Genomic DNA, 115,343 nt, shown 5'->3' with positions numbered 1-115,343 from the left:
ACTAATTCAAATCAGCACGGAACGGCAGATTGCGCTGGTTGACCTGTTCAGGTCTCTGGGCGGTGGCTGGGGCCAAACTGAACCGATGGCCGGGATCGGCGCTGAGTGAGCAAAGCCAGGAGTCCTGCATCCGAAGACCGGACTCTGGCTCCATCACCGGTGAGCTACTGGTCATCGACGGGGCAATCGTCTGATCGAGAATAAGACTGTCTGACGACTGGCAGGCCTATGGATTATTGGTGGCAGCAGCTAACGGCTCTATAAAGAGCTGCAAAAAATCACTGTAACGCATGATTGACTGACTGCTTCTGGCCGGTTTCTGCCTGTTGCGTCTCTGCTGCCCACTGGCCAAGTCGGATGCACGCGGTGGTCAGTACCAATGCAATTGACTGGTCAAATGGGTGCAATTGCGCAGGTATGGACTTCAAGCCCCAATTTCCTGGAAAAGAGGTTCTTTCTATGGACATCCGACATCAGAGATTGAGTAGCGGAATGTCTGAGCTGAAGTCATGTCCATGGCTGTTCTTCTTTCCTTTAGATTGATGAAGCGTTTGCAGATTTAAGTGGTTACGCTGGTGACTTGCTAGCGCTTGCTAAACGCACACAAAAAAGTGTACTGCAAAGCACTGGAATAGGCACGGGTATCGGAATCAGCTCCACCTATACGCTTGCAAAGCTCGCAAATTACGCATCCAAAAAATGGGCTAAAACAAATGGGATAGTTGATTTAACAGATAGAAAGCGCGCTGAGAGACTAATGAGAATTACGCCTGTTCATGAGATTTGGGGTGTCGGGCGTAAGTATCAGGCCTCTCTGAATAAAATTGGTATACAAACAGCATGGGATTTAGCTAATACTGACCCCGTCATGATTGCAAAGAAATTTAGTGTCGTTCTTGAACGAACGGTATTAGAGCTAAAAGGTATTCCTGCAGTCACGTTGGACTCAGCAAGTAAGGATAAGCAACAAATATGTGTAAGTAGAAGCTTTGGTGAAAAACAAAATAACTTAAACAGTGTTTCAACCGCCTTGGCACAACATGTTTTGACAGGTCATCGCCGTCTAACTGGCCAGCAGTCTTTATGTGGACGAATAAAGGTATTCTTGATGACAGGTAGCCATAGCAGCGCCCGTTACTACAACAGTGCTGAGGTGGTACTTAAACCACATACAGATAATTTGAGCTTACTTACCAACGCAGCTATTAACACACTGGAGCATGTTTGGTTAAACGGCTATGAGTTCAGCAAGGTTGGAGTTATCTTTGATGATCTACGTGATTTAAAACAAAGCACGTCAGATCTCTTTGCAAATAATCAAAAAGGTAATGCTGAAGCTTTGACTAAGCTCCTATCAGAAAGTGCATCAAGGTATGGTGCTGGCGCTTTAAAAACTGCTCGTAGTATCAGTGCTGGTGCAGAAACATGGAAACCTAAAGCACATTACAAAAGCCAACGCTACACAACAAAAATTAGTGACTTGCTAGTGGTGCACTGTCAATAGTCCGTGCACCACTAGCACCTGCCCTTATCTCTTTGCTCCAGTATTGGTTTTCTTTTGTAGCACATATTTGCCTTTTCTAGCATTTTTTCGCATTAGTCCGCATTTAATCGTATTTCATTGCGTTATGTAGCATGTGAGAGGAGTGTGAACGCAGTATGTATCATTACGGCTTCATATTTCGATGGGTTACGAAGGTACCTTTCTGCGAACACTGCAGTTTAAAGCACAAAAGACGAGGGAGTAGTCAGGCCTTCACCTTTCCGTTGGCTGATTTCAGTTTCTACAATAGCCTGTCTACAGCCGCAGATGTGGCATGACAATAAAGTTAGTAACTGAACAATAAAGTTGGTAACTTGACAATATAATTGGTAACTTGCTCCATACATTTAATGCTCAAAATTGAGGTGTGGAGCATGACAAGCAGCACACTTGACTCACGTTCTTTGAAATGGATAAAACAAGGGCGTGGAGCTGGCTCCGGTAAAGACTATCAACCTTGGCTAACGGTCAGAGATTTACCCTCTTCTGGCCGCTCCCATCGCATCTGGGGATTTCAAACGCAGCGTACCCACCACCTGCTTTCAGATTTAGAGTTAGCAGCTTTCTTTTTGTTTGACTGGAACCCATTCGCTACCGATATACGTGAGCAATATCCTCTCAGGTTAGAAGACACCCTTGAGCTTGCAGAACAAGCAGGTATTCGCCACCCCGCGCTTAAAGGGCAAGTGCAGATTATGTCTAGTGACTTTCTCATTGATACGAATATGTTGCGCCAACCAAGAATAGCTATACAAGTTAAAACATCAGCTGAACTATACAACCCCAGAACGATAGAGAAGCTAGAGCTTGAGCGACGGTATTGGGCTAAGAAAAATATCCCATGGTATTTACTAACAGAACAACAAATACCCAAGATAGTCATACAAAATATTGCTTGGCTTTATCCCGCGCAGGTTGCCCTCGATGAACTTGAAAGCACATTAGCTATGGCGGCATTCTATTTAAATTTTTTCCTGCAGAATCCAACCCTACAGATTTCACAAGCAGCAATGATCCTTGACCAAGCATACTCACTGGCACCCGGCGAATCACTACAAAAAATTCGCTCGCTATTAGCTTTACGAGTTTTCTTATTTGATATTACCAAGCACTGGTCATCTTTATGCGTTAGTGAGCTGCAAGCCTCATCCGACATACATTCATTGAGGGAGCGCTATGCTGCGAATCAATGATGTTGTCATGTATGCAGATATTCGCTATCGAATTCTTGTCGTCTCCGATACTCAATATACTTGGATAGATATTGACTCTGATAAAGCTTTTCCAGAGCAAATACCTTTATCAGAAGTTGACACAGAAATATTATCTGAAACCTTAAGAAGAGTTGAGGACCCTTTTTTGTATCTTGCGGCACAATTACCAGAACAGGGTTCAGCTGCGCAGAAAGTCCGTGATAAGCGCCTTGCTGCCATTGAGACACTAATAAATCATCCTAATATTTATTATAGATCGGGTAGAGGCGCCTTAATACAGCAAGCTGTTGAAGCATCCGGCTCCGCTAAAAAGACTTTGTACTCATACCTGCGCCAGTACTGGCAACGTGGCTGTACACCAAACGCTCTTTTACCTGACTACAATAATTCAGGTGCTCGTGGCACAAAGCGTGCAGCGTCAGATAAAAAACTAGGCCGTCCAAGAAGTATAGCCCCTGGAACGGGAGCAATTATTGATAGCAGCATTGAGCGCATGTTCCGTATTGTGCTGGATCGTTATTATTTAACAGAGAAAAGCCATTCTCTGCCTTATGCACATCGCCGCTTTGAAGATATGTTTGAAGTCGCAAACCCTGATGAGTTCAAAGAGAACTTCCCAACAATCAGACAATTACGCCATTTTTATGAGCGCGAATATATCCGGCCAGATCGTATTCGCCTGAGAGCAAATAAGATCAATTACCATAAGGATATCAAGCCACTGCAGGGTACAGCGACAGCTGGTGTTCATGGCCCAGGTGCACGATACGAAATTGATGCCACCATTGCAGATATTTATCTTCTATCGGCTGATCGAAAAAGCATTATCGGTCGCCCAACGTTATACGCTGTTGTTGATGTTTACAGTAGGCTAATTGCTGGTTTCTATGTCGGCCTTGAGAACCCTTCGTACGTTACAGCCATGTTAGCTCTAGTTAATGCGATGACTGACAAAGTACAGTTGTGTCAATCATACGGTTATAATGTTGAGCCAGAAGATTGGCCTTCGATAGGTATCCCTGATGCCATTTTAGCAGACAGGGGAGAGCTACTCGGGTATCAAATTGAATCTCTTGAGCAAGCATTTGGCGTGAGAATTGAAAACACGCCTCCTTATCGAGGCGATGCTAAAGGTATTGTTGAGCGCAGTTTTAAAACCCTACAAGCTGATTTTAAACCTTTTGCACCGGGTGTGGTGACTGGAGATATCGTAAGGAAACGTGGCGGAAAAGATTACCGCTTAGATGCAACTCTTACGCTACATGAGTTCACTAAAATCATTATTGGCTCCATTCTTCAGCGCAACCAACACTCTGTTTTAGTTAAATATGATCGTGATCCAGAGATGCCCGACACGCTGGCACCTATTCCGATTAATATTTGGCGCTGGGGTATTCAGAATCGCAGTGGCCGTCTACGAAACACCTCTGCAGCTGCACTGAAAATCGCCTTGCTTCCTCGCCAGAAAGTGACCCTATCAGATTAGGGTCTGTTGAACATTTGAAATAAAAAAAATAGAGAGTAGTAAAATGTAATCGTAAAAAAACAATACTAACTCTCTATTCTTATGCTTCAAACATTACTTAATGACAAGCTTTGGTTGAAACTAAAGCCTATTCTCCTAGATTTGAATATCTATGACAAACCAAATTTAAGAAATATTTTCACCGGAATCTTATATCGCCTGAAAACAGGCTGTCCATGGCGATATTTACCAGAATGCTTTGGAAAATATAATACCGTTTTTAAAACTTTTAGAAGATGGACAAAATTGGATAAATTCACCAAAATTTTTAAACAGCTTATTAAAGATCCTGATATGGAGTGGCTATCTATTGATGGAACTCATATTCGAGCGCATCAAAGTAGTGCCGGGATAGGGAATCCTAAGTCAGAGGCGATCGCTAAAAGTGCCGGCGGTAATAGCACCAAAATTCATATGATCGTCGATGCTCATGGAAATCCCTTGGATTTTTTAGTAAGCGATGGAGCAACTCATGATGTTAAAGTAGCGCCTGAACTGATTAAGAAAGTTGAATTAAAGGAGACAAAAATCCTCAATGCTGATCGAGGATATATCTCAGAAGATTTTAAAATGAGTTTATTAAAAAACGAAGTTCATCCAAACATTCCTAATAGAAAGAATAGTTTAAAAGACAATAGGCATATGGACTGGCATATTTATAAAGCGCGGCATGTCGTGGAGAATATGTTTGCAACCTTAAAGCACTTTAGAGGCTTAGCAACTCGCTATGATAAGCTAAAAAGTAGCTACAGTAGCAATGTTGCTTTAGCCTGTGCATACGTTTGGTTGAAACTATGAATGTTCAACAGACCCTAATCTCGCGTCAGCAGTTGAGACGCTGATATCTTCTCGATCATGCATCCGGAAATTCAAAATTGAAGGACCATTAATGCCGGCACTTTAACTTAGAGTGGAGTATCAGGCACTGTATCTGCATTAAATGGATCAATTGTTTTCTGCATTTTATACGTTTTATATGTTTTAGATGGAATTGAAAGATGCTTCTATCAAAAAAGAATCTCGCATAAAAAATCCCAACACTTTTACAATGCTGGGATTTTACAATGATTATTATGTTGATTTCTATTTTAGGAAAGAGAAATCATTTAGAAATTAAAATGGTGATTATTCAGTCTCTAAAAGAGCTGTTAGCTCTTCAACGCGCTCTGAATCTGTTAGCCATGATTCTTCTAATGTTGAAAGTTCTGCTTCTAGGGCTGATTTATCCGTATCAATCTTTAAAAGCTCTTCTGGCGATTTTTTTTCATAGGTTTCAGGATCCCCTAATACCGCATCGATGGCATCGATTTTCTCATGAAGTTTGCCGATACGTTTTTCTGCTTGTTCAGAGTCCTTCGTTAAACGGCGGAGCTCTGCTTGAAGCTCTTTTCGTTCATCACGACTGATCTCTGTTCTTTGCTTTTTTTCGGCTTTTTTCTCCGCTTTCTTTTCGGCTTTAGATTTACCATCACCTGCTTTTTCCGTGCGATTCGCTAAGCGGTTCTGCTCGATAAGATAGTTACGGTAATCTTCAAGGTCGCCTTTAAACTCAGTAAAGCCTTTATTCGCCACAAGTACGAATTGGTCACAGCAAAGCTCTAACAGTGATGCGTCATGGGAAACCATCAGAACGCCACCGGTAAATTCTTGAAGCGCCATGGCAATCGCTTCACGCATTTCGATATCTAAGTGGTTCGTCGGTTCATCGAGAAGCAGGAGGTTTGGTTTTTGATAAACGATCATTGCAAGTGCAAGACGTGCTTTTTCGCCACCTGAGAATGGACCAATACTTTCGATCACTTTATCGCCATGGAAGCCGAATGATCCTAAGAAGTTACGAGCGCCTTGCATTGTGAGATTTTTATCGAGTTGTACAAGATGCCATATCGGCGTTTCATCGAGGGTTAAATACTCGACCTGATGTTGAGAGAAGTAACCTACGCGAAGATGTTCAGAAGCAATAATCGACCCTGCGGTTGGCTTATTTTCGCCGGCAATCATCTTGATAAGCGTTGATTTACCTTCACCGTTACGTCCTAATACGCCCATGCGTGTTTCTGGGGTAATCGTGAGATCTAAGTTTTCGATGATATTACGTTTTCCATCGTAGCTAAAACTCACATCATCAAGACGAATGAGTGGATCAGGAAGACGGTCAGGTTCTTGGAAGTTGAATGTGAATTCATTCTCTGCAAGTACTGGTGCGATATCTTCAAGTTTTTCAAGCGCTTTTACGCGACTTTGAGCCTGTTTAGCTTTTGTTGCCTTTGCACTAAAGCGATCCACAAACTTTTGAAGATGTGCACGGGTTTTCTCATTTTTCTCATATTGTGCTTGTTGAAGCGCGAGTTTTTCCGCTTTAAGGCGCAGGAAGTCTGTGTAGTTTCCTGTATATGGCGTTGCTTTTTGTTGATAGAGATGAATGATATGCGTACAGATATTGTCAAGGAAGTCTCTGTCATGGGAGATCACAATTAAGATCCCACGATATTGCTTTAGCCAACCTTCTACCCAAACAAACGTTTCAAAGTCCAAGTGGTTCGTTGGTTCGTCAAGAAGGAGAATATCAGAGCGGCACATCAATGCTTTACCGATATTTAGACGCATACGCCAACCGCCTGAGAATTCTTTGACCTGCTTATGGTAATCTTCAGCTTTAAAGCCAAGACCATCAAGTAGCTGATAAGCACGACTATCGGCACGGTAGCCATCGATCTCTTCTAGGCGCGTGTAGATGTCGCAAATTTTAGTGGCATCGCCTTCAAGTAGCGCTGCTTCTTCATCTATGCGGAGCTGTGCGAGTTCTTCATCGCCACTTAAGATATATTCAAAAGCTGTGAGCTCAGTATTGCTGATCTCCTGTGCCACTTCTGCCATGACAGCATTTTTCGGGATATGAATATCCCCTTTATCAGGATCAAGGCGACCGAGAATGGTATTAAAAAGGGTGGTTTTGCCGGTACCATTTTTACCGACAAGGCCGATACGCATTCTTGGCGCAACAGAGAAGCTAAAGCCCTCGATGAGGACGTTGGCATTCATACGGACAGTGAGGCCTTGGAATTCAATCATAACTATTGTTTTTTATCTTTTAAGTGAGTCAGGAGATGAATTATACCGAAATTTGAGAAAAGAATAAGGGTCTGTTGAACATTTGAAATAAAAAAAATAGAGAGTAGTAAAATGTAATCGTAAAAAAACAATACTAACTCTCTATTCTTATGCTTCAAACATTACTTAATGACAAGCTTTGGTTGAAACTAAAGCCTATTCTCCTAGATTTGAATATCTATGACAAACCAAATTTAAGAAATATTTTCACCGGAATCTTATATCGCCTGAAAACAGGCTGTCCATGGCGATATTTACCAGAATGCTTTGGAAAATATAATACCGTTTTTAAAACTTTTAGAAGATGGACAAAATTGGATAAATTCACCAAAATTTTTAAACAGCTTATTAAAGATCCTGATATGGAGTGGCTATCTATTGATGGAACTCATATTCGAGCGCATCAAAGTAGTGCCGGGATAGGGAATCCTAAGTCAGAGGCGATCGCTAAAAGTGCCGGCGGTAATAGCACCAAAATTCATATGATCGTCGATGCTCATGGAAATCCCTTGGATTTTTTAGTAAGCGATGGAGCAACTCATGATGTTAAAGTAGCGCCTGAACTGATTAAGAAAGTTGAATTAAAGGAGACAAAAATCCTCAATGCTGATCGAGGATATATCTCAGAAGATTTTAAAATGAGTTTATTAAAAAACGAAGTTCATCCAAACATTCCTAATAGAAAGAATAGTTTAAAAGACAATAGGCATATGGACTGGCATATTTATAAAGCGCGGCATGTCGTGGAGAATATGTTTGCAACCTTAAAGCACTTTAGAGGCTTAGCAACTCGCTATGATAAGCTAAAAAGTAGCTACAGTAGCAATGTTGCTTTAGCCTGTGCATACGTTTGGTTGAAACTATGAATGTTCAACAGACCCTAGTTAACGGGAAATAAACAAAAGCTTAGTTAAATTAGTCGGTTATATAGCTCGGTTATATAGCACTGCTTAAGTCTTGGGAGTCATGAGTGGAAAATAACGATAATCTGGAAAAGCTTGAGTTGTCACTACGGATTGCCAGTGTTTTCTTTACGGGGAACCGCAATGATCAACTAGCAGTTGATTACATAGCTAAGCGCGGAATCGATCAAGCAACAGCAAAACGCTTTGGGATAGGGTATGCGCCTGATAGCTGGCGCGGATTAGTAGAGCATTACACTTCTAGGTCCATGAGAAGCTTCGCGGTTACTAATGGCCTTATCGGTGAGTCAGATAGCGGTCGGCAATATGACTTCTTTCGTGATCGGCTTATGTTTCCAATCAGGAACGTTAAAGGTGTAACAGTTGGATATGGTGGTAGACGTATTAGCAATGATGATACGCAAGCCAAGTATCTCAACTCACCAGAAACACCTTTGTTCTCTAAAAGCGAATTGCTTTATGGATTGCATGAAAATCGGGCAGACATAGCTAGTACAGGCGCGGCAATCGTAGTCGAGGGATACATGGATGTGGTTGCCCTGTACCAAGCAGGGATTACTAACGCCGTTGCGTCCATGGGAACAGCGTTGAGTGGGGAGCAGATAAGCACACTACAACACGAAGGTGCTTCAACCGTCTACTTGTGCTTGGATGGTGATAAAAGCGGTCAAAGGGCTATGGGCAGGCTGCTTGAGGACTTAGTACAAACATACAACAGTAATACTGATATACGGCTTGTTACGCTTCCTGTAGAGCATGACCCTGATTCCTATATAAAGTCTCATGGCGTAGAGGCATTTAATAAGCAGTTAGCCAGCAGTATGTCCTTAGACAATGCTTTGATGGGCGTAACAGCCCAAAAGCTTCCACGGTTAAATGCTTTTAGCATTAAGGAAATTCACGACACAGGCGTGTTAGCTAAACTGAGTATCGAGGAAAGGGCGCACCTGATAAGCGGATATGAAACAATTTTAGAAAACTGTGTGAACACACCATTGCAGCAAAAAATGCTAGCGGCACTTTCCCAGATTGTCGATGTGAAGGTTGGTGATCTGTACGGAGGGCGATTTACCCCTGAGAGCCACAGTCTAAGTACCGTAGAGTTTGCAGTTGCACGTATACTTTGCAACCACAAGGACTCACAACGTTCAGTGATGGTTCGTAGTGCACTTGAGGCTATTGATAACAGCACAGAAACAGTAAGAAGGTTGCTGGCGTTAAATGATAATACTGGATGCCCTAACCTTAAAGAAGCGGTAACAATTGCTGGCGCACTTACAGCTCATGAAGCAGCCGCTCTGCAGGATGATATTACTAAATTCGTTTACATCCAGCGCCTAGAAGCCGAGCTTGGACAAGCGGAAAAGTGCAATAACAGCTTTGAGTTAAAGCAGCTGCTGATGATGGGCTAGCTCTACTACCAATACATATCGAGTGTGGCTGTTGATTAGCTCAACGTCTAAATGAGTTAAGTAGACTGTCAAAGAATTTTCGCGTTTTGCTTCTACTTTCTAAAAGGTGCTTTTGGTAGTCCTCACCGATACGTGTCAGGTCAAACGTCCGCGCTGTTTCGCACCTGCTATCAGGCGAATTATCCAGTAAGCCGGATTCAACAACTGATTCCCAAACAAATGATTCAGGTAGCGTGATTATATCTGACCATTTGGTAGTTTTAACGCCGTAGGCTTTTAGCAAAGCAACTGGGGAATAGAGTAGGCTAGAAACTTTTGCACCTTGAAACCTCATGCTTTATCTAACTTATAAGTTGCGATCTTAAAAATGAAAGAGATACGCGCTCATGTTGTTTTTAGTTTTAACTGGATAAAGCATAAAGCCATGCGTGGTTCAAATCCACTGTAAGCCTTGAAATAAATAGAAAAATCAAAAGGGCAGATAGGCTTCCCCTTTTCTGCCCAAATAAAAAAACGCCCCTCAGGGCGTTTAATGTACTTTAAAACACATAAGGTCGAACAAAGATCAGGAAGAAAATTCCGAGCATTAAGAACCACTTTAAGAAGTAGTACAGTTGACGGTTGGTTTTCTTCAAGGCTTTAGCTTTGATCCGCACTTGATAGACATAACCAAAGACTTTATTCAGTCCACCCGTTTGATCCCCTGCTTCATTTGGAGAGCTGGCAGCGGTCATAACTTTTTTACCAAACCAGTGATTGAAACGTTCCATAAAGCGTGTCTTTAATGGACGCTCGACATCGGCAAAGAAAATAATGCGGTTTTGATCAGTGGTGTTTTCGGCATAGTGAATATAAGTTTCATCAAAGACCACGCTTTCACCATCGCGCCATGAATAGCGCTCACCATCCACATCAATAAAGCAGCGATCATCATTCGGTGTGATCAACCCCAAGTGATAACGCAATGAACCCGCATAAGGGTCACGGTGACGAACCAAACGGCTGTCAGGTGCCAGCTCGGTAAACATCGCGGCTTTAATGGTCGGCAAGGTTTTCAGCAACGCCGTCGTTTTTGGACAAAGTTCAGCGGCTGATGGATGTGCAGAGTCATACCATTTCAGATAAAAACGCTTCCAGCCTGTTTTGAAAAAGGAGTTAAACCCCAAGTCATCATAACTGCTCGATGCTTTAATTCCGCCTTTTTCATATAAAGCTTTTGCTTCATCACGAATCATTTCCCAGTTTTCATCCAACACTTTTAAGTCTTGAAAATGCTGTGTATCGATATATGGCTGATTCGGTACCTTTGAAAACATGTACATGAGGTAGTTAATTGGCGCAAGAATCGTTGAGTGATCGAAAAATTGACGATAAAACGAGTGACGAACCTTCCCACGTTGCTGAATATAAAGTGCAGAAAGAATAAAAATCGCCAGAATGATCCACTTAATCATATGAAAACCTGGAAACCAAAGAAAACGAAATAAAAGAAAAAGACCAGTATTCGGTCTAGACTGCGAATTGTAGCATAGGCTGCAAAGTACGTCCTATTTCCAGCTTTTCATCACAAGTTTTCATTCTGTTTAAGTTCACCTGCAAGTGCAGCATTGACTAAATTGCCAAAATCGGCACAAATATTGACTTGAAATATAAGGACGCTGTCTAATCATTTTTTAATCACTCATCCATAAAAAATCTTAACCGAAACAAAAACTTCACTCTATTTAGGCCGCATCATTCAAAAATACATCACGCAAGCACACGAAATAATTGAAACCTTTGCACGAACAGATACACAAAAGTTCGTTAAAATGATATAATGCTTTATAATCAACCACATAACAAAAGACACCGACATGGCATGGAAACAAACAGGGCAGCTGTCCCTAGCAGACAGTCTAGTTAATCACCACAAAGCCATTGAAGAACTCGATGAACTACACAACCTCATCAACTGGCAGACTATCGAACACACCTTACGTCATGTTCATAACAGCGACCGTGGCGAAAGTGCCTTTCACCCAGTCATCATGTTTAAAGTCTTATTACTACAAAAACTGTATGGCTTATCAGACCCAGCCATGGAAAAACAACTGGCACGAGACTTACTCTTTCGCCGCTTTGTCGGGCTATCGCTTACCGATAACGTACCTGACCACAGCACCATCTGGCGATACCACAAACACCTAGGCGAACTTGGACTTACCCAACCCTTATTCAACCAAATCAATGAGCAACTAGCCGAGCAAAATATTATCATCAAAGCAGGCAGTGTCAGCATCATCGATGCCAGTATCGTCGAAGCCAAGAACAAACGAGCTAAAAAAGGCAAACATACCGACAATACCCAAGACAAAGAAGCTGCCTACGTCAGTAAAAAAGACAGCACAGGCAAAGTGAAAACCACCTACGGCTTTAAAATCCATCTAAACTGTGATGAAGACAGCTTTGTCAAAAAAGTTGAAACCACCCCAGCCAATGTGCATGATTCACAATGTTTTACCACGCTTTTAACAGGGAATGAATCTGCTGTTTACGCTGACAGTGCGTATAAAAGCCAAGCCCATGACGACTATCTTGCCAAGCATGAACCACCGATAAACAATTATATTCATGATAGAGCATGGCGTAATACCCCTTTGACCGAACAACAAAAACGTTCCAATACCCAAAAGAGCCAAACCAGAAATACGGTGGAACGGGTATTTGGTCATTTTAAATTGCATTATGGGATGAGCAAGGCTCGTCATTTAGGGTTAATGCAATTTCATACCAGTACAGTGCTTGCTAGCATTGTGCATAATTTAAAAACGGCCCTAAGTCTGAAACAAAAATATGGATTGGCTTAGGGTTATTGTGTCTGTTGGTTGGCAAAACTAGCCAATAGATCTGAATTAACTGCAATTTAGGAGAGTGTTATGCCAATTCGGTGACTTTTTCTATCTTTTAACACCAATTCCAGTTTTTAGTTGAGTTTGAGATTGGTGTCGAGAGTAGGTCGCTGGTTTGTGCAAAGGTCTCGGCTAGATACCAATTGGAGATGTTTTCCGTCTAGTAAGGCGTAAGAAATCTTTCCATGAAGATCGGACCGAATAAGCTTGATTCTCTCTGGCTCAGGATACCTAGCTTCTGTTACTTTGGCCAAAAAGAATGGTTCATTATGGTGGCGCATGAATGCAACACGGTGCTTACCCTCTGATGCAACATAGAATCCTAGATCGGGAAAGTAGTCTCCGCTGGCATCCGCGCCCCAACGATAACCAATTAGCGAGCTGCGATAGGCTTCCTTGTACAGTTCAACTTCATTTTCAGCAATGTATTCAGGGTATCCTTTAATACAAGCACCAAAGGCAATCTCGGTAGGTATTTTACAAACGCCCATAGATTTGTTGCTTTGTTCCCAATATAGAAAGGGGATTAGTGTGCGTAAGAATGTCTCTGGAAAAACAGCACTAGTGACACTAGTCTTATACCACTGACTAAATCTATCTTTATCAGAGCGGATCAAGTAATCCTGCTGTATTTTCTGGTTTGCCAGATTACACACCTCGTCATAGGTGGCAGGGTTTATAGGTAAGAGTGGAATTTGGTTCATAGGTACACATTCCTTGTAACGGGGCTTGCCTGAGCAATAGTTTTCTAGCTTTATCCTGAGACAGACTTTTAAGCAATCTGTCTCAATTCGCAGGTGTGCACCTTATTGCGGAATAAGGAATCATGCCCAGTTTAATTGATAAAGCTGTTCGCTGTGTGTTTTCACGCTTTTCGCAAACTCTGTAAAAACTACTTTCTCTAGCTCATCACTTAAAGTTGAGTGATCATGTATCGGGATAGCGTCTCCATTACCACATACAATATAAAGAGTGAATTTTTCACTTTTATCAGATGTTAATGTAATGCTGGACTCATCGACTGAAAAAATAATATCAAGCATTGAAAAGCGGTCATTATCTTTAATCTTGTGTACTTCCTCACCATCGTTAGCTTGATTTAAACTAAAGCCAAGATCAACAAGACGCTTTAAAAAACTGTTAAGGATTTTAGCTTCGGTGACAATGTATTCAGAGCAACTAGCATCGAAGTTTTGTTTGATAAATTGCTCAATGTTGCTGATAGGGGCTTTCATATTTAATACCTATAGGTTTCAGGGTTTGAGTCACAGTGCATAGTGCTTTAGACGCGGCATAGCGCCAGCACGCTAGCTTGCTTTCTTCTTAGTCATTTTATATTCCTTTAATTAGTTGGCTGGCTAATCGCTCAGCCTCAACACTCTGGTATAGCTTTAAGTAAATATCACCGCTTCCAGCGGCATCCATCTTGCTTGTTTCGCTCAATCTTTCCCGTTCCTTAAGAACGACTATGAGCTTATCAATGGCTTCTTGTGAAATAGATCGTTGTCCTGATTCCCAGTATCTAACTAAGCGTTCCGACACACCAAACAGCGTTGCTAGATCACCTATTTCAAGAGTTAGCCATTTACGTAATAGCTGTAATTCTTTACCTGTCATAGGTCACCTGTTCCGAAGTAGGAACAAATGTAGTTGCATTCTAGGGCATATGCAAGCAATATTATATTTGTATCATAATACGCTACGATGGAAACGGAGGTTAGAATGCAGGTGCGTATCATTAGGAGAAAGGGGTGGAGAATGGCAGTTATACGAGTTGATATTTCGGATTTCTGTCCTGAGTGTGGTGCTAAAAGAGGCAATCCGCAGCCGCATACGTTTTTTGAGAACGGTGATTGGTACGTCTGCGATCAGTGGCATAATCCGTGCAACCACGTAGATGATTATGTGTCTGTCTGGAATGAAGCCTACCAACTGTTACAAACGAGAAAACAGACATTAGAGTTGCAAGGGGGTACGAATGTCTAAGGATTTCCAAGAACAAAAGCAGCTACATATGATTCCATTTACTACTGCTGAGTCATTGAGCAAGCTAGAAAGCCAACTTCCTTACAACTTAGCTAATGCTGTGGGTGACGAGGTAGTTATATCGCTGATTGACTTTGAAACGACAGGCTTATCAGTAAACGAAGGGGACGAACCTATTGAAATAGGGATCGTAAACGTTATGTATAGTCCTAGTAAGCGTTTAGTGACGGGTATTAGTGATTTATACAGTGGACTAGAAGAACCAACTACGCCTATTACTAGCCACATCACCAGTATCACCGGTATCAAGCAGGAAGACGTTAACGGAAAAAGATTTGATGATGCAAGAATAGCGGAAATGCTATCCAAGTCCATCATCGTTATTGCTCACAATGCTGCCTTTGATCGATCTTTTTTTGACTACCGTTTTCCTGAGTTTAACCAATTGGTGTGGGCCTGTAGCATTTGTGATGTTGACTGGGCATTTAAAGGTTATGAACACCGTAGCCTGAAATATCTATTATTGGTTAACGGTTTCCACTTTAACGGTCATCGTGCCACTGTTGATTGCATGGCCATGCTGCAGTTATTCAAATGTGAGCCAGCATGTATTAATGAAATCATCACAGCTGCCTATACACAGGCATTTCAAATTAGATTATCAGGCGTCTTCAAAATCAAGGATCACTTAAAGGCTAGAGGTTATCGTTGGAATGCTAGCGATAAAACGTGGGCCTTGGTGTTAAGCGAGAGCAAACTGTTAGCTGAGAAACAGTTCTTATCTGGGTTGATCGGTAGCCCTATGAACGATTTATTTGAGTTTACAGATGATCAGCTTGTGAAAATCGAACGCACAAATCGCTACAAAAGCTACGTTTAGTATTTAAGGTCTTTGGCTCAAATGTGTATATACTATGTGAGAACAACAATCTGTAGCATAGTATAGGATAATAGATGATGCAAAAAAGAATAGAGACTGTAGCTAAAGACCTAGTAGGTCTACAAAAGCGACTAGAAACTAGTCAGGTGCTTTCTGAAGAGGTGAAGTCTGAAGCCATGCAACAGGCTTTTGGGTACCTGCTGATGCTGAATAAGTTTGACGGAAATTTAGAAACGTTTATGCAGCAACCAGATTTCATTAAGTTAATCGACACCATCGATGGGTTCTGCAAGATAATTAATGAGCAGTTATAAATAGGAGCTGTATATGGGCAAGCAACAACCTATGGCAACACGCGTGGATGCGGATACCTTGAAACCTAAGAAGGCTGACGTGTCAGTGATGGCTGTCTTAATTAATACTGCAGAGAAAGTTAAAGAGCAAACCAAGATGTGGCTCCATGATACAGCTTTCTTAGGTGGTGCAGCCGCTTACATGGGCAAAGCAGCAGATACTATCTTGCGTGAAACCAGTGTGCGTGATGGGGCAATGGTCAGCCAAACACTTCCTAGTGTGAATTCCAGTCGTGAAGTCATTGAGGCCGGACTTAAAGGTAACTTACCCTTTCCAGCACTCGTTGATGTAGTTCAAGCCGTTGCAGTAGCTGGCGCAGCAAGTGCAGTTGGTCTAGCGGTTATTGCAGGTGGATCTCGCTTGCTAGTAAACCATGCTCAGAAGAAGGCGCAAAAAGAGTTTCTACGTAACTCAATTAATTCAAATGCTTTTTCAAATGAGGATTTAGCTAAATACAAATTAACACCTGCAATGATTGACAACTTTATGGATAAACGTGAGTCAGTGCGTTCTGCACTTAGCTTATCCGCTCAGAAACACCTTGAAAATCAAGCTTCAAGCATTGAGCAGGCATCCTATGATCAAGGCCGAACAATAATTGAAATGGCTAGCTATTTGGATCAGCAACAAATAGAGGATCATATTAAACTATCGTTATCATTTAGAAGCCAAGACGAACGCGATAAGCTAGTTACTGGGCTTCAAGACGCGATTAAGGAGCGGCCTGTGTTTAGTAAAGTAGATATTGAGAAAAACGAAATATTAAGCATGATTGTTAGCAAGGTCACTGAGCAACATTTTGTCGATGATGCAGAGCCAGAGAATAAAAGTTCAAGCGGCATGGGAATGTAAATGATCTATGCTGAAAGTATGTTTTTACATGCTAGTTTCCTAGAGGCAACGATAATATGTATTCTTTTAATAGCTAAGCGCTCAAGTCAAGCGTACATCTTATCAGTTGCTTTTACATTAGTGATTACTGTTTATACAGTAGCATTATTTATTAAAGATTTATTATCGCCCATAATTAGCTTTGCATTTATGCTGGCGCTAGTAATCGCTTCTTTTGCCAAGGTGATCTTGCTTACAGTTAATCGAATAAATCTAGGTTATGGCATAAAGTCAGCTATAGGAGCTGTATTAGCTTTCATGCTCCAGTGTGGCCTAATAAGCTATGCTGCATACAATGGAAGCCAGTCATCATTGGTCTCAGCTATTATACAGGCAATAACTATGCTGCCAGTAGCATGGTGGTTAATTATCTCAAATCGGATTCATAAGGTTGATAGTAATAGTTTCTTATTTAATCGAAAGCATTTTGATGATTAATGGATTGAGTATGAATGTCACACAAAATCTAGACAAATGCTAAATATTTAACTATGAGTAACAGTATTAACTTTACGCGACATAGTTTAGGGCAAACCTTGAAAACCTATAACCCGTCTCTGGGAGAATATAGTAAAAACTATGTAATTAGACTGCCTGCCTGACTGAAGCCCTTAAGAATACTGAGTTCTTAGGGCTTTTTTCGTTTTACACACCATGTAAGAGAGTGTGTAAAAAGCAAAAGCGTTAATCAGTGGGCAGTGAGGCAGAATGGTACTCAGCGAGACTTATCACTGTTACGCCAATCCATAAATTACACACTTTACACTATATGGATTGCTGATATTCAGATAGAAAATAACCCCGCTAAGCGAGGTTATTCAGCAATTTACACACTTTTAGGTACTATATAGAACTATCAGACGGGTTTAATTTCTTTGGCTATCTTAGCTAAGCGAGATGTTAAACCAACCTTTTACGAGTTAAATCAACCTTTCTCGGGTTCAAACCAACCTTTTACGAGTTAAACCAACTTTTCTCGGGTTCAAACCAACTTTTCTCGGGTTCAAACCAACCTTTTACGAGTTAAACCAACTTTTCTCGGGTTCAAACCAACTTTTCTCGGGTTCAAACCAACTTTTCTCGGGTTCAAACCAACTTTTCTCGGGTTCAAACCAACCTTTCTCGGGTTCAAACCAACCTTTCTCGGGTTCAAACCAACCTTTCTCGGGTTCAAACCAACCTTTTACGAGTTAAACCAACCTTTGTATCGGCTTTGTTGGTTTGTCTGATCACTAGGAATTGTAAGCCATGCTTAGCGCTGCTGATTACTTCCCTATAGCATCATATAGGGAAGTAATAGCGCTTGTTAGTGCCTGCAGCACGTAAAGCATCGAAAATAGAGTAAAATCAAAAATGTAAGTATTTGATATATAAGGGATTTATAAAAAATGGCGCTCCTACGTGAAAAGTAGGGCGCTTTGCGTGGGATTGGTCGCTAGAATTCAAGCAGGAGACGATTTTAGTAAGTCGAAAAAGTAACTTTCTTGGCTGATCACATAGCAAATAGCTTTTCAAAATGAAACTCATGGTGTACATTGTACATGTAGGTATATAGGAGACTGCCGTGAGTCATGCGATAGAGTTTATCGAGACAACAATCTTTACTCGTCAGATAAAGCAAATCGCCACTGATGATGAGCTGAAGGAACTTCAAAAAGAGCTTATCGAATTACCAGATAAAGGTGTTCTCATCCAGAAGACTGGCGGTCTTAGAAAAATCAGGATGGCGACAGGAAATAAAGGAAAGAGCGGCAGTGTACGAGTGATCTATTTTCTTGCTACCGCCGAAGTGATTTATCTGGTAATGGCCTACCCTAAAAATACCAAAGACAGCATTACTGACGAAGAGAAAGCCGAACTGAGGAAGCTGACTCAGCGACTGAAAGAGGAATTATAATATGAGTTTCTTTGACGAGTTGAAAGCCTCTCTTGAAGAGGCCGTAGAAATCAAAAACGGTACAAAGATTCCAGCTCGTGTAACTCGGTACGAGCTGGCAGACGTTAAGGCTATCAGAAAAAACCTGAATATTACGCAGAGTGAAATGGCGAAAGTTCTAGGAATCAGCCTCGATACTATCAAGAGCTGGGAGAGCGGACGCCGTAACCCCACGGGGTTAGCAGCAAAAGTGCTGGCCACTATTCAAGCTAACCCGAAATACTTTGATGAGCTGGCAGTACATTGAGCAGGCATAGTCTTGAAGGTTGGGAATTGAGTATCCCTCGCGTTGCCGGACTGGATGATAGGCATTGCTTCAGGTGGGAGCACTTGAGCAAACGCGAGGAACGTTTCGATACTAGCAGTATTGTATTGGTATAGCAATCGCATAAAAGCGCATTTACTTGCGTTTATTACTGTCCGTTCGCAGCTAATTAACTGTATTTCACTGAATCTGTAATGTACTATGTGACAGAGTTTTATTTACTGGCCAAAGGACTTTGCTGTAATGACCGTTGAAGTTTTCTTTCAGTTATTCGGTTCACACATACTCTTTATAATAGGTTTAGCCGTATTTCTGGCCCTAGCGGTTCCTTTATTCAAGCTTATCTACCGTATTTATCGGAGGCATTATTTCCGACTACCTACCTTCGATAATTATAAAAAGGAATACCCCAAGAGTGTTATCAATGGGAAAGTTAAATGTCATTCTTGTGGTGGAACGCACATCCAGTTTAAGGGGCTAGCACACGCTACGGATCGCCGAAAGACTCACCTTTGTGTCACATGCGGATTACCTTTATATCGAAGCCGTCACTGAGGATTGTGCTATGTAATCTATGGCCATGACCTACATTTTACTCATGATATTCCTAACGTGATTATCGGATCTCATGTCATAGATTTTTGTTGTCTCTAATCTTGCGTGTCCCAAGACCTTTTGGGCAACCAATTCCCCGTGCTCACTCAGAAGCTCTGTTGCCAGTGTTCTTCTACAGTCATGTGGCCTAACGTGGAACGGTAAATTCGCCTTAATTGATCTCTGTTCGAGTATATAAAATACACCTCGACCTGTTAGCGCAGTATCCAACACCTGCCCAGACTTCGATATTCGGGAAAATAAAGGTAGCTGCTGGGACTTTCCTTGCTGCAGCCTGTAGTTTATCCAGCGTTCTAGGTGTGGTATAGCTTTTCCCGTAATGTATCGAGTAGCTCGATGGCCACCTTTAACCATTACGTTAAGCGTACCCGATGCAAGATCTATCGATTTGATTGTGAGCCGTGCTACTTCGGCGCGGCGTATACCTGAGCCGAGTAAAAGTGCCAACAATGCAGAATCACGTAGACCTATTACTGTACGCTGATCGGTTAGGCAGGACTGTATTAAATGCTCAATATCTGTTGCAGAAATACTGCGGCCTTTGGAGCTTCCACGGGGAGGCGTTTTAACACGCAACTCTAAAATATGATTCAGTTCATTCAGTGGGTACAGCTCATATTTAGCTAGGGTTCTTAGTAGGCCGCGCAGAATATAGGAGTTGGTAGCCTGTGTTGATGCTTCCAGTGCTGATTCGTTACGCCAGTACTCAAAAAGTTTAATAACGTGGCTTTCTTTAATTCTATCCCATGGCACGTTATGTATGCTTTCAGTCTCAATGCCAAAGTCCAATGCGATACGTGATAACACATACTGGACAGTGTTGCGCGTAGATTTTTTAAAACGCGATAAATACGCTTCAACTGCATACGGTACATTTTTAACAGGCTCGCCTTGATCAAGCAAGGTAATCCCGCCCTTTGGGATGTAATGATCCAGTTGATTCATGGTTTAACTCTCACTCAAACATATCGTAACGTAGTATATTATAAACAGCGCTTTTATTCTACGTACAACATATCTTAGCTCATTGTCATTCCTTGATTGTTCTGACTTTCCTGCTGAGATTCATGCCTCATTTGATTGACGTTCTCTTGGTTGTTATACACATATCTTGCATTGATCATAACCTGAGTTGTTTTTGCTTTAAGGCCACCAATCATAGCAATTGCTTCATGTGCTTCAAATTCAACGTTGGCTGGGTTTCTAAGCTTTCTTAGGTTGATGTTAATCATTGCTTGCGCCAGCTTTTCTTGTTCAGTGCTATTTTTATTCAACTCAAATTCAGGATTATTAATTATTATGTTCCCAGCGCGACTAGTAAGCTGGTCATAGTACTCCTGCATGGTTTTATGCTGGTCAGTCAGGGTTTTGCAATTTTTTGCAGACTTAATAGCGTTTACTTGGGCAATATCTAGGATTGCGTCCATATACTTAGGTTCATCCGTTAGTAGACGCATAATTGAGACACTGGGTTTTTGTCTCTCAAATATCTTTGGGTAGTCCTCGTACGCGATGGTCAGATATTTTTTGTATTCCGGATCATTGCTTGCTGCAAGGTCCATTTCTTTCTCTTTCCGCTCTAAGCCAAGCTGTAGATTGTAAAGTTTGGAGTCAAGGTTCACAGGGTTGTGCTCGAAACTGCTCATTAGGTTTCCTCTGGTAGTTGTCCATAGTAAGGGAAGAAAGGGGCATTACGAACACTTACCTGTACCCCAACTTCTTGTAGTTTTCGCTTATACAGAAGGTTTTCTGGCCGTTCAGTTGCTTTCATATACTGAAGCTTGTTTTGCAATTCTTTGCTAATGCTGTGGGTAGTAGGAGGTGCATGCGCAAGCTTAGCTAAAACGCTGTTTTTTAAGTTACTAAGAATTTGACGTGCTTTAGCAGGCTCTAAGAGATCCAAATTCATTTCAGCAAGACTTATCAGTTCTTTTTCGATTTCAGCGGATGCAGCTATCACAGTAATGTTGTTTGTATTCAGTGCGGGGAGATTGAAAGTGGCTTGTGCCAGTGTGTTCGTCTCATTACCACAGAATAAAACAGTATTGCTTAGTTCGCGTTCTCGAGTTATCTCGACAGCCTTGTGAATATACTGCTTAGCGAAATAATCTGCGCGACAGCCAGACCACATAAAGCTGTAGGCTTTAGCCTTTCCTGATCCTTTGTGCTTTCCAGTAATAGTGATTGGGACTCTGATATTGTCCCATGCAGAGCTTGGTACTCCCAAATCTATAGCATGCTGTTTAGCAATCGTATGTGTCTCAATGTAAGGAGCTGGGATAAAAAGAATGTCAGACAGCTCTACCCCAAAGCTATTAATTACATCTAGCTGGTTCATAAGCTTGTATTTGTCTGTAAACAGATAGGCAGGTGCGTCTTTTTCAACTTCTGGCGATGTTGACCAAGCCAGATAATCGTTGTTAAAGACTACGACTCCCATATCAGCTGAGTACAATATCGTTCCATTACTAGGATTGGTGTTTGTCATTTTGACTGACTCCGATACAATTGCTCGCATTGTATCGTAATATGCTACGACTAGGAATGTTGCCAATGACGAAGAAAACCAATCCCCCAGTTAACCTAAAAGAGATAGTAGTTGATCATTTAACTGCGAATATGGATTTATTGATGGGCGACAATCGATCTGCTGAGAGAGCCTATCAGCTATTAGAGTCATTGAGCCAGCTGGCGCTAAGCGTAGCTGAAAGCGCCCTTACTAATCGCGTGCATTTATCGGCACTCCAAACACGAAACTTGCTGATTCAAGGCGATGCTGAACTTGATGAAAGCCCGACCGCTAAATATCAACTTGGCTTTAGGCAAGTTGATGTAGTTGGTGGCGAGGTCAAAAGCGATCAGCTTTATACGCGTAAAGGTGCTATCGAAAAGCTTGGTGATGATTTTGTTAATAATCACTGGGGCGAGATGGGCGAAAAGTGTCCACGCAAGGTTAATTTATCGGACGATCATGTAATCTGGTTCTATTCAGTACGCTTACCAGCTAATGAAGTAACCGCCGAATTGAATGATGCCCACAATCCATCAACTAGCGGTGCTGATCTAGGTATGTAGCCCCTGTCGGTTTATCCCACCCGCCTTAACTATACCATGCGTATCTGGGGTACATACCATAACCCCCACCCAATCTACTCGCTTTTCCCACACCCAATAACTCAGGCTAACCTAATCTGGTTAACCTATAAATCAGGGAAACCAATAATCTAAGGGAAACCATAAAGCTGGCGCTGCACTGTCCTTAAGCATCAATAGATGCCTTTACTTACATAGTAATTAGTAAAAGCAGCGCGCATAATATTGCATGTATTAGCGCTTATTCTTAAAAGATTGCACATTATTGCAGGAATACGCTGGACGAGGCGAGGTGTAAGACCCTTCCACCACCAGTTACGCATGGTATAGTTAAAATGGCTGCACTTTTGTGCCTCGTAATGGTTCTTGCCCGATACGCAATAATTATTCCCTTTGAGTATGCAGATTTACCCCCCCCTTGTTATTGCTACATCTCATGGCCATGACAAATAAGACCGCGACATGGGGGGTATGGCAGGTATGGCTATGAAAATGTAAGGCCCTAACAGTAGATACCATGATCCCTGACTCTACTGTGATCATCGACATTAATCTTTAGGTATGGAATTGCTGTAAGATACAGATAATGTCCAACTAAACCTATTTCATAGCCATAGGCCATGCCCCGAATGGGCTGTTAATGCTCTTGATGGAGCTTTGCAGAATGAGCCAAATAAATGATAAAGGAAATAACTACCATGAACAGCACTGAAAGCCCTTTCCATCGTTACCGCGATATTTTGCTCAATCAAGATTATTCAGCAGCGCAGACTTTACAATCATTCACTTTATCTTGCTGGAACGGACACACTTGGAAATTCCAAGGTCATCGTTTAACCAATCTCGATAATGAACACCTTACGATCTTTTTGGAGCTGGCTCAGCAGTATGCCTCTCAGGGTGAGAGGGACTCCATGTTTATGTCAGTTTGCAGAGCAATGCTTGAGAAGCGTAAACAGTGGGCAGCTGATAACAAAGCCAAGATGGACGAGCTGGCGAAAACCTCGCCGCATGATTACGAAGATGGACCAGATGAGTATTGGCGTGAAATGGACGATCGTGCAAAAACCCATGAATTCAATCAAAAGCAGTATTTAATCGAATGACCAGTCATCTTCAGGGATTTAGGAAGTTATTAATTCGATTGTAATAATAAAGCCTCAGTTCATACATGTATAAGCAGGTAGAAATAACTATGCCTTACTATAATGGCCGATGGCACCGCTACAACGAAGCTCAGCGCCGCGCTTTTGGAGAAGCACAGCGTGAAGCACGAAGACAGGAATGGCACGCTAAGTGGATCAGCAAGCACCGACTGAAGTCTGAACGTCTATGGACGGACAAAGCTATAGTTGTATTTCTGGGTGAACCTAGCAATGCTGGCCCTATAAGAGCATGGAAAATTGCTGATGTTTTGAAAGCGGAACAACTACCCGATTTTAAGGTATGGATGAATAAACGCAGAGCTTGGCTTATAGCTAGGGGAAAATTGCAGGTGGATAAGTAGTAGCTAACTTGGACGATTATAGTTTTTAATGGCCTAAGTAGTATTTATAGGTATGCAGATTTACCCCCCCCTTCCCTTAATGTAAAGGCAGCAATTATCTGCCTTTTTATTCACTAGAACAGGCCAAATGGTTCTATATTGCACTCGGTCATTTCGACTACACGTTCAGATTTAACGTATCTCACTGAGCGAGACACAGTAGCACCATTAGCTAAAGCTTCATCAGTGTTCCAGTATCGATCACCGATGACTAGAACTTTTTTTATGCCATCAGGCATATCCTTTAAAAACTTACATAGCATTAGGTAGTTTTTGCGATTCTTACCGAATGCGTGAGTACAGATAAGGTAGTTAGTCGCGTCTTTTACTGTTACCTAATTTCATTTTTTGTCGCCTTTATTCGCATAGTGTTGCAGCTATTCGCGTTTGTGAGCTATGTGCCGCATATATTCGCGTTAGTTCGCGTCATGCTGCCATTAATATTGGGAGCTTTTTATCAACCCCACTCTATTTTTGATAATTAAAGATAGAGAGGTAGAGGTGCGACCAAATGCATTTTATGATGAGCAGTTGTATTATTTTTACACCTATAGCACTATGTATAATACTACAATACAAATATATGAATTGAGGCTTCTATGAAACACATCCTACCTGTACTCGGGTTCACTACCCTTATCGCAGCATGTACGACAACTAATCAAACTGAAACTCCCTTTACTATGCCTGTCTCCAATACACAGGCTACCCAGCCAATTGAGACGAACACATTATCAGGTGCCCTTCCCTCAGATACCAACGAGATTGAGCAGGCTCTAGCCGATAAAATGGCCCCAAAGGATACGTTAATTATGCGTAATTAATACTACTCACTAAATGCACCTTGTCTGGTCTGAATACTATGCGAGATGAACTAGATCAAAGAACACATTGCTTGCAGATGCCTATAACAATTGGCTATGCATCTATCAGTTCTTCGCTCAAGCTAAATGAGCTAGAAAGCCAAATAGCCCTACTTGGCCAACAAGGCTGCCATCGTGTTCTTCATGACATTACCTATGGCATAAATGCTAGCCGTCCATCTCTTGATGAAATACTTTCTCTATTACAGGTAGGTGATACCGTTTTAGTGACATCTTATTCCCAATTTGGGCTACCCATACTGCGGTTGGTAGATCTACATATAAAGGTATACCAAGCTGGCGCTAATATTCGCTCTTTAGACAGTCAGGCACTGGATATTGGTACTATCTTGTTATTAGCTAATATAGATAAAGAGGTGCGTTCAGAGATCGGCAAAGCGTCTATTGAGAAAGCAAAACTGCGAGGCTCCAGTATCGGACGCAGACGTATCATTAACGAAAGCTTATACAAGACAGCGCTTGAACACATATGCTCAGGCGATAGTGTCAGAAGCGCTGCTATTAAAGTGGGAGTAAGTAAATCTACTTTATATGCCGAGATTAATCGAAGAAAGGCTAAAGTGGAGAATTAATAACATTATTAGTGCACCTAACTAAACAAGGGTAAAGGTAGGTGCATGACTTCTAGCTATTTAGAAATAGGACTAAGCCCAACGCAGCCAGAGAGAAAATCAATGAAATCCCCGTCATAACGATTAATGCTAAGTGCTTAGTTTGCTGTCGCTCATGGGCGACACTATTCAGAAGCTGTTCGTTAGCTTCGCGGTGAGCCTCAATAACCGATGATTTAAGCTCGAATTTAGCAGTTTCAATAAATCCATTGCATTTAACTTCAAATGCTTGGCCTGTAGCTTCAACTACTTCGACCAAAGATTTCTTCGCCAACTCGTTTGAAAGCGCATTGACCTGTGCCACTTCCGCTTTAAAGGCATTGCTTCGTAGCTCAATCTCTCCACGTAAAGCCGCTTCATTAGCTTTAGCGAGACTCTGAAGGTAGTAATCGAGAACACGTTTATTTATAAGCACACTAAACAAAATAGGATCATCTTTATCAATCAAGATGTCATGCTCACGCGCAATATCGTGCCTTACCTTTTCAATTAATTCAGCTTCGCTTAGTGACATGCTGTGCCTTTTGTATTCATGAATTTCTATTTAATGTTGGTACAGGCAAGCATAATTGCCTGCCTGCACTAACAGAACTACTCGCCTATCACTTCAGAAAGCTGGTCGAATATTTCTTTTTTTACTTTTTTAATACGCGATTTCGCAACAATCGAGAACTCCGGCGAGGCAATTGCCTCATCGAAGGTGATACGTTTATCTTGCATGATATTAATATCCTCGCCAAAGGTATCACTGGTACGGCGCTGTAGGTAAATAATGCCAGCAATGCGATCCTTGTTTTCCTGATAGATCCGCATTTGTGTGAACTCTTTCCCTTCCGATTTCACCTCACCAAAGAACTCGTTAAGCCAGACAATAATTTTCGTGTCATCAGGTAAGCTTTGTAGTAATGCGTTCAAGCCATTGAGTGTATCAGCAAATGCTTGGCCCCCAGTAACGACTGTATGCACTACAGTACGTTTACCATTTTCATTGATTAGGTTAACAATATCGTTCTCTACAAGATAATAGGACAACGGTACGAATGAGCTTGCTCCGTTATCAATGACAAAGTGGGAGTCCTCTTCAACGATCTGCTCTATCAGCGAGTCAAAGACACGTGGTCGAATTTCGCCATCTTCTAGAATTTCGAGGCGTTGTGTATCAAATGCTTTAAAACCATAAAGAGTGGCATTAACTGGATCAGTGTCAATAGCAATAACTGGTTCATTAATGGACTGCAGGTATTGTGCAAGCAAATTACTTACAAATGATTTACCAACGCCACCTTTTCCTTGCAGAGTTAAATGCACTTCTTTGATCATAGTTTTACCTGCCTCTTCTTTCTCTAGCTCATTACACAAGTGATTTACTTGCATCTGCTGAGTTTGGGTTAAATTCAAATCGTTTTGCTGTAGGTCTTGAATGCCCTTTTGGTTCTGATTTTCTTTCGCTGTCTTTGACACTCTGCGCACCTTTTACTGTTTGTTTAGTAGTGTTATGCGGCGTTACATTTGTGGGCGAAAGGTCACCAAAGAATTTGTTTACAGAACGAGCAAACTGCGAGTAGCTCATATTTAGCAAGCCATCATTCGTGAGCTGTTCATGAATCGTTCGCTTTGGGTACCCTTTTCTCACAAGGTTCTCGATCACATCATAGTGATCGATGAATTGAACGCGTGGGCTTTTTTCAATAGCAGTCATAATTTCCTCACCTATGTTCTATCGCTTTAATGCGATTATATGCGCATTAAGGCTAAAAGGTGCAACTATGCCGCTCAATGCCCTGAGGAACTATACGCAGCAGTAGACATTAAAACAATAGAATATATGCGACAATCGGCATATTTATGCGAATCATATGAGAACCCCCACCAAAAACCGCTAACAAATGCGAAGTAATGCGAATATATGCGGCCTTTGAACTTAGAGTGTGCTAAATTAGAGCGCATAACACTCGTTTTCTTTATTAGTTATTGCTGTGATAGGTGACTCCCATGAGTATTTTCGACATGATTTCGGTTAACGCTGCTGAACGCTTTGATGCCTACAACACATGCGTAAAACACCAATTCCAATATTTACACGATCAGTTTTGGCGATTGGTGCGTAATGACGAACAACTATCAGACCTACATTTTGCTGTTGTTAATTATCAGTGTCTAATTTCTAGTGAGGCTCTTTTAGAGGCTTACATGGTGCAGTGCCAGAAGGCATTATCAACCGAGGTATTTCTTGATTTAACCAAAGAGTTTGACTATGCCTTAATGCATCAGCAGATCGTAAATCTTGAGTCTTTGGATATTGATCCGCTTACCAAAGAGGCCGTCTATATAGCTATGGAACGGGCAGATGAACAGCATCAGTTTGACTGTTTGATGGACTCATACCGTAATGAATATTAACGATACAGGCGGTTTTAGATGTGGGCGAGGCATTTAGTATAGCTGTAGATACGCTATTCAAGAGGCGGGACCTGCCAACGGAAGGGATCGCCTTTTTGTTATTTCGCCTTCAAGCCCTACAAAAGCTTTTTATCCTATAGCTTGATCATTCCAAACCAGCCTTTTACGAGTCCAAACCAACTTTTGACTTTCAATAGTTGGTGTTAGCACAGATTCTATTTACTGCCTAACGATTCTGCGGCTGTAGACAGACTATTGAAGAAACTGAAATCAGCAACGGAAGGCATCGCTTTATTGTTATTTCATCTTTCGTGCATTCCAAACCAACCTTTTACGGGTTCAAACCAACTTTTGACTTTCAATTGTTGGTGTTAGCACAGGTTCTATTTACTACTCAACGGTTCTGCTGTGGGATGCTAATAAAGTTGGTAACAAATCTGCTCGCTAAGCCGCATGCTAGCGTCTCGAAAAAATCGCATGAAAAAATAAAGTTGGTAACTTTTAGCGCTCTCATGAGATTTTGATGCTAAAAGCATGCTAATAAAGTTGGTAACTTTTAGCGCGTATATATTAAGCGAATGAATGTGCTGGCGTATGCATTATAGCTTTATTAATATCATCAGCTTGTAGTTTCTACTGAAGTGCTTCACGCCCCAGTTATGTGTTAAATACGGCTCAAGACTCCGTGATATATTTCTCACCACTGTATTTTGTCTTTTAGAGACTTAGCGGCGTATAAAATCGGCGGCAGCATCCCAGTGCTGCTCGCCAAAGTAAATGATAAGCCTGAACTACAACATCCTAGGGTAATGGGCTTACCGCAGAACGACCAAAGGTAACTGCGTGTGTTCCAGCATCCTCAGGGTGTTACTGCCTAAGAAAATGCTGGCTAGCTTCGAGTGGGAAAACGCTCCCATCACTAATAGGTCAACGTCATTCTGTGCCTTGTAATCCATCAGCGCCGTGAAAATATTACCGGTTAAAAAACTGGCATGAACTGTGAAACCTGCAGTGGCTAATTGATTACTGACTCGTTCAAAGTTCTCTTTTAAGCCTTTTTTATTATTCTCAACGGTCACTAAGTGACAAACCATGCCGTGTAACAGTCCGCCATCAATGATGCGCTGCACTGCTTTGTCGGCGGTTTCTCGGCCATCATAAGCGAGCATAAAGCTGTGCGGTGCAGTAAAGCCTGAATTAGGGATAAGAATAGGCGCCTTAACTTGGCGAATGATCTGCTCAATATTTGAGCCAAGGGCTTTAAAGCGCTTGCTGGTACGGCCAATAACTACCAAGCGAGCATCTGCTTCTAAATCGCTGATTACATCGGTGATTGAACCATGACGTAACACTTGCTCAATCTGTTCGCAGCCTTGCTCTGTAGCGCATTGTTGTGCTTGAGTTAACAGTTCTTTACCGAGTTCAATAGCGATTTTGCTATGTTGTGCATCAAGCGATGTCAGTTCTGCTAATAAAGCGGAGCGTGCACCCAGGCCGATTGCTCCACTGAAGTTATCGGCGGCTGGCGTGTTTTTCTTTTCAATGGCATGGACCAAGACTAAAGGTTTGCTCAGTTTTTTGGCTGCCCAGATGCCCGCTGTACAGACATCATTTGCGTAAATTGACGTATCTATACAGGTTATGATTTTGTTCATTGTTATCTCCTTAATGGCCAGCCATCAGTTTTTCGACTTCTTTGGGATCATTGTGTACGCCAAATTTATCAACAATAGTGGCAGTAGCGGCTGTCATACCGATAATCTCTACATCAGCCCCTAAGCGTTTGAACTTAATAACCACTTTGTCCAAGGACGATACAGCAGTAATATCCCAGAAATGCGCATGACTGAGATCAATAACGACCTTGTCCACGGCTTCTTTAAAATCAAATGCAGAAGCAAACTGATCAGATGAAGCAAAGAAAACCTGACCAATAACTTGATAAACCCGTACATTGTTCTCTGTTTGCTGCGGTTTCACTACCATAAAACGACCGATTTTATTGGCAAAGAATAAGGTTGCTAGCAGCACACCCACTAATACACCTATGGCTAAGTTATGGGTGAAAACAACCACCACAACGGTGGCAATCATCACGATATTAGTAGAAAGAGGATGTTTTTTAAGATCTTTAACAGAGCTCCATGAGAAGGTACCGATAGAGACCATTATCATTACTGCAACGAGGGCGGCCATAGGAATCAGCTTGAGCCAGTCGCCTAAGAAAACGATTAAAATTAACAAAAAAACTCCGGCAGAAAAGGTAGATAAGCGCCCTTTACCACCTGATTTAATATTAATTATAGATTGCCCAATCATAGCGCAGCCTGCCATACCGCCCATTAATCCTGCGCCAATATTGGCGATACCTTGACCTTTACACTCACGGTTTTTATCACTGTCGGTATCTGTTAAATCATCAACAATCGTTGCTGTCATCATCGATTCCAGCAAGCCCACTACGGCTAATCCTATGGAGTATGGCAGGATGATTAGCAGTGTTTCCCATGTTAAAGGTACTTCGGGCCATAAAAATATTGGCAAGGTGTCCGGTAATTGGCCCATATCGCCGACGGTGCGTATATCAAGTCCACTCACGATGGCAACAGTGGTTAACAGCACAATACAAACAAGCGGTGAAGGAATAGTCTTGCCAATCACGGGGAGATATGGAAATAGGTAAATAATTCCAAGGCCTGTGGCTGTCATGGCGTAAACATGCCAAGTCACATTGGTCAGTTCAGGCAGTTGCGCCATAAAAATAAGAATAGCGAGCGCGTTTACAAACCCTGTCACCACCGATCGCGACACAAAGCGCATTAAGTTACCAAGCTTGAGGTAGCCTGCGAAAATTTGAATCACCCCAGTTAGTAAAGTAGCTGCAAGCAGGTACTCAAGTCCGTGGTCTCGGACCAAGGTCACCATCAGTAACGCCATGGCTCCGGTAGCCGCAGAAATCATCCCGGGCCGCCCACCGACTATAGCGATAATCACAGCAATACAAAACGAAGCATACAAACCAACTTTTGGATCAACGCCCGCAATGATTGAGAACGCAATAGCCTCTGGAATTAAGGCTAGAGCGACAACAATACCTGCAAGTAAATCACCGCGGATATTAGAGAGCCATTCAAGTTTCATTTTTTCAAACATGAGTAAACCTTGTAATAAGCAAGCAGCAGCGCAAATATCTGTCGCGCTAAGATGCAAAGTGTGCAGTGCTAGCTACGACAATTTAAATGACATTACTGAGTTTTAGTGAGTTATTTTTGGCGCAAAAAAGCGCCTGCCATTTTTTGGCAGTTGGTGCAGCCATCGGCAAATTGGATGACTAAGAGGAAGGGAAGCTAGGGTGGACTAATTCGCAAAGTGTGTGCCTTCATGCACTGCTAAGTAAAAAACAGCTTGGAATGATCGCATCGATACCCGTGCCGGTCAACCGCTCATGTTTACTAAAGAGTCAGTAAGAAGAGCTCAGATGAACGGGTTATAGGTTTGTAGTCGGCGCTTTTATTATTGACACTTCATTCTTCATATGCGAATATTTTAATATGTTAAATTCTTAATGTATTGAGCCAGCGGCGGTATTTCAGTGGATTTGATTCAGTTCTTAAAATGCCTTTCAGACCTTAATAGGCTCACCTGCCTTGGCTTGATCCAAAGAGCGGGGGAGGCGTGTGTGTGTGAGATCCAAGTTGCACTAAATCAAGAGCAACCAAAGGTGTCGCAATATTTAGCGCAATTACGCAAGTGTGGAATTTTGCAAAGTGAGCGACGTGGAAAGTGGGTGTATTACCGCTTGTCTGCTGACTTGCCAAACTGGGCATTCCAGGTCATCACTTCCTCAATTGAAAATAATCCAGAGCTATTTGCCGACGCAATAGCTCTGTTTGACAGTATTCATAGCAGCAGTGCTTGCGATAACGAGAGCAATAACAATGCAGACAAATAATCCGTTAGAAAATCTTATTACTGAGCAGATTAGCTTACCCAGTCAGGATCAGTTTTCTACGCTAGATTCTAACCACCCACCACGAATTTTACTGTTATACGGCTCATTGCGTCAGCGTTCATTCAGTCGTTTGGTTGTTGAAGAAAGCGCAAGATTGCTCAAACACATGGGCGCCGAGGTGCGTATTTTTAATCCTGAAGGTTTACCGCAGCCTGACACTGCAGATGAGTCGCATCCAAAGGTGCAAGAATTACGTGATTTAATGGGGCTCTTCGCATTTGAGGGTGTGGAAAAAATCTGACCGGCTGGAAAAGGAGTCGGGGATCTTAGAAAATGTAAGCTCCTACACAAACAAAAACTAAGCCCCCGACATGAGCAATCTTACCTTTTCCAGCCCAGACCTTTCCAGCTTTTGCCAACTAAATATCCTCGGCCTGACTGCCACTGGACAACATCTTTGTGCAGAACGCGCCGTCATCGAATGCCGTTTCACCAAAGCATCTGAGCCGTGCCCCAAGTGCGGGGCTGCTGGCGTTTCACGCGGTACTGTCGATAGACATCTTGCCCACGCGCCTTACGGGCAACGACCAACCAGATTGCTGTTGCGCATCCGTCGCTGGCGTTGTACTTGCGGTTGTTTCTGGCACGAAGATACCAGCAGTGCTGCGCCGCCACGCGCAAAGCTTTCCCATGGAGCGATACGCTGGGCCTTGGCTGCCATCGTGCTGGATGACTTGTCGATATCGCGCATTGCAAACCATCTGAACGTTGCTTGGCACACTGTTAATAGCGCTATTCTCAAAGAAGGTCAGCGCCTGCTTTTTAATGATCCGAAGCGGTTTGACGGTGTGACCGTGCTCGGTGTGGATGAGCATGTCTGGCGGCATACACGCTGGGGTGACAAGTACGTCACCATCGTGGTTGACCTTACGCCCGTGCGTAACAAAACTGGGCCGGCCCGCTTGCTCGATGTGCTGGAAGGCCGCTCCAAACAAGCCTTTAAACAGTGGCTGAACAATCGTCCCAAGGCTTGGCGTGACCAGATTGAAAGCATTGCCATGGACGGTTTTACGGGGTTTAAATCTGCGGCACAAGAAGCCTTGCCCCAAGCCCAAACCGTACTGGATCCCTTTCATGTGGTGCGCTGGGCAAGCAACATGCTGGATGAATGCCGCCGGCGTGTGCAACAAGACGTCCTAGGCCGTAGAGGGCGTAAAAACGACCCGCTCTACAAAAGCCGTCGAACGCTGCTGACCCGGATCAGCTACCTGTCTGACGCCAACAAAAAGCAACTGTTCCAGCTGTTTGCAGATGAGCACCACCTCGAAGTGGATTGCACTTGGAACATGTACCAACGGGTGGTCAGCGCCTACAACGAGCCGGATCGAAGGCGTGGTAAAAAACTCATGGAAGAGGTCATAAATATCATTACAGCCAGTGACTTGCCCAAAGCGCTCATCGAGGTGAAAGGCTTGGGAAAAACGCTGAAAAAATACGCGGATAGCATCCTGGCCTACTTCGACCGACCAGGAACCAGCAACGGACCTACAGAAGCTATCAATGGTCGGCTAGAACACTTGCGAGGCACTGCTTTGGGCTTTAGAAATTTAACCAACTACATCGCCAGGTGCCTGCTGAAATCCGGAGGGTTTAGAAACCAGCTACACCCTTAAATGCGAAGAGCCTTTAATGGTGTGGTCGGAAGGTCAAGTCTGGTGCTCGCCTGAACGACATGGTGCGATGACAGGGATTTTCAAAAGCCAAATCGACTGGATACCACTTAGCCTCGGTGCTGTGCGCCCCACACAAGGGAAAACCTTAGCAGTAATGCAGGTGTGTGGCGGTTCTCAATCTTTTAATGTGGTCAATCAGCTCCGTGTATTGGGTCGCTGGATGCGGATGTTTACCATCCCAAATCAATCCTCGGTTGCCAAAGCCTATCTTGAGTTCGATGAAAATAATCGTATGAAACCCTCGCCTTACTACAACCGCATTGTTGATGTTATGGAGGAGTTGGTGAAGTTCACTTTGCTATTGCGCAACAATGCACCTTACCTGACTGATCGTTATTCAGAACGTGTAGAGAGTGCAGAAGAACTCAGTCAGCGCGTCAATCAACGCTCAATTTAAGGACAGTTTGATGACAACAGTTAAATCAGAAAATGCTCCAAGCACCTCTGAGGGCATGGGATTATTTGAACGCTACCTTACCCTTTGGGTGGCTTTAGCCATTATCGCGGGTGTTTTGATAGGGCAGTTTGCGCCAGTTATTCCTCAAGCTTTATCGCGCTTTGAGTATGCTCAAGTATCCATACCGGTGGCTGTACTGATTTGGGCAATGATTTTTCCAATGATGCTGCAAGTCGACTTTAGCTCGATTAAAAATGTAGGTAAGCAACCCAAAGGATTGGTGATTACCACGAGCGTAAACTGGCTGATCAAACCTTTTACGATGTTCGCAGTCGCTTGGTTTTTCTTTATGGTGGTTTTTGAACCATTGCTACCTGCGGCCATAGCCAGCGAATACTTAGCTGGTGCGATCTTATTAGGGGCAGCTCCGTGTACGGCGATGGTGTTTGTGTGGAGCTATCTCACCCGAGGTGATGCCGCTTATACCTTGGTGCAGGTCGCCGTGAATGACTTGATTATGCTAGTCGCCTTTGCCCCTATCGTGGTTTTACTGCTTGGCATTTCTAATATCCAGGTGCCTTGGGACACAGTGTTGTTGTCGGTGCTGCTGTATATCGTCATACCCCTAGCTGCCGGTTATTGGGTGCGAAATAATGTTATCAAGCGCCGAGGCCTGGCGTGGTTTAACGATGTGTTCCTGAAGCGTGTTGCTTCGATTACACCGGTTGGATTGATAGTCACTTTGGTGCTGTTATTTGCATTTCAAGGCGATGTCATTATTGCGAATCCATTGCATATTGTACTGATTGCAATCCCGCTGATTCTCCAAACAGTATTAGTGTTTGCTATTGCTTACGGTTGGGCCAAAGCATGGCGTGTGCCCCACGCAATCGCAGCGCCTGCCGGTATGATTGCGGCCAGTAACTTTTTTGAGTTAGCGGTGGCGGTTGCTATTGCTCTATTTGGTCTGCAATCTGGAGCGGCATTAGCCACTGTCGTTGGGGTGTTAGTTGAGGTTCCTTTAATGCTCGCGCTGGTGCGTTTTGCCAATAAAACGCGTCACCATTTCCCAGCTTCTGCCGTAGCAGAGCAATCCTCTTAAAGGACACATTATGCTGGTTATTTATCATAATCCCGAATGCGGCACTTCACGTAATGCACTTAAAATTATCCAGGACGCTGGTTACTCACCGATAGTCATTGAGTACCTAAAAGACGGCTGGACAGGCGCGCAGTTACTTGGGTTATTTGCGGCCGCCAATTTAACCCCCCAACAGGCCTTGCGGACCACTAAATCGCCTGCCGCCGAGCTGGGTTTGCTGGCCGATAATGTTTCTGATCAAGCAATTCTTGAGGCGATGATAAAGCATCCAATATTGGTCAATCGCCCGATTGTTTGCAGCCCCAAAGGGGTTAGATTGTGTCGGCCCAGTGAAGTAGTACTCGACTTACTAGATAGCTGGCCAAAAGGTCCTTACTACAAAGAAGATAGCGAGCAAATACTCAACGCAGACGGCACACGCACAAGCTCAGTCCAATAGTTTAAGGCTCAATCAGATGAACATACTTATTTTTTTAGGAAGCGTTCGACAAAGCACGCCGCCGGCCCCAGTCCGTCTTGGTGAACGTGTTGCTTTATCGTGCAAGCAACATATTGAGCGTCAGTTTTCAGCGCTTCAAGTTGAAGTAATTGACCCTCTTGATTTTGAGTTAGGACCTATCTTCAAGCCGCATTTTTCCTACACAAACACAGACGTTCCATTATCACTGCAAATATTGGCTGAGAAAATTGAGAAGGCAGATGGTTATGTGATGGTCAGTCCTGAGTACAATCACTCAATGAGCCCTGCGTTAGCCAACTTATTGAACCACTTTGGTAGCTCATTATTTTCTTATAAGTCTTCAATGATTGTGACCTACTCCGCAGGTCAATGGGGCGGGGCAAGAGCCGCTGTTAATATGCGCACCTTCTTATCAGAGCTTGGCTGTCTTCCTGTTTCAGCAATGATCCATATTCCTAAGGCGCAAGAAGTGCTAAACGAAAATGGAGATTTTAGCAATGAAGTCAACCCGGAAAAATGGGCAGGCTATTACCAGAGAGCATTTAGCCAGTTGCACTGGTGGGCAATGGCCGCCAAGCGCCACCATGCTAGTAAAGAGGGTGAGCAACGTCCGGTAGCCTTCAAACGAAATCCTGCGCAACGAAATGCGCCCTGAAATGACGCCTCATTGCGTTTTGAGTGCTTGGGATAGGCATGAACTGTAACTACCCCGTAAAATAATACAGCCCGCTCGTAGAATTTCTTTTAAACTAAAACAAAGGAGTTTTACGATGAGCAAACGCATGACTGAGAGCCAGATCGTGGCGATTTTAAAAGAAGCCGAAGCCGGTATGCCGGTTAAAGATCTCTGCCGTAAGTACGGCATTGGTAATTCAACGTTTTATAAATGGCGTGAAAAATACGGCGGCATGGAAGCATCCGATGTGCGCCGTTTAAAAGAGCTTGAAGAAGAAAACCGTCGGCTCAAACAAATGTATGCGGATTTGAGCCTAAAATCGCAGATGCAAGAAGATATTATAAAAAAGCTTTAGCACCTGTGGCAGAACGAAAAGTTTGGGCACGTGAGCTACAGGTGCAGTATAACGCGAGCGTTGTAACGTGCTGTAATGCGGTTGGCATCAGCCGTACCGCTTATTATTACGAACCTAAGTTAACCGATGACACTGCAATCATTGATGCACTCAATGCGTTGATTGAAAAACATCATCGCTGGGGTTTTCCAAAGTGCTTCAAACGTCTTCGCAAGCTAGGCCACAGCTGGAATCACAAGCGAGTATATCGTGTTTATACTGAGTTAAAACTGAACCTGCGGCGCAAAGGCAAGCGACGCGTGCCTAACCGCAACCCTGAGCCTCTGGCTGCGCCTAGTGCGCTGGGTAAGTGCTGGTCAATGGACTTTATGAGCGACAGCTTACACAACAAAGTCCGGTTTCGGACATTCAATGTTATTGATGATTTTAACCGTGAAATACTCGGCATTGATATCGCGACCAGTATGCCATCGTTGCGTGTAATACGTTATCTGGACCAGCTGGCTGAATGGCACGGTTACCCTGAGAAAATTCGCGTTGATAACGGCAGTGAATTTACCTCAGAAGTCTTCACCAGCTGGGCAAAAGTGCATGGCATTATGATTGATTACATCAAACCTGGTTGCTCTTACCAAAACGCATGCATTGAGCGATTTAACCGAACGTATCGTGATGATGTACTGGATTTATATATTTTCAACAACCTGAATGAGGTAAAGCAAATAACCGAAAACTGGATTGAGTTATATAACACTGAACGACCACACGACTCACTGAATGACATGACGCCGTTAGAGTACCGAAATGCGGCATAAATTCTCTACGAGATGGCTGTGTTATAAATGGGGTATTTACAACAAGAGCATCATTCAGTATCGACTCGTGCGCATTGTCGACAATGACAGGAAGTACGTAGCGGTACTTGAGCGGTGTCAAATTACTTCGGTGGCTTGTGCATCCACACACTCAGTGGGGCACCTTTCTTCACCACTGAAGCCTATAGGCTTCAGTGCCTTCTTTCTATCGTGTCCAAAATCTGTTGTCTAACATCACGACCATCTTGATCTTGTTTTACCGCCATAATAAACACGCATTTACCGTGACTCAGCTGCGCCCATTTATTACCCACTTCTCGTTTTTCCGCCGAGTCATCATTGCTGGCATACACGTCACCTTTGTATTCCACCACCAGCATGCGGCCATCATTCAATTCACAGACAAAATCAGGGTAAAACTTGCTATGCGCCAAAGGCAACCAAAACGAAGCGTGATCACGGCGCACTAGATTACGAATCCAGTATTTTATTTGCGGTAGGCTTTCAATCGCTTTAGCGCACTCGAACTCTTCGCCCGTAGACTTTAGGTCTTCAATCAAATTCTGCGGGAAAAAATGTTTGGTAAATTGAAAACTACCCGAATAATACGGTGGGCGTGACGGATATTTATCGGGCTTGAACTCATACAAAAACTCATCAGACAAGCAGGCGGTACTGCTGCTATCAAACAGAGAGTGCTGGTAGCTATTTTTTTGCGCCTTAGCACGGTACATGCCGATTAAATCGCGAATGGCACGCGCCAATGGAAACTTATTACGCACCAAGGCCGTTAATGTCATATCGTATTTTTGCAGTAAATTCTTTACCAACAGGGCGATAAAACCAGTTAATTGCTGCTGCACAACATCAGTTTGACGCAGCTCTTTATCCAGCCAACGAATAAGATCTTGCTCAGTCAGATCCAGAAAGCCTTGATTAAAAGGTACGGCATCTTTTTGTTCGGAAATCTTATAAATGACTTTTTTGCCATCAAAATCAATAGCAAAACTGCTGCTGGTTTCATGCAAAGTAAAGTTTTTCAGCTCAGCAGGATAGTCAAGCAAGTTCCAGTTACAGGCATGCAACAACACCTCGGACTCAATCAGCTCCAGCTGTCCTTGTTGCAGCATGCACAGTTGCGGCAAGGCACCAAACACTTCACCACGTTCAGAAGGCGCTTTACGGGCTTGAATAGTTTGGTTATGTACACGCACATTGCGTTCAAAGGTCTGACGTTCTTTACCCGACTTAACCTGCTTAGTGAGCGCCTTCTGTATGTTCTCAGTGACTTCCCCCGTTACTTTTATCACTGTGGTTTGGCTGGCAGTATCTGTGGTGGTGGTGATTTGTTGTTTTTCTGCATCGGATAACGCAGAAAAATCTGGCAGCTCACCAACCTCCACTACTAATGCGGGGGCGACCACTGGGCGTGGCTGCGCTGGTGCATTATTACCAAATAAATCATCTTGTTGCGGATGTGCGGCTTGCTCGCGTAAAAACGCGGCAATTTCCATTTCTTCAAAACCCATAGCAATCAGGGTATCGGATAGCTCTTGCGCTGCGCGGCTAAATTTACTCGTCGCTAGGTGCGCATAGGCACGGTTTAGATCTTCAATCATGCGGCGTTTTGCATAAGGCATCCGCAATACGCGCCCTAACAATTGCTCAGCGTCTTTGCTCGATGACACTTGTTTCACCGAACAAAACACATAAGCAAAGGAGCAGTCCCAGCCTTCTTTTAAGGCCTCAATGGTAATGATGTATTCAATAGGACAGCTGCGTTCAAATAGGTTGATGCCATCCAGCTCGCGCTGATTACCGGTCACCACAGCAATTTTATTTTCTTCGATTTTCAGCTGTTCAATCAGATGTTTTTTTAATACTTCAACCGTCACTTCAGCATTTTTATTTTCCGCTTGAAACAGCGCAATGGGGCGAATGTAGTCTTCATCTTTTTGCGCATCAATGGCCAATTTGTTGCGCGTAATAACTGCATCTTGTATAGCATCCTGCCAGTTTTGATGCTCAGTCAGCACAATCGGCAGTTTAATCATTTCTTCCGCTTTTAACTCAGCTGCGGAAACATGAAATAGCACATTACTGCCATTGGTATTAGTGGTATTAGGCGTGGCGGTTAACTCAATAATCACTGCGGGATGCACGCGATGCAAAGTGTCAAAAGTTAAACTGGTGCGCGCATTATGCGCTTCATCCACGATGACGATTGGACGGTACACTGCCAGCAAGTTGGCGAAGGAAAACTTGACTTTCCCCAGCTCAGCCTTGGTTAAACCGTTTTCTTGCAGATCGCTTTCAGTAACACGCTCTAATAGTGACCATGAAGGGTGGTTACTATTGATTTTGGCAAAGTGCGGCTCAAAGTTTTCGTGGTAAGCATAGACTTTGCGCCCCGAGGTATCATTAACGCGCAAGTTCGCCATTGTGGAAACCACGACAATGGCTTTGCTGCCAATATCTTGCGGGCGAATCTGCGTGACCTCATCAATATCCAGCACCAACACTTGGCGATTAAAGGCGCGGTCAAGATTTTGCCTATAGGGATGACCTGGCTTTTTCAGTGCTTCAACAGTTTGTTGGCGAATGGTGATACTCGGGACCAGCCACAGAGTAATAGGCGCATCGCTTTCTAAATAATGCTGCGCTGCCACTTCTACCGCATAAGAGCCCAGCACTGTTTTACCGCCACCGGTTGGAATGCGCAAGCAGAAATAAGGTGTTTGACCAAAGCTGTATTCTTGGTAAGCATGCGAGGGTAAATCTTGTTCAGCCAGTGCTGCGCTATACGCCTCAGCAACCGAATCGGCCTGCAAACAACGCGATAAAAACGATTGCATGACATCGACAGCACGCTGCTGATAGCCCTTTAATTTAAACATCTGTGTAGTCCTTACTCAAAGCATGCCAACGTCATAGGGGATTTGTTTAAAGGTGATATTGGCTTGCTGCAAACGTGCAGCACCCAAACGGCAAGATTCACCATAAATCACAATTTTTTGCTGGTTCTGAATATCAGGTAACTCATTGAGCACGGCACTGGTGAGCACATTGCCACCTTGTGGCCGACGATCACCTAAAATACCGTTATACAACAGGTAATACGCTGTATCGTTATTAACACCCAGTAACGGGCTATCCGCTTGGCCTTGCAGCGGTGTTTTGTTTTCTAAATACCAAATATGTGCCGCTAAGCTCGGGAATTTAATCTCGCTATTTAGGCTACCGTATTCATCAAATACCGCCTCACCCAATTTAAAGAAGCGAAAGCCACCGCCTCCTTGCCAATCAACGGCTTTGGATATGCCACCTTGTTCGCCATCGACGACTTTCTGTAAACGGGTTTGGCAATGGGTTTGTGCATGCTCACCCATTTCGATACCGATATAACGGCGGTTCATTTTGTGGGCAACGGCGGCGGTGGTGCCTGAGCCGAGGAAAGAGTCGAGAACGAGGTCGTTTGGATTAGTGGCAATTTCCAAGACTCTCTGCAAAAGTGACTCTGGTTTAGGTGTCGAAAAAGGGTGTGCCTTATTAAGTGCCAAAATTTCTCGTTTAGCTGTCTGGTTGTTTCCTACGTCATCGTGGCGCCAGACAGTTGTCGGTACAGTTCCCTCGCGAACTACAGTTTCAAATTTCTTTAATCGTGGAACGCTATTTGTTCCTTTAACCCCCCACCAGATTAAATTCTCACTTACGTTTTGCTGATGTGATTTTTGATCATAAGCCCACACCCTAACCGGGTTAGGCCAAACTTCTTCGCCAGTATTTGGGTTAACTATCGGATAATATAAATTAGGTCGCTCATTTTTTGACTTTGCACAAGTGTAATCACCAGAACTCCATGCCCCCCTAGGGTCATTGTCTGGATTCTTAAAATTTCTTGACTGTTTTAAGCTTCGTTTTAATAAATTAGGAAACCATCCATCACGATTTTTTGCATACAGAAAAATATGGTCATGATTTTGACTTAACCATTTTGCGTCATTTTGGGGTGAAAACTTTTTTTCCCACATGATGTTTGCAATAAAATTCCGTCGACCAAATACCTCATCACACACCACTTTTAAATAATGCGCTTCATGGTCATCAATAGTGATCCAAATGCTGCCATCTTCTGCCAACAACTCCCGCAGCAACTCCAAGCGCGGGTACATCAACGATAGCCATTTGCTGTGCTCTAAATTATCGTCGTAATGCTCAAAGGCTGATTGAGTGTTGTAAGGCGGGTCAATAAAAACACACTTCACTTTGCCAGCATAAAAAGGAATCAGCGCTTTCAAGGCTTCCAAGTTATCACCCTGAATTAGCAGATTTTCATTATCGGCATCGCCATAGGACAGCTCCGGCACTTCCTCAAGCAAACGATAAGTTGACTTCTGCGCGGCTGTTACCGCTTGGTCTTTATTGAGCCAATGAAGAATAGGCATGATTTTCCTTAAGCATTTATGCAGTCAAACAGGGCTTTACCCAATTTCATAAAACAAAACAGGCTCCAAAGAGCCTGTTGCTTGCTATTAAATCTTAATTAGCTCGCAGACTTAACAACAATCGGAAAAGCTCGAAAGCCATAGTTCTTTGCGTAAATACGGTGTCCACGCTTAGTCGTAATACTGGCCACAAACTTTACCTCATACCCTTCTGGCATGGGTAGATCTAGCTTGAGTTGCTTTGGCATAGCATATTTCACCTCCTTAATAAGTGCAGGTTCTTCATTGCTATGCCATACAAAAGCTTCTAAAATCACTTTTGCTGTGTTTGCAGCATACCAATGTCGGTTTGGCACCTATATCAAACCGATTTAAACAGAGAGGTGGTTACCGCCACTTCTCTCTGTTTTATTTCTTAGCTAATTTTAAACATTGCCTTAACAACATCCTTACCAAGCATGTTATGCAAGAGTCTCCAGTTCCCCGTTTCTTTACGCACGCGACCTGCAACAATGGCGGGGCTGATATTAAGCTGTTGTGCTAATTTAAGCGCATCTGCAGCAGCATAAGTATTTTTAACCATACTAGCCTGCCATGCCTCCATAGGGATTAATGCTTCTTGCGCTATTTCATCCGCTTCTGCTTCTTGCTGTTCTGCTCGTTGGGTTTTATCGTCTAAATCATCCATAACAATGGGTTCGGCTGGGCTTAGATGTTTTTGAACATGAGCCAGCTCATGTATAAGCACAAACCAAAAATGGTCTAAACGATCATATCTTAATGTAACGCCTACTACAGCACGGTCGCCTAACAACATGGCAGCACCGTCTAAATAGGTTTTTTTGAAGTGCGGCTCTACGACTAAAACAATGCCGTAGCGGGCTAAATATTCTTTGGCTAGCTTTGGACCTTCAGTATATTCAGACAGTTTTACCAGCTCGCTAAGCCACTCCTTGGTAATTACACCCTGTGTGTAAGATGTCTCAATAGGTTCTGCCAAGGCTTGCTTTTTGACTATCGCTACCCAAGCTAACAGCGCCATATCATTCATGGCGCGAGTGCCTGTTTGTGTTTGCGGAGCGCGCAATAGAGCCATATCCGCTGACAAAAAATCTCCAAACGTCTTTCTGATGAGCTCTTCTGCAATATCACTCAACGCAGGAAGCGAGGCAGCAATGTACTTCGCCCCAAAGCAGCCACGCTTAGCCATTTCCTTTAAAGGGAAGCTGGTGTAATCAAAAAGAGCCGGCTTGTTTAAATCTATATCAATTGGGCTTTCGTTCAGTAATACATCAGCAGGAATGCCTAATCCTTTATGCAAATTGCGCATCATGGCCAAGGTTAAAGGGCGCTTACCGTTTAACACATCAGACACCTTTGATTGGCTACCCAGGTAAGGCGCTAAATCTTTGGCTGACATACCCATTTGATCCATGCGAAAACGAATCGCGTCGACTGGATCAACACTTGGCGTGGGGGAAGCTTTACGTTCGTAGTCTTCAATCACTAAGGCAAGAAGTTCGATGGTGTCATTATTACTGTTATCGTCAGCTTCCATTAGGCGTAATAAATGAGCAACCGCCTGAGCGTGTTGCTCATCAGTTTTAATCACTTTTACTGCTGCTAATTCATTCATAAGCCACCTCCACTACTCAAACTTCTTTTTGCTGTATTCAGCATGGGTTCCCACCCAATCAATCACAACCATGCCCATCTGGTACTTAACGACCACAACAAGACGGTAATGATTGCCACCAATATTAAAAATCACTTTGTTCTTCGCTAAAAAATCAGCCTGTTGATAGCGATTTTTAATATCGTGTGGTGTTTTCCAATCGGCGCACTCTACCTCTTTACGCCAGGCATCCAAAGCTACTTTTGAGCCTGCATGCTTGCGCTTGAACTTATCCAGTAAAAGTACGTTGATTAACCTCATGGGCTCTACCGATCGAAAACTTGGCTTAATGATACTACCCTGCAAGGGAAGCGTCAATTTATAAATTATAAAGCAAGGTGCGACTCACTTATTTTAAATCTAAAGGCCTGTTGTTTTTAATACTTCTAATTACTGCATTAAATCTCCAGACTTTAATTAGCAAGCGAAATTTCGCAGGATGTGTATAAAGAGTCGGTAGCAGTGAAACGAGTTTAGCCTGAAAGAATTTCTAATTTTACTCTTTCTGCCCACTTCTGAATTGACTTACAATCTAGTAGCCCTCTATTTTCGGCTGGTGACTGAGGGTGCGAGATCCGTTTGTAATGGCCCTTGAGTGTTCGCGTCAGAAAGTGAGTTGGCCACACTAATGACTGCTTAACTAACTGTTTTTCTAGTTCTCCAATATATTTATGGGGGTCTAATGATACGTTTTTATGCTTTATTAGCAGGGTTGATAGGCTGCTTGAGTTGTCGGTCGTATCAACCTCGACTAGAGAATACAAATGATTATCTTTCTTGAGCAGATACCACACAAAGTAGCGAGGACTTCCATCTCTACGCAGATGCTTAGAATAGCCATAAATAGTTGGCAGCTTACGAATTTCACGATGTATATGAGTGCAATCAGGTATGCTTACTAACTGCTGAACCATCGCATCAAAAGCTTTAAATTTGTCAGTATAAATATCGGCGTTATCATTTTTTTCGCTAGTTGCGTTGTAGTCTGCAGGCGATAGAGTCCCGTGAATACTCGATTCATCGGTGCTTACTTCTAGGCTATTTTTTTCAAGTGGCTCCGTTTGGACTTCTTTTGTTCCATAGCCTCCTGCTCGGGTTTTTCCTGCTCTGATACGTGTTGTTTTAAATGACTGCGCAAACTCAAATATCACTGCAGGTGCATCAATTTGTAATTCTTCAAGGTCAGTGTTTGGCTCTTCATCGTCATCAATCATTAGTTCTGCCCCTGTATTGGATCTGGCTTGCCCTGAGCGCCCTTGCCCTGGCTGTCCAACATCAAATCTGGGGTCAACAATATCTACGTGTGTAGGGCAGCTGGAAGGCAGTTTAGAGATGCCATCTATTTCATACACAAAGAACGCATTCAATTCTGACTCATAGTGACCACGTAGTGCTAGTTCAGCGCCTACTAACGCTGGCGGGTCAAATTGAAAATCCCATAGTCTATATTTATCACTGTCATAACCATTCTTGAGCTGATAAGTAGCAATACTCTCAAATGAATGCCGTACATCCTCGTCTAATAAAAGCCAGGCGAGCCGTTGTCTGAGTGCGTCATCACTTCTTGCCTTTAGGGGCAAGCTAGAGGTTGGTAATATATTAATCCAGACTTTATTTAGTTCACTTTCCTGCTGGACATCGAACTCTTGGGATAGACCATTGTGGATTAGCGATAGACGGGCAAGGTAGGCCGTATGCAAAAACAGTACACGAGCCAGCTCAATTTGCGGCAAGAAGTATCGGACTCCATTGAAGTCAAATACAAAGCACCATTGCTTAGCATCTCGTGCGCGGTTTACCGCTGGTATAGGGCATACCTTGATCTGCTCAACTTCCCAAGAGCGAGTGCTCGCTATGGTTACACTTCTCGTAAACCCTGCTTGTGTTAATGCCTTGGTTGCATTGAGTACTCGACGCCTTGCCAATATTGGTACTTGCGAAAAACCAAAATATTGCTTCTGTTGATGAGGAGTTAATTTAACATTAATATTCCAATCTGAGCCCCCATGGCGGCGGAATATAGACCCAATTTCTTTGATCCTGCTATCGTCTTTTAGACCTTTGAACTTCATGCTGTGTACTCATCAATATATCTAAATAAACTCTAGCCTGTTCTGTTAACCGCTCATCACTGAGGGTAGCATTTCTCAGCAGTCTCCATCGTGGCGGCGTATCAAATAGGGTTAGTAGGTAGTTGTGGGCATTTTGTAAGCGTCGAATTTGGTACTGTGCGACGCTTTCCACGTGATCTGCCAGGAATGAATTGGATAAAGGCATTCGGCTAATATTTTTCTCAACGGTCGAAGCGTTGCCCAATAGTTTGAAAAAGCAGGCTTTAGAACGTCGAGGCCCTTGCGGATTAGATTGCAAGAAAAGTGTTAGCTGTCGCAAAGCATGCAAATACTCTCTGTCCCGTTTGTCCCAGTCCACACGTCGACTGATAGGCTTTGCTTTAGGAGCTGCATGTTGGTAATTGGTATCTAGCAGCCACTCGCGGTGCTGACGATATAGCCTAGCGTATAGGGCTTTAGAATTTTGCCGAGCTTGCTTGGGTGGGTGTAATACTAATAAATTAAGCCAGTCTTCTTGATCAAGTGTCAGATTGATGTGTACTGGCGTTTTAACCTGAACAAGTTGTTGTTTATTACTATTTATTGGGTATTGACTGGCTTCTTTAATGGCTTCAGTAATTTGCCAGTTATTTCCAAGTAAAGCTTGGTGCACAACAATGTGTTCAAGATAGTTGAAGCTTTTTCGGTGCTTACGAAAGATACATCTGAGCCAGTCAGACTCATTTTTACTTGAACCTTGTGGCAAAAGCTGATGCCTGCTGAGCCACTTCACTGGCCAAGCTTGCAAGACTTTGTCTTTTACCGCTTGATGATTTATTTGTGTTTTTCTGTACGTTAAATTGAGTTTGCTGGCGAGGTTGCGATAGTACATTGACCACTGTTCAAAGCTCGGCGAAGTTTGAGCGGGAAACTGCAGTAGTTGTCGTACCTGATGATTGACCCATAGTGACGCTTGGCTGCCAGCGCGCTGTTTAGTCAGAGAGCAATGCTCTGGAGATGCGGCAATAAAATGGTGACGTTCAATAAGCGGCCTAGCAATACGTGTATTAATTAATACGCCATGCTTAGGGCATGCATCGATTCCTTCTGCTTGCCATTCTCTGAGCCAAAAATACTCACCATATTGGTTACGTTGTTCGATTAAGCAGCCTGGGCAGTAGCGGACAAAACGAGGTGTTTGGACTCGTGATGCGGCAACACCTAAAGCAAGCTGGGACGCTCCTTGAGAGCCAATTAGCCATTGCATACACTGTCTACGGCGACCTTCAGGAACAAATGGGGCATAGAGCGGGAATAATGTATGGCTGTAAATCAGTGCTTCTGGAGTGAGTGTGCTGGGTAGCCAGCGTGCAACTTTTTCGATATTACTGGGCAAGTCAATCGTTGCCATAACAGTACGCGATCCAAATACCTCATCCAGTAATTGTTTAGGGCTGATTAGCCCCTGCCGAACACCAGCTCTTGCGATTGTGCTGTACAGCAACTCTTCAGCGTAAGGGACTGGGAAATTCAGCATGCCACTTACCTGAAAGAGTTTACCCACTGCTCAGTATCGAACAATAAGCCTGCTTGTTGTAGTGATTTTTGAATATCCACATCATTGGCGGCTTGAGAGTGCAGGAATCTCAGGTCATCAGACTCTAACGTGTGCCAGTCTGTTTTCTTGATACTTTGTGCTTTTGGAGTTGGAGTTGGAGTTGTTAGCTTCGGTTTTACTGTATCAGTATTTTGATACCAGGACAGGATCAATGGCATAAGATCCTTCATGTGCATTTGCGGGTGGTCCTCAAAAGCTCTATTGATCAGCGGTTCTAGTAAATCCGATGCGTAACCCATATCAACCAGCATATTGTGCAGACGGATGGCTTGTTCATTGCCACGATATTTAGCCACTACATCAATACTTTCCTGATGCGAATGTAATAAGTTACTTAATTCCAATATTTTACGATCAACGTCAGGGATCGTCAGGTCTGAGTAACGCGCGATTTTAATAATATCTCCTGATCTCAGAGCATCTATCATCGGGTGAATCGGTTTGAGCTCATCTTCGTATACTCTTTTCATGAGTTCTGGAGTAATGCGCTCGATCTTAGTTACGACCGCTCTGATTTGAGAGAGAACAAATAGCTTGATAACAACATCCATTATCCCTTGGGAAAGATCGTACCAAGTTTCTCTAAGCTCATCAGAAATCACAGGCGCTGCTTTAGTTAGCCACTGATACTTCCAAAGTTGATTGGTGAAAGCCCCCCATTCTGAGCGTGATACATTTTGCTCTGGCAAGGGTTTACTTAATGGCTCCCACAAAATGGAGCCATATCCAGCACCCCGGCGCGCTGAGCGTAAGTCCAGTTCAAAAACAGGCTTAGCTTTTGGTGTGCCTACCATTACAACTGGGACTGATATTTCGTTAACAAGAGTTACAAAGAAATTAAGCATGCGCTCTGAGCCACCCGAGCGCTTGACACTCAGGTGCTGAATTTCATCTATCACAAGAAGGCCAATCGCATGAGTGTTTGCAGTATGTGCCATCATTGCAATCAAAGTTTCTACACCGTGGCGTTTTTCAACGTAGCGGCGTACATAGTTAGTGCCCAGTATTGCGTCAATTTCTCTGAAAAAGTTATGACATAGGCTCTTTAGAGAACCGTCATGCGGGCAATCAATTTTAAGAAATACAATTTGCGTGAAATTGTATTTTTCGTGATAAAGCAGTTGTGGGTAAGTTGCTAGAATACGATTTAATGAGCTTGTCTTACCAGAGCCTGAGCAGCCAATAAATGCCATGCTTTTAGCAGTTGATTCGACATGCTCAAAGCGGAAAACACCCAGGTCACCTTGCATGACACGTTCGTAACCGTTTTGGATATGGGTATTTAAATCGCCATTAGCTAAGTTTCTACCGACATAACCTTGGCGAAGCAAAACAGATAGCTTTGATTCTAACTCTATATGGCGCGATAACGGTTGAAAAAAGCTATCTAACAACTGAGAAATGACGTGAATACGAGTCTGAACATCAAGATAGATATCGTTCGGACGAAATGTAACTTTGCCTGAGAGCCCATCTCTTAACTGAGTCCGATCGAGTATCGGTGGTAGTGCTTCAATAAGAGGGTTTCCGTCATACTGGCTGACTCCAGTCTGATGATATATGGCTTGAAGCATACCTTTTGGTAGAGTCATTCATCATCTCCAAATAACTCATCAAGAAAATTAGGATAAGCAGCGTCTTCAGGCGGATTATGTAAGTATCTGACGTCGGCTTTTGGTTTTGAATCAGTAGTTTTAGAGTCGGGTCGGCGTTGCTGCCGTTCAGCATTGCGAGCCTCCAATCTGCTTTTCTTAATCCCAGCCAACGTTTCAGTTTTCGAGTCACCAAAATAGGCAGGACGCAGCTTTTCTGCGGCCCTGATTGTTTTATCAATTATATTTTCTAGCGCTCTCTTATTTTCTTGTTCAGACAGTTTGGCAGTAGCTATTGCTTTTTTCTGCTGTTGTTTGCTTGCCCACATCTCCCACATGGACTTGCCTCTGAACTCTCTGGAGCGATCTGTTAACAAACATTCCCAATAATCTGGCTGGCCCTTATCAGGGAAAACATAAATCACATCAGCCACTGCTGGGTCGTAAGCTGCTATAAAAGAGCTTGGACGCTGCTGCCGTGTTCTATGGAGCCAGCCCGTCTCGACTAACTCCCTGCAGGTATAATAAGCACCAAAACATTGGATACCATAGGGTCTGTTGAACATTCATAGTTTCAACCAAACGTATGCACAGGCTAAAGCAACATTGCTACTGTAGCTACTTTTTAGCTTATCATAGCGAGTTGCTAAGCCTCTAAAGTGCTTTAAGGTTGCAAACATATTCTCCACGACATGCCGCGCTTTATAAATATGCCAGTCCATATGCCTATTGTCTTTTAAACTATTCTTTCTATTAGGAATGTTTGGATGAACTTCGTTTTTTAATAAACTCATTTTAAAATCTTCTGAGATATATCCTCGATCAGCATTGAGGATTTTTGTCTCCTTTAATTCAACTTTCTTAATCAGTTCAGGCGCTACTTTAACATCATGAGTTGCTCCATCGCTTACTAAAAAATCCAAGGGATTTCCATGAGCATCGACGATCATATGAATTTTGGTGCTATTACCGCCGGCACTTTTAGCGATCGCCTCTGACTTAGGATTCCCTATCCCGGCACTACTTTGATGCGCTCGAATATGAGTTCCATCAATAGATAGCCACTCCATATCAGGATCTTTAATAAGCTGTTTAAAAATTTTGGTGAATTTATCCAATTTTGTCCATCTTCTAAAAGTTTTAAAAACGGTATTATATTTTCCAAAGCATTCTGGTAAATATCGCCATGGACAGCCTGTTTTCAGGCGATATAAGATTCCGGTGAAAATATTTCTTAAATTTGGTTTGTCATAGATATTCAAATCTAGGAGAATAGGCTTTAGTTTCAACCAAAGCTTGTCATTAAGTAATGTTTGAAGCATAAGAATAGAGAGTTAGTATTGTTTTTTTACGATTACATTTTACTACTCTCTATTTTTTTTATTTCAAATGTTCAACAGACCCTTATTCTTTTCTCAAATTTCGGTATAATTCATCTCCTGACTCACTTAAAAGATAAAAAACAATAGTTATGATTGAATTCCAAGGCCTCACTGTCCGTATGAATGCCAACGTCCTCATCGAGGGCTTTAGCTTCTCTGTTGCGCCAAGAATGCGTATCGGCCTTGTCGGTAAAAATGGTACCGGCAAAACCACCCTTTTTAATACCATTCTCGGTCGCCTTGATCCTGATAAAGGGGATATTCATATCCCGAAAAATGCTGTCATGGCAGAAGTGGCACAGGAGATCAGCAATACTGAGCTCACAGCTTTTGAATATATCTTAAGTGGCGATGAAGAACTCGCACAGCTCCGCATAGATGAAGAAGCAGCGCTACTTGAAGGCGATGCCACTAAAATTTGCGACATCTACACGCGCCTAGAAGAGATCGATGGCTACCGTGCCGATAGTCGTGCTTATCAGCTACTTGATGGTCTTGGCTTTAAAGCTGAAGATTACCATAAGCAGGTCAAAGAATTCTCAGGCGGTTGGCGTATGCGTCTAAATATCGGTAAAGCATTGATGTGCCGCTCTGATATTCTCCTTCTTGACGAACCAACGAACCACTTGGACTTTGAAACGTTTGTTTGGGTAGAAGGTTGGCTAAAGCAATATCGTGGGATCTTAATTGTGATCTCCCATGACAGAGACTTCCTTGACAATATCTGTACGCATATCATTCATCTCTATCAACAAAAAGCAACGCCATATACAGGAAACTACACAGACTTCCTGCGCCTTAAAGCGGAAAAACTCGCGCTTCAACAAGCACAATATGAGAAAAATGAGAAAACCCGTGCACATCTTCAAAAGTTTGTGGATCGCTTTAGTGCAAAGGCAACAAAAGCTAAACAGGCTCAAAGTCGCGTAAAAGCGCTTGAAAAACTTGAAGATATCGCACCAGTACTTGCAGAGAATGAATTCACATTCAACTTCCAAGAACCTGACCGTCTTCCTGATCCACTCATTCGTCTTGATGATGTGAGTTTTAGCTACGATGGAAAACGTAATATCATCGAAAACTTAGATCTCACGATTACCCCAGAAACACGCATGGGCGTATTAGGACGTAACGGTGAAGGTAAATCAACGCTTATCAAGATGATTGCCGGCGAAAATAAGCCAACCGCAGGGTCGATTATTGCTTCTGAACATCTTCGCGTAGGTTACTTCTCTCAACATCAGGTCGAGTATTTAACCCTCGATGAAACGCCGATATGGCATCTTGTACAACTCGATAAAAATCTCACAATGCAAGGCGCTCGTAACTTCTTAGGATCATTCGGCTTCCATGGCGATAAAGTGATCGAAAGTATTGGTCCATTCTCAGGTGGCGAAAAAGCACGTCTTGCACTTGCAATGATCGTTTATCAAAAACCAAACCTCCTGCTTCTCGATGAACCGACGAACCACTTAGATATCGAAATGCGTGAAGCGATTGCCATGGCGCTTCAAGAATTTACCGGTGGCGTTCTGATGGTTTCCCATGACGCATCACTGTTAGAGCTTTGCTGTGACCAATTCGTACTTGTGGCGAATAAAGGCTTTACTGAGTTTAAAGGCGACCTTGAAGATTACCGTAACTATCTTATCGAGCAGAACCGCTTAGCGAATCGCACGGAAAAAGCAGGTGATGGTAAATCTAAAGCCGAAAAGAAAGCGGAGAAAAAAGCCGAAAAAAAGCAAAGAACAGAGATCAGTCGTGATGAACGAAAAGAGCTTCAAGCAGAGCTCCGCCGTTTAACGAAGGACTCTGAACAAGCAGAAAAACGTATCGGCAAACTTCATGAGAAAATCGATGCCATCGATGCGGTATTAGGGGATCCTGAAACCTATGAAAAAAAATCGCCAGAAGAGCTTTTAAAGATTGATACGGATAAATCAGCCCTAGAAGCAGAACTTTCAACATTAGAAGAATCATGGCTAACAGATTCAGAGCGCGTTGAAGAGCTAACAGCTCTTTTAGAGACTGAATAATCACCATTTTAATTTCTAAATGATTTCTCTTTCCTAAAATAGAAATCAACATAATAATCATTGTAAAATCCCAGCATTGTAAAAGTGTTGGGATTTTTTATGCGAGATTCTTTTTTGATAGAAGCATCTTTCAATTCCATCTAAAACATATAAAACGTATAAAATGCAGAAAACAATTGATCCATTTAATGCAGATACAGTGCCTGATACTCCACTCTAAGTTAAAGTGCCGGCATTAATGGTCCTTCAATTTTGAATTTCCGGATGCATGATCGAGAAGATATCAGCGTCTCAACTGCTGACGCGAGATTAGGGTCTGTTGAACATTCATAGTTTCAACCAAACGTATGCACAGGCTAAAGCAACATTGCTACTGTAGCTACTTTTTAGCTTATCATAGCGAGTTGCTAAGCCTCTAAAGTGCTTTAAGGTTGCAAACATATTCTCCACGACATGCCGCGCTTTATAAATATGCCAGTCCATATGCCTATTGTCTTTTAAACTATTCTTTCTATTAGGAATGTTTGGATGAACTTCGTTTTTTAATAAACTCATTTTAAAATCTTCTGAGATATATCCTCGATCAGCATTGAGGATTTTTGTCTCCTTTAATTCAACTTTCTTAATCAGTTCAGGCGCTACTTTAACATCATGAGTTGCTCCATCGCTTACTAAAAAATCCAAGGGATTTCCATGAGCATCGACGATCATATGAATTTTGGTGCTATTACCGCCGGCACTTTTAGCGATCGCCTCTGACTTAGGATTCCCTATCCCGGCACTACTTTGATGCGCTCGAATATGAGTTCCATCAATAGATAGCCACTCCATATCAGGATCTTTAATAAGCTGTTTAAAAATTTTGGTGAATTTATCCAATTTTGTCCATCTTCTAAAAGTTTTAAAAACGGTATTATATTTTCCAAAGCATTCTGGTAAATATCGCCATGGACAGCCTGTTTTCAGGCGATATAAGATTCCGGTGAAAATATTTCTTAAATTTGGTTTGTCATAGATATTCAAATCTAGGAGAATAGGCTTTAGTTTCAACCAAAGCTTGTCATTAAGTAATGTTTGAAGCATAAGAATAGAGAGTTAGTATTGTTTTTTTACGATTACATTTTACTACTCTCTATTTTTTTTATTTCAAATGTTCAACAGACCCTAATCAACGTTTTCATTTGATAAGTTCAGGTCTGCAAAGAACTGTGCTGCGTTTTCGTGTGTCAGCGGCGGTATCTTACTAACGGAGTAGTCCAAACTAACCGCTACTGCAGTCAAACCTGAATCAACACAGTTTTTTGCATGCTCTCTATCAGCTCCAGTTAATAATTGTTCGGTCTCAACCAAGTCATCACGCATTTGCTTATACTCACTTGCTGCGTTAATCCATGGCATAGCCGATAGATTTGACAAGACACCTTTAGCAAAAGAAGAGGTTCTTTCATCTATCAGATCGTTCACCCCATCGATGTGGTCATTCCGCTCATCGATGTCGTTATCATGCGCTTCTACTCGGTTGAAACCAAAGAAGTCGTCAGACACACCACTATTTTGCTCATTTACATAACTGTTGTAATCGTCAATCTGAGGGCCATTCGCATCAGCGTCCATGGCTGGCGCACAAGGATCAACTACAACAGCATCCATACCGATAGCAGTAATAAAGTTATCTAAAGCGTTTATGTTATCGGGATTTGAGTCCCCCATAACATTGGGCTTCGATTCTAGGTTGGTTGATTTATCCGTTTCATCTATAACCACCACCACAGGGTCAGTGCTGCTAAATAGGTCATCATCTTGAATGGTCAGATTAGATACTTTAGCTGCATTAATATTTCGGGAGGTTACTCGTGTTTTTTCTGTCGTGAGATTACACAAGTGAGTGAATAAAGCTTTCTCTATACTGCCCACCTGTTTAGTAAGTGAAATAAAGTTACCTACTGTTCCTGTTGGAGCCACATCCAAATGCTGCTTTATCGGCCTGATAAAATTAATTGACTCATCGAATGGAGTCAGCTCATCACCCATGAGTTGAACCAGCTCTTTGTTCTGTTCTGCAAAAGCAGCATAACGCTGTAAAATCTTCTGACTATCAAAGTAAGTTCTTAGTCTACTCAGCAACTCTAAAGAAGCATCGCTTAAGACGCGCTCGTGGTGATGCCAGTCAGGATGATCTGATAGCTGTTGAACAACTTTAACTTCAGACATGGCAGGCACTCGGGTCTTTGACATGCGCACAAAGAACCACGAGTCTAAATATCTGTGAGTTCGGGGTGCTTTAGGGGAGTCTGAGATCCCATGGTTAAACACCTGAACCTCATGAATTTTACCTTGATATAGGATGAACGCCTCACCAATACCTTGTCGCTTCAAAGAAGTGGGTGTCAGCCTGTTTCGTCTATCAGTACGAATGTTCTTACTACTGAAAACGCCCCCAAATGTACCTCCCACTTCGTAACTATCACGCACCAATACGTTAGCAGTATCAGCAAGTTCAATGGCCAGCTCGGTCGTCTCTTTGTCATCCAAGTACATGAATTGCTTGATAGCTGAGTTAGAGAGGATTTGCTTAGTAGTTTTTGAGATGGATTCGAGCATCCCTGAAATGTCTTGGGTTCCCGTCATAACTCCGAAGCCTAAGCCACGACCTTGAGCGTTCATTAACTCTTGGCCCTCTACTAGCATATAAGCATTTTCATCATTTGCTATGCCATATGGAATTTCTGAGTTGGTTACTAGATTGTGAACAACATCATTGGCGGAACCTTCAAAGACTGTACCTAAACCTACTGCCATACCGCCTTTGAGAGCCGAAAGCACAATCTTTCCTAACCCGCCGAGTTCCTCACCCGATTTTTCTAATGATGGCAATAGAGTAAACAGTACGCGACCGTTTAAAACTGCATCAAGGTAATCAATTTCGCCTTGGCCTGAGAGATAGATATGCCCGTATGTATCGGACAGAGTGGCTAGGGATCGCGTGAAATACGACTGAGCATAACCGAACTGTTTCTTTACTTCCTCAGGCTGCTTGGTTGGGTCTTTCTTTGACTCATCATAGCCTGGCAACGAGACCAAGTAGGCGTGTAAGGCATCGAAACTCTTTTTCGAGATATTGGGGTTGTTATATAGCCCAACAAACTCTTTAAAAGCCATTTTGTCCCTAATCCGTTGCGGATCAATTTGTTCACCGTATTTTCTACGCAAGTCAGTAAGAGCTGGCGCGATAGCTGCAATTGTAGAAATAGCACGTTCTTGGAAAACTTTGTTATCCCCGCCTGATGGTGGTAGCAAAGAAGTAAGTAACTGAGTTATCTGGTCTGCGCTAGCTCTGGCAAAAACAGCTGCATCATTTGAAGTGCGTACTGCTGGATCGGGGTTGTCATTTAAAACACCTGTGATGTAGTTAGTTATTCTTAAATCATCATCGCGTCCGAAAATACGGCATAATGTGGCTATCTGGAACATTGCTTTAGGCGCTGCTTTTGCATCCTGCATAGCAAAGCCACTGCCTACTGCTAAATAGTTCACACAATGGGAAACAATGGATTCTGTCTTACCTGCCCCTGTTGTACCAAAAATGAGTAAGTGCTGAGTTAAAGACTTGAAACCAAGCCATACCTCCAACAGATTCCTTCGCACATACCCTACATAAAACGAACCACGACTCATACTAAAACCGCTACCTGCTGGAAGCGGGTCGTGTTTGTCATGTTTTCGAGCTGATAAAGGTAAATGAATAGGTAGTACGTCATCAGGCCCGATTACAGCCAGCCAAAGAAAAAACTGGATCACTATCCAATAGGGAATAAATCCAGCCCAAAAGATAGTGATTACTGTGGCAATACAGGCAAATACTAAAGGTATACTGGGGTACTGCAGTGTTAACCAGAAACGAGACCAAAGAGTTTTTGGGTTAACTATTTGTATGCCCGATTCAATCTCATCTTCTGCATGAATCACATCGGATTTTTTCATTAATTTGCCCCTTTACGTCTTGCTTGGGCTTTTTTCTCTTGAGCAGACATGCGACTTAGCATATCTGCCTCTCTTTGTCCTTCTGCCAGAGTTTCCTGAGCGCGACTAACAAGCTCCTGTTGAGCTTTCTCCGAAAACTCTGCTGGATCAATCCAGTGTTCACGCTGCATTGTTTTATACAAGTCATAAACAGCAGACAAAACAAAAGGTTGAGATAGCTTTCTACCTATCTTTAACTCCATCAAATGATGCGAATGCACACCTGCCACTTCTTGATATGAGCACTGGCCACCTTCTGTGCAAATGACACGCCAAAGCCGTGGATCAATAGGGCGAATCCATAACAGGTGTGCGTGATACAGTCTCCCCTTTGTTCTGGCTTTAGTTAGCATTGAGTAAAATACGTTATACGTATAATGATGCATTTCCGTAATACTCAATACATCTTTATGGTTTGCATACTTTTCAGCTAGTTCACGTACACCACTCATATTTGCCGTATGCGGCTTAACTATTTGCCAGTTCTTATCATACGTGGCTTCACGCCAGCTAAAACCTATCTGATCAATCATGGCAACACTAGCTTTGTGATCTTCTGCTATACGCGAAGCTAAAATTGAGAACAGCGCCAGCTCAAATGGTGATAATGATTGAATGCCAGCCCATGGTTTACCTAGCTGTGCGACATAGGTGTCTCGCGCTTTCTCTACGTTAAAGGCAACATAATCATAATGTGGTAACAGACTGCGGCGGATATTAAGTGGCTCACTTTTATCCTTAGCTTTGAAAGGTGGAATAGGCGTCATCTTGGTAAAATCAAGTTTTACTTGTTTGCCTTCGCTGGTTGGTATTTTGCTGTGGTCTTTATTACACCAAAGGATCTGGTTATCTAAAGCAAAGTCGAGTGGTAATGCTGAGTACGCCCATGGCCCATCAAATATATCGTACTGCAATAGATTCTTGTTCTTAACAATTGCACTTGCCACAAAGAACTCGGATTGTACGTCCATTAACTCATATACGTTTTTTAGCTTGCGTCTATATTTGAACCGTACAACACCTTTTTTAGTTCTGACCGCCCAATAAAGCATTAGCGGAATAAATACCCACCTTCCTACATAGCCATGTAGCTTCCACAATTTCATCAAACTTACAAAACCATGCTTTGTTGGGTCAACGCTTGGTATATCTTGAATCGCTCCGCGGAGCTCAGCTAACTCACCAGCGAAGAAAAGAAATGAAAAGTACTCGTTATAGAACTCAAACATGTAGTACGAAAGTTTGAAGCTATAAAATAGCAAAGGTACCCTTGCTAAATACCATGTAGCCCATACAACCAAAGCTACTAACATGGGCATCAGGATTATCTCTTGGAAGCCCCCCTGATTAGACTGGCTGTACTCCGATGACATACTCTCTCCTAGTACCTAGACAGCTGATTAAAAGCGTTCTTTAATCGTCCTGCATAACGTTGATTGTGCTCAGGGGTAACCGAATGATAGCGTGCAATCATTCTATAGAAATCATCGTGCGTGTTTATGCTGTCAAGCTTTTGATAAGGGATTACACGGCGCAAATGATATGCCGCTTCCACCGTATTGATGCATCCATTGTTTTTTAACTGCGTTTCCGTAATACCGCGCTTAGCAAGCTCAGGTAGGTGGATAGAGTTGATCTGAAATAAGCCTATATCGTAAGTGCCATTTGTGTTTTTCGTAACCTGACCGACTGTACCGCCCTCAACGTAGAGAATCGCAAGCAGTACTAGCGGGTCGAAGTTATATTTCTGGGCAGCTTCAATAATGCACTCTGGTGTGGCAGGCGTTAACTCTGTCGCGCCAACATGGCTTACCGCTGCAATCAAACCAATCAAAGTAAGTATTTTTTTCATTTACATTTCCATTGACAAGTCGGAACTATCGGCTCTCTCAAATTCGTTTTCTAAACTATTTTTTTTTTGCTTATGGTTTGCTAACTCTTTCAGGGCAACCAAAGTAGATATTTCGACACCCTCAAACTTCGCATTGAAGTCATCGAACAACTCATCTAACGGATAACCGTTACTAACTACGTCTCTACGCTGCTCCGTGGTCATCGTGGTGACACTTTCCTTTACTCTTTCAGCATGTTGCAACCACGTTTGCGCCAGCAGCTTGCCAGCACTAGAAAGCAAGGTGCTGCCAAGATAAACTCGTTCCTTGTCATTTAATTCCCACTGTGAAGAAACATCGCCCAGCGCATGCTCAATAACACGCTCGCGCAGAAAGTTATTGACCGTCATAGCCAACTGCTTTGGCTCTGAATGATAAAGAGTATGTGTCTGGTAGCTAAAAAGGACTGCTGACGTAGCTTGGGCGAGTTGGTTAGCTAGCTGTAAGTCTGGGTCTACGTTAAAAACGTTATAGGACTGCATTCCAAGACCGTTGGCTTCATCCTTTAAACTAATTAGAGGTAACAAATAGTCACGCGCCTCACCCACAAATGCGGTGGTGTTACCATCATCTATGGCTTTCAGTACGGATTGCATTAGGTTCCCACTCACTTGGGAGACCAACCATGCTGGCGCGTCCTCAACCGACAGGCCATAGTGATTTATTACATGAGTGGAATCCGAGCGAACCTTATTAAGCGCCAGCGACATCAGCTCTTGTATTTTCTCGCTTTCATGCAAGTTACTTTTTTGCCCTATCGCATTAAACAAAGGTACAAGTATCTTTGCTGTATGTGCAGCGACTTTAATAGCTGCATCTGTATCTTGCTTCTTCTTTACACGTTCAGCTTCATCATTTGCCGATGCATCTAGCATTGCAGATAGATCAAGTAGGTTAGCACCAGCACCAGATAGATTGGCATGCTCATTGCCAATCGTTCCATGTTCTTCTTCAACTAATGCTGCGATGCTGTTAGCTGCACCGAAAAGGTCATCAAGGTTCTGTTCCATATTATCTACATTCCTAAATCGGTAAATTTAAATTCCTGTTCCTCTGACAACTCTAGATCGCTCACAGAAATATGATTTAGGGTTTTGAGTACAGGAAAATTGAAATAGGAGTTGTGTGCTGTACCATCTAGAATCTCAGGCGCTAACCAGTTATGTTCAAGGTCGTCCATATACGGCTCTAGTGGCACAATCTTGCTTGAAAAATCGAGCGCATCCCATTCCTGCTTGCTGTAACCCAAACTTTGGATACCTAAGCTAATACTATGCTCCAAGGCTGCATCAAAGATCAGGGTCGAGACTGATATAGGTAAAGCGTTTTCTCTTGGCTGTATTTGTATCCCAGTTTCTGTATTAGCCGTGGTTGATACAAATGGTAGGCAAGACTCACTGGACAGCTTTAATATCTTGGCAATACTTTCACCATGGATGATCAGCAAATTGCTTAACATCCCTGCGTCATGCAGTAATAGATCGGGTGTAACTAGCTCATTTTGAATCGAGAACGCGGCCACCCCATAATTCTGAGCTTGCATTGTCAGCAGTTCAGATATTCTGTCGAACTCTAATCTTTCTTTCATAAATCGCAGCCTGTAACTATTTGTCGTATCATAACACTATACGATAGAATGTTTTGACATTACAGTAATAGCGAATCACCAGAGAACGAATTGACCAAGGGGGTAAAGATGACTGATCGTGCCGATACTGATATTACAAATGAGGCGAGCCACTTCCCTTTAAGGAATGAAACCCAGCCAATAAAAAAACAATCAAAGTTTTCTCATCGCGATAATCTGAAAGACCCAGTTGAATACTGGAAAAAAATCGTAACGTTACTTAAAGCAGCTAATGGTTTTAGCAAACAAGTATCTACTTATGCAATGGCCGCAGGCGTTATTAACGCTCGCTGGCAACTTGGTTTTGTGAGCACATCCTCTGCTAACGCATTGCTTGAGTATATTCAGCCATACGCCTATAGACTGCCTCTTGGGCAAGCTGAGCATCTGACACGCCTTGTCGAAATAAGTAAAATGGGGACACAGGTAACCGAAGAAACTATTCTTCACAAACCTCTTTTTGAACCTACTATTAAGCAGTTTATGGATTTAATGGTAGGTACTGAGTGTTTCTACGAATGCTATACCTACTATAGCTTTGCATACGGTTTCTACACTGCTTGTTGCCATATGAGCTTACTGGAGCAACGAGCGCAGGAAAAACTAGTGCAAATGGTCCATAGCATGTACGAAAATCATCGTCCGATTAAAAAGCGTACCGATTACATGTTTGCTAAAGAAGTTACGTTGCAGTAGAACGAAAGCTTTGTGTCCATATCGTCATGGACACAGGTTGAAATCTCAAAGCGCCCAGTAGATATATCCTTAACTGTATACTTCTGTTAGGCGCTTTTTCTATCCTCATCAGTCTCACTTGCAGACTTTGGCCAGCTTATTAAAGCAGTCAATACCTGCTACGCTTATCACTATCTCTTTGCTTATCTGTAGATTATTCAGAATCATCGATGCTTCTTCGGGATTGCTTTCGTAGATCACCAGAACAGCATCAATAATGCCCTCTACATACTTTCTATCTAATATGCCCGATACCAGTTTCTCATGAGCTAGCTTCCAGTTTTTAGGGCTACTTGACTTAGAATAAAGCTCTCCATTAACAACTATGGCTTTCGATGAGATTAGCCTTGAGATGTTAGCTTGCTTAAGCTCGACCAATTCTGCTAACGCTTCTTGGGAACCTGCCAGCTTCACTAGCTGGCTTACACTTATTACCTGCAAAGTATCCCCCTAGCTACGAATTAATTTCTGTCCTGAATTGATTAGCTCTAACAAACGTTCCTCATCATTCGTGTTCTCTTGTATTAGCTTTGCCAGCTTTGCCATACCCAGCATTAGAGAGTAAAAGAACTCCGCTGCTTCAGGCGTGTATGGGATCTCCTTAGCTCCATTAGGTAAGTCGAAACCAACCCATGAGTTTAACCGCTGAGCTGGGTTGTCTCGTTTATGGTGGGTACCGCCTTCGTAGAACCGCTCGTATTCGATCTTTTCCGAGCTGCCGAAAGTAATCGTCCTTTTAGTAAAAGCGCCTGCTCCGACCTTTAAGCTATATCCTCCTTTCTCTCGATTGTTTGCGTGCAAGCCTCCATATTCCTTACCCAGAACCCATTGTTCATTTTCTCCAGTGCAGTTAGGAGTTACCTCTCCCTCCCCGTTCAAAGCGAACACCACTCGAGAGTCTATGCAGTATCGGATAACATGCTCTTCTTTTATAGTCGGCGAGTTAAGCTCTCTTAACGACTGGGTTAGAAAGCTCTCTAATGCGGAAAGCTCTTTGAAAAAGATACACTTCCGCTTTGCCCGATTGAGCCTGATTGACATGCCGCCGCCAGACTCCCAAGCCTCTGACATTTCAGCGAATTCTCTGGGTACTTCACAGTAAAACTCTCCGGTAGCGTTGACGTGAATGTCGGTTTTCAGATAGAAGAATTGCCCTTCTACCCGCGCTGAGTACGTCTCCGTTTTAATCTTTGGCATAGTTACCTCCTTCACTCACAAAAAAAAGAACATATCACAGGCAATATATATCACCAGTGATATAAGCTCAAGCAACGAGCTAGCCGCTATGCTTAATTCGAGATATGTAGGTTGTAAGCCCTAATTCAGCTAGATAATCGTTGAAACGATTAGGCGTAGTCGCAAACCGTCCTTGTCTTGTTGCAGGTAAGGACAAGAAACGCGGCATATCACGTGAAAGATATAAGTTAGACTCATATAAGAACATTGATCCAACTGTATCTGTACGCTCTAGATTGGCTGGTGAGCCTGAGTTGCCAGCTTTAAGCCAAAGGTCAAGATTACTGTCTGCTGGCGCAAATAAGTGTAGGTGCTCAATTGCACGCGTCATTGCCACATAAAAAAGCCGCCTTTCGTCCTCTAAATGCTGCTCCATGCGCTCAGCGCACCCTGCCTTACCCTTATAGTCGATTGGGAATCGTTTATTAGTTAACGAAATCATTAGGACTAAAGGAAACTCCAATCCTTTAGATCTATGTATGCTCGTTATGCTGACTGCATCATCAATCTTTCTGGCAGCCTCAGAATTTTTCTCTAGGTTATCTAGGTGCTTCAAAAAAGCCTTTAGCGTCATACTTTCATGGCTTTGGACATAGCTGTAGAAGGAAAGCACCATTTCTAATGTATCCTCTGCCTGCTCAGCCGTCTTACATGATGCTCTTATGCGTGCCTCTATATCGAGATCATTAAGTAGCTCATCGAAGACCGTTGTGACTAAAATACATTCTCTATGAGCAACTACCCGTTTATATTTCACCCACATTTCAGCTAAGCACTTTAGGTTCTCCTCTAAGCTAGATTCGTCTGAACGCTTCAGAGACTTAAAAATAAAATTCTCAAAACCTACTGTGCCTAACGGATTAGCAGCTACAGACCTACATAACTGATTCTCAAACGAGTAACTGTTGAAACGTGTTAAAACGCGCGGCAACAGTTTTTTAACTCGGTATACCGTTCTTTGTAGCTCATCTTCCGCTGTACACTCATGCTGACCAAACTCACCATTGGCTAAACGTAACCAACTGATCAGTGACGCTACCCAATCATTAGAAAGGATCGAGGCGTCTTCATTTCCGATCAATCGAAAAGGAATAGCATTTTCCAATAACTGCAGTTGCGTCATCCCACTGTGGGAGAATGCCCGAACCAAAATAGTTGCATCATCAAGCTTTCTTCCATGATTCATCCACTGCTTAATTGTCGGAATAACACTGGCGTTTACTTTCTCATCCAAATGAAGGCGTATGTTTGTATTAGGTGCTGTTGCCCCTGATATACATAGCTTTCCAGCTCTATTTATATTGTGGCCAATCACATAATTTGCTGCACAGCTAACAGCATGGCCATAACGCCATGTTCTAGTTAACTCGTAAGTTGACGCACCTTTAAATTCATTCTCAAACTCACTAAGAATGTATTCAGGTTTAGCGCCACGCCACGTGTAGATGGTCTGATCATCGTCACCTACCACCATTAACCGCGCCTTACTGCCTGCGACAAAAGAAACTAAGCGTTGTTGAGACTCACAAATATCCTGATACTCATCAACAATGATGTGAGCGAATCTATTTGCCACATAACGAGCTGCTTTGTGGTTTTCAGCCATAAGCATTACTGGGTCATAGATCAGGTCCGAAAAGAAACGCTTCTTTGCAGCATGCCTATGCTTTTCATAGATTGAATATGCTTGAATAAACCATGCCTGTGTATCTGGCCATGATCCATTAGAAAAAACCCTTTCAGGTGACTGCAAGTCACTTTTAACACGGTCTACAAAACCTAGGAATGTCTCTGCAATTAAACGTGGATATTTACATCCTTGCTGGTTAAATAGATTAATCATGTGATCCAGCACAAAGCGAACATTTGCAAACGTATCTGCAACGAACTCATATGGCTCAACAAAACGCTCTTTGGTCAACCAGCTAAGCGTAAGGGTTCCTAATCTATGGAAGGTAATCGACTGAGGTGCTCTGTGTTTCCCTAAACGACTTAGCAGTCGTTCTGACATCTCGTTAGCCGCATCTCGATTAAACATTACAGCTAGTATTTGGGCTGGGCTTACGCCGTTGTTAATTAGATATTCGATACGCCCCACTACTGTTGCTGATTTTCCTGAGCCAGCTACTGCTATTACTTTCGCATGCTTGTTTAGTGGGTGCTCGATTATAGCTATCTGTTGCTCTGAATAACGCATCTAAACCCTGTTTTACTGTAAATAAAAAACGCCCTATCGAAGTCCGCATAGAGCGTTTATTAAAGTTAATTAAGAGCTACCTTGGGCAGAGTTTTAAATGCCGATGACGTTTCTTACTACTCATCTTCCAGTAGTCCCTAAGCGGTTTAGTACATTCGCTAGTTGATAAACCAATCGGGCTAGATAGGCAAAGAACCATCTGACATGCCGATGTTTGTTTAGAGTTAAGCTCTTTGGGAAACTGATCAAAGGTTAAAGGCGGCGGCACATCTGGACGATCTGTAGTCTTCTCAGCTGCTTTGATTCCAACCGTCAAACTCAACAAAACTGTAGCAATAACAAATGCTAGCTTATTCATTTGCACATACCTGAATCGAGATAAATATATCCGCAACCCTCGTCAGTTCCAGCAGGCTCAGTAGTTGAACGCTGAATAACACGATACTTATCGCTTGTGTAGCCTGCCACGTCACGACCTTTTGACATCACAACAACTTGATCATACCAATCAACATTAAACTTAAGTGAGTGGTAGTCGCCAATAGTCTTTAGCTGATCCACCCATGGAGTCCCTCCACTAAGATTAATATGTTCTGGCAATGCGTCATTGGTGAGTGCTGGATCACGATATAATTGCCAGCCTGACGGTAGTAGAATGCCCAATGCAGTATCAAATTGAACATTGTTAATATGAACGTTGCGGACTACTGCATGACCTGTACCGACATGTGTAACACTTCGATAAGCGTTATCTACATACAGTTTTTGCTTTTGGTATTTTTTCTGCTGCGACTTCATATCACCATTTGGCTTGCGGAAACCAGCTTTTCCCTCTTGTTCATAGTGTGACCGATAGCCCATTAAACCCTTTTCAGTCGATGTTGCTGACACCCCGTCAACTAAGAAGTCTGCAAATACCTGCGTAGGGAGCAGCACCATTAAGCTTGCCGCTGTTGCGATACGGATATACTTCACGTAACTCTCCTTTACTTATATTGAATCACGATCTGTTTGATTTTAGGGTCAACCACTACATCGGCTGCCCCATGCACTTGATATGCTGCATCTGCAAACCACTCGGCTGGCGCTCTACGCTGTTCGGTTAAATTAACTAGTAATGGCGCTGCAGGGCGTTTACCCAAGATTAGTGGCTGCTTCCAACCGACCGTACTTGCCAAAGACTTTGTAAACACTTCTAGTTCCCCACTAAACCCACCCTCTAATAAAATGGGTTCACGCATTTCACGTGGCATTTTTGATAGATCAATTTTGTACTCACGAGTAACCTTTCCTTGGCGGCGATTATCAATTGTGGTAGCCAATGACGCCTGTTCCGCTGCCCGAGCTACACGTAAAGCCGCTTCATTAAGAGCACTTACTGCTGGGTCTGACTCGTCCATAACAACCTGATATTTGGGCTGTTTTGAACTGCAGGCTGTTACCATTAATAGGCTGCAAGCAATGCTTGCAATTTTTAATTTCATCTTCGTGTATCCCCAAATTAAATGCTCCAATATACGTATGATAGTATGCTACAAATAACTTAACAACTAATAGAATCACACTATTCGTATACGGTATACAGATTGAGTAGTCTCTCTGACTAATGAGCAAGTCGTACATTGGGGGGAACTCGCCCAACTACTCCCCCTATAAACCTGCTAAACCAAGATACTCAAGGGTCTTTGCTTTACTACCCAAGCTAGAGGGAACGTCTGATAGTGCGCTAGATATCGGTATGGCGTTCGACCGATCAACATGAATACATGTAAACAGTTCTAGTCGAAGATCGGAGGTCTGAAAACCTAACAGCATGCAGGTTCACCCCCCCTGCAACTCAAAAAGTATGCAGATTCACCCCCCCCTGCAACTCAAAAGGTGTGCAGATTTACCCCCCCTAAACCTATAGCTATAAAAATGCTCCTATAAAAGGGACATTTCCACAGACTAACGGCCATCCAAAACTGGAAAACAATCAGCTTTAAAAAGTAACGAAAAGCAGGGTATGTTTTTACTCACTAAAACTGTGAGTAAGTCTATGGAAAAGGCTTCTTTTGACAGGCGCTTCAAAGCAAAATCAGAGCTGATCAAATAGTGATCAGCTCTATTTACCTACCTTGCTAAAATCAAGCGTCTTTAAGGTGTTACAGGCTTAACAAATAGCTCGATACGGCCATTGTGAATTGTAGGGAAACTGATTAATCATAGTTGAGCCAATCTGTTCAGGGCGCGGCACAGACACATGTCGCAACCAGCTCGCTAATCACTATCACTGCTATAGTCACAGCATAGACAAGTAGTAGTAATAGAAAATAAATCCTGAGACAAAAACTACAGCATAAATGAGCAGGTACAGCCAAACCTTCGATTTGCTAGAGCTTGGCTTAAATTGCTTGGTCGATTTACCCCCAAGCTTTTTACGTTCTTGAACTAAGAACTCGTTTACGCTCATGCCAGTATATTTTGGCGTGGATTGATTGGTTCTAGCTCTGCTACGCTCCTCTCGGATCTCTTCACGTCGCCACTCACGATCATTAAGAGACATTATTATCCCCTCCATCCTTTAATTTAATCAGGCAATAAACCGAGCGCTCGCCTTAAAAAAAGAAGCGAGCGCAGCTTGATACCTAAATGCTACATGCTTAGGCCATAGCTTTGGTTTTCCTCATCGTCAGAGTTATCTTCGATGGGCAGGTTTCCCGTTGCCTGCTCGTTGAGTACGAACAAATCATCAGTCGTATCCTGCATATTTGTAGAACGGTTCTGCTCCATATCACTATTGAGACGCTCAAGATACATCGCAAACTGATCTTCCTTATCAGCCATTTGGTCAAAGTCCTGAGATACGAACCACTGATCAAGCTCTCGTTTTCGTTGCTGCGCTAATTCTAGTTCCTCACTATGCGGCCATTCAGGATTACCTTCAAAACCAGTTTCAATGATTCTTAACTGCTCACTAAGCTGTTTATGCTCAAGCTTTAAATCATCTACGCTCTTATACGTTTCATATAGCCTCATAACTTGGTTCCCAGCTCGCTGATCACTATCACTGCTATAGATAGTGGTAACGTTGTTTAAAGCAACCGCTTTATTCAAATGAACCTCTTTGCTAGGGTTTGTTGACTTGAATTTAGCAACCACATAACCGCCACCAGTCCTATCCGCTTTCAGCTCAAAGCTACCAACTTTAATGCCCATAGGTACCTGCTCATTGCTGCTTTGCACGTGAACCTGTGCCTTTTTAAGCCTATCTTTAACAATTTGACCAATAGTACGTCTGCAAAGCCAGCTTGTGGGTCCAGCTTGGAATGCACTTACACCATCAACTACTGCATGCTGTAGTCGCGCTTTAGGTATGTCCTCCATAATACTATGAGCATCTTTTATGTGGTTTTCGACACTGGAGATAAAACTGCGTGTTTCCCGTGCTTTACTACGGCGGCGGAACAACTCTGTTTCAAAGGTTTGCTTACTCGATAGTAAGGCATCAACTTTAGCTCCAATTTCAAAGTGTTCGCGTATCTTAGGTTCGCCTGTAGCTGCTGCCATGATTTCCGAGTAGTCAATTTCTGTATCTTCTTCCATCACACGCGAAACACTGTCTGGATCGCTCATGGCTTGCTCAATAAACTCTTGCTTCCGGTTAACCTTTTCATACATTGAGACTTCATAAGAGTCCTTGGTGATATATCTAAGCACTTTGACCTCATCAAAGAACTTATTCCCTTGCCGTATGATTCTACCGTCACGCTGCTCAAAGTCTGCTGGTCGCCACGGCACATCGAAGTGATGCAGTGCAGCCAAGCGCTCTTGAACGTTTGTACCAACACCCATTTTGGAAGTTGAACCCATGAGCACACGAATTTCACCTGATCTAACCTTGCTAAAGATTCTTTCCTTTTGATCATCATTTTTAGCTTCGTGAATAAATGCAAATTCTTCCTTACGCATTCCCTTTTCTACCAGTAGGTCACGGAGTTTTTCGTAAACGCTAAACCGTCCATCTGTTTTCGGTGTTCCCATATCGCAAAATATCAGCTGAGTCCCATTTACATCTTCAGTTTGACGATATATTTCAAAAACATCATCGGCCACCTGCTGGGCCTTATTCCCTGCCTCATCAATCGGAATTATTGGATCAACTAACTGTAAATCTATGCCCGATTTACGCCCATCAGTAGAAACATTCAATATGTTGTCTACTTTAGGATCGACATTACCTTTACGAATATTACTTGCCCGTATAGCTAAGTGCTCCATATGCAGTTTCTGTAAAGGTGTCTGCTCTACAATTTTTACTATGTGCTCAACCTTTGGTGTTGGAAGCTTTATATCACTCCTGTTTTTAACATCTGCAAAAGTGCGGAAAATCTTTATAAGTTCTGGCAGGTTCGTAAATCGTGAGAAGCGTGTCCGAAGTCCTACCCCCTTACCCTCTGGTAGTACCTCTGCCTTAGTTACTTCTTCACCGAACGAGGCTGCCCAGTCGTCAAAGCGCTTAATACCCAACTCGCCTAATAGATCAGGACGAAGCAGGTTGTTATGTACGTAAAGCTCTGGAAGTGAATTGCTGATTGGGGTGGCCGTAAAGAAGTTAAGCCCAAAATATTTGCCATGTATCTCTCTCATATATTCCGAGAGTTCTTTTAGATTTTGTGCCCGTTTTGATCCGTTCTGTGGTATACCAAGAACCTGTTTACTGCTATCAAGGTTTAGGTTTTTATATAGGTGAGCCTCATCAACAAACAGGCTATCAACACCCAAATCTTCTAATGTAACGATCGATGCAGATTGCTCAAGATCGTTTTGCTCCACGCTTAAGGCTACTAGCTCCGACTGCAAGCCCTTTAACTTTGCCTCTAACGACCTTGCCCTGCGTTTGTTTTCAGTATTAAGTTGCTCTGTTACTACTGCAATGCGATCTTCTATTAACTCCATGCGAATTCTATAGGGCGCTTTCAGCCTATCAAGCATGCTATGAGTACAAACAATAAAGTCCCAGTCATTGTTACGTGCTTTAGCAAAGAATGCTTCGCGGTTGTTTTTGTTAAGGTCGGCATTCTCAACAATCAATACCTTTGCTGCAGGAAAGAGATCTTTACCCTCAAACGCCATTTGATTAAGCATGTGATTCGGCACTGCAATCATAGGTTTTGTAACTAAGCCGACTTGCTTCAGTTTCATAGCGCCAGCAACCATCTCGAATGTTTTACCTGCACCTACACAATGCGCAGCCATACAGTTTTTACCCTGTAGCATCAAGGCAACATAGTCGCTTTGGTGTTTACGTGGTACCCAAGTAGCATTAAGCCCATCAAATGTGATGTGGTCGCCACTGGCTTCTGGAAGCGCTATTACGTTTACAGTATTGTTGTATAGGTTTTCAAAACGCTCGACTCTTTCATCACTGTTAGTAATCCACGCTAAAAAACGTTGTTGAATTTGTTCCTGTTTAGCGCGGCTCTCCATCGTGCGCTCAGTATCAATGGGCGGGGTTCCTCTCTCTCCCTTCACCTTCGGGTAGCGATGCGTAGGCATTTTGCCATTTAGGGTCATCTCAAGAAGGTTATTAAACAAGCATGATTCGGTACCGTAATCTAATGAAAACTGCGCTGAGTGGTCGCTTCTAAAACGTGTATGAACATCAACACTCCATTCACCTGTAGTTTCATTTCGAGTAATCGAAAACTCAGCAGGTTGAATTTCTTTATTAAAAAGGTTTTCTACAAAAGCGTGTACTTCCTCAACAGGAATCCAGTGTGCTCCCAATCTTAAGCTGATCTCATGAAAAGCAATTGGGGCAGGTCGCACCTCCTCTAAGTGAAATACATTCGATCTAAAAGAACTGTCGCGTTCTGCAGCGTCTTGCGCGATTCTAAGCTTTTCTACTACGTTGCCTGAAAGATAAATATCACGTTGGACATACTCATTATTCTTTGGATCAACAAATACCAAGTTACCCAGCAACGATTTCTTTAACTCATCGCTATCTATACCAGAAACCTCTGACATTAAGTCAAAGTCAATGGCACCTTTCTTATTGATGCTGTGATAGTAAGCATCTTCTGCGCTGTTAATCTTTGTAGACGCAAGCGAACCAATAACTCGCTTTGTAAATGTGTCCGCTAGCTCAATTACCTGCTTCTTCTCATCATCATACAACTCAAGCGCTATCACCTCACTATAGCCAACATCAGCATTCAGAATCAGTCCATTTTTTCTCTGATTTACTGGACCATGTTTCTTAACAAATGAGTCATAAAGTTCACGTGTTGTACTTTGAGCTTCAGCCAGCACTTCATCGCTACCCTCCATTTGAGCGGTTACTAAGCGTCTTGCTGCATCCCTTAAAGGAATATATGAGCGAATTACACTTTCTGCTCGCTTACTCAATTCAGCAGGTAAAATCACATACTCATAGCCTACTGCAACCGCGTTTTCATATTTCCCTTTGCGATCAGTTACTGAATAAAGCGCATCGTTATGAATGATGTAATCACCGACAAAACCATCGTAGGTATCAAGAGTTAATTCGTCCGCTTTAGCTGGCTCGAATGACCAGTTAACACCCGTTTTGACATCCGCATTAACCTCGGCTTCCCAAGATGTTTTGTTTACTATTCCTTCATCGACCTGTGACAACAATTCTGAGTTGATCAGCTCATAATTAAGCTGCCTGCTTTCGTCTATGTGCTTACCAATTTCCCCGCTGACAGTGTACTCACCGCCAAAAGCACTAGAAACAGCCTTTTCAGTACCAAGAACAAATTGCGGGTGTTCATCAAAAAACCTATTAACAGTTGCTCGGATAGTGACGTTTACATCTTCACCATTTAACAGACGTTGTTCTAACTCTGTTAAAGGTTCCCCTTTTTTGGCTTTTTCCTCTGCGTCCTCTTTAGCACGCTTATTAAGGAAAGGCGCATCAAAATGCTTTGTCACTACCTCACTGTAATCAAACGAAGGCTTTGTCCCAGCTGGCCGTTTCTGGAAAACCAAAATATCAGTAACCACGTTTGTGTCTTGGCTAGCGAATGCTTGCAACGGTAATCGGACACCTGCTATCAGATCAGCCTGAGCAACCATCTGTTTCCTTACCGATGAGTTTGCTTTGTCCATTGTTCCTTTTGATGTAATAACAGCCATAATGCCGTTAGTCTCTAAATGTTCAAGAGATCGTAAAAGAAAATAATCATGGATCAGGTGCTGCTTTGAACCAAATCTTGAGTCAGTGATTAATGTTTCACCAAATGGCACATTACCAATAACTGCCGAAAAGCCATTCCTCTCAAGATACGTACCCTCAAAGCGGTTATTTATAATTTGAGCATCTGGCACTAACACTTTTGCAATTCTTGCTGCAAACGGGTCGGCTTCAATACCTACCATGTTTGCGTACGACTTAAAGGAATCGGGCGCTGTAACAAAAAACCGTCCTGAACCACAGCCAGCTTCCAAAATGTTGCTACTTGCACTTACCCCTGCTTTTTCAAGGGCGCTCCACATGGACTGACATAGTTCAGGTGGTGTGTAGTAGCTTTCTAGTCGGTTATCTTGAAGCAGCCTAGAAAACTCCGTCTGTGTCATATCAAGCTCAGACAATGCCATTTTTAGCGAATAATCTGTCATGTTTTTACGAAGATCAGGACGAATTGACTGGTATAAGCCTCCCCAACCCTCAAACAAGCATAGATCTGTCATGAGGCTATCAGAGCAACGTCTTTTACCTTCTACTTCTAGCTCATGTTCAGCTGCAACGAGGGCCTTTACGGTCGCTGAAAAAATACCTGATCGCGTCCGGCTACGGCCACTTTGAGCTAGATGTATATGTGATACATCTGCGCCGCGCCATTCACGTTCAACTACTTCATGACCATCATCATTGAAGAAGTTTGTTGGCGATTCAGGCTGAGGTTCAGAAGCAGGTGTAAGCACCGCCACTGGCTCTGGCTCAGGTGTGGGTTCTGGCTCAGGTGTGGGTTCTAGCTCTGGTTTTGGCTCAGGTGTGGGTTCTGGCTCTGGTTTTGGCTCAGGTGTGGGTTCTAGCTCTGGTTCTGGCTCAGGTGTGGGTTCTAGCTCTGGTTCTGGCTCAGGTGTGGGTTCTGGCTCTGGTTTTGGCTCAGGTGTGGGTTCTAGCTCTGGTTCTGGCTCAGGTGTGGGTTCTAGCTCTAGCTCTGAGTTTAAGTTCAACCTTTCTAATTTTTCATAAGTCGTTTCAAATGGTGTATTGGCACGTTCTTTCTCAACATTATAAACAAGCCCGTTTCTTGTTGGCCTTAATAGTACGGACTCGCTTACACGTACACCGTTATCCAAGAATGCGCGGACACCATTTTCGTCTCTGTAAACCTCATTACCATCTGTGTTTAGACCTATAACCCCTTGCTTGGGTATTGGGTCATAACCTGCATTAATCATAGCTTTATAAAAGCCATGATTTACTAAAAACAAAGCCTCTGCGACTACTGCAAAAGCATCATGATTGCCACCAACATAAAGGCTCTTTTTTTGGCCTGCTATATCCATCTCGTATCGATCAGCGGCAAGCTCTCGCAATGTAACGATTTCACTATCAATGTTTGGATATTCTATTCGGAATGCTGTTCGTGGAGCATCATCATTTTCGGTGGTAGTAAAACCAAGGCTTGCCAATCTGTTCCTTACATCTAAGAAAGTCACTTTCCCTAGCTGTTGGTCACCTAGCCCTGCTATGGCTTCCTTATACTTGTTTTCTAAGTCAGCCTTCACACTAGCGGGGATATGGTTGATTAGCTCATGAAGCTCAAAACCTGAATGATGGGCTAACCAGTCGAAGGTTATTGATTCAAGTTGTTTTTCATCGATCACTGGAGTCGTTTCAGCAAACATACTTGATTCGTTATATGTATCAAGCAACGTTCTGCCTGTTACATGCTCACCCACAAATGCTGATAAATCGGATAGATTAATCCCATGCTCATCAATAAAATTATCAACTAAAAGAAAGACAGGATGTCCTTTGAAGTCATTGTCAACATAAAAGTCCTGTGCAAGGGTTTGCAACTTAGTGTCGATCGTTAACGCTTCTCGGTATGAGCTATCTATAGCTTCTCTTGTGACACTATTAAGCATTAAATCCTGAATTTTCAGTACTTCTGAAATATAGGCAGATCGCTCTTCTTGGCTAGCTTTAAACTTCACAAGTGACTGATTATGAATACCTAAATCGAAAGTAGGTAATAAAGGTGCTGGGGCTGGCTCGTTTTGCAGCTCACGTACCTTAGATTCAACTAATTTAGCTAATGTCTTACGCTCAGGACTGCGGCCAAAACTAGCTAGACGCTCTGCTGCAGGTGGGTTAATACTTTCAAGCAAAGCAATGTAGATAATCGTGCTGAGTTTATCTGATGAAACACTGTTATCAGCTTCAAAATCATTGCTTAACTGGTTCCAGCGCTTCCCTGTGTCTAGTAAGTTTACTGAAAATTCGGAACCATACAGTTCGAAAAGTTGTTGTATCTCGGCCAAAGAATTAACAGTTTTAAAGCTTTCGCTAACAGGGTGCTTGGCTAATAAACTACCAACATTTAAAGAGGCCCCAACTTCCTGTAACGCAGTCTGCATATTGCTGGCGCTTGCTAAAACCTCGTCTAATGTAACTGCCCCTAATGCGATTGCTGACTCTCTATAAAATGTCTCTATTGATCGTAAAGCCGCAGCAGCCGACTCTGTAACGCTTGCTCTAACTGCGCTATTTCCATTTGCCCAAGGGTTAGCAATTGCTCCGTCAGGAACTCCCGACAAATCAGCTTGATTTGATTCAGGTGTGCTACGTTCTGCGAGTAGCTCTGGGTCAATGGCTGTGTTTTTAGAATTTTGGCCTGCTGATCCAGCATTATCTCGTTCAATACTAGATGCAGATTCTGAAAGAACATTATTGCGTCTGCTCGGTAGCTCATCTGTAGTAGCGCTAGTGGATTCTCCAGCGTTAACACTTCGATTAGATGCTTTGTTAACTGCGGTAAAGCTGGCAGAATCATTAGTACGTCTACGTCCATCATTTGGACTAGCTTTTCCTTGAGTTCTTCCAGCGTCTGCTCCTCTAAGATCACCCACTCTTTCGGTGGCGCTGCCACTACTAATGGGTGATGCTCGTTCGCGTTCCCCTTGTAACTTGGCAGATGCTCTCGCCACTTCGGTCTGATCATCAGTTTGTTGAACGCTTGATAATCCAGCTCCAAGAGCTGCTCTTTGCTGGTTAGCTGCATTTTCTTGTTCCCTTGCCTTTAGTCGGCTTATATGTACTGGTGAAACTAACTCCGGTAAAGCTTTAACTTCCTCACAGTGTGGAAAGGTTTGCTTAAAACTCTGCCATTGCGGAGCAAAAATATTTTTAGATACAGATAAAGCATTTTGATTGAATGAGTGCGTATGGGCTGCAAACCCAAATTGCGCTAAATACTCACTATAGAAATCCAAGTTATGGCCAGTAACAAATATCTCGCCACAGAAAGGCTCGTAGGTAATGCGCAAGCCATAATATTCTAAGTCTAACCACATCCTACTACCCTCACATACCCATATCGTTTGACGAACTTTGCGAGTGATCTAGCTCATCGTCATAGTTATCAAAATCAAAGTCACCGCCTTCTTTAGCTGCTGAGTAGTCATAACTTGGCTGAGGGGCAGGTGGTGGTTCAGGAGCAACTTTTAATGGTTCATGCAGAATCTGCTGTTGTACCACTTGCGGTGCTGGTTGTGGCGCTGGCTGTGGCGCTGGCTGTGGTGCTGGTTGTGGTGCTGGCTGTGGTGCTGGCTGTGGTGCTGGCTGTGGGGCTGGTTGTGGGGCTGGTTGTGGGGCTGGTTGTGGGGCTGGTTTATTGGCCGAAGAAGCAAACTGCGGCTCTCCATACGGAATAGTAGGGCTGAGTGGTTTTGCGAAGTTAGGTTTAGCATCTGCTACCAAGAGACCACCTTTGCGTGTTGTAACCAAACGCAAGAAGCTGGATCTAAATCCCCGATGAGCACTAACTTGCCCATCTTCTGAAGTGGTTTTAAATTCCCATGCATTAGGGGTCTTAAGATAGTGTTCTTTTTCCCCCGCTAAGGAATCTCTACCTACACTTAATGACAGAGCTGGCATTATCTTTAATGGATAATTACGTAAGGCCTCAACACCTGAGGTCTGCATAACTCGATCAATAGTCGGAAAGATCACAGCCTTTAAGTTCCTGTTTTCTTTGACCTTATCTACGACTTCTTGATGATTAGGTAGTCGGTAATTTGAATCGTCTACCTTGATCGCACCAATTCCGTAAACCATGAACTCCTTTCCTGCTAACTGTAAATTAATCGCAGGGGTAGCTCCCATTTTACCTTTTCCATCCTCCCATATTGATCTTCCCATGACATCATGTGTGGTGCTGGTAGGTTTTTTAAATGTCCATGGTTGAAGCATCCGCGCTATTAACTCTACTGAGCGATCTTTATCACTCAATAAAGTCGCGTCCTTAACAGTGAATACCTTTGAGTCAACCGCTAACACACCTGCCGACCAACGATCATTATAGAGCTTAGGTTTAAAGGGCTTTACTTCTGCAATTACACAGAAATCTTCCTTTGGATACGCTAGAAAATAAGGGGCATCATAATGCTTGACACCGTTCGTTTGAGTTTTAGCTTCAACAGCTTTGTCTGCCCGTATAACTGCTCCAACTGTAGGCTTATTTTGAATTGCAGCTGTTGCCTTAGTTGTGACGGATACATGCTCACCTGTGTCAGTTCGAATGCCAGCCACATGCCATAACCGTGCCTCTTTTTGATCCTCCAAGGCAGTCTGTACAACTACAGTAAAATCCTCTGTCCGTCTAAACGCTTTTTGGCGCATCTGCCCAAGCAGATCACCTAGTTCATTATTTTTAGCCATAGCAATCTACATGCCCATTGATTGAATGGGCGCTCCTATATTCAGGCTGGTAAGTTCATCGCCTTGGTCGTTTCTATCGAATGACTCAAGTGCGTCCAGAAACGTGCCTGTTAACGTCTCTAATTCAAAAGCTTGTTCGTTTTCGTTTCTTTCTAACAAATAAGCGCCAGCATCTAGCGATTGCTTAGTCACACCTTCACCACTTTGCTGCGGGACGACTTCGTGATATTCAAGCCGACACTCGTCCTCACTAAGAGAATGAAAACCGCTCTTATCAGCGAGCCAATCTTCAATACGCTGCTCAAATGATTCCGCTAACTCCGATAAGCGCTCTTTATCGGCTTTACTCGTAGATACACGCAGCGTGACGCCTTCTTCATGTAGGCTTGCTATGTCATAGCCTTGCTCTAATAGAAAGGTTTGCACTTTTTTAATATCGTAGACACGCTCATAGAGGTGATCAGCATTTGGGTCGCCTTTAAGATGTTTAATTTCTTCTACTAGCGCCTCTATAGAATATTTCTTCTTACGATCAAGCAGTTCAGATTCATCCGCACCAAGCGATAAAGCCTCATGAACCGCTTTATTTTTATCAATTGGTTTCGGTGATATACCTACTAGGGTTTCGTTAAAGACTTTTTTGTCAAAATCTTTCCCAGCTAACTTTTCTTCAATAGCTGCTACTGCTTTTTGAGATATGGCATTTAACCTTTTAACGCCCTCACGAGCGATTGCATATTGCCGCTGATAATTTCCAATATGCTCTTCGTCTGCTTTAGAGAGTGTCATCATCCCTCGATTGGGACTTGGTACGATGCCCTTGCACACCATCTCATTCCAGCAGAGTGCGCCATACTCTAAGATCATGTCCTGAAGTTTTTCATCTACTGGCATCACTCTGCTAACAAGTCCAAATCCTGCAACATTAGTGATTGCAATGGTGTTAGCTAAAGTTACAATCTCGCTTTCAGTCATATTGCCTGCAGCAACCTTATCTGAAAGCGCCAGCCCCATATCAGGCGCTAAATCCAAATTAACGATAATCAATCCATCAATATCTATACCGTTACGCTTGGCAATTAATGAGTAATGATTAAGCTGGCACTTGTAATCGAACGGAGTTTCGCTAGGTATAGCGCTAGGTACCTTGTAATCAACTACATACCGCTTGCTATCAGGCATAATCACAATGTCATCAGGATTGCCTTTCAACCATGGGTATTCTTTATCTGTTATAGCCGCAGCTACGACCGCCAAAGCATGCTTGTCTCGCTTAGCTTTGTATCTAGCAAGGAAGGTTGCTCGAGCAAGCGGCTCCAACATAATCCCCCTGCGCATTTCTGGAGTTTCAAACTCAGGCAACCGTTGTAGCAGTTTCGACTTAACAACCTTATCAATTGAGCTAAAGCCGTCTAGATGCCCATACTCAGGAATCAACCCTCGTAAAACCGCCCCGATCTCAGAACCTCCTAGACCATTCAATCGCGTTGTAAGCCAATCAACTTTATTGGGATGCCATTTAATCGTTTTTTTAAGCCAATCAACAGACTGCTCTTGATCAATGTGATCGGACTGTGGAAGTAGCTTAATTTTATTGAGTTGCTGTTCTAAAACGCTAGTTGAAGTCATGGCCTAACCATTGTATTGTGCTATTATACAGATGTAGCATTGGTTAGACGGATGATAGCAGTAAACGAATATAATTAAACCCGTTTTCTGCTAGATACCTAAAAGCTGCTTAATCAGTAAGTGAAGGGCGGAAGATTTTTACCTCGCGATCAACATTTGACGGTAACTCCGTAAGAATATCGACAAAGTCAGTTATGCAGGATAGATCAAAAACCGTGCTTACCTGAATTTCGCCTACTTCCTGAGTGATTAACTGGTAGGTTAAAACTTTGATGTGTTTTAACTCTGGAATTTTCATAAATGCTTCAATGACTCGAGCACCACTTGTGGGCGACAAAGGCTCTCTAGGGAATCTTCCGCTGTATAACTTACCGTCAACTGGATAGTCATAAATAGTATTTACTAGATCCATAACGTCTGCACACATGCGTAAGGTGCTTAGATGTACAGCAAAAGACAGACCTTTATTTGGCTTGTCACTAAGGTCAACCCGCTGTGTCGTGACTGTGCTATTTAATTCCGCTTTTAAACGTAAGGGAACATGTACAACATCGTCAGGTGCAGAATTCAAAATATACTGGTGTGCTACGTTATTTGAAATATTCGACGTAAGAAAGGTCATTCCGTTACGAGGAAACGAAACACTTGGGAAAAATTGCTCAATGCCTTTTGTCTCAATGCCCTCAAATGAAGCACGATTTGAAAGCGGGCAAGCAAAATATGTTTCAATGTTGATTAGAGCCATTTAGCCACTGACCTACCTAAAAAATATATAATACGTATTATCTCATAATGCAAAAAGATACTAATGGTGAAGAAATGAGTGACAAATCCGATGATTATAATCTACTACGCAAAAAGCTTGGAAAAGCTAGTGCCTACTTGGCCACTCCTAACCCTTTGACTGGCAAAACAATCTCGATGTTCGAAAAAGCGCATGGTTTAACGGTTCATGACATGACTGCCTCGCTTGGTCTGAACACATCCACACTTTACGCTCAAAAACGCGTCACAATGGGGCTAGCCCCAAATCTATCGATATTACTTCGTCTGTATAGTGCGTTTCCTCACCAAATACCTAAATTAAATCTACCTACCATCGAGTCGGTTATCGAAAAAATTAAGGCTGTCGATCCCAACTTCAACGATCGCAGCATAGCGCCACTACTAGGTTTTGAAATGCTAGCTAGTACACGTCTGCTTTCTCAGCCTGAATGCACAAACAGGATGTACCAGCCGACTCAACGGCTCCTTTATCTAATTGATCAACTACTCACGGAAGACCCTGAAAACTGGTGGGTTATCAAACAAGTTGTCGAAGTTGAAGCAGAGGCGTCCGAAATAGACCCACCAGAACAAGTCTGGACTGTATCAGGCTATCAAAGAAACACAAAAATAAAAAAGTATCGTAAAAAAACAAATTCCAAATCTAAAGAAACCAAACTCTTGGAAAATGATTAATTATCCATTAACGCCACAGAATATCGAGCTTGCAGACCTTGAGTTGATTGATGTCCGTATTAAATCACTCTATGAAGCACTAAATAATCTTAGGTCGCATTGCTTCCTCTATGAAAAAACACCTAGAGCTGTCATTTATTGCCCTGTTACCTGCGAGCGTGTTGAGGAAGCAAATGCGACTGAGTATCTAGTTAAAGCCCTGTCTGACTTCTACCTTCGTGATGGCTCTGAGTACGCCGAAACAGAACGATACCCATCAGTTTTCCAACTTCAAAAAAATACAGTGGATCTGATACAACAGCTGCAGGTCCAAAAGGACAGCCTAAGAAGCCTCTACGCTGACCTAACTACCCGCTACACTCGATCTCAGCTAAGAATCGCTCTTAAGCTATTGAAGCGACCTTTATTCAATCCACTGAAAGCATGGCGTAATATTCCAATCATTGAAACTGAATCAATACGCACTATCGGATTTACAAAAGCCAAGCGTGTTAGCACTATCAAACGATTCAATAAGCAAAAACTAATTAAGTATTTCCAAGACGCAGACGATTATCCAACAGCAAAACGTGTAGCTGATTTACCGTGTGCGCATGTACGTATTAAAGGTCCTGTCTCTAACCATATACGCGCAAACATAAGCTATAGAGCTGACGGGGAAATTCGGCGCTATCAGGTTTATGCTTCAATGCCTTTGATACTGGCCACTCCGATCTGGGCAGACAGGATACAATTTACATCGCCCAGAAAAACAGATAATAGATCCGATATTCTTGATACTTATTCCTTTAAGCATCCATTCAAAAAAGGCTTCACTATCTCATGTTGAATACAACACCTAGTAACAACGAACACTCTAAGCGTGTATACAAGGCATCGCTGTTAAACCTTGTTCTACCGCTGATTCGCTTCATACCCACTCTATTGTAAACAAGACATTTTTATCTTTTATATTCAATGGCTTATTTTCCTGCTAATTGGTAATACCATGAAAAATACCATGCTCAGAAAAGGCTTAACAATATTTTGAAAAATTGCCTACTGAGCGCTGCCGCACAGCTCCATAGGCCGCTTTCCTGGCTTTGCTTCCAGATGTATGCTCTTCTGCTCCTGCAGCTAATGGATCACCGCAAACAGGTTACTCGCCTGGGGATTCCCTTTCGACCCGAGCATCCGTATGAGACTCATGCTCGATTATTATTATTATAGAAGCCCCCATGAATAAATCGCTCATCATTTTCGGCATCGTCAACATAACCTCGGACAGTTTCTCCGATGGAGGCCGGTATCTGGCGCCAGACGCAGCCATTGCGCAGGCGCGTAAGCTGATGGCCGAGGGGGCAGATGTGATCGACCTCGGTCCGGCATCCAGCAATCCCGACGCCGCGCCTGTTTCGTCCGACACAGAAATCGCGCGTATCGCGCCGGTGCTGGACGCGCTCAAGGCAGATGGCATTCCCGTCTCGCTCGACAGTTATCAACCCGCGACGCAAGCCTATGCCTTGTCGCGTGGTGTGGCCTATCTCAATGATATTCGCGGTTTTCCAGACGCTGCGTTCTATCCGCAATTGGCGAAATCATCTGCCAAACTCGTCGTTATGCATTCGGTGCAAGACGGGCAGGCAGATCGGCGCGAGGCACCCGCTGGCGACATCATGGATCACATTGCGGCGTTCTTTGACGCGCGCATCGCGGCGCTGACGGGTGCCGGTATCAAACGCAACCGCCTTGTCCTTGATCCCGGCATGGGGTTTTTTCTGGGGGCTGCTCCCGAAACCTCGCTCTCGGTGCTGGCGCGGTTCGATGAATTGCGGCTGCGCTTCGATTTGCCGGTGCTTCTGTCTGTTTCGCGCAAATCCTTTCTGCGCGCGCTCACAGGCCGTGGTCCGGGGGATGTCGGGGCCGCGACACTCGCTGCAGAGCTTGCCGCCGCCGCAGGTGGAGCTGACTTCATCCGCACACACGAGCCGCGCCCCTTGCGCGACGGGCTGGCGGTATTGGCGGCGCTGAAAGAAACCGCAAGAATTCGTTAACTGCACATTCGGGATATTTCTCTATATTCGCGGTTCAGCAGGCATGTCCCCTTTGAGGGCGACCCGACGACAGGATAATCGACCTTATGGTGCGCAAATATTTCGGCACAGACGGTATTCGTGGCAAAGCCAACGAAGGCGCGATGACGGCGGAAACCGCCTTGCGCGTCGGCATGGCGGCTGGCCGTGTCTTTCGTCGCGGTGACCACCGCCATCGTGTCGTGATCGGCAAGGATACGCGCCTGTCGGGCTATATGCTTGAACCCGCGCTCACAGCCGGTTTCACCTCGATGGGCATGGACGTATTCCTTTTTGGCCCGCTGACGTAGCCCTACGCTTTGCTTAATGGCGCCTCTCCAGCAGATGCTTCCTACGAAATGAAGCTTAAGTGGGCTGATGTCGGCTTGATGCGGCCGGACTACGCCACACGTTCATTGCGCACCGTGTACGCCTTGGGAAGACTGGTGTGCGAAATATTTTATTGTGGTAAATGAGTTTGGAGAGAATGTATGGCTTAATGTTGCGAAAGAAATTGATTTCCTCCCAATGGTTTTTAAAGCCCTGCTGGGTAATATCCTCTCTTATTGACCATAAGTATTCTTGCAGGTATATCGTCGTTTGATATGCTTCATCAATTTCATTAGATGCAGACAGCGAAATAGCATTTTCTTTTCGCTGTATCTCCGAGATGATATGATTTAATGAAGATACCATTTCGTATTTAGTTTACAATATTTCCTTTTATAAAAGAAAATTGCGTAGTATGATTATTAAAAAACACCAAAAGATGTTATTCAAAGAACACATTGATATTAGCTTCAATCTCTAAACCGTTGATTTGGAAATACATAATACCCTATTTGTTCATTCTTTTGTTATTTGTTGTATGTTGCGTTATTCCATCAATAATTTTATTCCAATCTTCGAAATGTAGTTCGTGTCCGGTTCCATCAAGCGTTATTAGTTTTGAGCCGTTTATCTTTTCAAGTAAAACTGCTGAATTCTTAAAATGCCATATTTTATCGTCCGTTCCGTGTACAATTAAGGTTGGTTGATTGATTTCGCTCAATCTGTTCCAGTATTCTTCACCACCTTGCAGTGCCGCATGATTGAACATACTTATATAGTTATTAGCTCTTTTAAATTCGGCTCTAATCAGTTTTTCACTTCTTTGTTTGTCAAATTGTTTCCTGCCGCTCATCAATTCAGCACCTTGAATTAAATAATTTGCCACACTGTCTTCATTTGTCCAATCTACGGTTTCAGCTTTTCCGTGAAAATCTAAAATACGCGTATCCATTTCAGGAATTGTGGGGTCTGAGTCGCCCCAAGGACCTGATGAGATTAGTGTTATTGAACTTACCCTGTCGGCATATTTTATTGATGCTATTTGAGAAATCAGTCCGCCCAGTGAAATTCCCACAAAATTGGCTTTGACTATTTTATAGCCGTCCAAAATTGAAATAGCATCATGGGTTAAGTCAACAATATCATAGGGGGTTGAACCCGGTTCGTAATTAGTAGATTTTCCTACGTCCCTATTGTCGTAGCGAATAACAAAAAATCCCTTTTCAGATAGTTTCTGGCAAAATTCAGCATCCCAATACAACATGGATACCGTTGCTCCCGCAATCAAGAGTATTGCCGGATCTTTTTCACATCCAAAACTTTCGGTAAAAAGTCTTATTCCGTTTTTTTTAACTATTTTCTCTTTCATTTCCTCGCCTTTCTGTTTTATAGATTCATTAGTTTTTGGAAAGAAAATTCGAGGCTGAACATTTCCGTTTCGTTTATTATTGATTCTGCCTGTGCTTCTCTTCCATAAGCAAACATTTGCTGTTCATAATTTTCAATAGCCTCTTCAATGCTGTTAAATTTCCCATTGGTCAGATTATCCGACAATATCAAGGCATCCATCAACCCACTGTTTACGCCTTGCCCTGCAAAAGGAGGCATCAAATGAGCAGCATCTCCAATCATCGTTATGGGTAATGGACGCTTACTTTTCCAAGACTTATCTAAGGGAAATATTCGTGTCGCTAACCCTACAAAAGATGATGTCAAACGAATCAGTTCTTTGTAGCGTTCGTCCCAATCGGAAAATTTTTTCAGGAGAAAATCAACGACACTATTTCTGTCTTGAAAATCTACCCGCGTTTTGCTTTTCCATTCATCAGGTGTTTTAAAACTTATTCCAAAATGCAATGCACCATTATTATTAGGATTCGCAAATAATAAATTACCTTGATGAGCAGCCATTAGCCGGTTTCCATTGCAAAGCTGAAAAAATCCAGGACAGTTCACCTCCGGTTGATGAATATCGGCTTGTATATTGAAAGTACCTGTTTCTTCAACTTCCGTGTCGGTAACAAATTTTCTTACTTTAGACATTCCACCATTGGCAATAATAACCAGATCTGCTGTTTCACTCGATTTATCCTCAAAAGTTAGTATCCACTTCTCCTTATCAGGTTCAAGGGTAACAAGTTTTCTATCCCAAATGACGGTATCATTTTGTAAACTATTTAATAGGATAGTCCTTAAGTCATTTCTGTTTATTTCAGGATTGTCAAAACGATTTTCGGGTCTTACATTTTTTGTGGTTAAAATATTGCCCTTTTCATCAACAATATTTACACCCATTGGTAAAGCTAAGTCATAATAAGTTTGTAACAATCCCGCTCTTTTCATTGCTTCCTGTCCCGAATCCCTGTGCAGATCAAGTGTCCCACCAAAAATCCTTGCATCTTGGTCTTTGTCTCTCTCGTAAACTGTAATGTCCACGCCGTTTTGCTGTAACAATCTCGCCATTGTTAATCCAACAGGCCCGGCACCAATTATTGTAATTTTTTTATGTTTTAGTAAAGTCATATTCTTGTTCGCTGGTTTTAATGTCAACTAATGTCTGTCAATTTAATCACTTTGTTTTTTTTAAATTCAAACACGGATTTTCCTGATAACTTTAGCTTTTGCCCTTTTTTTAAGCCGTTCGGAAAGTCAATTGCTAAAATTGCTGTATAATCAATTTCTATTTCAGTGCTGTTGTCAAAATGCCTAAACGATTTAACTGTCTGTGTTCTCTTTGCAAAGTATGTTTTTGCTGTTTCTGCCTGTTGTTTAAACGCTGTTAACCCTTTCAGCGATAAACTTATATCATTATTTTGAATGTTTTCAAAAACAATATTATCGTCAAGGTCTGCAACCATTTTTTTGATATCAAATTGGTTGTATCCATCGATGTAGTTATTGATGATGTTTACTCTGTCGGTCATATTTTGTAATTATTTATCGGTTACATATTGGTGTTGTCTGTAGGTTGTTCTACGATAATTGCCAACTTTTAACTTCTATACGAAGGAACATGTTGGGATACTTGAACTTTCGATTTAGCGCCAACACGAGCAAACCGAAGTTAGCACCTACTCTCTATTCAGCATATTTTTTAAAAATACTTGTGGCAATGTGTCCGCCAACGTATAGGAAGAATAAACGCCCTTTTCACCCAAGTCCAACAGCTTTGGACCGCAGTTGACTCTTTCGACACCCCTGCGATGCAACCCAATCCGGCTGACGGGGAGCCAGCAACGCTGAAAATTTACCCTCCTCTTTCCCACTAGCGGCTCCTTTTCCGACAACCAGCACGGCGGATCCCTGCCGCGGCGCTGTGAACGCAGCATTTTGATTGGTATCGTTGGCCTTCAGGCTCGTCAGTCAAACAGACCCAGGAGCAGCTCAGCCGGTGGCGCCCGGCTTTCGGGTAACGCCCTGGTCCCGCTGGTTTCGGCTTTGTGCTTCAGGTGATCAAGGATCTGCTTGATCACTATAGGGTCTTCAATGCAGGCGATGACTTTCATGGCGCCGCCGCAGCCGCTGCAGGTCTCGATGTCGATATTGAAAACACGCTTGAGCCGTTGCGCCCATGTCATCGACGCTCGCCGTTGTGCTGGTGTTGCCGGTTCATCAGCCACCCTGACCTTGTTGCCCCTGCCCCGTTTTGCCGGCGTGACCAACGCCCGGTGCCGACTGTTGGGTGCGAACACCCCGTGGAAGCGGGTTAGGTTGACTCTGGGCTTCGGTACCAGGGCGGCCAGCCTTGCAATGAAATCCAATGGTTCGAAAATGACGTGCGTGGTGCCGTCCCGGTACGGCGTCTTGAGCTGGTAGCGCACGTTGCCGCCTCGTGTTAACGACAGCCGCTTCTCGGATACCGCCGGGCGGCTGATGTACCGGCACAGCCGTTCGAGCTTCTTGCGTTCATCGGCCCTGGCCGCCACGCCGGCGTGCAGGCTGGACCCGGCTACCTTGCCAATCCCGTCACCGAACGGATCACCACTGGTCGGCAGAGTTTGCAAAGTGAACACCTTTCGCCCCGCCTGTGAACCGACAGCGATACGGTAAGTGATCGAGTGCCCCAGCAGGGGTGTCATCGGGTCGTCATCCACCGCATCCGAGGCCAGATAGCTGTTTTCGACATCCCGTTCCAGCAGGCCTTGCGCAAGTTTACCGGAACCGTGCATCTATCGAGCGGCAAGTTCGCCGTGGTCGAGAAATCCCATGAGTTCACCCTTGTCCCGTGGCGGCCGATCATCGACCGCCAACTCGGCCGCGAGGTTATGGGCATCGTGCAGGGCGGGTCGGTGTCGTGGCAGTTAGGGCGGCAGAGGGGGCTGGAACGCTGAGTGCGCCCATGCCGCATTGCGAAGCAAAAGATAATCTGATAAAATGTAGCAATTCATATTCGTAAGCGTGGAGTAATCAGATGGGAAATTCCAAGTCAGCAGACAAGTAAGCCGCAACAACCAGTATTGTTGTTGCGGCGCTCTGTAAGGCTAGTCTCATCTGATTGCTGACGAGCAGACGTCGCCCGGTATTCCTTAATCTTAATCGAGGGTTGATTCGTCATGACCACCACACGCCCCGCGTGGGCCTATACGCTGCCGGCAGCACTGCTGCTGATGGCTCCTTTCGACATCCTCGCTTCACTGGCGATGGATATTTATCTCCCTGTCGTTCCAGCGATGCCCGGCATCCTGAACACGACGCCCGCTATGATCCAACTCACGTTGAGCCTCTATATGGTGATGCTCGGCGTGGGCCAGGTGATTTTTGGTCCGCTCTCAGACAGAATCGGGCGACGGCCAATTCTACTTGCGGGCGCAACGGCTTTCGTCATTGCGTCTCTGGGAGCAGCTTGGTCTTCAACTGCACCGGCCTTTGTCGCTTTCCGTCTACTTCAAGCAGTGGGCGCGTCGGCCATGCTGGTGGCGACGTTCGCGACGGTTCGCGACGTTTATGCCAACCGTCCTGAGGGTGTCGTCATCTACGGCCTTTTCAGTTCGATGCTGGCGTTCGTGCCTGCGCTCGGCCCTATCGCCGGAGTATTGATCGGCGAGTTCTTGGGATGGCAGGCGATATTCATTACTTTGGCTATACTGGCGATGCTCGCACTCCTAAATGCGGGTTTCAGGTGGCACGAAACCCGCCCTCTGGATCAAGTCAAGACGCGCCGATCTGTCTTGCCGATCTTCGCGAGTCCGGCTTTTTGGGTTTACACTGTCGGCTTTAGCGCCGGTATGGGCACCTACTTCGTCTTCTTCTCGACGGCTCCCCGTGTGCTCATAGGCCAAGCGGAATATTCCGAGATCGGATTCAGCTTTGCCTTCGCCACTGTCGCGCTTGTAATGATCGTGACAACCCGTTTCGCGAAGTCCTTTGTCGCCAGATGGGGCATCGCAGGATGCGTGGCGCGTGGGATGGCGTTGCTTGTTTGCGGAGCGGTCCTGTTGGGGATCGGCGAACTTTACGGCTCGCCGTCATTCCTCACCTTCATCCTACCGATGTGGGTTGTCGCGGTCGGTATTGTCTTCACGGTGTCCGTTACCGCGAACGGCGCTTTGGCAGAGTTCGACGACATCGCGGGATCAGCGGTCGCGTTCTACTTCTGCGTTCAAAGCCTGATAGTCAGCATTGTCGGGACATTGGCGGTGGCACTTTTAAACGGTGACACAGCGTGGCCCGTGATCTGTTACGCCACGGCGATGGCGGTACTGGTTTCGTTGGGGCTGGTGCTCCTTCGGCTCCGTGGGGCTGCCACCGAGAAGTCGCCAGTCGTCTAACCGACGACTGGTAGCAGGCCCGCTCCGATGCGGCGCACTAACCATCGAAACCTCGTGAATGTCGGTATCCTGTCTGGCAGGATACCGCTCATTTCCCTTGTTCAGTTCATCGCCGTCGCCAAGCATCTGAATTTTCGGCATGCGGCCAAGGCACTTGGTATCAGCCAGTCGAGCGTCAGCGCGCGTGTGAAAGCGCTGGAGGATAACCTTGGTGTCCTGCTATTTGAGCGCCATGCGCGGGGCGTTCGGCTAACAGACGCAGGCAGGCACTTCATGGAGCGTGTCACGGCGGGTGTCACGTATAGGAAGAATAAACGCCCTTTTCACCCAAGTCCAACAGCTTTGGACCGCAGTTGACTCTTTCGACACCCCTGCGATGCAACCCAATCCGGCTGACGGGGAGCCAGCAACGCTGAAAATTTACCCTCCTCTTTCCCACTAGCGGCTCCTTTTCCGACAACCAGCACGGCGGATCCCTGCCGCGGCGCTGTGAACGCAGCATTTTGATTGGTATCGTTGGCCTTCAGGCTCGTCAGTCAAACAGACCCAGGAGCAGCTCAGCCGGTGGCGCCCGGCTTTCGGGTAACGCCCTGGTCCCGCTGGTTTCGGCTTTGTGCTTCAGGTGATCAAGGATCTGCTTGATCACTATAGGGTCTTCAATGCAGGCGATGACTTTCATGGCGCCGCCGCAGCCGCTGCAGGTCTCGATGTCGATATTGAAAACACGCTTGAGCCGTTGCGCCCATGTCATCGACGCTCGCCGTTGTGCTGGTGTTGCCGGTTCATCAGCCACCCTGACCTTGTTGCCCCTGCCCCGTTTTGCCGGCGTGACCAACGCCCGGTGCCGACTGTTGGGTGCGAACACCCCGTGGAAGCGGGTTAGGTTGACTCTGGGCTTCGGTACCAGGGCGGCCAGCCTTGCAATGAAATCCAATGGTTCGAAAATGACGTGCGTGGTGCCGTCCCGGTACGGCGTCTTGAGCTGGTAGCGCACGTTGCCGCCTCGTGTTAACGACAGCCGCTTCTCGGATACCGCCGGGCGGCTGATGTACCGGCACAGCCGTTCGAGCTTCTTGCGTTCATCGGCCCTGGCCGCCACGCCGGCGTGCAGGCTGGACCCGGCTACCTTGCCAATCCCGTCACCGAACGGATCACCACTGGTCGGCAGAGTTTGCAAAGTGAACACCTTTCGCCCCGCCTGTGAACCGACAGCGATACGGTAAGTGATCGAGTGCCCCAGCAGGGGTGTCATCGGGTCGTCATCCACCGCATCCGAGGCCAGATAGCTGTTTTCGACATCCCGTTCCAGCAGGCCTTGCCGTTCCAGATAGCGACCCACCCGGTGGGCGATGGTGTGCGTCAGCTGGGTGAGCTCTGGGCTGGTCGGCGCCTTGACCCAGCGGAAACGCGCTGAGCCGTGGGATTGCTCGACATACACACCGTCGAGAAACAGCATGTGGAAGTGAACATTCAGATTGAGCGCCGATCCAAAACGCTGGATCAGGGTGACCGCGCCCGTCTTGGCCACTTGGTGGGTATGGCCCGCTTTCTTGACCAGGTGCGTGGCAATGACGCGGTAAACGATGCCCAGCACCCACCCCATGATCTCGGGCCGGCTGGCAAACAGGAAACGCAGCTGAAACGGGAAACTCAACACCCACTGACGCATGGGTTGTTCAGGCAGTACTTCATCAACCAGCAAGGCGGCACTTTCGGCCATCCGCCGCGCCCCACAGCTCGGGCAGAAACCGCGCCGCTTACAGCTGAAAGCGACCAGGTGCTCGGCGTGGCAAGACTCGCAGCGAACCCGTAGAAAGCCATGCTCCAGCCGCCCGCATTGGAGAAATTCTTCAAATTCCCGTTGCACATAGCCCGGCAATTCCTTTCCCTGTTTTGATCTCCTTTTTTCATTATTCTTCTAAGTAATTTGTTAAAGCTTCCAAGAACAGCTGGGCTTTAGCCAATGTTTCATCATCCATCGTTGCCAAAAAATTTAAATAATTTGCTTTAGCTTGCTCATGCAACACATGATGAATATCCGCAATATGCTCACCTTCTTTCGTTAACTGATAAAAAATCGACTTTTGATTATCTTCCACTTGGTATGTCGTGATTAATTCATCCTTCAATAACTTATTCACAGCCTTTGAAACTGCTGCTTTTGTTAACGCTAAAGCATCACTGAGCACTTTATTATTCACAGCATCATGTTGCTGAATACAGCTCAAAATATGCAATTGCGTTAATGTGTAATTGCCCAAATCCTTCAATAAAATTTCACGCTTTTTCTCTCGATGAATTTCTTGTGCATGTATTAACTTTACTAAAGTTCGATACATTTTTTCTGTTTGTGTTGTCATAATCATTATCTCAGCTTTGTTTACCAGTTAACTATATTCCTGATTTAAATTATTGTCAACTGGTTAACTATAAATTTGAGTTAGTTTTATAAATACTTATAATGTTCCAATGATCAATAATCCTTTACTCAAAAAACCGAGAATCGCTCGCGGTTGATGCACTTGGAATGTAGTGCATCGAATCGATAAAACATTCCATGTATTTGCCATTTTATTTGGAGCTTTGTCATGGAAAAAAAACATTGGTCAAAAGTGGAATATCTCCACGAAACTGTTAAAAACTCAAACATTATCATTAAAGGTCAACATAGCTATTACAGCGATTGTTGGGATCAGGGCTTTGAAGCTTCTGTTGTGCGCTATTTATATGGCGATGAAGAAAGCTTAAAGTGGGAACCTTTATGGCACATCGATCAATTATACATTGGTGATTATGTCTGCATTGGCGCAGAAGCGGTAATTCTCATGGGCGGCAATCATACACATCGCGCAGATTGGTTCAGCTTATATCCTTTTATGGAAACTATCATCGATGCTTATCAAAGCAAAGGTGATACGCATATTCATGATAGCGCTTGGATCGGTATGCGAGCGATGATTATGCCAGGCATCACAATTGGAGAAGGCGCAATCGTTGCCGCTGGCAGTATTGTGACAAAAGATGTGGAACCTTATGCAATTGTAGGTGGATCACCTGCACAATTAGTAAAATACAGATTTCCACCAGAGATCATTCAACAGTTATTAGCATTGCATATTTATGATTGGGCACCTGAGAAGTTTCAGGCGCTTCGCCCATTCTTAACACAAAATAATATCGAAGCATTGATTGAAGCTGAGAAACATTATTCGCTGTAATCGTGATTTTCCTTAATGTATCTATCCCTTCCTTTAGAAGGGATCGTTTAAAAATTTTCCTGCCACTGCCAACCGTTTTCAGTTGCCACTAAATATTTTGTAATACCAATATTTTCTAAAAATTCTTGATCATGAGCCACAATCACTAAAGCGCCACGATAACTTTGTAATAATTGTTCCAATGCTTGTAATGATGGTAAATCCAAGTGATTATTGGGTTCATCTAGCAATAGCAATTGTGCAGGCTTTTTTTGATATAAAGCCAGAATCAAAGCTGCTTTCAGCTGTTCACCACCACTTAAAGCCTTCATCGGCTGATTAATCACTGTATTGTCCAATCCCAACTGCGCTAGCTGCATTCTTAAATCTGTAATTTTCTCTTTGGTTTGCCCGTCTGAAACCTGCTCCAAAATAGATTTTGATAAATCCAAGGAAGACAATTGTTGATCCAAATAAGCAAAACTCACATGATGTATTACTTCGCCTTGTGAGGGCGAAATCTTCCCTGCTAATGCTTTCAACAATACAGATTTACCACTGCCATTTTTACCCACAATTGCAATGCGATCGCCCTTCTCAATTTGCCCATGAAATTCGCACAGGTGCTCAGCTAAATATGGCAATATCAGCTGGTTCAATTCTGCTAATATTTTCGGCACAAAAGCATCCACATCATAACCATGCAACACAACAGATTCCTGCTGATCTATGCGATTTTTTGCAGATTGAATGGCTAATTTACCTTGTTCAGCAATCTGATCACGTTGCTGCTTTGCTTTGCCTGAACTTAATTCACTACGGTTCTTTTGGCGATCTAACAATATCTTTGCTTGATTTTGCTCACCGCGTTGCTTATTGGCTTGAGAGGATCGTTTAGCTTGTCGCTCCAATTGTTGTTGTACAACTGCCAAGCGCTTTTTCTCTGTCTGTTTTACTGCATTCAATTGCTGAATAGCAGAAGCTAATTCGGCATCCCTTTGCTCAATATAATCTTGATAAGCACCGCTATATGCTGTTAAGCCTTTAGCAGATAATTCCACAATGGCATTCACTTGGTTCAACAAATAACGATCATGAGTAATGATGATCACCTGCCCTTGCCATGATTGAATCATCGACCATAAAACTTGTTTATAGTGATAATCCAAATGATTACTTGGCTCATCCAAAATCAAAATTTGTGCTTGTGATAAGAAAGCAGCCGCAATGCGAATACGCATTTGCTCACCACCACTTAATTGCTGCATAGCAGTTGCTAACGAAACATGGGATAAAGACAGATCAGCCAATAAATTCAGAGCCTCATCCTGAATGCACCAACGCGAACCCACAGTTTCAAAATCATCAGGATCAACACTACCATTTTCAATGCGTTGTAATGCATCCAATATAGACTGAATCCCCAGTGCTTCAGCAACGGTTTCGGCACTATTTTCATGGGCTTTTTGTGATAAGTAATAAACTAAATCTCTATTGATACATGAGCCTTCCGTTGGCAATAATCGCCCCGCCATGATTTGTGCCAATAAGCTTTTGCCCACGCCATTTCGCCCAATCAAAGCTGTGATTGGCTGAGAGAATGTATAAGTTAAATTTGAAAAAACTGTGTTGCCATTTGGCAAACCATAAGACAACTGATTAAGCTGCAAAAATTTGGACATAAAACCTCCTTGATTGATCGTAATAACAAGTCAAATCAAGTTAATTGTTCATGTCAGCAAACCTCATCAGTTCTAAATTAAGATGCACGTATTTTAACTTTGTACAAAATAAAGTCAATGAAAAACACGTATAGGAAGAATAAACGCCCTTTTCACCCAAGTCCAACAGCTTTGGACCGCAGTTGACTCTTTCGACACCCCTGCGATGCAACCCAATCCGGCTGACGGGGAGCCAGCAACGCTGAAAATTTACCCTCCTCTTTCCCACTAGCGGCTCCTTTTCCGACAACCAGCACGGCGGATCCCTGCCGCGGCGCTGTGAACGCAGCATTTTGATTGGTATCGTTGGCCTTCAGGCTCGTCAGTCAAACAGACCCAGGAGCAGCTCAGCCGGTGGCGCCCGGCTTTCGGGTAACGCCCTGGTCCCGCTGGTTTCGGCTTTGTGCTTCAGGTGATCAAGGATCTGCTTGATCACTATAGGGTCTTCAATGCAGGCGATGACTTTCATGGCGCCGCCGCAGCCGCTGCAGGTCTCGATGTCGATATTGAAAACACGCTTGAGCCGTTGCGCCCATGTCATCGACGCTCGCCGTTGTGCTGGTGTTGCCGGTTCATCAGCCACCCTGACCTTGTTGCCCCTGCCCCGTTTTGCCGGCGTGACCAACGCCCGGTGCCGACTGTTGGGTGCGAACACCCCGTGGAAGCGGGTTAGGTTGACTCTGGGCTTCGGTACCAGGGCGGCCAGCCTTGCAATGAAATCCAATGGTTCGAAAATGACGTGCGTGGTGCCGTCCCGGTACGGCGTCTTGAGCTGGTAGCGCACGTTGCCGCCTCGTGTTAACGACAGCCGCTTCTCGGATACCGCCGGGCGGCTGATGTACCGGCACAGCCGTTCGAGCTTCTTGCGTTCATCGGCCCTGGCCGCCACGCCGGCGTGCAGGCTGGACCCGGCTACCTTGCCAATCCCGTCACCAAACTGATCTTCCGGGTCGCAGGCGGGCAGTGTCTGCAGGGTGAACACCTTGCGCCCTGCCTGTGGCCCCACGGCGATGCGATACGTGATGGAATGCCCCAGCAGTGGAGTCATCGCATCTTCATCCACCGCATCCAAGGCCAGGTAACTGTTTTCAGCATCCCGCTCCAGTAGGCCTTGCCGCTCCAAATAGCGGCCGACCCGATGGGCGATGGTGTGCGCCAGTTGGGTGAGTTCGGCGCTGGTCGGCGCCCTGACCCAGAGGAACCGGGCTGTTCCATTGGGACGCTCAACGTACACGCCATCGAGGAACAGCATGTGAAAGTGAATGTTGAGGTTCAGTGCACTGCCGAAGCGCTGGATCAGGGTGACGGCACCGGTCTTGGCCGCTTGGTGGGTATAGCCCGCTTTCTTGACCAGATGCGTGGCGATGACGCGGTAAACGATGCCCAACACCCGGCCCATGACCTCCGGCCGGCTGGCGAACAGAAAGCGCAATTGAAAGGGAAAGCTGAGTACCCATTGGCGCATGGGCTGTACGGGCAGAACCTCATCGACCAGTAGCGCGGCGCTTTCGGCCATACGCCGTGCGCCACAACTAGGACAGAAGCCCCGACGTTTGCAGCTGAACGCAACCAGGTGCTCAGCGTGACACGACTCACAACGCACCCGCAGAAAGCCGTGTTCGAGACGGCCGCATTTGAGGTAGTCGTCAAACTCGCGTTGCACATAGCCGGGCAGTTCCCTGCCCTGCGCCGCCAAATGGGCAGCGAACGTCGGGTAGTATTCTTCGACGATCCGATAGAGCAGGGTTTGCTCGGGCCGGTGACGCTGGTAACGACCAGTGTTCTCGTCCCGGCTGGCCATCCTGGCCGCCACTTGGGGCATGATCCGCATCCTTGCGATACTGTGTTTTTATACAGTTTATCGCTCAGCTGCGAGATATTGAAGTCTCAGCTGTGATGCCAGCCAGTGCCAGACATTGCCTGTGAGTGCCAGTCACTCCCACTCTATTGTAAATAGAGTTGAGTACTCTATGAAATAAAAGGGGCGAACAAAAAAGAAAGCTGCCTATTCTTTTACGAATAAGCAATTTTTCAGCACGGCAGAACTGAACCTTTGCGGGGAATATCCTTTACAAGTCATTTTTATTTAACTATTTTCGAAACCACTCTAAAATGTATTGTGTTTTCCTAATATATTTGCTAAAATATATGCTAAAATATATTAAGTATTGCCTTGTATAGAATTAGAGTACGCAACTCTATGAAAAATACGAGTTTACCAATAACGATACACCCAACGGCAACAAAAAATCAAATAGCCACACGGGTAAAGGAGTAGGCTATTGGAACGCAACATAAAAGACTCTCAAAATTTTTTACACAATGCCCAACTAGTAAATAAACTAGTCGGACTTAGCAATATAACTTGCGATGATTTGGTTTATGAAATCGGACCCGGCAAAGGAATTATCACTCGAGCCTTACTTGGACGCTGTAGACAAGTTGTTGCGATAGAGTACGACGCGGAATTGTACAGGCGATTGCTTGAGCAATTAAAGGGGCACGAGGATTTAGTTCTGCTGAACAGGGACTTTCTAACAGTAGATTTGCCGAGCGAGCCGTACAAAGTTTTTTCTAACATACCATTCAACATGACTGCGGATATTTTGAGCAAACTTTTGACGACGGGAAGGACGCCCGAGGATTTATATCTCGTCATGCAACAAGAGGCGGTATATAAGTACGCAGGTGAGCCTTTGTGCCAAGATGGATTTAAGTCGCTACTTTTTAAGCCGATTTACGAAATCAAAGTCATTCACAACTTTGATAAAGCGGACTTTTCGCCAAGCCCGAATGTATCAATATTTTTTGTGAACTTTCACAAAAAAGAATACTGCGACATAAAAAAATTGCCGCTAATCGACTACTGGGATTTCTTGGCTTTTGTATATTCCGCGCCAGGCAGATTTTTTAAGGAAAAAACAAAAAAAGTTTTTTCATACGAACAACAAAAGCGGATACGAAAGCAAATCGATCTTCACGAGGAGGCGTTTATTTCGGAATGGACATACAAACAATGGCTTGCCATGTTTGATGTATACTCTAAAATGGTTTCGCCAGAAAAAAAGAAATTGGTTATAGGCGCATATAGCCGATTGATTGCCGAGCAGGCAAAACTCGACAAACTACATCGTGACAGGAGCAAAAAGTATTAGCCGATGGCAAGCGTAACCTTTAAGAAAATAAACAAGGTTTACGACGGAAAAGTACAAGCCCTAAAAGACATAGAACTGAAAATCAATGCGCAAGATTTTTTAGTGATTGTGAGTATAGGAAGAATAAACGCCGTTTTTCTCCAAGTCCAGCCACTGTAGACCGCGAATGACGGCCTGCTTTGCCAGTGGGTGATTCTGAATCCGGCCCGTGTAGCCATCGATCCCGCCGAAAATTTACCCGTTTTTCCCGACAGCCGGGGCCAACCCAAGCCGCCGGCATAACGCATCCCTGCCGCGGCTGAATTACCGCAGCATCGTGATCGGAATCGTTTGGGACGGGTCAGTCAAACAGACCCAGGAGCAGCTCAGCCGGTGGCGCCCGGCTTTCGGGTAACGCCCTGGTCCCGCTGGTTTCGGCTTTGTGCTTCAGGTGATCAAGGATCTGCTTGATCACTATAGGGTCTTCAATGCAGGCGATGACTTTCATGGCGCCGCCGCAGCCGCTGCAGGTCTCGATGTCGATATTGAAAACACGCTTGAGCCGTTGCGCCCATGTCATCGACGCTCGCCGTTGTGCTGGTGTTGCCGGTTCATCAGCCACCCTGACCTTGTTGCCCCTGCCCCGTTTTGCCGGCGTGACCAACGCCCGGTGCCGACTGTTGGGTGCGAACACCCCGTGGAAGCGGGTTAGGTTGACTCTGGGCTTCGGTACCAGGGCGGCCAGCCTTGCAATGAAATCCAATGGTTCGAAAATGACGTGCGTGGTGCCGTCCCGGTACGGCGTCTTGAGCTGGTAGCGCACGTTGCCGCCTCGTGTTAACGACAGCCGCTTCTCGGATACCGCCGGGCGGCTGATGTACCGGCACAGCCGTTCGAGCTTCTTGCGTTCATCGGCCCTGGCCGCCACGCCGGCGTGCAGGCTGGACCCGGCTACCTTGCCAATCCCGTCACCGAACGGATCACCACTGGTCGGCAGAGTTTGCAAAGTGAACACCTTTCGCCCCGCCTGTGAACCGACAGCGATACGGTAAGTGATCGAGTGCCCCAGCAGGGGTGTCATCGGGTCGTCATCCACCGCATCCGAGGCCAGATAGCTGTTTTCGACATCCCGTTCCAGCAGGCCTTGCCGTTCCAGATAGCGACCCACCCGGTGGGCGATGGTGTGCGTCAGCTGGGTGAGCTCTGGGCTGGTCGGCGCCTTGACCCAGCGGAAACGCGCTGAGCCGTGGGATTGCTCGACATACACACCGTCGAGAAACAGCATGTGGAAGTGAACATTCAGATTGAGCGCCGATCCAAAACGCTGGATCAGGGTGACCGCGCCCGTCTTGGCCACTTGGTGGGTATGGCCCGCTTTCTTGACCAGGTGCGTGGCAATGACGCGGTAAACGATGCCCAGCACCCACCCCATGATCTCGGGCCGGCTGGCAAACAGGAAACGCAGCTGAAACGGGAAGCTCAACACCCACTGACGCATGGGTTGTTCAGGCAGTACTTCATCAACCAGCAAGGCGGCACTTTCGGCCATCCGCCGCGCCCCACAGCTCGGGCAGAAACCGCGACGCTTACAGCTGAAAGCGACCAGGTGCTCGGCGTGGCAAGACTCGCAGCGAACCCGTAGAAAGCCATGCTCCAGCCGCCCGCATTGGAGAAATTCTTCAAATTCCCGTTGCACATAGCCCGGCAATTCCTTTCCCTGCTCTGCCATAAGCGCAGCGAATGCCGGGTAATACTCGTCAACGATCTGATAGAGAAGGGTTTGCTCGGGTCGGTGGCTCTGGTAACGACCAGTATCCCGATCCCGGCTGGCCGTCCTGGCCGCCACATGAGGCATGTTCCGCGTCCTTGCAATACTGTGTTTACATACAGTCTATCGCTTAGCGGAAAGTTCTTTTACCCTCAGCCGAAATGCCTGCCGTTGCTAGACATTGCCAGCCAGTGCCCGTCACTCCCACTCGATTGTAAACAAGCACACAAAACCCTTTAGTGACAACAATTTGCAAGAACTATCAGGCTCAGTGCCATGAAAAATACCATGACCAGATCATGAGGTTGAACACGGCTTGCGCCGGCAGCGTTCACGCTCCTGGTCGGCGATCTCGCCCGGCTGCAATGCTAGCTCAGCATCGGTCATGCGCTCCAGCACGTCGCGTAGGCGGATGGTGCAAGGAATGGGCGGCAGCTCGAACTCATAGCCGCCGGCGATCATTTCGGCCGCAATCTCCTCGGTGATGAAAAACGGCTCGTCGTCTTGGTTCGGCTTCTTCATGCCCTTTCCTCCTGGCGCTCATCCTGGCCGACAGCGGCCAGGGCATCGGCTTCCGTCAATGCGTCCTCCACGAACGCGCCGTGCTGCTTCGCTTCGGCCTGGCTGACCTCGGCCCATATCCGTTTCACCTGGGCCGCACTGTACCCGGCCAGCTCGGCGGTCTTGTTGATGCTGTAGCCGGACTTGCGCAGCGCGACAACTTGGGCGCGGCGCTTCGGATCAGCACGGCGGCCCTTGTACCGCCCGGCCTGGCGGGCCAACTCAATGCCTTGGCGCTGGCGTTCGCGCCTGTCCTCGTAGTCGTCGCGGGCCATCTGCAAGGCCAGGCGAAAAAGCATGATCTGCACGGCTTCCAGCACGATCTTGGCGACGCCCTGGGCCTCGGCCGCCAGGTCGGATAGATCGACCACGCCAGGGACGGCCAGGCGTGCGCCTTTGGCCTGTATCGAGGCCACCAGGCGCTCGGCCTCGGGCAAAGGTAGGCGGCTGATGCGGTCGATCTTCTCGGCAATGACCACCTCGCCGGGCTGTAGGTCGCCGATCATGCGCAGCAGCTCAGGCCGGTCGGCGCGTGCGCCGGATGCCTTCTCACGGTAGATGCCGGCGACGTAGTAGCCGGCGGCCTTCGCGGCCGTAGTGATCGCCTCTTGGCGTTCCAAGTCCTGCGCGTCGGTGCTGACGCGCAGATAGACCCGCGCCACCATCGGCGCGGCTACTGGCTTCGTCCTGCGCATACTTGCGGGCTCCTTTGGGCATGCCTCAAAGTGCCAGTTTATCGCCGGTGGCTCATAGCTCAAAAGGTCGGCTTATAAGTGCCTAGCCCAAAAAGATAACCCTTATGTGCCACCCTCAAGCACGATAAAGTTGCTGTGGTTTAGTGCTTGGCTATTGTCGTTTTCAGAAGACGGCTGCACTGAACGTCAGAAGCCGACTGCACTATAGCAGCGGAGGGGTTGGATCCATCAGGCAACGACGGGCTGCTGCCGGCCATCAGCGGACGCAGGGAGGACTTTCCGCAACCGGCCGTTCGATGCGGCACCGATGGCCTTCGCGCAGGGGTAGTGAATCCGCCAGGATTGACTTGCGCTGCCCTACCTCTCACTAGTGAGGGGCGGCAGCGCATCAAGCGGTGAGCGCACTCCGGCACCGCCAACTTTCAGCACATGCGTGTAAATCATCGTCGTAGAGACGTCGGAATGGCCGAGCAGATCCTGCACGGTTCGAATGTCGTAACCGCTGCGGAGCAAGGCCGTCGCGAACGAGTGGCGGAGGGTGTGCGGTGTGGCGGGCTTCGTGATGCCTGCTTGTTCTACGGCACGTTTGAAGGCGCGCTGAAAGGTCTGGTCATACATGTGATGGCGACGCACGACACCGCTCCGTGGATCGGTCGAATGCGTGTGCTGCGCAAAAACCCAGAACCACGGCCAGGAATGCCCGGCGCGCGGATACTTCCGCTCAAGGGCGTCGGGAAGCGCAACGCCGCTGCGGCCCTCGGCCTGGTCCTTCAGCCACCATGCCCGTGCACGCGACAGCTGCTCGCGCAGGCTGGGTGCCAAGCTCTCGGGTAACATCAAGGCCCGATCCTTGGAGCCCTTGCCCTCCCGCACGATGATCGTGCCGTGATCGAAATCCAGATCCTTGACCCGCAGTTGCAAACCCTCACTGATCCGCATGCCCGTTCCATACAGAAGCTGGGCGAACAAACGATGCTCGCCTTCCAGAAAACCGAGGATGCGAACCACTTCATCCGGGGTCAGCACCACCGGCAAGCGCCGCGACGGCCGAGGTCTTCCGATCTCCTGAAGCCAGGGCAGATCCGTGCACAGCACCTTGCCGTAGAAGAACAGCAAGGCCGCCAATGCCTGACGATGCGTGGAGACCGAAACCTTGCGCTCGTTCGCCAGCCAGGACAGAAATGCCTCGACTTCGCTGCTGCCCAAGGTTGCCGGGTGACGCACACCGTGGAAACGGATGAAGGCACGAACCCAGTGGACATAAGCCTGTTCGGTTGGTAAGCTGTAATGCAAGTAGCGTATGCGCTCACGCAACTGGTCCAGAACCTTGACCGAACGCAGCGGTGGTAACGGCGCAGTGGCGGTTTTCATGGCTTGTTATGACTGTTTTTTTGTACAGTCTATGCCTCGGGCATCCAAGCAGCAAGCGCGTTACGCCGTGGGTCGATGTTTGATGTTATGGAGCAGCAACGATGTTACGCAGCAGGGCAGTCGCCCTAAAACAAAGTTATGTTCGCTGAGGAGAGTCAGTGTTACGAGGATTGAATCATATTACTATTGCAGTAAGTGACCTTGAACGTTCCGTGGAGTTCTATACGCGTCTATTAGGAATGAAGGCACATGTCCGCTGGGATAGTGGGGCATATCTGAGCTTGGAGGCTACTTGGATTTGCTTGTCTTGTGACGAAGTGCATCCGAGCCAAGATTACTGTCACATCGCGTTTGATGTTTCCGAAGAGAATTTCGAACCAGTTACTAAAAAGCTTCGCGAAGCACATGTCGTTGAATGGAAACAAAATAGAAGCGAAGGACTTTCTTTATACTTGCTCGATCCTGACGGCCATAAATTGGAAATCCATAGCGGTAGCCTACAAAGTCGTTTGGAATCGTTGAAGTCTAAACCCTATCAAGGGTTAGTATGGCTATAAGCAAACATAATCGGGTAGCCGAGGGTTTCTAGCCCTCAGCCCCCACAACACCCTGCATGCGGCTCCGCACAGGGCGTTTCACTAAGAGTGGTGAAGCTTAATCCAACCATCGCGCAATGCGTACAGACCCTGAGATTTTAAGTAAGCATTTGATAACGCCTGATTAATCCCCGGAGTTTTAGAGCTACGCCATGGGCCTTTGCTGGTAATACCGCATGCAACTGCAGCTTGCACATGAACGCCCAACCGCATTAAGTTTCTTACTTTCGTGCGCGGCTTGCGCCACTGTCGCCAATAGGCCATTCGCACCCTGCGCCGGATCCAATGATCCAGCTCAACGCAGTGCTGATAGCCACTGGCAATACCAAAGTAGTTTATCCAGCCGCGTAAATATTGGCTGATCTTAAATAGCTGGTATTTCATTGACACGCCCCAGTTGCGATTCGTGAGTTTGCGAACATTCTGCTTAAACTTCAGCAGCGTTTTCGGGTGCCAATGAATGCGGTTCGCCTTGAACGTAAAGCCCAAGAACTGGCTTTCATTGGTTTTAACCACACGACTTTTGTCAGTGTTGACCACTAACTTCAAACGGCTTTGCAAGTACTGACTGATACTGCGCAACACGCGCTCTCCAGCTCGCTGACTCTTCACTACAATCGTGAAATCGTCCGCGTAGCGGGCAAACTTATGGCCGCGTTTTTCAAGTTCTTTATCCAAAGAGTCGAGCATGATATTCGCCAGTAACGGCGACAATGGCCCACCTTGCGGTACACCCACTCGACTCTCACCTTTGAACTGATTATCGATAAACCCAGCTCTCAGGTAACGTTTAATCAGTCTAAGCAGACGTTTGTCTTTCACCTTGTCGCCAAGGCGCGTCATCAGTAGATCGTGATTAACTCGATCAAAGAACTTCGACAGATCAACATCCACCGCGAAGCGGCGTCCTTCCTTGATGATGCTCTGTACCTGCTTAACCGCTTGCTGCCCATTACGACCTGGACGGAATCCAAAACTGTGTTCAGAAAACTCAGGGTCGAAAATAGGTGTTAATACTTGGGTAATGGCTTGTTGGATTACACGATCAGTAACGGTTGGAATACCCAGCTGACGAGTGCCGCCATCTGGTTTAGCTATTTCAACACGCCTTACCGGTGAGGGTTGATAACAGCCTGTTACCAGTTGTTGTTTCAATGCTTTCCAGTTGCCGGATCTTACCCAGGCGGGGAATTCATCGATGGTCATGCCATCGATGCCAGCGGCCCCTTTATTGGCTCGAACGCGTTTCCATGCCGCAGAGAGGTTATCTTCCTGCAGCACGTGCTCGAATAGATCGTTGCTAAAGGCTGGCTTCATATCGCTACGCTGAGTCACGTCATCGCCGGACGGCGTTCGTGTGTTCAAGTGTGACAAGGCTCCTCCTTTGTTCTTAATGTTCAGGCCTTCACCGTGTCCCAACCATTACGATGGGCGTTTGGCTACTATGCCGTCTGCTGACTTCTGCTTAATCACTCACAGAGTTGCCTCTGTTCGCGCTATCGGTTTGCATCTAATTCGCTCTCCAAGGTCGATACATTCCTTAGAGCCAAGGCACTTATTAACCAGAGCCTCACTGGTGAATTACCGATCGCTTGTTAAGCAGATCTCCCCAGATAAGAGCATGTACTGTCACTGCACTGCTGCATCATTTACGGTGGTCGTTAGATCACATGGCTTCGTTGTCTTGTGCCAACTCGCCTTCAGCCTACGCCTCATATGATGTTTTTGTTCATCAGCTCGCAGCTTTGCGTCCGGCTTCCTCCAGACAACTCCTCGCGGAGCTGCCCTTGCCATTCGCTAGTAGTTAACATCTAATAACGATCATAAATCGCTAAGGATGGTGACCTTCCTACAGAGGACTTTCACCTCATTAGTTCATGCCCATGCTGGGCGTACACAAGTCAATTAACTACGCGCCTGCGGCGCCGGACGTGCTAGCGCACGCCGGTTATTTCGGGCGTTAGGCATCACAAAGTACAGCATCGTGACCAACAGCAACGATTCCGTCACACTGCGCCTCATGACTGAGCATGACCTTGCGATGCTCTATGAGTGGCTAAATCGATCTCATATCGTCGAGTGGTGGGGCGGAGAAGAAGCACGCCCGACACTTGCTGACGTACAGGAACAGTACTTGCCAAGCGTTTTAGCGCAAGAGTCCGTCACTCCATACATTGCAATGCTGAATGGAGAGCCGATTGGGTATGCCCAGTCGTACGTTGCTCTTGGAAGCGGGGACGGATGGTGGGAAGAAGAAACCGATCCAGGAGTACGCGGAATAGACCAGTCACTGGCGAATGCATCACAACTGGGCAAAGGCTTGGGAACCAAGCTGGTTCGAGCACTGGTTGAGTTGCTGTTCAATGATCCCGAGGTCACCAAGATCCAAACGGACCCGTCGCCGAGCAACTTGCGAGCGATCCGATGCTACGAGAAAGCGGGGTTTGAGAGGCAAGGTACCGTAACCACCCCAGATGGTCCAGCCGTGTACATGGTTCAAACACGCCAGGCATTCGAGCGAACACGCAGTGATGCCTAACCCTTCCATCGAGGGGGACGTCCAAGGGCTGGCGCCCTTGGTCGCCCCTCATGTCAAACGTTAGACGGCAAAGTCACAGACCGCGGGATCTCTTATGACCAACTACTTTGATAGCCCCTTCAAAGGCAAGCTGCTTTCTGAGCAAGTGAAGAACCCCAATATCAAAGTTGGGCGGTACAGCTATTACTCTGGCTACTATCATGGGCACTCATTCGATGACTGCGCACGGTATCTGTTTCCGGACCGTGATGACGTTGATAAGTTGATCATCGGTAGTTTCTGCTCTATCGGGAGTGGGGCTTCCTTTATCATGGCTGGCAATCAGGGGCATCGGTACGACTGGGCATCATCTTTCCCGTTCTTTTATATGCAGGAAGAACCTGCATTCTCAAGCGCACTCGATGCCTTCCAAAAAGCAGGTAATACTGTCATTGGCAATGACGTTTGGATCGGCTCTGAGGCAATGGTCATGCCCGGAATCAAGATCGGGCACGGTGCGGTGATAGGCAGCCGCTCGTTGGTGACAAAAGATGTGGAGCCTTACGCTATCGTTGGCGGCAATCCCGCTAAGAAGATTAAGAAACGCTTCACCGATGAGGAAATTTCATTGCTTCTGGAGATGGAGTGGTGGAATTGGTCACTGGAGAAGATCAAAGCGGCAATGCCCATGCTGTGCTCGTCTAATATTGTTGGCCTGCACAAGTATTGGCTCGAGTTTGCCGTCTAATCGGGTAGCCGAGGGTTTCTAGCCCTCAGCCCCCACAACACCCTGCATGCGGCTCCGCACAGGGCGTTTCACTAAGAGTGGTGAAGCTTAATCCAACCATCGCGCAATGCGTACAGACCCTGAGATTTTAAGTAAGCATTTGATAACGCCTGATTAATCCCCGGAGTTTTAGAGCTACGCCATGGGCCTTTGCTGGTAATACCGCATGCAACTGCAGCTTGCACATGAACGCCCAACCGCATTAAGTTTCTTACTTTCGTGCGCGGCTTGCGCCACTGTCGCCAATAGGCCATTCGCACCCTGCGCCGGATCCAATGATCCAGCTCAACGCAGTGCTGATAGCCACTGGCAATACCAAAGTAGTTTATCCAGCCGCGTAAATATTGGCTGATCTTAAATAGCTGGTATTTCATTGACACGCCCCAGTTGCGATTCGTGAGTTTGCGAACATTCTGCTTAAACTTCAGCAGCGTTTTCGGGTGCCAATGAATGCGGTTCGCCTTGAACGTAAAGCCCAAGAACTGGCTTTCATTGGTTTTAACCACACGACTTTTGTCAGTGTTGACCACTAACTTCAAACGGCTTTGCAAGTACTGACTGATACTGCGCAACACGCGCTCTCCAGCTCGCTGACTCTTCACTACAATCGTGAAATCGTCCGCGTAGCGGGCAAACTTATGGCCGCGTTTTTCAAGTTCTTTATCCAAAGAGTCGAGCATGATATTCGCCAGTAACGGCGACAATGGCCCACCTTGCGGTACACCCACTCGACTCTCACCTTTGAACTGATTATCGATAAACCCAGCTCTCAGGTAACGTTTAATCAGTCTAAGCAGACGTTTGTCTTTCACCTTGTCGCCAAGGCGCGTCATCAGTAGATCGTGATTAACTCGATCAAAGAACTTCGACAGATCAACATCCACCGCGAAGCGGCGTCCTTCCTTGATGATGCTCTGTACCTGCTTAACCGCTTGCTGCCCATTACGACCTGGACGGAATCCAAAACTGTGTTCAGAAAACTCAGGGTCGAAAATAGGTGTTAATACTTGGGTAATGGCTTGTTGGATTACACGATCAGTAACGGTTGGAATACCCAGCTGACGAGTGCCGCCATCTGGTTTAGCTATTTCAACACGCCTTACCGGTGAGGGTTGATAACAGCCTGTTACCAGTTGTTGTTTCAATGCTTTCCAGTTGCCGGATCTTACCCAGGCGGGGAATTCATCGATGGTCATGCCATCGATGCCAGCGGCCCCTTTATTGGCTCGAACGCGTTTCCATGCCGCAGAGAGGTTATCTTCCTGCAGCACGTGCTCGAATAGATCGTTGCTAAAGGCTGGCTTCATATCGCTACGCTGAGTCACGTCATCGCCGGACGGCGTTCGTGTGTTCAAGTGTGACAAGGCTCCTCCTTTGTTCTTAATGTTCAGGCCTTCACCGTGTCCCAACCATTACGATGGGCGTTTGGCTACTATGCCGTCTGCTGACTTCTGCTTAATCACTCACAGAGTTGCCTCTGTTCGCGCTATCGGTTTGCATCTAATTCGCTCTCCAAGGTCGATACATTCCTTAGAGCCAAGGCACTTATTAACCAGAGCCTCACTGGTGAATTACCGATCGCTTGTTAAGCAGATCTCCCCAGATAAGAGCATGTACTGTCACTGCACTGCTGCATCATTTACGGTGGTCGTTAGATCACATGGCTTCGTTGTCTTGTGCCAACTCGCCTTCAGCCTACGCCTCATATGATGTTTTTGTTCATCAGCTCGCAGCTTTGCGTCCGGCTTCCTCCAGACAACTCCTCGCGGAGCTGCCCTTGCCATTCGCTAGTAGTTAACATCTAATAACGATCATAAATCGCTAAGGATGGTGACCTTCCTACAGAGGACTTTCACCTCATTAGTTCATGCCCATGCTGGGCGTACACAATTCAATCAAGCCGATGCCGCTTCGCGGCACGGCTTATTTCAGGCGTTAGCCACCAAGAAGGTGCCATGAAAACATTTGCCGCATATGTAATTATCGCGTGTCTTTCGAGTACGGCATTAGCTGGTTCAATTACAGAAAATACGTCTTGGAACAAAGAGTTCTCTGCCGAAGCCGTCAATGGTGTCTTCGTGCTTTGTAAAAGTAGCAGTAAATCCTGCGCTACCAATGACTTAGCTCGTGCATCAAAGGAATATCTTCCAGCATCAACATTTAAGATCCCCAACGCAATTATCGGCCTAGAAACTGGTGTCATAAAGAATGAGCATCAGGTTTTCAAATGGGACGGAAAGCCAAGAGCCATGAAGCAATGGGAAAGAGACTTGACCTTAAGAGGGGCAATACAAGTTTCAGCTGTTCCCGTATTTCAACAAATCGCCAGAGAAGTTGGCGAAGTAAGAATGCAGAAATACCTTAAAAAATTTTCCTATGGCAACCAGAATATCAGTGGTGGCATTGACAAATTCTGGTTGGAAGGCCAGCTTAGAATTTCCGCAGTTAATCAAGTGGAGTTTCTAGAGTCTCTATATTTAAATAAATTGTCAGCATCTAAAGAAAACCAGCTAATAGTAAAAGAGGCTTTGGTAACGGAGGCGGCACCTGAATATCTAGTGCATTCAAAAACTGGTTTTTCTGGTGTGGGAACTGAGTCAAATCCTGGTGTCGCATGGTGGGTTGGGTGGGTTGAGAAGGAGACAGAGGTTTACTTTTTCGCCTTTAACATGGATATAGACAACGAAAGTAAGTTGCCGCTAAGAAAATCCATTCCCACCAAAATCATGGAAAGTGAGGGCATCATTGGTGGCTAAAACAAAGTTAAACATCATGAGGGAAGCGGTGATCGCCGAAGTATCGACTCAACTATCAGAGGTAGTTGGCGTCATCGAGCGCCATCTCGAACCGACGTTGCTGGCCGTACATTTGTACGGCTCCGCAGTGGATGGCGGCCTGAAGCCACACAGTGATATTGATTTGCTGGTTACGGTGACCGTAAGGCTTGATGAAACAACGCGGCGAGCTTTGATCAACGACCTTTTGGAAACTTCGGCTTCCCCTGGAGAGAGCGAGATTCTCCGCGCTGTAGAAGTCACCATTGTTGTGCACGACGACATCATTCCGTGGCGTTATCCAGCTAAGCGCGAACTGCAATTTGGAGAATGGCAGCGCAATGACATTCTTGCAGGTATCTTCGAGCCAGCCACGATCGACATTGATCTGGCTATCTTGCTGACAAAAGCAAGAGAACATAGCGTTGCCTTGGTAGGTCCAGCGGCGGAGGAACTCTTTGATCCGGTTCCTGAACAGGATCTATTTGAGGCGCTAAATGAAACCTTAACGCTATGGAACTCGCCGCCCGACTGGGCTGGCGATGAGCGAAATGTAGTGCTTACGTTGTCCCGCATTTGGTACAGCGCAGTAACCGGCAAAATCGCGCCGAAGGATGTCGCTGCCGACTGGGCAATGGAGCGCCTGCCGGCCCAGTATCAGCCCGTCATACTTGAAGCTAGGCAGGCTTATCTTGGACAAGAAGATCGCTTGGCCTCGCGCGCAGATCAGTTGGAAGAATTTGTTCACTACGTGAAAGGCGAGATCACCAAGGTAGTCGGCAAATAATGTCTAATCGGGTAGCCGAGGGTTTCTAGCCCTCAGCCCCCACAACACCCTGCATGCGGCTCCGCACAGGGCGTTTCACTAAGAGTGGTGAAGCTTAATCCAACCATCGCGCAATGCGTACAGACCCTGAGATTTTAAGTAAGCATTTGATAATGCCTGATTAATTCCCGGAGTTTTAGAGCTGCGCCATGGGCCTTTGCTGGTAATACCGCATGCAACTGCAGCCTGTACATGAACACCCAGCCGCATTAAGTTTCTTACTTTAGTGCGTGGCTTGCGCCACTGTCGCCAATAGGCCATTCGCACCCTGCGCCGGATCCAATGATCCAGCTCAACGCAGTGCTGATAGCCACTGGCAATACCAAAGTAGTTTATCCAGCCGCGTAAATATTGGCTGATCTTAAATAGCTGGTATTTCATTGACACGCCCCAGTTGCGATTCGTGAGTTTGCGAACATTCTGCTTAAATTTCAGCAGCGTTTTCGGATGCCAATGAATGCGATTCGCCTTGAACGTAAAGCCCAAGAACTGGCTTTCATTGGTTTTAACCACACGACTTTTGTTAGTGTTGACCACTAACTTCAAACGGTTTTGCAAGTACTGACTGATACTGCGCAACACGCGTTCTCCAGCTCGCTGGCTCTTCACTAGAATCGTGAAATCATCCGCGTAGCGGGCAAACTTATGACCGCGTTTTTCAAGTTCTTTATCCAAAGAGTCGAGCATGATATTCGCCAGTAACGGCGACAATGGCCCACCTTGCGGTACACCCACTCGACTCTCACCTTTGAACTGATTATCGATAAACCCAGCTCTCAGGTAACGTTTAATCAGTCTAAGCAGACGTTTGTCTTTCACCTTGTCGCCAAGGCGCGTCATCAGTAGATCGTGATTAACTCGATCAAAGAACTTCGACAGATCAACATCCACCGCGAAGCGGCGTCCTTCCTTGATGATGCTCTGTACCTGCTTAACCGCTTGCTGCCCATTACGACCTGGACGGAATCCAAAACTGTGTTCAGAAAACTCAGGGTCGAAAATAGGTGTTAATACTTGGGTAATGGCTTGTTGGATTACACGATCAGTAACGGTTGGAATACCCAGCTGACGAGTGCCGCCATCTGGTTTAGCTATTTCAACACGCCTTACCGGTGAGGGTTGATAACAGCCTGTTACCAGTTGTTGTTTCAATGCTTTCCAGTTGCCGGATCTTACCCAGGCGGGGAATTCATCGATGGTCATGCCATCGATGCCAGCGGCCCCTTTATTGGCTCGAACGCGTTTCCATGCCGCAGAGAGGTTATCTTCCTGCAGCACGTGCTCGAATAGATCGTTGCTAAAGGCTGGCTTCATATCGCTACGCTGAGTCACGTCATCGCCGGACGGCGTTCGTGTGTTCAAGTGTGACAAGGCTCCTCCTTTGTTCTTAATGTTCAGGCCTTCACCGTGTCCCAACCATTACGATGGGCGTTTGGCTACTATGCCGTCTGCTGACTTCTGCTTAATCACTCACAGAGTTGCCTCTGTTCGCGCTATCGGTTTGCATCTAATTCGCTCTCCAAGGTCGATACATTCCTTAGAGCCAAGGCACTTATTAACCAGAGCCTCACTGGTGGATTACCGATCGCTTGTTAAGCAGATCTCCCCAGATAAGAGCATGTACTGTCACTGCACTGCTGCATCATTTACGGTGGCCGTTAGATCACATGGCTTCGTTGTCTTGTGCCAACTCGCCTTCAGCCTACGCCTCATATGATGTTTTTGTTCATCAGCTCGCAGCTTTGCGTCCGGCTTCCTCCAGACAACTCCTCGCGGAGCCGCCCTTGCCATTCGCTAGTAGTTAACATCTAATAACGATCATAAATCGCTAAGGATGGTGACCTTCCTACAGAGGACTTTCACCTCATTAGTTCATGCCCATGCTGGGCGTACACAAAAAAAAGCCCGCAATTACGCGGGCTTAGCGGCATTTCATGCCATCAGGTGCCTGGCTGTGCCAGACGCGGAATCATTCCCTTTTACATTATCGCTAACATAATCAATATCTATCATCTAAACATGTTGGTTAATCTTGTAGGTCTCGCCTACATCGCTTACCACATAGCCTACGTTTTAAGAATTAAAGTTATAGTTGAAGATGATGGAATCTGGTTTTACCGAGGTGTTTTCCCGTGGCAAGGAGGCTGGTATATGTTCCCTGCCGACCAATTTGTATCTGCCTATTTTATAAATGACTTCTTTGGATACATTACCAAAAGCTACAAAGTCTTTTTTCACTCGAAGCGACATGACGTAAGCCAAACAGGTTTAGCAAGCCTGCCACGCATTAAAGATGGCAAAGAGCTAGTAACTGATTGCGACAACCTGTTTAATAAATTTAACTAAATCCTTGATTGTATAATGGTACCTTACATTGACTATTATGAAGCCAGCCATTGAGGCGTATCAACAGCTTCAAGAAGCGTATGAGTTTTTCAATAAGGAATTATTCGATGAGCAGTTGCCTAATATGCTCATCACGTTTCAGCGCGGGAAGCGCACCTTTAGCTATTTCTCTCCTGCTAGGTTCGATGGCAAGGCTAAAACCGATGAGCTGGCTATTAACCCTGAGTATCTAGGCTGCCGCCCACTCACCGACACACTAGCCTCACTAGTGCATGATATGGTTCATGCGTGGCAACATTACATAGCAGAGAAGAAAGCACGCACGGGCTACCATGACCGCGTTTGGGCTGACAAGATGGAAGAAATAGGACTCATGCCGTCTGACACTGGTGCAGTTGGTGGAAAACGTACAGGTCAATCAATGTCCCATTACGTGATACCAAATGGCCTATTTCAGAAAAAGGTGTTCGCACTTATAAAAGATGGCTTTGAAATTTCTTGGTATGACGCTCTGGCCAATCAAGATATGCTGATCTCGTCTGAAATAAAAAAAGAGGTTTTCGATGACTGGATCGGTCAAGCACATGGAGATGAAGCTCTAGTAGAAAGACTGACTACGACTATAAATAGAAAAGGTAATGTAACGAATCTCCCCCTGTCGGATCAGGGATCTAATATATCGCAAATCGATGATAATCACGACAGTGACCCTCAAGATGCGTCATCACCACCCTCCTATATAAGTGTTGTTCCTCCGACTAAAGGCAAGTCGAACCGTATAAAATACACATGCAGTTCATGCTCGATCAATGTATGGGGAAAAGCTAATCTCAAGCTATCCTGCCTTGATTGCGACACACCACTGTTACCCAGTAACGATAATTAAGTATAAAAAAAGCCTATCGCTAGGGATAGGCTTCGTTCACTAATAGTTAACTACATAGTCGGACTACTATTAGGTTCTTGGTGTGTCCCCACATCCAAGCGCTGCTCATCCTCATGAACAACCGTTAAGTTGCTCATAGGATAAAGCTCATTAATTGGTTTTCTGTTATCGATGACTTTATGTCCTTCAGTTACATCTGACCAATCGGTCTCTCCAAGCATCACCAGCTCTGTACTACGAAAGCTGGCTAGCCCTTCCTTAGCGCCACGCAATTCATAATAAACACCCATACTGTTCCCTATCTCATTTTTCTAGTAATATAGTTTTCGACTACAACTGACTCTGGCTCTCTTAAATTGTAAAACAACTCTACAGCCACATCTGGGTAGTCTGCGTCCTCAATTGTAACACGCGCTCCTTGTTGCAAATCCTGATATAGATCTGCAGGTATGTCAGACAATGCAACTCCAATCTGCTCTGCAGTTTCACCCCACTGCAGCACAACATCTACACGATTAGCTTTTGGTACTTCAACAAAGCGAAAACTATTAAAAACTAGGTCATCAGGTATAATTCCTTTAACTAAAAGACGGTCAACCTTGTTCGTAGACTCGTGCCGTACTACTGCGTAGTCGCAAATTAGAAACATATCCTACTTCAGCCCCTTTGATTTTCCTGTTTTAAAAGAAGGTTCGCTGCTAGGATTTCAATTGCCTGATCTCTTGCAACCAAACGACCTGTCTCCTGCTCTTCTTTCGAGATAATAGAATTTATCGCAAATTCTAAGTCTTGTACGTGCGTAGCTAGCAATTTTCTAGCTTCAGATGGTCTTGTACGGCTATAAAGTGTAGCACGTAATGCTCTCTCATCCGCCTCTGTAGCATAAGCCCAACGTTTAATTGAACCAAGCAGAAAGTTAGTAATAAGGCGTTGCGTTCCTCGCCTTGTTCTATGCTCACAGAATACCTCTGCCCCCTTTACAGCATTCGGCGGTGTAATACGCAAAATTGCATCACGCTCATCTTCTGATAGACCAAACTTATCCTTAATGGCTTCAGCTAGCTCTACCGACTGGTTAGCACCGAAAATAAAGAGTGATGTAAGAAGTGTTAAAATATCTTCTGGTATGTGTTGTGGTAATTGGCTACCAAGCATAATTCCAACGTTAAACTTACGCCCCTCATAGCATAACGATGACAAAACACGCCCTGTACTAGATGATGCTTGGCTATCACCTGACTTTGAAGCAGCATCAAGTCTATGGACTTCATCAGCCCAAAATAGCTTAGGAATCGAGTCCTGTTTCTCATAAAAATTTATGTGGTAACGCACTAGGTCCTGAGAAAGACCTAAATAATCAGCATTTACCCGCATTTCATCATTGGCAATGTCGCGGTTAATGAATAAATCTTCACAAAGGACGCGATATGCAACTGTGAATACAACGCCTCTCTTCCAGAGGTCGTAATTTGATGTTCCACGACCATAAACCTCGGTCATATCAAAAACACAAACCGGTGACTCTGATACGTCAAAGTTAGTACGACTCACAAAGCACGGAAAGATTCTACTTACACCCGTTAGGGTTGCTGAAACAGCACTAATGTAGGGCTTACCATCCACCTCTGGTAAATCAGAAAATTGATTTGAGAGAGCATTCACAGCCGAACACAGATCGTCCCACTTCGGAACTGCAAGCCGCTGTAAACAAGTGGCTATGTAAAGTATCTTCTGATCGTCATTTTCTAAACCAACTGCAATTAATGCATCTACAACTTCCCACCAAGTCGTATGACCGTCAATCTCAATCCCGTTCGCTTCAATTACCTCTTGCAGCCCCTCAATCCCCCTTGCCTCCGCATAATTGAAAGGTGATCGACTGTATAGGTGACTTTCGCGTGGATCTGTTTCCGCATACATACGCTCAATTGCCGCAGTAATTACGTTAGCAATATGTGTTACCCCGAAACGGGTTGAGAGTTCCTCACAAATCAGCTGTAACCAGCCTATTAGAAACTGTTTGTGATCCGTTAATGGGTAGCGACAGCCAAGGCGTGTATCAAACAGGTTTTTAACCATGCTGCCGTCATTTACAAAGGGTTTAAAGATCACTTGGTGTTTTTGACTCTCAGGCAATGATGACGCCATAAGATCAATAACACCTGTAGATGACGCACCGAAGTCTAAGCCTCGCAAATAAGGGACTTGGGAGTTTTGAGAGTTAGAGAAAAGACAAAAGTTAACATCTGATAATAGGTTAGATTTTCCGTAACCCATCCCACCCAATACAACTGCCACCATAGAGGACTGTTTCTTACTGAACGGCTGGTATGGATTCAGTACTCCTGTACTGGTACGAAACCACATCGAATCCTGCGGCTTCCATATTGAAACGGGCCGAGAGATAGGAAGTTGCCTAAGCACATCACGCTCGGTTTGCGGTGCAGCTGGTGCAGCCACAGGCAAATGGTAGCCCAAACAGGTACTTAATGCCTGTTGAGCAGCGCAACCATATACATTACTTACCTGCTGCTGCCCCCACTGCTGGAATAACGTCTCCAAATCTCTTGATCTGCGCATAACAGTGTCGAGGTTTACTGTCTCTTTGCCTGTCTCCAGATCAACGTTTACTTCAAGGTTTGCCCACGTGGTAAATGCAATGCTATAGCCAACTTGTACACCACCTTGCTCTACATAGCTTGCTAGTGCTTTAACTGCATTGTTAATTTGTCGGTTAACCATGCCGAAGGTAAATATATTCGCGAAGTTTATATTCCAGCTGTTTGCTGCAGTAGGGTCACCTAAAATTGAGTAAACAATACGAAAAGGTAATCGGCGCTGGTAACACTGACGAATCAGGTGCTCAACTGGCTGCGGATCTAAGGCCAACTCCTTAACAAAATATGGTGCATAGATACGATCACCAAGTATCGCGTACTTACCAAGTTCCTTTATATGCGAAGGCAACATTTGTTGTGATAAACGGGGTGGTAACAATAACGAAAAATCACGTGGTGTATATTTACCACCGTACTGCTGCTGAATTGTTTTTAAAGGAATTTTGTCTAGATTTCGCGGCTTTGTATCCTTTTGTTGTAAGCGTGCCTCCCAAGTTTCAAAGGTATGCGGATGCGCTGTAGAGTAAATTATCTTTAGTGCCTGATATGCATCTAAACGTTTTACTAAGTAACCACGACTGACCTCACTACGTGTATTGTCACTCATAAAAACAAGTAAGGAGTTTACATGTTGCTCATGCACTTCATGTAAGCTCTCATAGCCTAAGCTCTGTGCTATCGCATCTGCACCCGCTGCTCGATCATCTTTTCTAAAAGAGCTTTTACGATGTTTACGAGCAGCCTTTTGTTCTATTTTGGACAAAGCACTTAAGTGCGTAATTACTATCAAATACTGTGTTTCTTTAACGCATTGCGAGGCGTATAAATCTGCCTCATCCAATAGGACATCCTCTATATCGATACCTCTTTGCAAAAGAGCATCAATCTGCGGCTTTCGCGCATCCCGCATAGTATCCTTAATACCCTCATGGTCAGATTCGTAGAACCATAAAATATCTAACCCCTTTCCATTACTGCCCATTCTGTTGCGGAAGAACTGTTCCCAGCCTTCACTAAGTAAGGTCTCAAATTGGTTCGGGAAATATTCTCCATAATAGCCATCTAGCTTAATCACGCTCATGAGTGAACCGCTATAAAGGGCTAACGTATTTTCATCGAAAGCACTTGCTATAGGAAAATAAGACGTTGGATCGCTTGCCGTCCAGCTACGCAACCCAGCAATCAGTTCATCGATACTATCTAAACAGCGATCAGCAAAAGTATATGACATAGAAATAACCATGAATTTATTTAATCGTATTATAATACGTTACGATAGCTTATCTAATCAAACTAACGCTTCATAAGGTTTCGTAAAAAATGGTTATCTGCTACCTCAAGGCTGGCATAGTCGGCGTTACTTATCAGTTGTCGCAATAAAGATGCTGCTAAATTATCTCTTGCTGGCGCATTACCATACGAAGCCGAGTGCTGCATCTGCAGCTCATCTGCAAAGGACTTGATCAGATCAGGTCTGCCTGTAACAGTGAGTGATCCATTGCCATAGGCCAGTATTCCAAGACCGTGTTTATTTGCTTTCACAGCCGCCTGCAAGCAGAAAAAAGTATCTTTACCTCGCAACCATGCACTGCCCAAGTTTATGCTTGAACGATAATTCGTCTGTGGTTCTAGTAAATGGCACTGCCATAGACTTTGTGCCGCTAGACCATAGGAATAAGACAATCCAGCTTCAAGGCTCATATCGGTTAGCTGGCCGAGGTCTTGCCAGCCATCAGCTATGTAAACATGTAGAAGCTCAACACGGTAAAATTGCGCCAATAGGTTTAAAAAGAAATAAGGTACTGTAATAGAATCTCGGTCTCCGCCATTCTCTTTTTGGTGCAGAAGAACCTCACAAAACGCAGGTAACTTATGATCCTCAATCCAATGAACAATATCAGCTGTACAAGGGAGCTTATTAAGGTCATTGGCGAGTTCAGTATCTAATATAATTGCCGTTGGCAAAGGATCAGCTAATAGACGCGAAGCATAGCTACCTCGATCGAACCATAGCCTTGCGGTATGGGCATGTGATCCTGACTCTAGAATGTCTCCCAAAGACGTGTAATCAACGTGCTCTGCAAACTGATAAGATACACCGTATTCCGATAAGCTTTGCTTTGAGTAACGCTGTGCAAGTCCGTGCGCTAGTGTAGTCTTTGGGAAGAACAGTAAACCTGCACGATGGCAGGCAATATAAGCAGCATTGCTAAGTATGCGACTAAGTATTGCAACCTGTTTTATTGGAAGCTGATCACCTAAAGATAGCTCTTGAATCAATACCTCTAGTTCAGTGCCGAAATAATCGCTAGAAGCTAGCGTTAC

General features: G+C 44.8%; 99 protein-coding genes and 6 pseudogenes (2 of these 105 cut by a window edge). 46 read left to right on the top strand and 59 right to left on the bottom strand.

The genetic code is table 11. The features are described from left to right. A protein-coding gene (toprJ, locus tag AC2T15_RS12885; RefSeq protein ID WP_343461932.1) for a multidrug efflux transporter outer membrane subunit TOprJ crosses the window boundary here: on the top strand, positions 1-109 show its end. It extends 1,325 nt beyond the left edge of the window; the window shows 109 of its 1,434 coding nt (coding positions 1,326-1,434); the start codon falls outside the window, past its left edge; it ends in the stop codon at positions 107-109. Positions 110-278: 169 nt separating this feature from the next. Here the strand turns inward: toprJ and AC2T15_RS12880 are convergent, their stop codons facing one another. Then, positions 279-428 carry a hypothetical protein gene (locus AC2T15_RS12880; protein ID WP_155275771.1) on the bottom strand — a complete coding sequence of 50 codons (150 nt, stop codon included), beginning with the start codon at positions 426-428 and terminating at the stop codon, positions 279-281. 110 nt (positions 429-538) lie between these two features. On the opposite strand from AC2T15_RS12880, the gene AC2T15_RS12875 reads away from it, so the two are divergent. The 4 genes from AC2T15_RS12875 to AC2T15_RS12860 all read left to right on the top strand — a co-directional run bounded on the left by AC2T15_RS12875 (position 539) and on the right by AC2T15_RS12860 (position 5,080). Continuing rightward, entirely contained in the window at positions 539-1,504 is a 966-nt protein-coding gene (locus AC2T15_RS12875) for a DinB/UmuC family translesion DNA polymerase (RefSeq protein ID WP_486779168.1), read from the top strand. A gap of 413 nt (positions 1,505-1,917) precedes the next feature. Next, positions 1,918-2,736 carry a TnsA endonuclease N-terminal domain-containing protein gene (locus AC2T15_RS12870; protein ID WP_286594622.1) on the top strand — a complete coding sequence of 273 codons (819 nt, stop codon included), beginning with the start codon at positions 1,918-1,920 and terminating at the stop codon, positions 2,734-2,736. Beyond that, on the top strand, positions 2,720-4,243 hold the full coding sequence (locus AC2T15_RS12865) for a transposase (protein WP_486779095.1): 1,524 nt from the start codon (positions 2,720-2,722) through the stop codon (positions 4,241-4,243). Before AC2T15_RS12870 ends, AC2T15_RS12865 begins: the two co-directional genes overlap by 17 nt. An 81-nt stretch (positions 4,244-4,324) precedes the next feature. Next, positions 4,325-5,080, top strand: a complete 756-nt coding sequence (locus AC2T15_RS12860; RefSeq protein WP_172767836.1) for an IS5 family transposase — start codon at positions 4,325-4,327, stop codon at positions 5,078-5,080. Positions 5,081-5,407: 327 nt separating this feature from the next. Here AC2T15_RS12860 and abc-f (AC2T15_RS12855) read toward each other — a convergent pair whose 3' ends face one another. Next, complete coding sequence (gene abc-f, locus AC2T15_RS12855; RefSeq protein ID WP_252447443.1) at positions 5,408-7,354, bottom strand: ribosomal protection-like ABC-F family protein; 1,947 nt, start codon at positions 7,352-7,354, stop codon at positions 5,408-5,410. A gap of 149 nt (positions 7,355-7,503) precedes the next feature. Here abc-f (AC2T15_RS12855) and AC2T15_RS12850 point away from each other — a divergent pair, with 149 nt between their 5' ends. Further along, positions 7,504-8,259, top strand: a complete 756-nt coding sequence (locus AC2T15_RS12850) for an IS5 family transposase (RefSeq protein WP_172767836.1) — start codon at positions 7,504-7,506, stop codon at positions 8,257-8,259. Positions 8,260-8,363: 104 nt separating this feature from the next. Further along, on the top strand, positions 8,364-9,728 hold the full coding sequence (locus AC2T15_RS12845; RefSeq protein WP_486779094.1) for a DNA primase: 1,365 nt from the start codon (positions 8,364-8,366) through the stop codon (positions 9,726-9,728). Positions 9,729-10,267: 539 nt separating this feature from the next. On the opposite strand, the gene lpxO is transcribed toward AC2T15_RS12845, so the two are convergent. Further along, positions 10,268-11,182 (bottom strand): lipid A hydroxylase LpxO, encoded by a 915-nt coding sequence (gene lpxO / locus AC2T15_RS12840; protein WP_125273387.1) that lies wholly within the window; start codon positions 11,180-11,182, stop codon positions 10,268-10,270. Between the two features lie 402 nt (positions 11,183-11,584). On the opposite strand from lpxO, the gene AC2T15_RS12835 reads away from it, so the two are divergent. Next, positions 11,585-12,577, top strand: a complete 993-nt coding sequence (locus tag AC2T15_RS12835; RefSeq protein ID WP_180036307.1) for an IS5 family transposase — start codon at positions 11,585-11,587, stop codon at positions 12,575-12,577. Between the two features lie 116 nt (positions 12,578-12,693). Here the strand turns inward: AC2T15_RS12835 and AC2T15_RS12830 are convergent, their stop codons facing one another. The 3 genes from AC2T15_RS12830 to AC2T15_RS12820 all read right to left on the bottom strand — a co-directional run bounded on the left by AC2T15_RS12830 (position 12,694) and on the right by AC2T15_RS12820 (position 14,236). Further along, positions 12,694-13,323 (bottom strand): hypothetical protein, encoded by a 630-nt coding sequence (locus AC2T15_RS12830; protein WP_486779093.1) that lies wholly within the window; start codon positions 13,321-13,323, stop codon positions 12,694-12,696. Positions 13,324-13,443: 120 nt separating this feature from the next. Then, positions 13,444-13,854: a hypothetical protein gene (locus AC2T15_RS12825; RefSeq protein WP_486779092.1), complete on the bottom strand. Its 411-nt coding sequence runs from the start codon at positions 13,852-13,854 to the stop codon at positions 13,444-13,446. A 97-nt stretch (positions 13,855-13,951) separates the two neighbouring features. Then, complete coding sequence (locus AC2T15_RS12820) at positions 13,952-14,236, bottom strand: helix-turn-helix domain-containing protein (RefSeq protein WP_486779091.1); 285 nt, start codon at positions 14,234-14,236, stop codon at positions 13,952-13,954. Positions 14,237-14,597: 361 nt separating this feature from the next. Here AC2T15_RS12820 and AC2T15_RS12815 point away from each other — a divergent pair, with 361 nt between their 5' ends. From AC2T15_RS12815 to nadS, 7 genes are all read left to right on the top strand, one after another. After that, positions 14,598-15,485 (top strand): 3'-5' exonuclease, encoded by an 888-nt coding sequence (locus AC2T15_RS12815; RefSeq protein WP_486779090.1) that lies wholly within the window; start codon positions 14,598-14,600, stop codon positions 15,483-15,485. A 74-nt stretch (positions 15,486-15,559) separates the two neighbouring features. Beyond that, positions 15,560-15,799, top strand: coding sequence for a hypothetical protein (locus AC2T15_RS12810; protein ID WP_486779089.1), 240 nt, complete (start codon positions 15,560-15,562; stop codon positions 15,797-15,799). Positions 15,800-15,812: 13 nt separating this feature from the next. Then, positions 15,813-16,691 carry a hypothetical protein gene (locus AC2T15_RS12805; RefSeq protein ID WP_486779088.1) on the top strand — a complete coding sequence of 293 codons (879 nt, stop codon included), beginning with the start codon at positions 15,813-15,815 and terminating at the stop codon, positions 16,689-16,691. After that, on the top strand, positions 16,692-17,168 hold the full coding sequence (locus tag AC2T15_RS12800; protein WP_486779087.1) for a hypothetical protein: 477 nt from the start codon (positions 16,692-16,694) through the stop codon (positions 17,166-17,168). It abuts the gene before it with no gap. A 486-nt stretch (positions 17,169-17,654) separates the two neighbouring features. Then, positions 17,655-17,924, top strand: a complete 270-nt coding sequence (locus AC2T15_RS12795; protein ID WP_486779167.1) for a hypothetical protein — start codon at positions 17,655-17,657, stop codon at positions 17,922-17,924. A 370-nt stretch (positions 17,925-18,294) separates the two neighbouring features. Further along, positions 18,295-18,627, top strand: a complete 333-nt coding sequence (locus tag AC2T15_RS12790) for a type II toxin-antitoxin system RelE/ParE family toxin (RefSeq protein WP_486779086.1) — start codon at positions 18,295-18,297, stop codon at positions 18,625-18,627. Position 18,628: 1 nt separating this feature from the next. Further along, complete coding sequence (gene nadS, locus AC2T15_RS12785; RefSeq protein WP_486779085.1) at positions 18,629-18,913, top strand: NadS family protein; 285 nt, start codon at positions 18,629-18,631, stop codon at positions 18,911-18,913. A gap of 603 nt (positions 18,914-19,516) precedes the next feature. On the opposite strand, the gene AC2T15_RS12780 is transcribed toward nadS, so the two are convergent. The 3 genes from AC2T15_RS12780 to AC2T15_RS12770 all read right to left on the bottom strand — a co-directional run bounded on the left by AC2T15_RS12780 (position 19,517) and on the right by AC2T15_RS12770 (position 22,034). Continuing rightward, the gene (locus AC2T15_RS12780) at positions 19,517-20,491 is read right to left on the bottom strand and encodes a site-specific integrase (RefSeq protein WP_486779084.1); all 975 of its coding nucleotides are present in this window, start codon (positions 20,489-20,491) and stop codon (positions 19,517-19,519) included. 74 nt (positions 20,492-20,565) lie between these two features. Next, positions 20,566-21,192, bottom strand: coding sequence for a hypothetical protein (locus tag AC2T15_RS12775; protein WP_486779083.1), 627 nt, complete (start codon positions 21,190-21,192; stop codon positions 20,566-20,568). After that, positions 21,192-22,034: a hypothetical protein gene (locus AC2T15_RS12770; protein ID WP_486779082.1), complete on the bottom strand. Its 843-nt coding sequence runs from the start codon at positions 22,032-22,034 to the stop codon at positions 21,192-21,194. The genes AC2T15_RS12775 and AC2T15_RS12770 overlap by 1 nt, the downstream gene beginning before the upstream one ends. 65 nt (positions 22,035-22,099) lie before the next feature. Here AC2T15_RS12770 and AC2T15_RS12765 point away from each other — a divergent pair, with 65 nt between their 5' ends. From AC2T15_RS12765 to AC2T15_RS12750, 4 genes are all read left to right on the top strand, one after another. Next, positions 22,100-22,621 (top strand): hypothetical protein, encoded by a 522-nt coding sequence (locus tag AC2T15_RS12765; protein ID WP_486779081.1) that lies wholly within the window; start codon positions 22,100-22,102, stop codon positions 22,619-22,621. A 716-nt stretch (positions 22,622-23,337) separates the two neighbouring features. Further along, on the top strand, positions 23,338-23,745 hold the full coding sequence (locus tag AC2T15_RS12760; RefSeq protein WP_486779080.1) for a hypothetical protein: 408 nt from the start codon (positions 23,338-23,340) through the stop codon (positions 23,743-23,745). A gap of 89 nt (positions 23,746-23,834) precedes the next feature. Continuing rightward, entirely contained in the window at positions 23,835-24,146 is a 312-nt protein-coding gene (locus AC2T15_RS12755) for a hypothetical protein (RefSeq protein WP_486779079.1), read from the top strand. Between the two features lie 940 nt (positions 24,147-25,086). Continuing rightward, on the top strand, positions 25,087-25,641 hold the full coding sequence (locus AC2T15_RS12750; protein ID WP_486779166.1) for a recombinase family protein: 555 nt from the start codon (positions 25,087-25,089) through the stop codon (positions 25,639-25,641). 52 nt (positions 25,642-25,693) lie between these two features. Here AC2T15_RS12750 and AC2T15_RS12745 read toward each other — a convergent pair whose 3' ends face one another. The 3 genes from AC2T15_RS12745 to AC2T15_RS12735 all read right to left on the bottom strand — a co-directional run bounded on the left by AC2T15_RS12745 (position 25,694) and on the right by AC2T15_RS12735 (position 27,379). Then, positions 25,694-26,194, bottom strand: a complete 501-nt coding sequence (locus tag AC2T15_RS12745) for a hypothetical protein (RefSeq protein WP_486779078.1) — start codon at positions 26,192-26,194, stop codon at positions 25,694-25,696. Positions 26,195-26,271: 77 nt separating this feature from the next. Continuing rightward, positions 26,272-27,141, bottom strand: coding sequence for a nucleotide-binding protein (locus AC2T15_RS12740; RefSeq protein ID WP_486779077.1), 870 nt, complete (start codon positions 27,139-27,141; stop codon positions 26,272-26,274). After that, positions 27,032-27,379: a hypothetical protein gene (locus AC2T15_RS12735; protein WP_486779076.1), complete on the bottom strand. Its 348-nt coding sequence runs from the start codon at positions 27,377-27,379 to the stop codon at positions 27,032-27,034. The genes AC2T15_RS12740 and AC2T15_RS12735 overlap by 110 nt, the downstream gene beginning before the upstream one ends. A 293-nt stretch (positions 27,380-27,672) precedes the next feature. Here AC2T15_RS12735 and AC2T15_RS12730 point away from each other — a divergent pair, with 293 nt between their 5' ends. Continuing rightward, positions 27,673-28,080, top strand: coding sequence for a hypothetical protein (locus tag AC2T15_RS12730; RefSeq protein WP_486779075.1), 408 nt, complete (start codon positions 27,673-27,675; stop codon positions 28,078-28,080). Between the two features lie 815 nt (positions 28,081-28,895). On the opposite strand, the gene AC2T15_RS12725 is transcribed toward AC2T15_RS12730, so the two are convergent. Beyond that, complete coding sequence (locus AC2T15_RS12725; RefSeq protein WP_286594243.1) at positions 28,896-29,735, bottom strand: universal stress protein; 840 nt, start codon at positions 29,733-29,735, stop codon at positions 28,896-28,898. 10 nt (positions 29,736-29,745) lie between these two features. Next, complete coding sequence (locus AC2T15_RS12720; RefSeq protein WP_286597017.1) at positions 29,746-31,233, bottom strand: SulP family inorganic anion transporter; 1,488 nt, start codon at positions 31,231-31,233, stop codon at positions 29,746-29,748. Between the two features lie 439 nt (positions 31,234-31,672). On the opposite strand from AC2T15_RS12720, the gene AC2T15_RS12715 reads away from it, so the two are divergent. The 8 genes and pseudogenes from AC2T15_RS12715 to AC2T15_RS12680 all read left to right on the top strand — a co-directional run bounded on the left by AC2T15_RS12715 (position 31,673) and on the right by AC2T15_RS12680 (position 37,570). After that, positions 31,673-32,032, top strand: a complete 360-nt coding sequence (locus AC2T15_RS12715) for a metalloregulator ArsR/SmtB family transcription factor (RefSeq protein WP_286594245.1) — start codon at positions 31,673-31,675, stop codon at positions 32,030-32,032. Then, positions 32,019-32,297: pseudogene (locus AC2T15_RS12710) on the top strand (NADPH-dependent FMN reductase); the annotation flags it as partial. The gene AC2T15_RS12715 and the pseudogene AC2T15_RS12710, both read left to right, overlap by 14 nt. A 106-nt stretch (positions 32,298-32,403) precedes the next feature. Further along, entirely contained in the window at positions 32,404-33,705 is a 1,302-nt protein-coding gene (locus AC2T15_RS12705) for an ISL3 family transposase (protein WP_486779074.1), read from the top strand. Next, positions 33,671-34,162 (top strand): annotated as a pseudogene (locus tag AC2T15_RS12700) (NAD(P)H-dependent oxidoreductase); the annotation flags it as partial. The gene AC2T15_RS12705 and the pseudogene AC2T15_RS12700, both read left to right, overlap by 35 nt. A 10-nt stretch (positions 34,163-34,172) precedes the next feature. Further along, complete coding sequence (arsB, locus tag AC2T15_RS12695; protein ID WP_286594248.1) at positions 34,173-35,264, top strand: ACR3 family arsenite efflux transporter; 1,092 nt, start codon at positions 34,173-34,175, stop codon at positions 35,262-35,264. A 10-nt stretch (positions 35,265-35,274) separates the two neighbouring features. Beyond that, on the top strand, positions 35,275-35,703 hold the full coding sequence (gene arsC, locus AC2T15_RS12690) for an arsenate reductase (glutaredoxin) (protein ID WP_486779073.1): 429 nt from the start codon (positions 35,275-35,277) through the stop codon (positions 35,701-35,703). A 16-nt stretch (positions 35,704-35,719) separates the two neighbouring features. Then, positions 35,720-36,379, top strand: a complete 660-nt coding sequence (locus AC2T15_RS12685) for an NADPH-dependent FMN reductase (RefSeq protein ID WP_486779072.1) — start codon at positions 35,720-35,722, stop codon at positions 36,377-36,379. Between the two features lie 115 nt (positions 36,380-36,494). Next, positions 36,495-37,570 (top strand): IS3 family transposase gene (locus AC2T15_RS12680; protein WP_486779071.1). Its coding sequence is split into 2 segments (ribosomal slippage): positions 36,495-36,744 and positions 36,744-37,570, totalling 1,077 coding nucleotides; the frame shifts between segments, so codons are not numbered across the junction. Between the two features lie 191 nt (positions 37,571-37,761). On the opposite strand, the gene AC2T15_RS12675 is transcribed toward AC2T15_RS12680, so the two are convergent. From AC2T15_RS12675 to AC2T15_RS12630, 10 genes are all read right to left on the bottom strand, one after another. Then, positions 37,762-40,467 (bottom strand): DEAD/DEAH box helicase, encoded by a 2,706-nt coding sequence (locus tag AC2T15_RS12675; protein ID WP_486779070.1) that lies wholly within the window; start codon positions 40,465-40,467, stop codon positions 37,762-37,764. Positions 40,468-40,482: 15 nt separating this feature from the next. Next, entirely contained in the window at positions 40,483-42,015 is a 1,533-nt protein-coding gene (locus AC2T15_RS12670) for a site-specific DNA-methyltransferase (RefSeq protein WP_486778357.1), read from the bottom strand. A gap of 98 nt (positions 42,016-42,113) precedes the next feature. Beyond that, positions 42,114-42,263 (bottom strand): hypothetical protein, encoded by a 150-nt coding sequence (locus AC2T15_RS12665; protein ID WP_486778358.1) that lies wholly within the window; start codon positions 42,261-42,263, stop codon positions 42,114-42,116. Between the two features lie 167 nt (positions 42,264-42,430). Next, positions 42,431-43,651: a helix-turn-helix domain-containing protein gene (locus tag AC2T15_RS12660; RefSeq protein ID WP_486778359.1), complete on the bottom strand. Its 1,221-nt coding sequence runs from the start codon at positions 43,649-43,651 to the stop codon at positions 42,431-42,433. Between the two features lie 12 nt (positions 43,652-43,663). After that, the gene (locus AC2T15_RS12655; protein ID WP_486778360.1) at positions 43,664-43,951 is read right to left on the bottom strand and encodes a type II toxin-antitoxin system HigB family toxin; all 288 of its coding nucleotides are present in this window, start codon (positions 43,949-43,951) and stop codon (positions 43,664-43,666) included. A gap of 212 nt (positions 43,952-44,163) precedes the next feature. Continuing rightward, the gene (locus tag AC2T15_RS12650) at positions 44,164-45,762 is read right to left on the bottom strand and encodes a Tn7-like element transposition protein TnsE (protein WP_486778361.1); all 1,599 of its coding nucleotides are present in this window, start codon (positions 45,760-45,762) and stop codon (positions 44,164-44,166) included. Next, a complete protein-coding gene (locus AC2T15_RS12645; protein WP_486778362.1) occupies positions 45,734-47,278 on the bottom strand; it encodes a TniQ family protein in 1,545 nt (514 codons plus the stop codon). The genes AC2T15_RS12650 and AC2T15_RS12645 overlap by 29 nt, the downstream gene beginning before the upstream one ends. A gap of 5 nt (positions 47,279-47,283) precedes the next feature. Beyond that, positions 47,284-48,951, bottom strand: a complete 1,668-nt coding sequence (locus tag AC2T15_RS12640; RefSeq protein WP_486778363.1) for an AAA family ATPase — start codon at positions 48,949-48,951, stop codon at positions 47,284-47,286. Further along, positions 48,948-49,385, bottom strand: a complete 438-nt coding sequence (locus AC2T15_RS12635; protein ID WP_486779069.1) for a hypothetical protein — start codon at positions 49,383-49,385, stop codon at positions 48,948-48,950. Before AC2T15_RS12635 ends, AC2T15_RS12640 begins: the two co-directional genes overlap by 4 nt. 132 nt (positions 49,386-49,517) lie before the next feature. Continuing rightward, positions 49,518-50,273: an IS5 family transposase gene (locus AC2T15_RS12630; RefSeq protein ID WP_172767836.1), complete on the bottom strand. Its 756-nt coding sequence runs from the start codon at positions 50,271-50,273 to the stop codon at positions 49,518-49,520. Positions 50,274-50,422: 149 nt separating this feature from the next. Here AC2T15_RS12630 and abc-f (AC2T15_RS12625) point away from each other — a divergent pair, with 149 nt between their 5' ends. Then, positions 50,423-52,369 (top strand): ribosomal protection-like ABC-F family protein, encoded by a 1,947-nt coding sequence (abc-f, locus tag AC2T15_RS12625; RefSeq protein ID WP_252447443.1) that lies wholly within the window; start codon positions 50,423-50,425, stop codon positions 52,367-52,369. 327 nt (positions 52,370-52,696) lie between these two features. Here the strand turns inward: abc-f (AC2T15_RS12625) and AC2T15_RS12620 are convergent, their stop codons facing one another. The 6 genes from AC2T15_RS12620 to AC2T15_RS12595 all read right to left on the bottom strand — a co-directional run bounded on the left by AC2T15_RS12620 (position 52,697) and on the right by AC2T15_RS12595 (position 59,869). Next, on the bottom strand, positions 52,697-53,452 hold the full coding sequence (locus AC2T15_RS12620) for an IS5 family transposase (RefSeq protein ID WP_172767836.1): 756 nt from the start codon (positions 53,450-53,452) through the stop codon (positions 52,697-52,699). 81 nt (positions 53,453-53,533) lie between these two features. Next, positions 53,534-56,350: a TraM recognition domain-containing protein gene (locus AC2T15_RS12615; RefSeq protein WP_486779068.1), complete on the bottom strand. Its 2,817-nt coding sequence runs from the start codon at positions 56,348-56,350 to the stop codon at positions 53,534-53,536. Then, the gene (locus AC2T15_RS12610; RefSeq protein WP_486779067.1) at positions 56,350-57,762 is read right to left on the bottom strand and encodes a secretion/conjugation apparatus DotM-related subunit; all 1,413 of its coding nucleotides are present in this window, start codon (positions 57,760-57,762) and stop codon (positions 56,350-56,352) included. Before AC2T15_RS12610 ends, AC2T15_RS12615 begins: the two co-directional genes overlap by 1 nt. 8 nt (positions 57,763-57,770) lie before the next feature. After that, positions 57,771-58,241: a lytic transglycosylase domain-containing protein gene (locus AC2T15_RS12605; RefSeq protein ID WP_486779066.1), complete on the bottom strand. Its 471-nt coding sequence runs from the start codon at positions 58,239-58,241 to the stop codon at positions 57,771-57,773. Next, positions 58,242-59,291 carry a hypothetical protein gene (locus tag AC2T15_RS12600; RefSeq protein ID WP_486779065.1) on the bottom strand — a complete coding sequence of 350 codons (1,050 nt, stop codon included), beginning with the start codon at positions 59,289-59,291 and terminating at the stop codon, positions 58,242-58,244. A gap of 5 nt (positions 59,292-59,296) precedes the next feature. Further along, entirely contained in the window at positions 59,297-59,869 is a 573-nt protein-coding gene (locus AC2T15_RS12595; RefSeq protein ID WP_486779064.1) for a hypothetical protein, read from the bottom strand. 108 nt (positions 59,870-59,977) lie between these two features. Between AC2T15_RS12595 and AC2T15_RS12590 the strand changes: the two genes are divergently transcribed. Then, on the top strand, positions 59,978-60,604 hold the full coding sequence (locus AC2T15_RS12590; protein ID WP_486779063.1) for a hypothetical protein: 627 nt from the start codon (positions 59,978-59,980) through the stop codon (positions 60,602-60,604). 114 nt (positions 60,605-60,718) lie between these two features. On the opposite strand, the gene AC2T15_RS12585 is transcribed toward AC2T15_RS12590, so the two are convergent. The 10 genes from AC2T15_RS12585 to AC2T15_RS12540 all read right to left on the bottom strand — a co-directional run bounded on the left by AC2T15_RS12585 (position 60,719) and on the right by AC2T15_RS12540 (position 78,355). Next, positions 60,719-61,084, bottom strand: coding sequence for a hypothetical protein (locus AC2T15_RS12585; RefSeq protein WP_486779062.1), 366 nt, complete (start codon positions 61,082-61,084; stop codon positions 60,719-60,721). Between the two features lie 9 nt (positions 61,085-61,093). Beyond that, positions 61,094-61,840, bottom strand: coding sequence for a hypothetical protein (locus AC2T15_RS12580; protein ID WP_486779061.1), 747 nt, complete (start codon positions 61,838-61,840; stop codon positions 61,094-61,096). A gap of 79 nt (positions 61,841-61,919) precedes the next feature. Continuing rightward, on the bottom strand, positions 61,920-64,076 hold the full coding sequence (locus AC2T15_RS12575; RefSeq protein WP_486779060.1) for an ATP-dependent helicase: 2,157 nt from the start codon (positions 64,074-64,076) through the stop codon (positions 61,920-61,922). A gap of 354 nt (positions 64,077-64,430) precedes the next feature. Next, complete coding sequence (locus AC2T15_RS12570) at positions 64,431-65,051, bottom strand: hypothetical protein (RefSeq protein ID WP_486779059.1); 621 nt, start codon at positions 65,049-65,051, stop codon at positions 64,431-64,433. An 11-nt stretch (positions 65,052-65,062) separates the two neighbouring features. Further along, the gene (locus tag AC2T15_RS12565) at positions 65,063-65,560 is read right to left on the bottom strand and encodes a DotD/TraH family lipoprotein (protein ID WP_486779058.1); all 498 of its coding nucleotides are present in this window, start codon (positions 65,558-65,560) and stop codon (positions 65,063-65,065) included. 797 nt (positions 65,561-66,357) lie between these two features. After that, positions 66,358-66,621 (bottom strand): hypothetical protein, encoded by a 264-nt coding sequence (locus tag AC2T15_RS12560; protein ID WP_486779057.1) that lies wholly within the window; start codon positions 66,619-66,621, stop codon positions 66,358-66,360. 89 nt (positions 66,622-66,710) lie between these two features. Beyond that, entirely contained in the window at positions 66,711-74,615 is a 7,905-nt protein-coding gene (locus AC2T15_RS12555) for an N-6 DNA methylase (protein WP_486779163.1), read from the bottom strand. Positions 74,616-74,625: 10 nt separating this feature from the next. Continuing rightward, complete coding sequence (locus tag AC2T15_RS12550; RefSeq protein ID WP_486779162.1) at positions 74,626-75,981, bottom strand: hypothetical protein; 1,356 nt, start codon at positions 75,979-75,981, stop codon at positions 74,626-74,628. Positions 75,982-75,987: 6 nt separating this feature from the next. Further along, positions 75,988-77,610 (bottom strand): YqaJ viral recombinase family protein, encoded by a 1,623-nt coding sequence (locus AC2T15_RS12545; RefSeq protein ID WP_486779161.1) that lies wholly within the window; start codon positions 77,608-77,610, stop codon positions 75,988-75,990. Between the two features lie 109 nt (positions 77,611-77,719). Then, positions 77,720-78,355, bottom strand: a complete 636-nt coding sequence (locus AC2T15_RS12540) for a hypothetical protein (protein ID WP_486779160.1) — start codon at positions 78,353-78,355, stop codon at positions 77,720-77,722. 47 nt (positions 78,356-78,402) lie between these two features. Between AC2T15_RS12540 and AC2T15_RS12535 the strand changes: the two genes are divergently transcribed. The 4 genes and pseudogenes from AC2T15_RS12535 to glmM all read left to right on the top strand — a co-directional run. Further along, on the top strand, positions 78,403-79,071 hold the full coding sequence (locus AC2T15_RS12535) for a hypothetical protein (RefSeq protein WP_486779159.1): 669 nt from the start codon (positions 78,403-78,405) through the stop codon (positions 79,069-79,071). Next, on the top strand, positions 79,064-79,900 hold the full coding sequence (locus AC2T15_RS12530) for a hypothetical protein (protein ID WP_486779158.1): 837 nt from the start codon (positions 79,064-79,066) through the stop codon (positions 79,898-79,900). The genes AC2T15_RS12535 and AC2T15_RS12530 overlap by 8 nt, the downstream gene beginning before the upstream one ends. A 388-nt stretch (positions 79,901-80,288) precedes the next feature. Further along, positions 80,289-81,104: a sulfonamide-resistant dihydropteroate synthase Sul2 gene (gene sul2, locus AC2T15_RS12525; protein WP_001043260.1), complete on the top strand. Its 816-nt coding sequence runs from the start codon at positions 80,289-80,291 to the stop codon at positions 81,102-81,104. Between the two features lie 86 nt (positions 81,105-81,190). After that, positions 81,191-81,427, top strand: a pseudogene (gene glmM, locus AC2T15_RS12520) (phosphoglucosamine mutase); the annotation flags it as partial. Between the two features lie 533 nt (positions 81,428-81,960). On the opposite strand, the gene estT reads toward glmM, so the two are convergent. From estT to AC2T15_RS12500, 4 genes and pseudogenes are all read right to left on the bottom strand, one after another. Then, positions 81,961-82,821 carry a macrolide hydrolase EstT gene (estT, locus tag AC2T15_RS12515; protein ID WP_077782102.1) on the bottom strand — a complete coding sequence of 287 codons (861 nt, stop codon included), beginning with the start codon at positions 82,819-82,821 and terminating at the stop codon, positions 81,961-81,963. 17 nt (positions 82,822-82,838) lie between these two features. Beyond that, on the bottom strand, positions 82,839-83,975 hold the full coding sequence (tet(X), locus tag AC2T15_RS12510; protein WP_486779157.1) for a tetracycline-inactivating monooxygenase Tet(X): 1,137 nt from the start codon (positions 83,973-83,975) through the stop codon (positions 82,839-82,841). 23 nt (positions 83,976-83,998) lie between these two features. Beyond that, the gene (locus AC2T15_RS12505; protein ID WP_044502095.1) at positions 83,999-84,376 is read right to left on the bottom strand and encodes a hypothetical protein; all 378 of its coding nucleotides are present in this window, start codon (positions 84,374-84,376) and stop codon (positions 83,999-84,001) included. A gap of 435 nt (positions 84,377-84,811) precedes the next feature. Further along, a pseudogene (locus AC2T15_RS12500) lies at positions 84,812-85,597 on the bottom strand (IS91-like element ISCR2 family transposase); the annotation flags it as partial. Positions 85,598-85,600: 3 nt separating this feature from the next. Here AC2T15_RS12500 and AC2T15_RS12495 point away from each other — a divergent pair. From AC2T15_RS12495 to AC2T15_RS12485, 3 genes and pseudogenes are all read left to right on the top strand, one after another. After that, positions 85,601-85,783 (top strand): annotated as a pseudogene (locus tag AC2T15_RS12495) (DUF3363 domain-containing protein); the annotation flags it as partial. 222 nt (positions 85,784-86,005) lie between these two features. Continuing rightward, on the top strand, positions 86,006-87,220 hold the full coding sequence (gene floR / locus AC2T15_RS12490) for a chloramphenicol/florfenicol efflux MFS transporter FloR (protein WP_000214122.1): 1,215 nt from the start codon (positions 86,006-86,008) through the stop codon (positions 87,218-87,220). Positions 87,221-87,247: 27 nt separating this feature from the next. Then, a complete protein-coding gene (locus AC2T15_RS12485; protein ID WP_212660322.1) occupies positions 87,248-87,577 on the top strand; it encodes a LysR family transcriptional regulator in 330 nt (109 codons plus the stop codon). Between the two features lie 175 nt (positions 87,578-87,752). Here AC2T15_RS12485 and AC2T15_RS12480 read toward each other — a convergent pair. Further along, positions 87,753-89,117 (bottom strand): annotated as a pseudogene (locus AC2T15_RS12480) (IS91-like element ISCR2 family transposase); the annotation flags it as partial. 13 nt (positions 89,118-89,130) lie between these two features. Continuing rightward, positions 89,131-89,586, bottom strand: a complete 456-nt coding sequence (locus AC2T15_RS12475) for a MarR family transcriptional regulator (RefSeq protein WP_136655511.1) — start codon at positions 89,584-89,586, stop codon at positions 89,131-89,133. A gap of 222 nt (positions 89,587-89,808) precedes the next feature. Between AC2T15_RS12475 and AC2T15_RS12470 the strand changes: the two genes are divergently transcribed. Beyond that, the gene (locus tag AC2T15_RS12470; RefSeq protein WP_136655510.1) at positions 89,809-90,438 is read left to right on the top strand and encodes a CatB-related O-acetyltransferase; all 630 of its coding nucleotides are present in this window, start codon (positions 89,809-89,811) and stop codon (positions 90,436-90,438) included. Between the two features lie 47 nt (positions 90,439-90,485). Here the strand turns inward: AC2T15_RS12470 and AC2T15_RS12465 are convergent, their stop codons facing one another. Next, positions 90,486-92,099 carry an ABC-F family ATP-binding cassette domain-containing protein gene (locus AC2T15_RS12465; protein ID WP_136655509.1) on the bottom strand — a complete coding sequence of 538 codons (1,614 nt, stop codon included), beginning with the start codon at positions 92,097-92,099 and terminating at the stop codon, positions 90,486-90,488. A 361-nt stretch (positions 92,100-92,460) separates the two neighbouring features. Then, a complete protein-coding gene (locus AC2T15_RS12460; protein WP_113851612.1) occupies positions 92,461-93,960 on the bottom strand; it encodes a transposase in 1,500 nt (499 codons plus the stop codon). 460 nt (positions 93,961-94,420) lie between these two features. Here AC2T15_RS12460 and erm point away from each other — a divergent pair, with 460 nt between their 5' ends. Continuing rightward, the gene (gene erm, locus AC2T15_RS12455; RefSeq protein ID WP_084929516.1) at positions 94,421-95,293 is read left to right on the top strand and encodes a 23S ribosomal RNA methyltransferase Erm; all 873 of its coding nucleotides are present in this window, start codon (positions 94,421-94,423) and stop codon (positions 95,291-95,293) included. Between the two features lie 340 nt (positions 95,294-95,633). Here erm and AC2T15_RS12450 read toward each other — a convergent pair whose 3' ends face one another. The 4 genes from AC2T15_RS12450 to intI1 all read right to left on the bottom strand — a co-directional run bounded on the left by AC2T15_RS12450 (position 95,634) and on the right by intI1 (position 99,667). Continuing rightward, complete coding sequence (locus AC2T15_RS12450) at positions 95,634-97,127, bottom strand: IS91-like element ISCR2 family transposase (protein WP_001120888.1); 1,494 nt, start codon at positions 97,125-97,127, stop codon at positions 95,634-95,636. 210 nt (positions 97,128-97,337) lie between these two features. Continuing rightward, positions 97,338-97,562, bottom strand: coding sequence for a hypothetical protein (locus AC2T15_RS12445; protein ID WP_000743213.1), 225 nt, complete (start codon positions 97,560-97,562; stop codon positions 97,338-97,340). Next, complete coding sequence (locus tag AC2T15_RS12440) at positions 97,559-98,296, bottom strand: recombinase family protein (RefSeq protein ID WP_001366550.1); 738 nt, start codon at positions 98,294-98,296, stop codon at positions 97,559-97,561. Before AC2T15_RS12440 ends, AC2T15_RS12445 begins: the two co-directional genes overlap by 4 nt. A gap of 357 nt (positions 98,297-98,653) precedes the next feature. After that, the gene (gene intI1, locus AC2T15_RS12435; RefSeq protein ID WP_000845039.1) at positions 98,654-99,667 is read right to left on the bottom strand and encodes a class 1 integron integrase IntI1; all 1,014 of its coding nucleotides are present in this window, start codon (positions 99,665-99,667) and stop codon (positions 98,654-98,656) included. A 158-nt stretch (positions 99,668-99,825) separates the two neighbouring features. Between intI1 and AC2T15_RS12430 the strand changes: the two genes are divergently transcribed. After that, positions 99,826-100,224, top strand: coding sequence for a FosC2 family fosfomycin resistance glutathione transferase (locus AC2T15_RS12430; protein ID WP_032492605.1), 399 nt, complete (start codon positions 99,826-99,828; stop codon positions 100,222-100,224). An 81-nt stretch (positions 100,225-100,305) separates the two neighbouring features. Here AC2T15_RS12430 and ltrA (AC2T15_RS12425) read toward each other — a convergent pair whose 3' ends face one another. Beyond that, on the bottom strand, positions 100,306-101,637 hold the full coding sequence (gene ltrA / locus AC2T15_RS12425; RefSeq protein WP_486779156.1) for a group II intron reverse transcriptase/maturase: 1,332 nt from the start codon (positions 101,635-101,637) through the stop codon (positions 100,306-100,308). 610 nt (positions 101,638-102,247) lie between these two features. On the opposite strand from ltrA (AC2T15_RS12425), the gene AC2T15_RS12420 reads away from it, so the two are divergent. Together AC2T15_RS12420 and AC2T15_RS12415 are read left to right on the top strand one after the other, a co-directional pair. Beyond that, a complete protein-coding gene (locus AC2T15_RS12420) occupies positions 102,248-102,802 on the top strand; it encodes an aminoglycoside N-acetyltransferase AAC(6')-Ib4 (RefSeq protein WP_003159191.1) in 555 nt (184 codons plus the stop codon). A gap of 94 nt (positions 102,803-102,896) precedes the next feature. Further along, complete coding sequence (locus AC2T15_RS12415; RefSeq protein ID WP_000186237.1) at positions 102,897-103,529, top strand: type B-3 chloramphenicol O-acetyltransferase CatB3; 633 nt, start codon at positions 102,897-102,899, stop codon at positions 103,527-103,529. Positions 103,530-103,600: 71 nt separating this feature from the next. Here the strand turns inward: AC2T15_RS12415 and ltrA (AC2T15_RS12410) are convergent, their stop codons facing one another. Further along, the gene (gene ltrA, locus AC2T15_RS12410) at positions 103,601-104,932 is read right to left on the bottom strand and encodes a group II intron reverse transcriptase/maturase (RefSeq protein WP_486779156.1); all 1,332 of its coding nucleotides are present in this window, start codon (positions 104,930-104,932) and stop codon (positions 103,601-103,603) included. Positions 104,933-105,523: 591 nt separating this feature from the next. Between ltrA (AC2T15_RS12410) and AC2T15_RS12405 the strand changes: the two genes are divergently transcribed. Further along, positions 105,524-106,324 carry an oxacillin-hydrolyzing class D beta-lactamase OXA-10 gene (locus tag AC2T15_RS12405; RefSeq protein ID WP_000846390.1) on the top strand — a complete coding sequence of 267 codons (801 nt, stop codon included), beginning with the start codon at positions 105,524-105,526 and terminating at the stop codon, positions 106,322-106,324. Positions 106,325-106,340: 16 nt separating this feature from the next. Continuing rightward, positions 106,341-107,129: an ANT(3'')-Ia family aminoglycoside nucleotidyltransferase AadA1 gene (aadA1, locus tag AC2T15_RS12400; protein WP_001206315.1), complete on the top strand. Its 789-nt coding sequence runs from the start codon at positions 106,341-106,343 to the stop codon at positions 107,127-107,129. Between the two features lie 78 nt (positions 107,130-107,207). On the opposite strand, the gene ltrA (AC2T15_RS12395) is transcribed toward aadA1, so the two are convergent. Further along, complete coding sequence (gene ltrA, locus AC2T15_RS12395; RefSeq protein ID WP_069625236.1) at positions 107,208-108,539, bottom strand: group II intron reverse transcriptase/maturase; 1,332 nt, start codon at positions 108,537-108,539, stop codon at positions 107,208-107,210. Positions 108,540-109,187: 648 nt separating this feature from the next. Here ltrA (AC2T15_RS12395) and AC2T15_RS12390 point away from each other — a divergent pair. Together AC2T15_RS12390 and AC2T15_RS12385 are read left to right on the top strand one after the other, a co-directional pair. Beyond that, positions 109,188-109,514, top strand: a complete 327-nt coding sequence (locus AC2T15_RS12390) for a hypothetical protein (RefSeq protein WP_486779155.1) — start codon at positions 109,188-109,190, stop codon at positions 109,512-109,514. 37 nt (positions 109,515-109,551) lie between these two features. After that, the gene (locus AC2T15_RS12385; protein WP_486779165.1) at positions 109,552-110,400 is read left to right on the top strand and encodes a SprT-like domain-containing protein; all 849 of its coding nucleotides are present in this window, start codon (positions 109,552-109,554) and stop codon (positions 110,398-110,400) included. A 50-nt stretch (positions 110,401-110,450) separates the two neighbouring features. Here AC2T15_RS12385 and AC2T15_RS12380 read toward each other — a convergent pair whose 3' ends face one another. From AC2T15_RS12380 to AC2T15_RS12365, 4 genes are all read right to left on the bottom strand, one after another. After that, entirely contained in the window at positions 110,451-110,690 is a 240-nt protein-coding gene (locus AC2T15_RS12380; protein WP_486779154.1) for a hypothetical protein, read from the bottom strand. Between the two features lie 8 nt (positions 110,691-110,698). Further along, positions 110,699-111,049: a hypothetical protein gene (locus tag AC2T15_RS12375; RefSeq protein WP_486779153.1), complete on the bottom strand. Its 351-nt coding sequence runs from the start codon at positions 111,047-111,049 to the stop codon at positions 110,699-110,701. An 8-nt stretch (positions 111,050-111,057) separates the two neighbouring features. Next, the gene (locus AC2T15_RS12370; protein WP_486779152.1) at positions 111,058-114,249 is read right to left on the bottom strand and encodes a hypothetical protein; all 3,192 of its coding nucleotides are present in this window, start codon (positions 114,247-114,249) and stop codon (positions 111,058-111,060) included. Positions 114,250-114,311: 62 nt separating this feature from the next. Next, positions 114,312-115,343, bottom strand: partial view of a hypothetical protein gene (locus tag AC2T15_RS12365; protein WP_486779151.1) — the 3' portion only. 210 nt of this gene lie beyond the right edge of the window; 1,032 of the gene's 1,242 nt are visible here — the last part of the coding sequence; its start codon lies off the right edge, out of view; its stop codon occupies positions 114,312-114,314.

Source organism: Thiopseudomonas sp. SA1F2-1K (assembly GCF_057443035.1).
Note: the sequence above shows the minus strand (reverse complement) of the source record. Positions and strands in the feature narration are given on the sequence as shown.

Coding starts and splice junctions, on each gene's coding strand:
- AC2T15_RS12870 (WP_286594622.1), top strand. CDS start 1,918: ATGACAAGCAGCACACTTGACTCACGTTCTTTGAAATGGATAAAACAA.
- AC2T15_RS12865 (WP_486779095.1), top strand. CDS start 2,720: ATGCTGCGAATCAATGATGTTGTCATGTATGCAGATATTCGCTATCGA.
- AC2T15_RS12860 (WP_172767836.1), top strand. CDS start 4,325: ATGCTTCAAACATTACTTAATGACAAGCTTTGGTTGAAACTAAAGCCT.
- abc-f (WP_252447443.1), bottom strand. CDS start 7,354: ATGATTGAATTCCAAGGCCTCACTGTCCGTATGAATGCCAACGTCCTC.
- AC2T15_RS12850 (WP_172767836.1), top strand. CDS start 7,504: ATGCTTCAAACATTACTTAATGACAAGCTTTGGTTGAAACTAAAGCCT.
- lpxO (WP_125273387.1), bottom strand. CDS start 11,182: ATGATTAAGTGGATCATTCTGGCGATTTTTATTCTTTCTGCACTTTAT.
- AC2T15_RS12835 (WP_180036307.1), top strand. CDS start 11,585: ATGGCATGGAAACAAACAGGGCAGCTGTCCCTAGCAGACAGTCTAGTT.
- AC2T15_RS12830 (WP_486779093.1), bottom strand. CDS start 13,323: ATGAACCAAATTCCACTCTTACCTATAAACCCTGCCACCTATGACGAG.
- AC2T15_RS12825 (WP_486779092.1), bottom strand. CDS start 13,854: ATGAAAGCCCCTATCAGCAACATTGAGCAATTTATCAAACAAAACTTC.
- AC2T15_RS12820 (WP_486779091.1), bottom strand. CDS start 14,236: ATGACAGGTAAAGAATTACAGCTATTACGTAAATGGCTAACTCTTGAA.
- AC2T15_RS12815 (WP_486779090.1), top strand. CDS start 14,598: ATGTCTAAGGATTTCCAAGAACAAAAGCAGCTACATATGATTCCATTT.
- AC2T15_RS12810 (WP_486779089.1), top strand. CDS start 15,560: ATGATGCAAAAAAGAATAGAGACTGTAGCTAAAGACCTAGTAGGTCTA.
- AC2T15_RS12805 (WP_486779088.1), top strand. CDS start 15,813: ATGGGCAAGCAACAACCTATGGCAACACGCGTGGATGCGGATACCTTG.
- AC2T15_RS12800 (WP_486779087.1), top strand. CDS start 16,692: ATGATCTATGCTGAAAGTATGTTTTTACATGCTAGTTTCCTAGAGGCA.
- nadS (WP_486779085.1), top strand. CDS start 18,629: ATGAGTTTCTTTGACGAGTTGAAAGCCTCTCTTGAAGAGGCCGTAGAA.
- AC2T15_RS12780 (WP_486779084.1), bottom strand. CDS start 20,491: ATGAATCAACTGGATCATTACATCCCAAAGGGCGGGATTACCTTGCTT.
- AC2T15_RS12775 (WP_486779083.1), bottom strand. CDS start 21,192: ATGAGCAGTTTCGAGCACAACCCTGTGAACCTTGACTCCAAACTTTAC.
- AC2T15_RS12770 (WP_486779082.1), bottom strand. CDS start 22,034: ATGACAAACACCAATCCTAGTAATGGAACGATATTGTACTCAGCTGAT.
- AC2T15_RS12765 (WP_486779081.1), top strand. CDS start 22,100: ATGACGAAGAAAACCAATCCCCCAGTTAACCTAAAAGAGATAGTAGTT.
- AC2T15_RS12760 (WP_486779080.1), top strand. CDS start 23,338: ATGAACAGCACTGAAAGCCCTTTCCATCGTTACCGCGATATTTTGCTC.
- AC2T15_RS12755 (WP_486779079.1), top strand. CDS start 23,835: ATGCCTTACTATAATGGCCGATGGCACCGCTACAACGAAGCTCAGCGC.
- AC2T15_RS12750 (WP_486779166.1), top strand. CDS start 25,087: ATGCCTATAACAATTGGCTATGCATCTATCAGTTCTTCGCTCAAGCTA.
- AC2T15_RS12745 (WP_486779078.1), bottom strand. CDS start 26,194: ATGTCACTAAGCGAAGCTGAATTAATTGAAAAGGTAAGGCACGATATT.
- AC2T15_RS12735 (WP_486779076.1), bottom strand. CDS start 27,379: ATGACTGCTATTGAAAAAAGCCCACGCGTTCAATTCATCGATCACTAT.
- AC2T15_RS12730 (WP_486779075.1), top strand. CDS start 27,673: ATGAGTATTTTCGACATGATTTCGGTTAACGCTGCTGAACGCTTTGAT.
- AC2T15_RS12725 (WP_286594243.1), bottom strand. CDS start 29,735: ATGAACAAAATCATAACCTGTATAGATACGTCAATTTACGCAAATGAT.
- AC2T15_RS12720 (WP_286597017.1), bottom strand. CDS start 31,233: ATGTTTGAAAAAATGAAACTTGAATGGCTCTCTAATATCCGCGGTGAT.
- AC2T15_RS12705 (WP_486779074.1), top strand. CDS start 32,404: ATGAGCAATCTTACCTTTTCCAGCCCAGACCTTTCCAGCTTTTGCCAA.
- arsB (WP_286594248.1), top strand. CDS start 34,173: ATGACAACAGTTAAATCAGAAAATGCTCCAAGCACCTCTGAGGGCATG.
- arsC (WP_486779073.1), top strand. CDS start 35,275: ATGCTGGTTATTTATCATAATCCCGAATGCGGCACTTCACGTAATGCA.
- AC2T15_RS12685 (WP_486779072.1), top strand. CDS start 35,720: ATGAACATACTTATTTTTTTAGGAAGCGTTCGACAAAGCACGCCGCCG.
- AC2T15_RS12675 (WP_486779070.1), bottom strand. CDS start 40,467: ATGTTTAAATTAAAGGGCTATCAGCAGCGTGCTGTCGATGTCATGCAA.
- AC2T15_RS12670 (WP_486778357.1), bottom strand. CDS start 42,015: ATGCCTATTCTTCATTGGCTCAATAAAGACCAAGCGGTAACAGCCGCG.
- AC2T15_RS12665 (WP_486778358.1), bottom strand. CDS start 42,263: ATGCCAAAGCAACTCAAGCTAGATCTACCCATGCCAGAAGGGTATGAG.
- AC2T15_RS12660 (WP_486778359.1), bottom strand. CDS start 43,651: ATGAATGAATTAGCAGCAGTAAAAGTGATTAAAACTGATGAGCAACAC.
- AC2T15_RS12655 (WP_486778360.1), bottom strand. CDS start 43,951: ATGAGGTTAATCAACGTACTTTTACTGGATAAGTTCAAGCGCAAGCAT.
- AC2T15_RS12650 (WP_486778361.1), bottom strand. CDS start 45,762: ATGAAGTTCAAAGGTCTAAAAGACGATAGCAGGATCAAAGAAATTGGG.
- AC2T15_RS12645 (WP_486778362.1), bottom strand. CDS start 47,278: ATGCTGAATTTCCCAGTCCCTTACGCTGAAGAGTTGCTGTACAGCACA.
- AC2T15_RS12640 (WP_486778363.1), bottom strand. CDS start 48,951: ATGACTCTACCAAAAGGTATGCTTCAAGCCATATATCATCAGACTGGA.
- AC2T15_RS12630 (WP_172767836.1), bottom strand. CDS start 50,273: ATGCTTCAAACATTACTTAATGACAAGCTTTGGTTGAAACTAAAGCCT.
- abc-f (WP_252447443.1), top strand. CDS start 50,423: ATGATTGAATTCCAAGGCCTCACTGTCCGTATGAATGCCAACGTCCTC.
- AC2T15_RS12620 (WP_172767836.1), bottom strand. CDS start 53,452: ATGCTTCAAACATTACTTAATGACAAGCTTTGGTTGAAACTAAAGCCT.
- AC2T15_RS12615 (WP_486779068.1), bottom strand. CDS start 56,350: ATGAAAAAATCCGATGTGATTCATGCAGAAGATGAGATTGAATCGGGC.
- AC2T15_RS12610 (WP_486779067.1), bottom strand. CDS start 57,762: ATGTCATCGGAGTACAGCCAGTCTAATCAGGGGGGCTTCCAAGAGATA.
- AC2T15_RS12605 (WP_486779066.1), bottom strand. CDS start 58,241: ATGAAAAAAATACTTACTTTGATTGGTTTGATTGCAGCGGTAAGCCAT.
- AC2T15_RS12600 (WP_486779065.1), bottom strand. CDS start 59,291: ATGGAACAGAACCTTGATGACCTTTTCGGTGCAGCTAACAGCATCGCA.
- AC2T15_RS12595 (WP_486779064.1), bottom strand. CDS start 59,869: ATGAAAGAAAGATTAGAGTTCGACAGAATATCTGAACTGCTGACAATG.
- AC2T15_RS12590 (WP_486779063.1), top strand. CDS start 59,978: ATGACTGATCGTGCCGATACTGATATTACAAATGAGGCGAGCCACTTC.
- AC2T15_RS12580 (WP_486779061.1), bottom strand. CDS start 61,840: ATGCCAAAGATTAAAACGGAGACGTACTCAGCGCGGGTAGAAGGGCAA.
- AC2T15_RS12575 (WP_486779060.1), bottom strand. CDS start 64,076: ATGCGTTATTCAGAGCAACAGATAGCTATAATCGAGCACCCACTAAAC.
- AC2T15_RS12565 (WP_486779058.1), bottom strand. CDS start 65,560: ATGAAATTAAAAATTGCAAGCATTGCTTGCAGCCTATTAATGGTAACA.
- AC2T15_RS12560 (WP_486779057.1), bottom strand. CDS start 66,621: ATGTCTCTTAATGATCGTGAGTGGCGACGTGAAGAGATCCGAGAGGAG.
- AC2T15_RS12555 (WP_486779163.1), bottom strand. CDS start 74,615: ATGTGGTTAGACTTAGAATATTATGGCTTGCGCATTACCTACGAGCCT.
- AC2T15_RS12550 (WP_486779162.1), bottom strand. CDS start 75,981: ATGGCTAAAAATAATGAACTAGGTGATCTGCTTGGGCAGATGCGCCAA.
- AC2T15_RS12545 (WP_486779161.1), bottom strand. CDS start 77,610: ATGACTTCAACTAGCGTTTTAGAACAGCAACTCAATAAAATTAAGCTA.
- AC2T15_RS12540 (WP_486779160.1), bottom strand. CDS start 78,355: ATGGCTCTAATCAACATTGAAACATATTTTGCTTGCCCGCTTTCAAAT.
- AC2T15_RS12535 (WP_486779159.1), top strand. CDS start 78,403: ATGCAAAAAGATACTAATGGTGAAGAAATGAGTGACAAATCCGATGAT.
- AC2T15_RS12530 (WP_486779158.1), top strand. CDS start 79,064: ATGATTAATTATCCATTAACGCCACAGAATATCGAGCTTGCAGACCTT.
- sul2 (WP_001043260.1), top strand. CDS start 80,289: ATGAATAAATCGCTCATCATTTTCGGCATCGTCAACATAACCTCGGAC.
- estT (WP_077782102.1), bottom strand. CDS start 82,821: ATGAAAGAGAAAATAGTTAAAAAAAACGGAATAAGACTTTTTACCGAA.
- AC2T15_RS12505 (WP_044502095.1), bottom strand. CDS start 84,376: ATGACCGACAGAGTAAACATCATCAATAACTACATCGATGGATACAAC.
- floR (WP_000214122.1), top strand. CDS start 86,006: ATGACCACCACACGCCCCGCGTGGGCCTATACGCTGCCGGCAGCACTG.
- AC2T15_RS12485 (WP_212660322.1), top strand. CDS start 87,248: ATGCGGCGCACTAACCATCGAAACCTCGTGAATGTCGGTATCCTGTCT.
- AC2T15_RS12475 (WP_136655511.1), bottom strand. CDS start 89,586: ATGATTATGACAACACAAACAGAAAAAATGTATCGAACTTTAGTAAAG.
- AC2T15_RS12470 (WP_136655510.1), top strand. CDS start 89,809: ATGGAAAAAAAACATTGGTCAAAAGTGGAATATCTCCACGAAACTGTT.
- AC2T15_RS12465 (WP_136655509.1), bottom strand. CDS start 92,099: ATGTCCAAATTTTTGCAGCTTAATCAGTTGTCTTATGGTTTGCCAAAT.
- AC2T15_RS12460 (WP_113851612.1), bottom strand. CDS start 93,960: ATGCCCCAAGTGGCGGCCAGGATGGCCAGCCGGGACGAGAACACTGGT.
- AC2T15_RS12450 (WP_001120888.1), bottom strand. CDS start 97,127: ATGCCTCATGTGGCGGCCAGGACGGCCAGCCGGGATCGGGATACTGGT.
- AC2T15_RS12445 (WP_000743213.1), bottom strand. CDS start 97,562: ATGAAGAAGCCGAACCAAGACGACGAGCCGTTTTTCATCACCGAGGAG.
- AC2T15_RS12440 (WP_001366550.1), bottom strand. CDS start 98,296: ATGCGCAGGACGAAGCCAGTAGCCGCGCCGATGGTGGCGCGGGTCTAT.
- intI1 (WP_000845039.1), bottom strand. CDS start 99,667: ATGAAAACCGCCACTGCGCCGTTACCACCGCTGCGTTCGGTCAAGGTT.
- AC2T15_RS12415 (WP_000186237.1), top strand. CDS start 102,897: ATGACCAACTACTTTGATAGCCCCTTCAAAGGCAAGCTGCTTTCTGAG.
- AC2T15_RS12405 (WP_000846390.1), top strand. CDS start 105,524: ATGAAAACATTTGCCGCATATGTAATTATCGCGTGTCTTTCGAGTACG.
- aadA1 (WP_001206315.1), top strand. CDS start 106,341: ATGAGGGAAGCGGTGATCGCCGAAGTATCGACTCAACTATCAGAGGTA.
- AC2T15_RS12390 (WP_486779155.1), top strand. CDS start 109,188: ATGTTGGTTAATCTTGTAGGTCTCGCCTACATCGCTTACCACATAGCC.
- AC2T15_RS12385 (WP_486779165.1), top strand. CDS start 109,552: ATGAAGCCAGCCATTGAGGCGTATCAACAGCTTCAAGAAGCGTATGAG.
- AC2T15_RS12380 (WP_486779154.1), bottom strand. CDS start 110,690: ATGGGTGTTTATTATGAATTGCGTGGCGCTAAGGAAGGGCTAGCCAGC.
- AC2T15_RS12375 (WP_486779153.1), bottom strand. CDS start 111,049: ATGTTTCTAATTTGCGACTACGCAGTAGTACGGCACGAGTCTACGAAC.
- AC2T15_RS12370 (WP_486779152.1), bottom strand. CDS start 114,249: ATGTCATATACTTTTGCTGATCGCTGTTTAGATAGTATCGATGAACTG.